Source organism: Pantoea sp. ICBG 985 (assembly GCF_002928365.1).
GTDB classification, from domain to species: domain Bacteria; phylum Pseudomonadota; class Gammaproteobacteria; order Enterobacterales; family Enterobacteriaceae; genus Pantoea; species Pantoea dispersa.
Genome location: NZ_POWM01000005.1, coordinates 114198 through 229540 on the forward strand (window position 1 = coordinate 114198; position 115343 = coordinate 229540).

103 protein-coding genes, 1 tRNA gene and 1 pseudogene (2 of these 105 cut by a window edge) are annotated in these 115343 nt (G+C 58.0%); 59 read left to right on the forward strand and 46 right to left on the reverse strand.

The features are described 5' to 3' along the window. The 5 genes from gltP to murP all read left to right on the forward strand — a co-directional run. A protein-coding gene (gene gltP / locus C1Y42_RS15850) for a glutamate/aspartate:proton symporter GltP (RefSeq protein WP_021507820.1) crosses the window boundary here: on the forward strand, positions 1-504 show its 3' portion. It extends 798 nt beyond the left edge of the window; the window shows 504 of its 1302 coding nt (coding positions 799-1302); the start codon falls outside the window, past its left edge; its stop codon occupies positions 502-504. 172 nt (positions 505-676) lie between these two features. Further along, positions 677-856, forward strand: coding sequence for a type II toxin-antitoxin system HicA family toxin (locus C1Y42_RS15855; protein ID WP_306460749.1), 180 nt, complete (start codon positions 677-679; stop codon positions 854-856). A gap of 118 nt (positions 857-974) precedes the next feature. Next, the gene (locus tag C1Y42_RS15860) at positions 975-1379 is read left to right on the forward strand and encodes a type II toxin-antitoxin system HicB family antitoxin (protein ID WP_199188996.1); all 405 of its coding nucleotides are present in this window, start codon (positions 975-977) and stop codon (positions 1377-1379) included. A 146-nt stretch (positions 1380-1525) separates the two neighbouring features. After that, positions 1526-2437 (forward strand): N-acetylmuramic acid 6-phosphate etherase, encoded by a 912-nt coding sequence (gene murQ / locus C1Y42_RS15865; protein WP_058774924.1) that lies wholly within the window; start codon positions 1526-1528, stop codon positions 2435-2437. Further along, entirely contained in the window at positions 2437-3876 is a 1440-nt protein-coding gene (murP, locus tag C1Y42_RS15870; protein WP_058774923.1) for a PTS N-acetylmuramic acid transporter subunit IIBC, read from the forward strand. Before murQ ends, murP begins: the two co-directional genes overlap by 1 nt. A 94-nt stretch (positions 3877-3970) precedes the next feature. Here murP and C1Y42_RS23455 read toward each other — a convergent pair whose 3' ends face one another. Next, positions 3971-4210 carry a hypothetical protein gene (locus C1Y42_RS23455; RefSeq protein ID WP_146068803.1) on the reverse strand — a complete coding sequence of 80 codons (240 nt, stop codon included), beginning with the start codon at positions 4208-4210 and terminating at the stop codon, positions 3971-3973. Positions 4211-4342: 132 nt separating this feature from the next. On the opposite strand from C1Y42_RS23455, the gene C1Y42_RS15875 reads away from it, so the two are divergent. Continuing rightward, positions 4343-10402 (forward strand): autotransporter outer membrane beta-barrel domain-containing protein, encoded by a 6060-nt coding sequence (locus tag C1Y42_RS15875; RefSeq protein WP_104093918.1) that lies wholly within the window; start codon positions 4343-4345, stop codon positions 10400-10402. Positions 10403-11031: 629 nt separating this feature from the next. Next, positions 11032-12576, forward strand: a complete 1545-nt coding sequence (locus tag C1Y42_RS15880) for a PAS domain-containing methyl-accepting chemotaxis protein (RefSeq protein WP_058774921.1) — start codon at positions 11032-11034, stop codon at positions 12574-12576. A gap of 3 nt (positions 12577-12579) precedes the next feature. Here the strand turns inward: C1Y42_RS15880 and C1Y42_RS15885 are convergent, their stop codons facing one another. Beyond that, on the reverse strand, positions 12580-13536 hold the full coding sequence (locus tag C1Y42_RS15885; RefSeq protein ID WP_104093919.1) for an AraC family transcriptional regulator: 957 nt from the start codon (positions 13534-13536) through the stop codon (positions 12580-12582). A gap of 102 nt (positions 13537-13638) precedes the next feature. Here C1Y42_RS15885 and C1Y42_RS15890 point away from each other — a divergent pair, with 102 nt between their 5' ends. From C1Y42_RS15890 to C1Y42_RS15905, 4 genes are all read left to right on the forward strand, one after another. After that, positions 13639-14826, forward strand: coding sequence for an MFS transporter (locus C1Y42_RS15890; RefSeq protein ID WP_058757539.1), 1188 nt, complete (start codon positions 13639-13641; stop codon positions 14824-14826). Between the two features lie 290 nt (positions 14827-15116). Further along, positions 15117-15326, forward strand: a complete 210-nt coding sequence (locus C1Y42_RS15895; protein WP_058757538.1) for a DUF1471 domain-containing protein — start codon at positions 15117-15119, stop codon at positions 15324-15326. 211 nt (positions 15327-15537) lie between these two features. Continuing rightward, positions 15538-16593 carry a YncE family protein gene (locus C1Y42_RS15900; RefSeq protein ID WP_104093920.1) on the forward strand — a complete coding sequence of 352 codons (1056 nt, stop codon included), beginning with the start codon at positions 15538-15540 and terminating at the stop codon, positions 16591-16593. A 121-nt stretch (positions 16594-16714) separates the two neighbouring features. After that, positions 16715-18355, forward strand: a complete 1641-nt coding sequence (locus C1Y42_RS15905; protein ID WP_104093921.1) for a dihydroxyacetone kinase subunit DhaK — start codon at positions 16715-16717, stop codon at positions 18353-18355. Positions 18356-18635: 280 nt separating this feature from the next. Here the strand turns inward: C1Y42_RS15905 and sbmA are convergent, their stop codons facing one another. Further along, a complete protein-coding gene (gene sbmA / locus C1Y42_RS15910; RefSeq protein ID WP_104093922.1) occupies positions 18636-19871 on the reverse strand; it encodes a peptide antibiotic transporter SbmA in 1236 nt (411 codons plus the stop codon). Between the two features lie 294 nt (positions 19872-20165). Between sbmA and C1Y42_RS15915 the strand changes: the two genes are divergently transcribed. The 4 genes from C1Y42_RS15915 to C1Y42_RS15930 all read left to right on the forward strand — a co-directional run bounded on the left by C1Y42_RS15915 (position 20166) and on the right by C1Y42_RS15930 (position 27722). After that, the gene (locus C1Y42_RS15915; protein WP_058780874.1) at positions 20166-20903 is read left to right on the forward strand and encodes a gluconate 2-dehydrogenase subunit 3 family protein; all 738 of its coding nucleotides are present in this window, start codon (positions 20166-20168) and stop codon (positions 20901-20903) included. 2 nt (positions 20904-20905) lie between these two features. Beyond that, complete coding sequence (locus C1Y42_RS15920; protein ID WP_021507807.1) at positions 20906-22690, forward strand: GMC family oxidoreductase; 1785 nt, start codon at positions 20906-20908, stop codon at positions 22688-22690. An 11-nt stretch (positions 22691-22701) separates the two neighbouring features. Then, positions 22702-24021, forward strand: coding sequence for a cytochrome c (locus C1Y42_RS15925; RefSeq protein ID WP_104093923.1), 1320 nt, complete (start codon positions 22702-22704; stop codon positions 24019-24021). Between the two features lie 197 nt (positions 24022-24218). Continuing rightward, positions 24219-27722 (forward strand): Ig-like domain-containing protein, encoded by a 3504-nt coding sequence (locus tag C1Y42_RS15930; RefSeq protein WP_104093924.1) that lies wholly within the window; start codon positions 24219-24221, stop codon positions 27720-27722. A 138-nt stretch (positions 27723-27860) separates the two neighbouring features. Here C1Y42_RS15930 and C1Y42_RS15935 read toward each other — a convergent pair whose 3' ends face one another. The 4 genes from C1Y42_RS15935 to C1Y42_RS15950 form a co-directional block, all read right to left on the reverse strand. Then, a complete protein-coding gene (locus C1Y42_RS15935; RefSeq protein WP_104093925.1) occupies positions 27861-29270 on the reverse strand; it encodes an MFS transporter in 1410 nt (469 codons plus the stop codon). A gap of 186 nt (positions 29271-29456) precedes the next feature. Next, positions 29457-30977: a p-aminobenzoyl-glutamate transporter gene (gene abgT / locus C1Y42_RS15940; protein ID WP_104093926.1), complete on the reverse strand. Its 1521-nt coding sequence runs from the start codon at positions 30975-30977 to the stop codon at positions 29457-29459. A gap of 243 nt (positions 30978-31220) precedes the next feature. Beyond that, positions 31221-32666, reverse strand: coding sequence for a M20 family metallopeptidase (locus C1Y42_RS15945; protein WP_104093927.1), 1446 nt, complete (start codon positions 32664-32666; stop codon positions 31221-31223). Further along, the gene (locus C1Y42_RS15950) at positions 32663-33976 is read right to left on the reverse strand and encodes an amidohydrolase (protein ID WP_104093928.1); all 1314 of its coding nucleotides are present in this window, start codon (positions 33974-33976) and stop codon (positions 32663-32665) included. Before C1Y42_RS15950 ends, C1Y42_RS15945 begins: the two co-directional genes overlap by 4 nt. 113 nt (positions 33977-34089) lie before the next feature. Between C1Y42_RS15950 and C1Y42_RS15955 the strand changes: the two genes are divergently transcribed. Together C1Y42_RS15955 and yjdN are read left to right on the forward strand one after the other, a co-directional pair. Further along, positions 34090-34989 (forward strand): LysR family transcriptional regulator, encoded by a 900-nt coding sequence (locus C1Y42_RS15955; protein WP_058770043.1) that lies wholly within the window; start codon positions 34090-34092, stop codon positions 34987-34989. A 71-nt stretch (positions 34990-35060) separates the two neighbouring features. Then, the gene (gene yjdN / locus C1Y42_RS15960) at positions 35061-35498 is read left to right on the forward strand and encodes a VOC family metalloprotein YjdN (RefSeq protein WP_058774910.1); all 438 of its coding nucleotides are present in this window, start codon (positions 35061-35063) and stop codon (positions 35496-35498) included. Between the two features lie 45 nt (positions 35499-35543). Here the strand turns inward: yjdN and C1Y42_RS15965 are convergent, their stop codons facing one another. After that, positions 35544-36410, reverse strand: coding sequence for a nucleoside-specific channel-forming protein Tsx (locus C1Y42_RS15965; RefSeq protein ID WP_021507798.1), 867 nt, complete (start codon positions 36408-36410; stop codon positions 35544-35546). A gap of 642 nt (positions 36411-37052) precedes the next feature. Between C1Y42_RS15965 and C1Y42_RS15970 the strand changes: the two genes are divergently transcribed. Together C1Y42_RS15970 and C1Y42_RS15975 are read left to right on the forward strand one after the other, a co-directional pair. Next, positions 37053-37301 (forward strand): hypothetical protein, encoded by a 249-nt coding sequence (locus C1Y42_RS15970; protein ID WP_104093929.1) that lies wholly within the window; start codon positions 37053-37055, stop codon positions 37299-37301. Next, positions 37298-37612, forward strand: coding sequence for a hypothetical protein (locus C1Y42_RS15975; protein WP_104093930.1), 315 nt, complete (start codon positions 37298-37300; stop codon positions 37610-37612). The genes C1Y42_RS15970 and C1Y42_RS15975 overlap by 4 nt, the downstream gene beginning before the upstream one ends. Before the next feature lie 223 nt (positions 37613-37835). Here C1Y42_RS15975 and C1Y42_RS15980 read toward each other — a convergent pair whose 3' ends face one another. Both C1Y42_RS15980 and C1Y42_RS15985 read right to left on the reverse strand, forming a co-directional pair. Next, complete coding sequence (locus C1Y42_RS15980; RefSeq protein ID WP_104093931.1) at positions 37836-39194, reverse strand: HAMP domain-containing sensor histidine kinase; 1359 nt, start codon at positions 39192-39194, stop codon at positions 37836-37838. Continuing rightward, on the reverse strand, positions 39191-39850 hold the full coding sequence (locus C1Y42_RS15985; RefSeq protein ID WP_021507795.1) for a response regulator: 660 nt from the start codon (positions 39848-39850) through the stop codon (positions 39191-39193). The genes C1Y42_RS15980 and C1Y42_RS15985 overlap by 4 nt, the downstream gene beginning before the upstream one ends. 189 nt (positions 39851-40039) lie before the next feature. On the opposite strand from C1Y42_RS15985, the gene C1Y42_RS15990 reads away from it, so the two are divergent. The 3 genes from C1Y42_RS15990 (at position 40040) to C1Y42_RS16000 (ending at position 42731) form a co-directional block, all read left to right on the forward strand. Beyond that, a complete protein-coding gene (locus C1Y42_RS15990; RefSeq protein ID WP_021507794.1) occupies positions 40040-40408 on the forward strand; it encodes a helix-turn-helix domain-containing protein in 369 nt (122 codons plus the stop codon). Between the two features lie 108 nt (positions 40409-40516). Beyond that, positions 40517-41407, forward strand: a complete 891-nt coding sequence (locus tag C1Y42_RS15995) for a LysR family transcriptional regulator (protein WP_104093932.1) — start codon at positions 40517-40519, stop codon at positions 41405-41407. A 112-nt stretch (positions 41408-41519) separates the two neighbouring features. Beyond that, on the forward strand, positions 41520-42731 hold the full coding sequence (locus C1Y42_RS16000; protein ID WP_104093933.1) for an MFS transporter: 1212 nt from the start codon (positions 41520-41522) through the stop codon (positions 42729-42731). A gap of 78 nt (positions 42732-42809) precedes the next feature. Here the strand turns inward: C1Y42_RS16000 and C1Y42_RS16005 are convergent, their stop codons facing one another. Together C1Y42_RS16005 and C1Y42_RS16010 are read right to left on the reverse strand one after the other, a co-directional pair. Then, complete coding sequence (locus C1Y42_RS16005) at positions 42810-45197, reverse strand: glucose/quinate/shikimate family membrane-bound PQQ-dependent dehydrogenase (protein ID WP_058770114.1); 2388 nt, start codon at positions 45195-45197, stop codon at positions 42810-42812. Between the two features lie 282 nt (positions 45198-45479). After that, positions 45480-46079 carry a hypothetical protein gene (locus C1Y42_RS16010; RefSeq protein ID WP_104093934.1) on the reverse strand — a complete coding sequence of 200 codons (600 nt, stop codon included), beginning with the start codon at positions 46077-46079 and terminating at the stop codon, positions 45480-45482. Between the two features lie 418 nt (positions 46080-46497). Between C1Y42_RS16010 and C1Y42_RS16015 the strand changes: the two genes are divergently transcribed. The 6 genes from C1Y42_RS16015 (at position 46498) to C1Y42_RS16040 (ending at position 53765) form a co-directional block, all read left to right on the forward strand. Continuing rightward, positions 46498-47736 (forward strand): MFS transporter, encoded by a 1239-nt coding sequence (locus tag C1Y42_RS16015; RefSeq protein WP_031279748.1) that lies wholly within the window; start codon positions 46498-46500, stop codon positions 47734-47736. Positions 47737-48046: 310 nt separating this feature from the next. Beyond that, positions 48047-49468, forward strand: coding sequence for a sodium:solute symporter family protein (locus C1Y42_RS16020; protein WP_058770048.1), 1422 nt, complete (start codon positions 48047-48049; stop codon positions 49466-49468). 1 nt (position 49469) lies between these two features. Then, positions 49470-50666: an exo-alpha-sialidase gene (locus tag C1Y42_RS16025; RefSeq protein WP_104093935.1), complete on the forward strand. Its 1197-nt coding sequence runs from the start codon at positions 49470-49472 to the stop codon at positions 50664-50666. Beyond that, positions 50663-51340: an SDR family NAD(P)-dependent oxidoreductase gene (locus C1Y42_RS16030; protein WP_104093936.1), complete on the forward strand. Its 678-nt coding sequence runs from the start codon at positions 50663-50665 to the stop codon at positions 51338-51340. Before C1Y42_RS16025 ends, C1Y42_RS16030 begins: the two co-directional genes overlap by 4 nt. 208 nt (positions 51341-51548) lie before the next feature. Then, positions 51549-52517 (forward strand): glycosyltransferase family 8 protein, encoded by a 969-nt coding sequence (locus C1Y42_RS16035; protein ID WP_104093937.1) that lies wholly within the window; start codon positions 51549-51551, stop codon positions 52515-52517. Next, the gene (locus C1Y42_RS16040) at positions 52518-53765 is read left to right on the forward strand and encodes an O-antigen ligase (protein WP_104093938.1); all 1248 of its coding nucleotides are present in this window, start codon (positions 52518-52520) and stop codon (positions 53763-53765) included. A gap of 29 nt (positions 53766-53794) precedes the next feature. Here the strand turns inward: C1Y42_RS16040 and C1Y42_RS16045 are convergent, their stop codons facing one another. Then, the gene (locus C1Y42_RS16045; protein ID WP_058780863.1) at positions 53795-54724 is read right to left on the reverse strand and encodes a glycosyltransferase family 2 protein; all 930 of its coding nucleotides are present in this window, start codon (positions 54722-54724) and stop codon (positions 53795-53797) included. Between the two features lie 205 nt (positions 54725-54929). On the opposite strand from C1Y42_RS16045, the gene C1Y42_RS16050 reads away from it, so the two are divergent. Beyond that, a complete protein-coding gene (locus tag C1Y42_RS16050) occupies positions 54930-56024 on the forward strand; it encodes a YncE family protein (RefSeq protein ID WP_104093939.1) in 1095 nt (364 codons plus the stop codon). Between the two features lie 75 nt (positions 56025-56099). Here the strand turns inward: C1Y42_RS16050 and C1Y42_RS16055 are convergent, their stop codons facing one another. The 3 genes from C1Y42_RS16055 to C1Y42_RS16065 all read right to left on the reverse strand — a co-directional run bounded on the left by C1Y42_RS16055 (position 56100) and on the right by C1Y42_RS16065 (position 58392). Beyond that, a complete protein-coding gene (locus C1Y42_RS16055) occupies positions 56100-56390 on the reverse strand; it encodes a DUF1330 domain-containing protein (protein WP_021507781.1) in 291 nt (96 codons plus the stop codon). Continuing rightward, the gene (gene yghU, locus C1Y42_RS16060; RefSeq protein ID WP_021507780.1) at positions 56390-57271 is read right to left on the reverse strand and encodes a glutathione-dependent disulfide-bond oxidoreductase; all 882 of its coding nucleotides are present in this window, start codon (positions 57269-57271) and stop codon (positions 56390-56392) included. The genes C1Y42_RS16055 and yghU overlap by 1 nt, the downstream gene beginning before the upstream one ends. Before the next feature lie 101 nt (positions 57272-57372). Beyond that, complete coding sequence (locus tag C1Y42_RS16065; protein ID WP_104093940.1) at positions 57373-58392, reverse strand: LacI family DNA-binding transcriptional regulator; 1020 nt, start codon at positions 58390-58392, stop codon at positions 57373-57375. 100 nt (positions 58393-58492) lie between these two features. Here C1Y42_RS16065 and C1Y42_RS16070 point away from each other — a divergent pair, with 100 nt between their 5' ends. Next, positions 58493-59503, forward strand: coding sequence for a Gfo/Idh/MocA family oxidoreductase (locus C1Y42_RS16070; protein ID WP_104093941.1), 1011 nt, complete (start codon positions 58493-58495; stop codon positions 59501-59503). 153 nt (positions 59504-59656) lie between these two features. On the opposite strand, the gene C1Y42_RS16075 is transcribed toward C1Y42_RS16070, so the two are convergent. Then, positions 59657-60541 (reverse strand): sugar phosphate isomerase/epimerase family protein, encoded by an 885-nt coding sequence (locus C1Y42_RS16075; protein WP_021507777.1) that lies wholly within the window; start codon positions 60539-60541, stop codon positions 59657-59659. Between the two features lie 320 nt (positions 60542-60861). On the opposite strand from C1Y42_RS16075, the gene C1Y42_RS16080 reads away from it, so the two are divergent. Beyond that, positions 60862-61881 (forward strand): LacI family DNA-binding transcriptional regulator, encoded by a 1020-nt coding sequence (locus C1Y42_RS16080; protein WP_104093942.1) that lies wholly within the window; start codon positions 60862-60864, stop codon positions 61879-61881. Between the two features lie 29 nt (positions 61882-61910). Here the strand turns inward: C1Y42_RS16080 and C1Y42_RS23590 are convergent, their stop codons facing one another. Further along, positions 61911-62081 carry a hypothetical protein gene (locus tag C1Y42_RS23590; RefSeq protein ID WP_158251406.1) on the reverse strand — a complete coding sequence of 57 codons (171 nt, stop codon included), beginning with the start codon at positions 62079-62081 and terminating at the stop codon, positions 61911-61913. Here C1Y42_RS23590 and C1Y42_RS16085 point away from each other — a divergent pair. After that, a complete protein-coding gene (locus C1Y42_RS16085; RefSeq protein ID WP_104093943.1) occupies positions 62080-63003 on the forward strand; it encodes a TIM barrel protein in 924 nt (307 codons plus the stop codon). The two genes, C1Y42_RS23590 and C1Y42_RS16085, sit on opposite strands and share 2 nt — an antisense overlap. A gap of 10 nt (positions 63004-63013) precedes the next feature. Continuing rightward, the gene (locus C1Y42_RS16090) at positions 63014-64183 is read left to right on the forward strand and encodes a Gfo/Idh/MocA family protein (protein WP_104093944.1); all 1170 of its coding nucleotides are present in this window, start codon (positions 63014-63016) and stop codon (positions 64181-64183) included. Between the two features lie 94 nt (positions 64184-64277). Here the strand turns inward: C1Y42_RS16090 and C1Y42_RS16095 are convergent. Further along, positions 64278-64532: pseudogene (locus C1Y42_RS16095) on the reverse strand (LysR family transcriptional regulator); the annotation flags it as partial. A 406-nt stretch (positions 64533-64938) separates the two neighbouring features. Here C1Y42_RS16095 and C1Y42_RS16100 point away from each other — a divergent pair. Together C1Y42_RS16100 and C1Y42_RS16105 are read left to right on the forward strand one after the other, a co-directional pair. After that, positions 64939-65304: a type II toxin-antitoxin system RelE/ParE family toxin gene (locus C1Y42_RS16100; protein WP_255418429.1), complete on the forward strand. Its 366-nt coding sequence runs from the start codon at positions 64939-64941 to the stop codon at positions 65302-65304. Beyond that, on the forward strand, positions 65291-65590 hold the full coding sequence (locus C1Y42_RS16105) for a helix-turn-helix domain-containing protein (protein WP_010615565.1): 300 nt from the start codon (positions 65291-65293) through the stop codon (positions 65588-65590). The genes C1Y42_RS16100 and C1Y42_RS16105 overlap by 14 nt, the downstream gene beginning before the upstream one ends. A gap of 84 nt (positions 65591-65674) precedes the next feature. Here C1Y42_RS16105 and C1Y42_RS16110 read toward each other — a convergent pair. The 5 genes from C1Y42_RS16110 to aspA all read right to left on the reverse strand — a co-directional run bounded on the left by C1Y42_RS16110 (position 65675) and on the right by aspA (position 71141). Further along, positions 65675-65750: transfer RNA gene (locus C1Y42_RS16110), tRNA-Phe, on the reverse strand. A gap of 109 nt (positions 65751-65859) precedes the next feature. Next, positions 65860-66438: a transcriptional regulator gene (locus tag C1Y42_RS16115; protein ID WP_021507771.1), complete on the reverse strand. Its 579-nt coding sequence runs from the start codon at positions 66436-66438 to the stop codon at positions 65860-65862. A gap of 66 nt (positions 66439-66504) precedes the next feature. After that, entirely contained in the window at positions 66505-68202 is a 1698-nt protein-coding gene (locus C1Y42_RS16120) for a protein-disulfide reductase DsbD (RefSeq protein WP_104093945.1), read from the reverse strand. An 86-nt stretch (positions 68203-68288) separates the two neighbouring features. After that, positions 68289-69590 carry an anaerobic C4-dicarboxylate transporter gene (locus tag C1Y42_RS16125; protein ID WP_058759604.1) on the reverse strand — a complete coding sequence of 434 codons (1302 nt, stop codon included), beginning with the start codon at positions 69588-69590 and terminating at the stop codon, positions 68289-68291. Between the two features lie 114 nt (positions 69591-69704). Next, on the reverse strand, positions 69705-71141 hold the full coding sequence (gene aspA, locus C1Y42_RS16130; protein WP_021507768.1) for an aspartate ammonia-lyase: 1437 nt from the start codon (positions 71139-71141) through the stop codon (positions 69705-69707). Between the two features lie 375 nt (positions 71142-71516). On the opposite strand from aspA, the gene C1Y42_RS16135 reads away from it, so the two are divergent. The 4 genes from C1Y42_RS16135 to C1Y42_RS16150 all read left to right on the forward strand — a co-directional run bounded on the left by C1Y42_RS16135 (position 71517) and on the right by C1Y42_RS16150 (position 74702). Continuing rightward, on the forward strand, positions 71517-71969 hold the full coding sequence (locus C1Y42_RS16135) for an FxsA family protein (RefSeq protein WP_021507767.1): 453 nt from the start codon (positions 71517-71519) through the stop codon (positions 71967-71969). Positions 71970-72163: 194 nt separating this feature from the next. After that, on the forward strand, positions 72164-72457 hold the full coding sequence (locus C1Y42_RS16140; protein WP_021507766.1) for a co-chaperone GroES: 294 nt from the start codon (positions 72164-72166) through the stop codon (positions 72455-72457). A 46-nt stretch (positions 72458-72503) separates the two neighbouring features. After that, a complete protein-coding gene (gene groL, locus C1Y42_RS16145) occupies positions 72504-74159 on the forward strand; it encodes a chaperonin GroEL (RefSeq protein WP_021507765.1) in 1656 nt (551 codons plus the stop codon). A gap of 195 nt (positions 74160-74354) precedes the next feature. Beyond that, on the forward strand, positions 74355-74702 hold the full coding sequence (locus C1Y42_RS16150) for a DUF4156 domain-containing protein (protein WP_021507764.1): 348 nt from the start codon (positions 74355-74357) through the stop codon (positions 74700-74702). Positions 74703-74866: 164 nt separating this feature from the next. Here the strand turns inward: C1Y42_RS16150 and epmB are convergent, their stop codons facing one another. Then, entirely contained in the window at positions 74867-75895 is a 1029-nt protein-coding gene (gene epmB / locus C1Y42_RS16155; protein WP_058759602.1) for an EF-P beta-lysylation protein EpmB, read from the reverse strand. 40 nt (positions 75896-75935) lie between these two features. Here epmB and efp point away from each other — a divergent pair, with 40 nt between their 5' ends. The 3 genes from efp to epmA all read left to right on the forward strand — a co-directional run bounded on the left by efp (position 75936) and on the right by epmA (position 77931). Next, positions 75936-76502 (forward strand): elongation factor P, encoded by a 567-nt coding sequence (gene efp, locus C1Y42_RS16160; RefSeq protein WP_021507762.1) that lies wholly within the window; start codon positions 75936-75938, stop codon positions 76500-76502. 152 nt (positions 76503-76654) lie between these two features. Next, the gene (locus C1Y42_RS16165; protein ID WP_031279745.1) at positions 76655-76789 is read left to right on the forward strand and encodes an entericidin A/B family lipoprotein; all 135 of its coding nucleotides are present in this window, start codon (positions 76655-76657) and stop codon (positions 76787-76789) included. A gap of 164 nt (positions 76790-76953) precedes the next feature. Continuing rightward, positions 76954-77931 carry an elongation factor P--(R)-beta-lysine ligase gene (epmA, locus tag C1Y42_RS16170; RefSeq protein ID WP_021507760.1) on the forward strand — a complete coding sequence of 326 codons (978 nt, stop codon included), beginning with the start codon at positions 76954-76956 and terminating at the stop codon, positions 77929-77931. Between the two features lie 64 nt (positions 77932-77995). Here the strand turns inward: epmA and degS are convergent, their stop codons facing one another. From degS to zapG, 3 genes are all read right to left on the reverse strand, one after another. After that, positions 77996-79069, reverse strand: coding sequence for an outer membrane-stress sensor serine endopeptidase DegS (gene degS / locus C1Y42_RS16175; RefSeq protein ID WP_021507759.1), 1074 nt, complete (start codon positions 79067-79069; stop codon positions 77996-77998). 86 nt (positions 79070-79155) lie between these two features. Next, the gene (gene degQ / locus C1Y42_RS16180; protein WP_031279744.1) at positions 79156-80526 is read right to left on the reverse strand and encodes a serine endoprotease DegQ; all 1371 of its coding nucleotides are present in this window, start codon (positions 80524-80526) and stop codon (positions 79156-79158) included. Between the two features lie 108 nt (positions 80527-80634). Continuing rightward, positions 80635-81039 (reverse strand): Z-ring associated protein ZapG, encoded by a 405-nt coding sequence (gene zapG, locus C1Y42_RS16185; RefSeq protein WP_021507757.1) that lies wholly within the window; start codon positions 81037-81039, stop codon positions 80635-80637. Between the two features lie 184 nt (positions 81040-81223). Here zapG and zapE point away from each other — a divergent pair, with 184 nt between their 5' ends. The 5 genes from zapE (at position 81224) to sspB (ending at position 84886) form a co-directional block, all read left to right on the forward strand. Continuing rightward, complete coding sequence (zapE, locus tag C1Y42_RS16190; RefSeq protein WP_058759600.1) at positions 81224-82351, forward strand: cell division protein ZapE; 1128 nt, start codon at positions 81224-81226, stop codon at positions 82349-82351. A 238-nt stretch (positions 82352-82589) separates the two neighbouring features. After that, entirely contained in the window at positions 82590-83018 is a 429-nt protein-coding gene (gene rplM / locus C1Y42_RS16195; protein ID WP_021507755.1) for a 50S ribosomal protein L13, read from the forward strand. A 15-nt stretch (positions 83019-83033) separates the two neighbouring features. Beyond that, positions 83034-83426: a 30S ribosomal protein S9 gene (rpsI, locus tag C1Y42_RS16200; protein ID WP_021507754.1), complete on the forward strand. Its 393-nt coding sequence runs from the start codon at positions 83034-83036 to the stop codon at positions 83424-83426. A gap of 329 nt (positions 83427-83755) precedes the next feature. After that, on the forward strand, positions 83756-84397 hold the full coding sequence (sspA, locus tag C1Y42_RS16205) for a stringent starvation protein SspA (protein ID WP_021507753.1): 642 nt from the start codon (positions 83756-83758) through the stop codon (positions 84395-84397). Between the two features lie 3 nt (positions 84398-84400). Continuing rightward, positions 84401-84886 carry a ClpXP protease specificity-enhancing factor gene (sspB, locus tag C1Y42_RS16210; RefSeq protein ID WP_021507752.1) on the forward strand — a complete coding sequence of 162 codons (486 nt, stop codon included), beginning with the start codon at positions 84401-84403 and terminating at the stop codon, positions 84884-84886. Positions 84887-84997: 111 nt separating this feature from the next. Here sspB and C1Y42_RS16215 read toward each other — a convergent pair whose 3' ends face one another. After that, a complete protein-coding gene (locus C1Y42_RS16215) occupies positions 84998-86752 on the reverse strand; it encodes a sulfite reductase subunit alpha (protein WP_058770697.1) in 1755 nt (584 codons plus the stop codon). Between the two features lie 53 nt (positions 86753-86805). After that, complete coding sequence (locus tag C1Y42_RS16220; RefSeq protein ID WP_104093946.1) at positions 86806-92337, reverse strand: glutamate synthase-related protein; 5532 nt, start codon at positions 92335-92337, stop codon at positions 86806-86808. 884 nt (positions 92338-93221) lie between these two features. Here C1Y42_RS16220 and arcB point away from each other — a divergent pair. Continuing rightward, the gene (arcB, locus tag C1Y42_RS16230) at positions 93222-95555 is read left to right on the forward strand and encodes an aerobic respiration two-component sensor histidine kinase ArcB (protein WP_058759597.1); all 2334 of its coding nucleotides are present in this window, start codon (positions 93222-93224) and stop codon (positions 95553-95555) included. 248 nt (positions 95556-95803) lie between these two features. On the opposite strand, the gene C1Y42_RS16235 is transcribed toward arcB, so the two are convergent. Continuing rightward, positions 95804-96148: a hypothetical protein gene (locus C1Y42_RS16235; protein WP_104093948.1), complete on the reverse strand. Its 345-nt coding sequence runs from the start codon at positions 96146-96148 to the stop codon at positions 95804-95806. 306 nt (positions 96149-96454) lie between these two features. Here C1Y42_RS16235 and mtgA point away from each other — a divergent pair, with 306 nt between their 5' ends. Then, positions 96455-97177: a monofunctional biosynthetic peptidoglycan transglycosylase gene (gene mtgA, locus C1Y42_RS16240; RefSeq protein ID WP_031279742.1), complete on the forward strand. Its 723-nt coding sequence runs from the start codon at positions 96455-96457 to the stop codon at positions 97175-97177. Between the two features lie 5 nt (positions 97178-97182). On the opposite strand, the gene npr is transcribed toward mtgA, so the two are convergent. The 11 genes from npr to C1Y42_RS16295 all read right to left on the reverse strand — a co-directional run bounded on the left by npr (position 97183) and on the right by C1Y42_RS16295 (position 105184). Continuing rightward, a complete protein-coding gene (gene npr / locus C1Y42_RS16245) occupies positions 97183-97455 on the reverse strand; it encodes a PTS phosphocarrier protein NPr (protein WP_058759594.1) in 273 nt (90 codons plus the stop codon). Further along, positions 97452-98306 carry an RNase adapter RapZ gene (gene rapZ, locus C1Y42_RS16250; protein WP_021507744.1) on the reverse strand — a complete coding sequence of 285 codons (855 nt, stop codon included), beginning with the start codon at positions 98304-98306 and terminating at the stop codon, positions 97452-97454. Before rapZ ends, npr begins: the two co-directional genes overlap by 4 nt. Before the next feature lie 52 nt (positions 98307-98358). After that, the gene (gene ptsN, locus C1Y42_RS16255) at positions 98359-98841 is read right to left on the reverse strand and encodes a PTS IIA-like nitrogen regulatory protein PtsN (protein ID WP_031279741.1); all 483 of its coding nucleotides are present in this window, start codon (positions 98839-98841) and stop codon (positions 98359-98361) included. Positions 98842-99007: 166 nt separating this feature from the next. Next, positions 99008-99295, reverse strand: coding sequence for a ribosome hibernation promoting factor (hpf, locus tag C1Y42_RS16260; RefSeq protein WP_010618250.1), 288 nt, complete (start codon positions 99293-99295; stop codon positions 99008-99010). A gap of 21 nt (positions 99296-99316) precedes the next feature. Next, positions 99317-100750 carry an RNA polymerase factor sigma-54 gene (gene rpoN / locus C1Y42_RS16265; RefSeq protein WP_031279740.1) on the reverse strand — a complete coding sequence of 478 codons (1434 nt, stop codon included), beginning with the start codon at positions 100748-100750 and terminating at the stop codon, positions 99317-99319. Between the two features lie 48 nt (positions 100751-100798). Further along, complete coding sequence (lptB, locus tag C1Y42_RS16270) at positions 100799-101524, reverse strand: LPS export ABC transporter ATP-binding protein (protein WP_010618248.1); 726 nt, start codon at positions 101522-101524, stop codon at positions 100799-100801. 5 nt (positions 101525-101529) lie between these two features. After that, on the reverse strand, positions 101530-102084 hold the full coding sequence (lptA, locus tag C1Y42_RS16275) for a lipopolysaccharide ABC transporter substrate-binding protein LptA (RefSeq protein ID WP_031279739.1): 555 nt from the start codon (positions 102082-102084) through the stop codon (positions 101530-101532). Further along, the gene (lptC, locus tag C1Y42_RS16280; RefSeq protein ID WP_021507740.1) at positions 102059-102631 is read right to left on the reverse strand and encodes an LPS export ABC transporter periplasmic protein LptC; all 573 of its coding nucleotides are present in this window, start codon (positions 102629-102631) and stop codon (positions 102059-102061) included. The genes lptA and lptC overlap by 26 nt, the downstream gene beginning before the upstream one ends. Continuing rightward, on the reverse strand, positions 102628-103194 hold the full coding sequence (gene kdsC, locus C1Y42_RS16285) for a 3-deoxy-manno-octulosonate-8-phosphatase KdsC (protein ID WP_058774894.1): 567 nt from the start codon (positions 103192-103194) through the stop codon (positions 102628-102630). The genes lptC and kdsC overlap by 4 nt, the downstream gene beginning before the upstream one ends. A gap of 13 nt (positions 103195-103207) precedes the next feature. Next, complete coding sequence (gene kdsD, locus C1Y42_RS16290) at positions 103208-104188, reverse strand: arabinose-5-phosphate isomerase KdsD (protein ID WP_021507738.1); 981 nt, start codon at positions 104186-104188, stop codon at positions 103208-103210. A gap of 12 nt (positions 104189-104200) precedes the next feature. Beyond that, on the reverse strand, positions 104201-105184 hold the full coding sequence (locus C1Y42_RS16295) for a calcium/sodium antiporter (protein WP_104093949.1): 984 nt from the start codon (positions 105182-105184) through the stop codon (positions 104201-104203). 227 nt (positions 105185-105411) lie between these two features. Here C1Y42_RS16295 and mlaF point away from each other — a divergent pair, with 227 nt between their 5' ends. From mlaF to murA, 7 genes are all read left to right on the forward strand, one after another. Then, positions 105412-106227 carry a phospholipid ABC transporter ATP-binding protein MlaF gene (gene mlaF, locus C1Y42_RS16300; RefSeq protein ID WP_021507736.1) on the forward strand — a complete coding sequence of 272 codons (816 nt, stop codon included), beginning with the start codon at positions 105412-105414 and terminating at the stop codon, positions 106225-106227. A 4-nt stretch (positions 106228-106231) separates the two neighbouring features. Further along, complete coding sequence (mlaE, locus tag C1Y42_RS16305; RefSeq protein ID WP_104093950.1) at positions 106232-107014, forward strand: lipid asymmetry maintenance ABC transporter permease subunit MlaE; 783 nt, start codon at positions 106232-106234, stop codon at positions 107012-107014. A gap of 4 nt (positions 107015-107018) precedes the next feature. Next, positions 107019-107561, forward strand: coding sequence for an outer membrane lipid asymmetry maintenance protein MlaD (mlaD, locus tag C1Y42_RS16310; RefSeq protein ID WP_104093951.1), 543 nt, complete (start codon positions 107019-107021; stop codon positions 107559-107561). 19 nt (positions 107562-107580) lie between these two features. Next, entirely contained in the window at positions 107581-108219 is a 639-nt protein-coding gene (gene mlaC, locus C1Y42_RS16315) for a phospholipid-binding protein MlaC (protein WP_021507733.1), read from the forward strand. Beyond that, a complete protein-coding gene (gene mlaB, locus C1Y42_RS16320; RefSeq protein WP_021507732.1) occupies positions 108219-108524 on the forward strand; it encodes a lipid asymmetry maintenance protein MlaB in 306 nt (101 codons plus the stop codon). Before mlaC ends, mlaB begins: the two co-directional genes overlap by 1 nt. Before the next feature lie 114 nt (positions 108525-108638). Further along, entirely contained in the window at positions 108639-108896 is a 258-nt protein-coding gene (ibaG, locus tag C1Y42_RS16325; protein WP_007886637.1) for a BolA family iron metabolism protein IbaG, read from the forward strand. A 46-nt stretch (positions 108897-108942) separates the two neighbouring features. Then, positions 108943-110202: a UDP-N-acetylglucosamine 1-carboxyvinyltransferase gene (gene murA / locus C1Y42_RS16330; RefSeq protein ID WP_021507731.1), complete on the forward strand. Its 1260-nt coding sequence runs from the start codon at positions 108943-108945 to the stop codon at positions 110200-110202. A gap of 63 nt (positions 110203-110265) precedes the next feature. On the opposite strand, the gene C1Y42_RS16335 is transcribed toward murA, so the two are convergent. Next, on the reverse strand, positions 110266-110559 hold the full coding sequence (locus tag C1Y42_RS16335; RefSeq protein ID WP_021507730.1) for a helix-turn-helix transcriptional regulator: 294 nt from the start codon (positions 110557-110559) through the stop codon (positions 110266-110268). Positions 110560-110797: 238 nt separating this feature from the next. After that, positions 110798-111769, reverse strand: a complete 972-nt coding sequence (gene ispB, locus C1Y42_RS16340; RefSeq protein WP_021507729.1) for an octaprenyl diphosphate synthase — start codon at positions 111767-111769, stop codon at positions 110798-110800. Positions 111770-112023: 254 nt separating this feature from the next. Between ispB and rplU the strand changes: the two genes are divergently transcribed. The 3 genes from rplU (at position 112024) to cgtA (ending at position 114033) form a co-directional block, all read left to right on the forward strand. Continuing rightward, entirely contained in the window at positions 112024-112335 is a 312-nt protein-coding gene (rplU, locus tag C1Y42_RS16345) for a 50S ribosomal protein L21 (RefSeq protein WP_021507728.1), read from the forward strand. A gap of 15 nt (positions 112336-112350) precedes the next feature. Then, the gene (rpmA, locus tag C1Y42_RS16350) at positions 112351-112608 is read left to right on the forward strand and encodes a 50S ribosomal protein L27 (protein ID WP_006121751.1); all 258 of its coding nucleotides are present in this window, start codon (positions 112351-112353) and stop codon (positions 112606-112608) included. Between the two features lie 249 nt (positions 112609-112857). After that, on the forward strand, positions 112858-114033 hold the full coding sequence (gene cgtA, locus C1Y42_RS16355; RefSeq protein WP_104093952.1) for an Obg family GTPase CgtA: 1176 nt from the start codon (positions 112858-112860) through the stop codon (positions 114031-114033). Positions 114034-114206: 173 nt separating this feature from the next. On the opposite strand, the gene C1Y42_RS16360 is transcribed toward cgtA, so the two are convergent. Both C1Y42_RS16360 and dhbA read right to left on the reverse strand, forming a co-directional pair. After that, positions 114207-114623, reverse strand: coding sequence for a hotdog fold thioesterase (locus tag C1Y42_RS16360; protein WP_058774892.1), 417 nt, complete (start codon positions 114621-114623; stop codon positions 114207-114209). Between the two features lie 3 nt (positions 114624-114626). Then, positions 114627-115343, reverse strand: the 3' portion of a protein-coding gene (dhbA, locus tag C1Y42_RS16365) for a 2,3-dihydro-2,3-dihydroxybenzoate dehydrogenase (RefSeq protein WP_058759589.1). Its footprint extends 42 nt past the window's final position; 717 of the gene's 759 nt are visible here — the last part of the coding sequence; its start codon lies beyond the right edge, outside the window; it ends in the stop codon at positions 114627-114629.

The window sequence follows — 115343 nt, forward strand, 5'->3', positions numbered from 1 at the left end:
CTGAAAGATGAGCTGATTCTGGCGTATTCCACCTCCAGCTCAGAGACCGTGCTGCCGCGCATCATGCAGAAGATGGAAGCCTACGGCGCGCCGAAGGCGATCACCAGCTTCGTGGTGCCAACCGGCTATTCGTTCAATCTGGATGGTTCAACGCTCTATCAGAGCATTGCGGCGATCTTTATCGCCCAGCTGTACGGCATTGACCTGTCGCTGACCGATGAAATCATTCTGGTGCTGACCCTGATGGTGACGTCGAAAGGTATCGCGGGTGTGCCGGGCGTCTCGTTTGTGGTGCTGCTGGCCACGCTGGGCAGCGTCGGTATTCCGCTGGAAGGTCTGGCGTTTATCGCCGGCGTCGACCGTATCATGGACATGGCGCGCACCGCGCTCAACGTCATTGGTAACGCGCTGGCGGTGCTGGTTATCGCCCGCTGGGAAAACCAGTTTGATACCAAACAGGCCGCCGCCTACGAGCTGCAGCTGCGCACGCAAAACGCCAGCTAAGCGACATGCTCTCTGACTGAACCCGCCTTCTGGCGGGTTTTTTTATATTTTGCAGACAAGTCCTGTCGTGGTGAGCGGCTGAAGAAAGTTTAAATTTATACCCACCATAACCACTAAAATTGAATCGGTGGTTATGGTGGGTATATAATATTCACGATGACATCAGGAGGTTGTGTTGAGCAGCAGGGAGCTGATTAGGATGTTGCTTGAACGAGGGTGGATTCTGGATCGTGTTAAAGGAAGCCATCATGTGTTTGTCCGTGCAGATAAGCCATATCACATCTCGCTTCCTCATCCTGAAAAAGACCTGGCAACCGGAACATTACGTAAGCTATTGAAAATGATGGACTGATATACGGGGGCTTTGCCCCCGATTTGGAACAATTAGCAATGTCAGGTGCAGCAGGCATTGCAATGCTTTTCATGTCCGCAGTAGATAATCAAGAAGGCAATTTACATAAGGACTCACCATGAGATTCCCCGTTTATTTGCACAAAACAGAAAACGGCAGCTGGTCAGGTTTCGTACCCGACGTGCAGGGATGTTTTTTTGCGGGCAACACCGTTGACGAGGCGTTGAGCGATGCATTTGGTGCAATCGATGCGCATGTGGAATCGTTAGCGGACGCAGGCAAGGCCATTCCAAAAGCAGCCAGCGTTGAAACCCATATTAATGATGAAGAGTGCCAGGGAGGTTACTGGGCTTTCATTGAGATTGATCTCAGTCGTTACGAAGGTAAAGCGGTGAAGCTGAACATCACCCTGCCGCAAAACTTACTGACCAAAATCGATAGCCACGTAGAAGCCCACCGTGAATACGGCTCCCGTAGCGGCTTTCTCGCCGCGCTGGCACGCAGAGAGCTGGCAAACATCTAGCGCTTCTTCTTAATCCAACCCGCCTTCTGGCGGGTTTTTTTATGTCCGCTGCCGCAAAAGGCAAAAAAATTGACCTGAGCAGGAGGAATTAACAATTCTATATGATATATAGTTTCAAGAATAAATTATTCCTGAAGGGAGCGAACATGAACATTGATCTGAGCCAGATGATCACTGAGGGCCGCAACCCGGCGAGCCAGAACATTGACGAGCTGAACACGGAAGCGATGCTGCGCGTCATTAACGATGAAGACAAAAAGGTGGCGCTGGCGGTTGAAGCTATCGTGCCGCAGATTGCTGAGGTGGTGGATGCCATCACGGCGGCATTCAGCCAGGGCGGACGTCTGATTTACTGCGGTGCCGGGACCTCTGGCCGTCTCGGTATTCTCGATGCCAGCGAATGCCCGCCCACGTTCGGCACGCCGCGCAGTCAGGTGGTCGGGCTGATCGCCGGCGGCAATACCGCGATTTTACAGGCGGTGGAAAACGCCGAGGACAACCGCGAGCAGGGCGCGCAGGATTTAAAAGATATCGACTTTTCGGCGCGCGATGTGCTGGTCGGCATTGCTGCCAGCGGACGCACGCCTTATGTGCTTGGTGCGCTCGCCTGGGCGAAGCAGCAGGGCGCCTTCACCGCCGCGCTGACCTGTAATCCCAACAGCGCCATGTCGCAGGCGGCGGACGTCGCCCTGACGCCGGTGGTAGGCCCGGAAGTGGTCACCGGCTCGTCACGCATGAAAGCCGGCACCGCGCAGAAGCTGGTGCTCAATATGCTGACCACCGGCGCCATGATCCGCAGCGGCAAAGTGTACGGCAACCTGATGGTCGACGTAGAAGCCACCAATCAGAAACTGGTGCAGCGGCAAATCAACATCGTTAAGCAGGCCACCGAATGTGACGATGCCCGCGCACAGCAGGCGCTGGCAGCGTGCGGCGGCCACTGTAAAACCGCCATTGTGATGATACTGGCGGACCTGAACGCCGATGACGCGCAGGCGCTGCTGGCGCAGAACCACGGCTTTATCCGCCAGGCATTACACCACGCAGGAGCGCAATGATGGCGGCGATCACTGAAAGCTTATTACGCGATATCCTGCAGGCGGTCGGCGGCGCAGGCAACGTTGTGCACTGCGGTAACTGTATGACGCGTCTGCGTCTGACGCTGGCCGATGCCGCGCGTGTCGACAGTGCCCGGCTGAAAACGCTGCCCGGCGTGCTGGGTGTGATTGACAGCGATGCCCAGTTGCAGATTGTGCTCGGTCCTGGCAAAGCGCAAACCGCAGCGGAAAAAATGCAGGCGATGCTGAACAGCGCCACGCCAGAGGCGCCGGGCGATCTGCACAGCATCGCCAGCGCGCAGAAGCAGCAGATGAAAGCGAAGCAAACCAGCGCGCTGCACCGTTTTCTCTCCTGCTTTGCCACCATTTTTACCCCGCTGATCCCGGGCTTTATCGGTGCCGGATTACTGCTGGGGTTTGCCACGCTGATTGAGCAGGTGTGCCATCTTAATCAGCCCGGGGAACACGCCCGCTGGCTGCTGGACACCGTGGCTTATATGAAGGTGTTCGGCAAAGGGTTGTTCACCTTCCTCAGCATCTTAATCGGCTATAACGCGCAGAAAGCGTTTGGCGGCACCGGCGTGAACGGTGCGATCATCGCCTCGCTGTTTGTGCTGGGTTATGTCCCGAACGCGACCGTCGGCTATTACAGCGGCATGCAGGATTTCTTCGGCCTGACCATCGATCCGCGCGGCAATATTATTGGCGTGCTGCTGGCGGCGATATTTGGTGCCTGGCTGGAGAAACAGCTGCGCAAAATTATCCCGGATAATCTCGATATGATCCTCACTTCGCTGCTGACGCTGTTAATTACCGGCGCGGTGACGTTCCTGGTGATCATGCCGATTGGCGGCGAGCTGTTTAAAGGCATGTCGTGGCTGTTTATCCACCTGAACAATAACCCGTTCGGCTGTGCCATTCTGGCCGGCTTATTCCTGATTGCGGTGATGTTCGGCATTCATCAGGGCTTTATTCCGGTCTATTTTGCGCTGATGGAAACCCAGGGTTTCAATTCGCTGTTCCCGATACTCGCCATGGCCGGAGCCGGTCAGGTCGGCGCTTCGCTGGCGCTGTGGTGCAAAGCCGACAAGCACTCGCTGCTGCGCAGCCAGATTAAAGGCGCCATCGTGCCGGGTCTGCTGGGCGTCGGTGAGCCGCTCATCTATGGCGTGACGCTGCCGCGTCTTAAACCGTTTATTACCGCCTGCTTCGGCGGTGCGCTGGGCGGCTTCTTTATCGGGCTGGTGGCGTGGCTCGGTCTGCCGGTGGGCATGAACACGGTGTTTGGCCCGTCAGGACTGGTGACGCTGCCGCTGATGACCTCTTCGCAGGGCATCTTTGCCGGTATGGCGGTCTATCTGGTGGGGCTGATCGTGGCGTGGATCGGCGGCTTCGTCTTTACCTGGTGGGGCGGCACCAAAAACGTTGATTTAAGTTAGAAAAGCCCGCGTCAGCAGACCGTCAAGAGGTCTGATGTCATTAAATGCATGATTTTGCTGCAATTGTGGGATAGCTCACAATTGCAGCATTTCGTTAGCGGGGCTTATTATTGAGCGTGAGAATTATCACCCATCCAGACTTTACTGGAGTGGCTGAAAATAAATGACGTGATATTAATGCGTTATCACTATAAGCCTTATGTAAACCAGGGTTATAGCCTTTCATTTCCTGCGAAATTCTTATTTCATCCTGATAAATATCTCCGGGCTCGCTTTTGATCTGTGCAGCTATAAAGTCTATATAAGCAACAGCTTTCTCCTGATTTTCACGCATCAGCGGCACCCTCTGTGCCCATAATTAACCACTTGATTCGTTTTGTGAAAATAGAGTTCGCCCATCTGCCCCTTTGTTCTTTTTTTCGCTGTGCTTTCACAGCGTCGCTGATTGCTTGTTACTGGAGGTTGTATGAGATTCACCCGGAATCCCATTGCGTTAGGGATCGTCGCTGCGCAGGCGGTGTTTTATTTCCCCGGCGTGGGGGAAGCGGCAACACTGGGCGCGTATAATCCGCGCGATAACGACCAGCAGAGCGGCGCGCTGATCGTTAACGGCGGCAGCGCAACCTTAACCGGTAATCAGGCATTTGAGCCGGGCATTGACGGGGCGGTCAACACCACGCTCGGCCAGGTGACCATCGCGGCGGGCGCACAATACCTTAATCAGGCACGTCTCGATCCCGGTCCGCAAAACCTCGCCATCACCGTGCCGGATCCCACTACCGGCGGCAACACCACTTTTCAGGTGTTTGATTCCGCCAGCCTGGTGGCGCAGGCACCGGTTACCGCCAGCACGGTGGTGCCGGATCTGCAAAATGTGAATGACAATCAGTATATCGACGCGCGCATCGCCGACGTCAGCGGCAGCGGCAGTTCGCTGGATGTCAGCATTGGTCAGGCTAACGCCAACAGCAGCGCCAGCACCAACGCCTGGACCATGGCGGCCAAAAACACCACGCTGTTTCAGGTCAGTAACGGCGGCACCCTCAACTGGAACAACAACAACCGCATCACCTTTAACGGTTCTGCAGCCAACGTCTCCGGCGGCCAGGTGACCGATAGCCTGGCGGTACAAAATCTCGCGACCTATAACGGCAGCTTTAGCGTGCAGACGCTGGACGGCAAAACCACCGCCTTCAACGTCACCAATGCCAGCCAGCTGCAAAGCTACAATAACTGGCTGGTGAGCCAGCTGCAGGCCGGCAATCTCGCGCCGGCCAGCTACCTCAGCGCGTTCAATCAGGCGGTCACTATCACCAACGGCGATATTGTCTATAACGTCAGCGCCACTGCGCCGGATGAAGTGACGCAGCCGATAGGTAGCCGCGTGGTGATCAATGCTGAAGGCGCCGGTTCGCAGGTCACTATCGCCGCCGGTAAAACGCTGGAAGTGGTAGGGGCCAGCGATGGCGCGGTACGCGTGGCCAATGGGGCCAATGCTACCATCGACGGGAAACTGGCGAGCCGCGGCACCGCGCTGGCGCTGGATGGCGCGACGGCTACCAACAGCAGCAGCGGCGTCATCAACGGCGGTTTCCTCAACCGTATTGATGGCACCGGCGTCGGCGCGGCCAGCAACAACGCCACGGCGGTAACGGTGCAAAACGGCGGTGATTTCACCAACAATGGCGTGCTTAACCTCGGTACCACCGGCAGCAATCTGACCAACGGCGTGGCGGGCATCCGTCTTGATGCCAATGCGCAGGCCAGCAACAGCGGCAATATCAACGTGGGCGTCAACGGTTCCAGCGCGCGCGGCACCACCTCCGGCGTGCTGCTCACCACCGACAGCAGCCGATTTACCAACAACAGCGGCGGCACGATTTATCTCGGGCGAGGCGCGCAGAACAGCCTGAGCGACAACGTGGCGGAGACCGCCCTGAACCAGAGCGGGCTGACCAGCGGCATTGCGCTGCTGGCCAACGGTAGCGCCACCAACGACGGGGCGATTGTGATTGGCTCGCGCGTACAGAACGCCGCCGGGATGTCGGTCAGCGGTGCCAGCAATGCCACGCTGATCAACAGCGGCACCATCGACGTCAACGGCAGCGCTGCGCGCGTGCCGCGCGAGAATGTCGGCATGCTGGTCACTAACAGCAACGGTACGCTGGAGAATCGCGGCACCATCAACCTCAACGGCGTTAACGGCACCGGCCTGAAAGTGCTGGCCACCAGTGGTAACAGCGCCGCCGCCAGCTCCACCGGGACCATCAACGTGGCAGGCGGAGCCGATCCGGCCAGCGGCACGCGCAACTTTGGCGTGTGGGTGGAAGGTCAGGGCAGCGGCACTGCTGCAGCGAACGTGGACGGGCCGATTAACCTCACCGGCAACGGCGCAATTGGCGTGCACGCGCGCGGCAACGCCACGGTTAACGTCACGCAGAATGCCATTCCCCGCTTCAGCACCGGCAGCAATCAAATTGGTTTTTTTGCCTATGGCCCGAATGCGCTGATCAACGTGGACGACAACAACGCCTTTGACGTCACCACCACTAACTCGACGCTCTTCCGCATCGAACAGGGCGCGACGTTTGACGGGACTAATACCACGCTGACCGCCTCCGGCGCGGGTGCGGTGGCGGTGAACGGCACCGGCGGTGGCGGAACATTGGTGAAGACCAATAACGCCACGATCAATGTCAGCGGCACCGGCGCCATCGGCATCAATATCGAGGGCGGTGCGCAGGGCAACATTGACGCGGCGACCACCATTACCCTCAGTGGCAGCAACGCCACGGGCGCGATTGCCGACGGGCAGAAACATACGCTGACCGGTGCCAACAGCCGTGCGCCGGTCGCCAGCACGCGGCTGACCTCCGCCGCAGAACTCAATTCGGCGCAAAACGGCATCACCGGCTATCTGGCGCGCAACCGCGCGCAGCTCAGCAACAGCGGCAACATCAACTTCAGCGGGGCCAATACCACCGGCCTGCGCGTGGAGAGCGGGGCGACCGGCAGTAACAGCGGCAATATAAGCATCAGCGACGGCGGCACCGGTATCGCGGTGAACAGCGCGGGCAGCACCTTCACCACCATCGCCAGCAACAGCGGCAACATCGACGTGAATGGCGGCAGCAGCACCCGCCGTACGCGCGGCGTCAGCGCCAGCGGTAGCCAGGCGGTGGCGAACCTCAACGGCGGTACGTTCACGCTCAACGGCAGGGGTGCCATCGGCGCCGAAGCGCTGGATGGTGCGCTGGTGAATATCGCCGCCGGATCGACGCCGATCTTTAACAATAGCGACCAGATCGCCTATCACGCTGCGGGTAACGGTTCGCGCATCCGCGCCGCCACCAGCGCGCTGGATGTCAGCACGCGTGGTTCGACCGGCTACCGCCTTGACGACGGCGCGGCGCTGAGCTTCAGCACGCCGAACAGCCTGAGCGCCAGCGCCGCCAGCAGCACCGGCGTAATTGTCTCCGGCAGCGGCAGCAGCCTCAACAGCGCCAACCTCAATCTGACCGCCAGCGGCGAGGAGAGCACCGCCGTGCGCGTCGAGGGCGGTGCCGCGGCGACGCTCGACGGCAGCAGCAACATCACACTCAGCGGCAACAACGCGGTGGGCGTGCTGGTGAATACGCTGCGCAGCGATCTCAGTAATGCGCTGGACGGCAGCGCTGCCGCCACCCGCGTCACCAGCAACGCCCGCATCAGCGGCGCTGGCAACGGTGCTGTGGGTTTCGACCTGACCAACGGCGTGGAACTCGAGAACAATGGCGCACTGACGCTGACCGGTAGCAACAGCATCGGCATGCGCTCGCGCGCCGGCAGCACGCTGACCAACAATGGCGTGGTTAACGTCAGCAGCGGCACCGGGTTAGACGTCGGCGGCAGCGGCACCACGCTGGCGCAGGGCGGCAGCATCAATGTCGATAACGGCGTGGCCGGCGTGCGCATCAGCGACGGTGCGCAGCTGGCACTGACCGGCAGCGATACGCTGATCACCACGCGCGGCACGGCGCATGGCATTTTGCTCGACAGCGGCGCGGCGGCGCTCAGCGCGCGCGACGCCACCATCAACGTGCTGGGCAGCGGCAACGGCATCGAAAACCGCGCTGAGCTGAACAACGTGAGCCTGAGCAAACTGACGCTCAACGTTGGCGATGGCAACGGCATCCGCACCGCCGTCGCGTTCGATCCCGCCTCCACCGTGACCACCAATGTATCCGGCAGCGGTAACGGCCTGACTATCGCCAACGCCGATGGATCGACCACCGGCGGCGATCTGACGCTGGGTTCGGGTTACGTTTTCAATGTCACCGGCGCCGGCGGCTCCGGGATTCGCGCCAACACCACGGGAAATATCGTCACCGCCGCCAGCGTCAATATCACTAATGCGGCAGGTGGTTCGGCACTGGTCTCCAGCACTGCCGGCACCATCGTCAACAGCGGCACGCTGCGCTCCAGCAGCCTGACGGCACCGGTGGTCGATCTGCGCGGCGGCAAAACGGTATTCGAGAACCTCGGTACTATCGTGACGGCCACGGCGCAAAGCGTGGCGGTGGCGGGCAGTAACGCCGACGATGTGATTTTGCTGACCCAGGGTGACGTGCTGGGCGACATCAATCCTGGCGGCGGCAGCGATACGTTCCGCTGGACCGGCGGCACGCTCAACGGCAGCCTGACCATGGGCGCAGACAACAACAATATCGCCGAGGTCAGCGGTGTCGATCTCAGCACTACTTACCATCTCACCAGCGGCAACGGCACCGGTAACAGCCTGACCTTTGACCAGATTACGGCGCGCGGCGGCAGCTTCAGCGCGGATGACCTGAGCAAAGGCGTTAACCTCGGCAGCGGCTGGAGCATCATTAACTTCGCGGATAGCCGCTGGACGCTGACCGACAATCTGCAGCTGGCGCACAGCACCATCAACATTGATGGGCGCTCGACGCTGTATGCCGGTGACAACGTGCATCCCACGCTGGCGGGCGGCACAGCGGATTCGCTGCAGGTGAATAACAGCGGCACGCTGGATCTCACCAATGGCGGCGGTTCGCCGGGCAATACGCTGGACATCAACGGCTCGCTGGCGTCGCTGGGCGGTCAGGCGAATCTGGTGACGCGCCTGAATGACGGCGGCGCGCTGAGCAACCAGTTCACCGACCACATCAACGTCAGCGGTAACGCCAGCGGCACCACGCTGCTCAACGTCAGGCTCGATGCGGCAAGCAGCGCGGCGCTCACCGATCGCAACCGCAACGGCGGCATTGAGGGCAACGAAGGCATTTCGCTGGCGCAGGTGGGCGGCAACGCCGGCCAGAACAGCTTTGCGCTCAGGGATGGCTATCTCGGTGCCGGACCGTGGCAGTACCGGCTGTACAGCTTCGCGCCGGGCAGTAGCGATCCGGCTCAGCGCCTGCTGAGCGGCAGCGGCAACAATTACTGGGATTACCGGCTGGCAAACTACTACGTGTGCGAGGACAGCGACAGCTGCCAGCCAGCGCTGGTGACCAGCGGATTTGGCACGCCACAGCGCTACGATGCGCGTCCGGCGGTGGTGCCGCAGGTGCCTTCGTACATTTCAGCACCGGTTGGCCTCGCCTATTACACCGCCGCGATTATTGATGACCTGCACAAGCGTCTCGGCGAACTGCGTCACGAGCAGACGCGCCCGGCGGGTAACGGCGGTGAGATGTTCCTGCGCTACATCGGCTCGAATCTGAAATACAAAAGCGACCGCAGCTTTAGCGATTACGGCTACGGGTTTGACCTCGACTACAGCGCGGTGCAGCTTGGCGGCAACCTGCTGCGTCTCGACGGTGAGCAGGACAGCCTGCGCGGCGGCGTGGCCTACACGCGCGGCAATACACGCATCCGTCCGCAGGCGGCAGACGGTTACAGCAGCACCAGTTTTGACAGCGACAGCCTGGCGCTGTACGGCACCTGGCAGCGCCAGAGCGGCTTTTACCTTGACGGCGTGCTGTCGTTTGACTGGCATCGTGGTGAAACCGACATTGCGCGCCAGCAGCGCGAGGCAAAGCTGAAGGGCCACGGCTGGACCGCCTCGCTGGAGAGCGGTTATCCGTTTGAACTCGGCGAGGGCTACAAGCTGGAGCCGCAGGCGCAGCTGATGTACCTGAAACTGAACATGAACGATTTCACGGATGAGGACAATAACCAGGTGCGCTATGGCGATTATCACCAGACGATTGGCCGTCTCGGCGCGCGTCTCGACCGCAGCTGGACCGATGACAGCAACCGCCAGTACACGCCTTATCTGCGCGCGAATTATTACAAAGGCTGGGGCGGTACGGCGCAGGCGTCGGTGTCGGCTGCCGATAACCCGGCGCTCGGCGCCAGCTTCAGCAGCGGTAATTTTGGCCAGATGTGGGAAGTGGGGGCTGGCGGCACGGTGACGCTGCAGCAGGATGTGTCGCTGTACGCCGAAGCGGATTACCGCAAGGAGATCGACGGCAACGGCGCCAGAGGCTGGCGTTACAACCTCGGCGTGCGCTGGCAGTTCTGAAAGTATGTGCGCATGATGCGGTCGCCGTGAACGGCGACCCTACAAGAATGCGGCATGCTGCGGGATGTGCAGGGATGCGGTCGCCGTGAACGGCGACCCTACAAGAATGGGGCATGTTGCGGGATGCGCAGGGATGCGGTCGCCGTGAACGGCGACCCTACAAAATGGGGCATGCTGCGGGATGCGCAGGGATGCGTTCGCCGTGAACGGCGACCCTACGAGAATGGGCATGTTGCGGGATGTGCAGGGATGCGGTCGCCGTGAACGGTGACCCTACAAAATGGGGCATGCTGCGGGATGCGCAGGGATGCGGTCGCCGTGAACGGCGACCCTACAAGAATGGGGCATGCTGTGGGATGTGCAGGGATGCGGTGATGGCACGTTTTTCTGTAGGGTGCGCATTCATGCGCACCGCTGCCGACACTGCGTTCAGCCAAAGCTCGATCTCATTTACCCTAAATGATTTTTTATCGATCCCGCCCGCGGCCAGAACTGTGAAGCGCCGCGCACTCCGGCTTTATTAAGAACAAAAATTAAATAGCCGCGCTAAAGCCAGGCCATTGTGCTGCCGAAAAGGTAAAAAAGTATTATCGATTTCTCTTCAGTCTGCGTTTTGCAAGGACTCACACATGCGTAATAACCAGCCCATCACCCAGCGTGAATTCGTCTTCGACGATCGCGCCACGCTGATGTCGACCACCGATCTCAACAGCCACATCACCTACGCCAACGACGCCTTTATTGAGGTCAGCGGATTCAGCCCGGAAGAGGTCAACGGCCAGCCGCACAACATGGTGCGTCATCCGGATATGCCGCCGGAAGCGTTCGCCGATATGTGGAGCACGCTGAAGCAGGGCGAACCCTGGACCGCGCTGGTCAAGAACCGGCGCAAGAATGGCGATCACTACTGGGTGCGCGCCAATGCTATTCCGGTGGTGCGCGAGGGCAAGCTACAGGGCTATATGTCGGTACGCACCAAACCGTCGGCGGAGGAGGTCCGTCAGTGCGAGGCACTGTACCGTGATTTTCGTGAAGGGCGTGCCAAAGGGCGTCGCTTCCATAAAGGGCTGATTGTCGGCAGCGGCTGGCGGCGACTGACCTCAGTGCTGAAAACGCTGCCGCTGCGCTGGCGCATTCGCAGCACGCTGATCGCGCTGCTGCCGTTGTCGGTGCTGAGCGTCTGGCTGCTGGGCATGGCACCGCTGGCGATCGGCTGCTTCAGCGGCGGCATGGCCGGACTGCTGCTGCTGGCCAGCCTGTGGCTGGAGCAGCAGATCTCGCGCCCGATGGAGCGCATGTGCCGTCAGGCGCTGAGCGTGGCCACCGGCGCCAGCCACAAAGTCGAGCACATCGATCGGGTGGATGAGATCGGCATGACGCAGCGCGCTATCGGCCAGCTCGGCCTGATGTTCCGCTGGCTGGTGGATGACGTCAGTGGCCAGGCGATCAACGTCCTGAGTGCCAGCGACGCCATCGCGCGCAGCAATGATGAGCTGAGCCGTCGCACCGAGCAGGCGGCGGCGAACGTGCAGCAAACGGCGGCGACCATGAACGAAATGACTGCCACGGTCAAAAGCAACACGGAAACTGCCAGCGAAGTGAATACGCTGTCGGCCAGCACCAGCGCAGCGGCGATCAAAGGCGGTGAAGTGATGCAGGAGATGGTCGGCATGATGGCGGAAATTGCCGACAGCTCGAAGCGTATCGCCAACATCACCAGCGTGATCGACGGCATCGCTTTCCAGACCAATATTCTGGCGCTGAACGCGGCGGTGGAAGCGGCACGTGCCGGTGAGCAGGGTAAAGGCTTTGCGGTGGTAGCGGGCGAGGTGCGCAGTCTGGCACAGCGCAGCGCCAAAGCCGCCAGCGAGATCAAAAACCTGGTGGAAACCAGCGCCGGCCGCGTGCAGTCGGGCAGCGATCACGCCGATGCGGCCGGCCATACGATGCAGGCGATTGTCGATCAGGTGCAGAATGTCACCGCCCTGATCGCGCAAATCAGCGCGGCGACGGCCGAACAATCCATCGCGCTGAGCGAAGTCAGTAGCGCGGTGGAGGATCTCGACGACATCACCCATCAGAACGCGGCGCGCGTGGCGGAAGGCGCAGAAGCCTCCGGCCGAATGGCGCATCAGGCCAACCGGCTGGTTGAAGCGATCAGCGTGTTTCGCTAAGTTTCACGACGCTTCACGTCCGGCGCGCAGTGCGCCGGGCGGTGTGCCGACAATGCGTTTGAAGGCGCGACTGAAGGCGGCCAGTGAACCGTAACCGAGGTGGAACGCCACGCTCTCCACCGCTTCGCCATCGTTAACTATGCGCTCCACCGCCAGACGCATGCGCAGTTCGGTAAGGTAGCGCAGCGGCGTCATGCCGGTGGCGTTTTGAAAGCGCGCGGCAAACACCGAACGTGAACTGCCGGATTCGCGCGCCAGCCGCTCCACCGTCCAGTTTTCGCCGGGCGCGCGGTGCATGGCCGCCATCGCCAGGCTGAGGCGCGGATCGCGCAGGGCCTGCACCAGCCCGCTGCCCTGACCACAGCCATTCTCCACCCAGCCCCGCACAATTTGCGCCGCCACCACATCGGCCAGCCGCGACAAAATGCCGGCAAAGCCCGCTTTGCGCTGACGCGTTTCACGCTCCATGGCATCCAGAATTGGCTGGATTTCCGGGTATTGCGCCAGCAGCGTGCTGACCAGCATCACATCCGGCATGGTGTGCACCAGCGGCTGCATGCCGCCCAGCTCAAACGCCATGCAGGCGCTGAATAAAATCACATCGCTGTCGTCCGGGCAGGCATCCGCGTCCGGCGCATCGTTAATCGCGCACACGCTGTCACAGATGGGTTTGCTGTTAAACGTGGCGATCGGCACGCACACCGCATCTTCGCCGGAGATTAGCGCGTGCGGCTTACCGTGCGGAATCAGCAGTGCATCGCCCGCCTGCAGCGGATAGACGGTGCCGGAAGCGGAGCGAATCAGCAGCGAGCCGCGGCCAACAAAGTGCAGCTGTGCCTTGCCCGGCACGTCATCATATTGCAGGCCAAACGGCGCATGCAGCGCGATGCGCTGATATTTGACGCCGTACAGGCGCATGCCCATCAGCAGTTCGCTGGTCAAATCTTCATAGCGGCTCATACAATCCAGACGAATTATCAAAAAACAAAGTTTCTGTATCATAGATCGTCTTGCGTCGTCTCTCTATGCTTACAGCCTGATATTTTGTGATGGGGATCGCAGATGAGTCTGGATACTGAAGTAGTGGAAACAAGCATTGCGGTAGAGAAACCCGCATGGGGCGCGGTGTTCGCCATGGCGTTTGGCGTCTTCGGCCTGATCACCGCAGAATTTCTGCCGGTGAGCTTGCTGACACCGATTGCCGACTCGCTGCGCGTCAGCGAAGGGCAGGCGGGCCAGACGGTCACGGTTACCGCGCTGGTGGCGCTGCTGACCAGCCTGGTAATTGGTAACGTCACGCGCCGCCTCGACCGCCGCCTGGTGATGCTGGCGTTCACGTTACTGCTCATCGCCTCGGCGCTGCTGGTGGCGTTTGCCGAAAATCTGCCGATGATTTTACTGGCGCGCGTGCTGCTCGGCATGGCGATTGGCGGCTTCTGGACGCTGTCGACCGCTATTACCATGCGGCTGGTGCCCGCCGATCAGGTGCCGCGCGCGCTGTCGATTGTGTTCAGCGGTATTTCGCTGGCCACCATCATTGCCGCGCCGCTGGGCAGCTATCTTGGCGGGTTGATTGGCTGGCGTAATATCTTCCTGCTGACCGGTGTTTTGGGCGTGCTGGCGCTGTTCTGGCAGTTCTTCACCCTGCCGTCGATGCCGCCTGAGAACAAAGCGCGCAGCGGCGGCGTGCTGGACCTGCTGCGTCAGAGCGTGATGCGCTGGGGCATGCTGGCGGTGATCATGATGTTTACCGGCCATTTCGCCTTCTTTACCTATCTGCGCCCGTTCCTGGAAACCAGCGCGCAGCTGAATGTGAATCAGCTGTCGCTGGTGCTGCTGGCGTTCGGCGTGGCGAACTTCTTCGGCACCTCGCTGGCCGCGTGGCTGGTGACGCGCAGCGTGTCGCTGACGCTGACCGGCATGGCGCTGGTGATGAGCGTGACGGCGGTGCTGCTGGTGAGCTTTGGCCACGTCTCCTGGCTGGTGGCGAGCGGCGTCGCGCTGTGGGGGCTGGCGTTTGGTTCAATGCCGACTGGCTGGTCAACCTGGCTGTCGCGCGCGGTGCCGGACGACGCCGAATCGGGCGGCGGACTGCTGGTGGCAACTATTCAGCTGGCGATCACCGCCGGTGCGGCAGCCGGTGGCTGGATGTTCGATCTGCAGGGTGCAGGCGGCGTATTCCTCGCCAGCGGCGTGCTGATGCTGCTGGCCGCCATCACCATCTTTACCCGCGTGCGGCATCACGGTTAAATCCGTTTACCGCCATCCGGCGCGCCGCGACTCGCTTCAGGGGGGTCGCGGCGCCGCTTTTGCCGCCGATGCCTGGTCTCACCAATCGCAGCAATAAATCCTGCCTTTTATTCAAACCGTGGTTTTTTAACCCTTTGCGCACAGGTTGCGCTAAATGTGCTTTTTATAGTCAAAATATTCGAATGACTTAGGCAAATCTCTGCGCTTTTTTTTGATCGGTTGCCGGCCTACTATATCTCACATCAAGGCGATGTCGCCTTATTCAATCAAACATCATTAAGGAAATGACCATGAAAACTATCAAAACTTTTGCTGCTGTTATTGCTCTCTCTGTTCTGCCATTTGCCAGCTTCGCGCAAAGCGTGACCGCTACCGCCTCTACGCTTGACGGTGCTGAAGCGCAAATCGCTGCTAAAGCCCAGGAACTTGGTGCTTCCTACAAAGTGACTGAAGCCAACTTCAACAACGGCGTTCACATGACCGCAGAACTGACCCAATAAGTTTGCCTTACCCTCTGTGCTGACAGGGTGCCTTCGGGTGCCCTGGCGGCGTTGCTAACGCCATAAAATCCTGTCCCTTTTCCGCATAAATGATTATTATTCGCAAAAACTAACATCCTTATCGGCTCGCCTCGGGCTGAATTTCCTATTGGTTGCAATGTCGGGCTTTCATTTCACTGCCGCACGGCGGTGGTTTTGCTATGGAGAAGTTATGAAAGCGAATAAAACAATGCAGTGGGCGCTGCGTCCGCTACTGGTGGCCACGGCGCTGCTGTCCTGCAGCGCGCTGCAGGCGGCGGAAACGCAGCCGCTCAATCAGCCGATCGCCAAAGGCGCCTACGAACTGGCCTTCAGCAACAGCGACAACGCGCTGTTCCTCGCCACGGCGCAAAACGCCGGCAACCCGCAGGGCGGTACCGTTTACCGTCTCGATCCGCAGAATCTGGCGGTGAAACAAACCATCAGCACTGAGCTGAAGACCTTTGGTGCCGCCATCAATCAGCACACCAACGTGCTGTACTTCGGTAACACGGTCAACGGTGCGCTGACGGCAGTGGATGCCAGCAGCGGTAAGGTGATCAACACGCTGGTGCTGGATGGCCGCAAGCGCGGTGACACGGTTCGTCCGCTGCAGCCGCGTGAACTGGTCGCGGATGCGCTAACCAATCGCGTGTACATCACCGGTCTCGGCGCGCAAAGCGTGGTGTGGGTGGTGGACGGCAAAACACTCCAGCTCATCAGCACTATCCCGAATACCGGCAAAATGGGCACCGGGCTGGCACTGGATGCCGCCGCGCAGAAACTGTATGTCACCAATGCCGATGGCGAGCTGGTCACCATCAATACCCGCCTGAACGCGATTGAAAAGCGCCAGAAAATTGACGGTGATAAAGAGCACTTTTTCCTGAACATTGCGCTGGATAGCAAAGGCCACCGCGCTTTCCTCAGCGATGCGAAGCAGCCGCAGGTGCTGGTGCTGGATACCCGGACACAGCAGGTGATTCAGCGTATTGAGGTACCGGAATCGCTGGCGGTGCTGTTCAATGCTGACCGTGACGAGTTTTATGTCACGCACCGTAAAGCCGGTGAGATCAGCATCATCGATGCCAGCAGCTATAAAGTGAAACGCACGGTGAAAGCGCCGGGCCTGCCGAACAGCCTGGCGCTCTCCGCCGATGGCAACACGCTGTTCGTCAGCATCAAGCAGCCGGGCTCACGCAAGGAACCGCCAAAAAACCCGGACAGCGTGTTACGCATCGCGCTGTAGGGCGTAATTATCCGAAACTCAGGGGCGACGTGTGTCGCAATTTGCATTTCCGGCCTTGATCCCCCCTTTCCCGCCCGGCTTACGCTACCTTTAGGACGACAACACCTAAGGGGAGAGTGCAATGAGCCAGTTTTTTATGCATGAAAAAAACGATCTGGTGAACGAAGCGATCGAAGGCGTGTTACTCAGCACACCGTGGCATAATCTGACCCGTCTCGATCTGGGCGATGAGATTCGCGTGGTGGTGCGTTCGGACTGGGATAAAAGCAAAGTCGCACTGATTTCCGGCGGTGGCTCCGGCCATGAACCGGCGCACGCGGGCTTTGTCGGCAAAGGGATGCTGACCGCTGCGGTGTGCGGCGATATCTTCGCCTCGCCGAGCGTTGATGCGGTGCTGAACGCCATCGTTAACGTCACCGGTGAGGCGGGCTGTCTGCTGATTGTGAAGAACTACACCGGTGACCGCCTCAACTTTGGCCTCGCAGCGGAAAAGGCGAAAAATCTTGGTTACAAGGTGGAGCTGGTGATGGTGCAGGACGATATCGCGCTGCCGGAAAATCCGCAGCCGCGCGGCATTGCCGGCACTGTGCTGGTGCACAAAATCGCCGGCTTCGCTGCGGAGCACGGCCAATCGCTCGACGAGGTTAAAGCGCTGGCGCAGCGCACCATCGACGCCACGTCCTCCATCGGCCTGGCGTTTGCCACCTGTCACATTCCGGGTGAAAAGCGCGACGATCGTGTGGCAGCCGGTCACAGCGAGCTGGGGATGGGCATTCACGGTGAGCCGGGCGTAATCACGCTGGACACGCAAAACAGCCGCAAAATTACCAGCATCATGACCGATCAGCTGGCGCAGGCGCTGCCCGACGGCAAACAGGCGCTGTTGATGATCAACAATCTCGGCGGCTTTTCCCAGCTGGAGCTGGCGCTGCTCACGCGCGAGGTACTGCAGTCGCCGCTGGCGGCACGCATCACCCATTTAATTGGCCCGGCAACCCTGGTCAGCGCGCTGGATATGAAAGGGTTTTCGCTGACGCTGCTGGCGCTGGAAGAGGCGTTTTTCGAGGCGCTGCATGCGCCGGTGCAGGTGCTGGGCTGGACGCCGATGTACGACTTTGCGCCCATCAGCCTGCAGCGCGCTGAACGCATCGGCAGCGTGCTGGATTTCGATCCTTCTGATAACGCTGAAGTGGCGCAGGTGGTTGAGCGCGTGACGCAGACGCTGGTCGATCTGGAGAGCGAGCTGAATGCGCTGGATGCCAAAGTCGGCGACGGCGATACCGGCTCGACCTTTGCCGCCGGCGCGAAGAAAATCCAGCGCGGCCTGCGTGAACAGCAGCTACCGCTGGATGAGTTGCCTACGCTGCTGGCGCTGGTAGGCGAACAGCTGGCGACGGTGATGGGCGGATCGAGCGGCGTGCTGATGTCGATTCTGTTTACTTCGGCCGGACAGCAGCTGGAGGAGGGCAGCACGCTGCCGCAGGCGCTGATGCACGGGCTGGAACGGATGAAGCACTACGGCGGCGCGCAGCCGGGACATCGCACCCTGGTGGATGCGCTGCAGCCGGCACTGGAGGCGTTAGCGGCCGGAGAGTCGCTGGCTGCGGCGGCCGCCGCTGCGCAACGGGGCGCCGACGCGACGGCGCAGATGCAGAGTGCGAAGGCGGGCCGTTCGGCTTATCTGAATCAGCAGAGTCTGGATGGCGTGAAGGATCCGGGCGCGTACGCCATCGAGAAGGTGTTTGCGGTGCTGGCAGGCTGAGGATGGGGCGGATGGGTGCGGGGTTCGCCCTCACCCTAACCCTCTCCCGCAGGCGGGAGAGGGGACTGTCCGGAGCGATGTCGGCGTACAGCGCGGTTCTGCACCCGGCCCTCACCCTAATCCTCTCCCGCGGGCGGGAGAGGGGACTGTCCGGAGCGATGTCGGAGTACAGCGCGGTTCTGCACCCGGCCCTCACCCTAACCCTCTCCCGCGGGCGGGAGAGGGGACTGTCCGGAGCGATGCCGGAGTACAGCGCGGTTCTGCGCCCGAGCTTTTCCGCTTACTCCGAGGCTTCGCGCAGCATCTCGTCGTGCGGAATATCCTGCAGAATCTGCTCGAAGCTGCGCAGACGTTTGTAGATCGACATCAGCGTAATCAGCGTGGACCACGAGGTGATCAGATACTGGAAGGAGGAGCGCACCTGGTCGAACACGTTGGTGATCTGGTTAAGCAGCCCCAGCGTGATGGTGCCCGCAACAATCGAGGGGAACAGCACGAACAGCCCGAACACATTGTCCACCTGCAGATAGAGAATGCGCGTGATGTTGAAATAGAGATAGTGGAAATAGAGGCGGAAATAGTTGTGACGCACGCGGCTGAACAGCTCCTGCACCGTAGGCGGCGCGGCGCGCTGCGGATCGTCCTCGCCGTACACCAGTTCTTTACGGTACGCGGCTTCCACACGCTGATTGCGGAACTCCAGCCCCGGCAGCTTGATCCCCACCAGCGCCAGCAGCGCGGTACCAAACAGCGACCACAGCAGCGCGGCGATCACCAGCGCATAAGGGATATTGCCGAGGATCGGCACTTCTTTCACGTGATGCGATAGCGTCACCAGCACCGGCAGAAACGCCACCAGCGTCATGATGGCCTGAATAAAGCTGATGCCCCAGTCCTGCAGCGTGCTGGCGAAGCGCATGGTGTCTTCCTGCACACGCTGTGCGGCCCCTTCCACCAGGCGCAGGCGCTGCCAGTTATGCATGTAGTAGTTGTTCATCGCGGTACGCCAGCGGAACACCCAGTGGCTGACGAAAAACGAGTTCATCACGCCTATCACCACCGCGATCAGCGCAATGCCGAGAAATGCCAGCACCTGCACATAGAACTGATGGATGGCCACCGAGCCAGCTTTGGTCAGCGCCTGTTGAATCATGTCGTAAAACGGACCATACCAGGCGTTAACGCCGACGCCAACCTGCACGCCAAACCAGGTGACAAAGATAATCAGTAACGATCCCCATACCGACCAGCGCTGCCACGGATGGTTGTCGATGATGCGCCACACCAGCGCAAAGGCGCCGCCCATGATCCAGTAATAGGCATAAAACCACAGCTGGCTGGCGTGGATAAAGCGGCTGGCGTTGGTCGGCAGCGGCTGCTGCATCGCCGCCTGCAAAGCGGGAAAGCGCGCCGGAAAATCATTGAAAAAGCCAAACCAGGCAAAAATGGCAATCAGGCTCCAAATCGCGGCCGAGCTGAAAAACAGCGCCGGCCGCGGAAAATAGGACTTAAACATAGGCACTCCGCTGTTGTGTGTACTCTTTATACCGCTTCCGGCATTTATCTGTCTGTTGTCGGTTGTATCCGACGATGACAGCATCGCCGCATTTATGTAAAGCGGCAGAGTTAGTTGTTAAGTTTTTTGTGCTCATTTGTTTCGGGAAACTAAATTATTAACGGCGATGGTGTTACACTATGCCAACTGTTACCGGTAACAGTCTTGCTGTATCCCTTAAAACGCCAATAAAAATCATTACAACGCAACTACTTAACTTTCATGCCGCATTATATGCGGTAATGAGGCAATGTCATGTCAGAAGAAAAAAAGGGTCACACTCGCCGGGATTTCCTGCTGAGAACCATTACCCTGGCGCCGGCAATGGCGGTAGGCAGTACGGCGATGGGCGCACTGGTCGCGCCAATGGCCGCCGGTGCGGCAGCGTCGTCGGCCGCGGCGCCGCAGCAGGCGCGCGAGTATCAACCCGTGTGGTTTACCGCCGAAGAGTTTGCCTTCATCAAAGCCGCCGTGGCGCGCCTGATCCCCAACGATGAACGCGGTCCTGGCGCGCTGGAAGCCGGCGTACCGGAGTTTATCGATCGCCAGATGAATACGCCGTATGCCACCGGCAGCAACTGGTATATGCAGGGACCGTTCAATCCGGATCTGCCGAAAGAACTCGGCTATCAGCTGCCGCTGGTGCCGCAGCAGATCTACCGTCTCGGCCTGGCCGATGCCGATGGCTGGAGCAAACAGCAGCACGGCAAGGTATTTGCTGAGCTGACGCCCACGCAGCAGGACGCGCTGCTGAGCGCCTTCGAAAACGGCAGCGCGCAATTCCCGCAGGTGCCGGCCAAAACCTTCTTCGCCTTTCTGTTGCAAAACACCCGCGAGGGCTACTTCAGCGATCCGATCCACGGCGGCAATCAGGGCATGGTGGGCTGGAAGCTGATCGGCTTCCCCGGTGCACGCGCCGACTTTATGGATTGGGTAGAGCGCGGCGAACGTTATCCGTTCCCGTCAGTTGATATTCGCGGCGAGAGGGCGTAACCGTGGCAAATGCGTTAAAAAAAGTGGATGTGGCGATCGTCGGTTTTGGCTGGGCCGGGGCGATCATGGCGAAAGAGCTGACCGAGGCCGGTCTGCATGTGGTGGCGCTGGAGCGCGGGCCGCATCGCGATACCTATCCGGATGGATCCTATCCACAGTCGATTGATGAACTGACTTATAACATCCGCAAAAAGCTGTTCCAGGATCTGTCAAAAAGCACCGTAACTATCCGTCACGATGCCTCACAAACCGCCGTACCGTATCGTCAGCTGGCGGCATTCCTGCCGGGCACCGGCACCGGCGGCGCCGGCCTGCACTGGTCGGGAGTGCACTTCCGCGTCGACCCGGTCGAGCTGAACCTGCGCAGTCACTACGAGCAGCGTTACGGCAAAAACTTTATCCCGGAAGGCATGACCATTCAGGATTTCGGCGTCAGCTATGACGAGCTGGAACCGTTCTTCGATCAGGCGGAAAAAGTGTTCGGCACCTCCGGCAGCGCCTGGTCAATCAAGGGCAAAGTGGTGGGCAAAGAGAAAGGCGGCAACCCGTATGCGCCGGATCGCTCCAGCGACTTCCCGCTGCCCGCGCAGAAGCGCACCTGGTCGGCACAGCTGTTTGCCCAGGCGGCGGAATCGGTGGGCTATCACCCTTACGATATGCCGTCGGCTAACACCTCCGGTCCTTACACTAATACTTACGGCGCGCAGATGGGGCCGTGCAACTTCTGCGGCTACTGCAGCGGCTACGCCTGCTACATGTACTCCAAAGCGTCGCCGAACGTTAACATTCTGCCCGCGCTGCGCCAGGAGCCGAAGTTTGAGCTGCGCAACAACGCGTATGTGCTGCGCGTCAATCTGACCGACGATAAAAAACGCGCGACCGGCGTCACCTATCTGGACGGTCAGGGACGTGAAGTGGAGCAGCCGGCGGATCTGGTGATCCTCTCCGCCTTCCAGTTCCACAACGTGCACCTGATGCTGCTGTCCGGCATTGGCAAGCCGTACAACCCTATCAGCAACGAGGGTGTGGTCGGCCGTAACTTTGCCTACCAGAACATCTCCACGCTGAAGGCGCTGTTTGATAAAAACACCACCACCAATCCGTTCATCGGTGCCGGTGGCGCGGGTGTGGCGGTGGATGATTACAACGCCGATAACTTTGACCATGGTCCGTACGGCTTTGTCGGCGGTTCACCGTTCTGGGTCAACCAGGCGGGCACCAAGCCGATCTCCGGCCTGCCGACGCCAACAGGCACGCCGAACTGGGGCAGCCAGTGGAAAGCGGCGGTGGCGGATACCTATAACCATCACGTGTCGATGGATGCGCACGGCGCGCACCAGTCGTATCGCGCTAACTACCTCGATCTCGATCCCAACTACAAAGATGCTTACGGCCAGCCGCTGCTGCGTATGACTTTTGACTGGCAGGACAACGACATCAAAATGGCGCAGTTCATGATCGGCAAGATGCGCAAAATCACCGAAGCGATGAATCCGAAGATGATCATTGGCGGCGCGAAAGGGCCGGGTGCCCATTTCGATACCACCGTGTACCAGACCACGCACATGAGCGGCGGCGCCATCATGGGCGAAGATCCTAAAACCAGCGCGGTGAACCGCTATCTGCAAAGCTGGGATGTGCCGAACGTGTTTGTCGCCGGCGCTTCTGCCTTCCCGCAGGGACTGGGCTACAACCCGACCGGCATGGTGGCGGCGCTGAGCTACTGGTCCGCCAAAGCGATTCGTGAACAGTATCTGAAAAACCCCGGCCCGCTGGTACAGGCATAAGGAACATGGCGATGATCAAAAGTTTAACAGCCCTGTTGCTGGGCACCCTGTCGTTCGCCGCGCTGGCGGAGGACACCGCCGCCGATGCGCTGGTGCAGCGCGGTGAGTATCTGGCGCGCGCCGGTGACTGCGTCGCCTGCCACAGCACCGCAGGCGGTAAACCGTTTGCCGGCGGCCTGGCGATGGCGACGCCGATTGGCACCATCTACTCCACCAATATCACGCCGGATAAGGCAACCGGCATTGGTGACTACAGCTATGACGACTTCCAGAAAGCGGTGCGTCATGGCGTGGCGAAAAACGGCGACACGCTCTATCCGGCGATGCCCTATCCGTCTTATGCGGTGGTCAGCGATGACGACATGAAGGCGCTGTATGCCTACTTCATGCACGGCGTGGCGCCGGTGGCGCAGGCTAACAAAGAGAGCGACATTCCGTGGCCGCTGTCGATGCGCTGGCCGCTGGCGATCTGGCGCGGCCTGTTTGCGCCAGATGTGAAGGCGTTCCAGCCGGCAGCGCAGGAAGATCCGGCGCTGGCACGCGGTCGCTATCTGGTGGAAGGATTGGGCCACTGCGGTGCCTGCCACACGCCGCGCAGCATCACTATGCAGGAGAAAGCGCTGAATAACGGTCAGGGCAACGATTACCTTGCCGGCAGCAGCGCGCCGATTGACGGCTGGACCGCCAGCAACCTGCGCGGTGACAACCGCGATGGCCTGGGGCGCTGGAGCGAAGCGGATCTGCAGCAGTTCCTGCGCTATGGCCGTAACGATCACACCGCGGCGTTTGGTGGCATGACCGAGGTAGTGCAGCACAGCCTGCAGTATCTCAGCGATGCGGATATCAGCGCGATTGCCCGTTACCTGAAATCGCTCGGCGCGAAAGATCCGTCTCAGGCGGTGTTCCGTGAGGATGACGCAGTGGCCCGTGCGCTGTGGAAAGGTGACGACAGCCAGCCGGGTGCCGGCGTGTATGTCGACAGCTGTGCGGCGTGTCATAAAACCGACGGCAGCGGCTATCAACGCTTCTATCCGGCACTGCGCGGGAATCCGGTGGTGATGGCAGAGGATCCGACGTCGCTGATTCACATCGTACTGGTTGGCGGCACGCTGCCGGGCGTGAAAGGCGCACCGACCGCGATCACTATGCCGGCGTTTGGCTGGCGTCTGAACGACAGCCAGGTGGCTGATGTGGTGAACTTTATCCGCAGCAGCTGGGGCAATGGCGTGCAGACCAAAGTCACGGCCAAACAGGTGGCGAAACTGCGCCAGGATGACAGCGTGCAGCCAAAACAGGGCAGCGCGGATATCCGGGTGCTGGAAAAGCAGTAAGTCTGTCTTAAGCATTCCCTTCAGGTCATGGCGCGGTTCATGGCCTGAAGGGTGCGAAAAATCCCACTAAAATTCATTATCTTAGATTTTCCTTTCAGACGTTTCTTGTAAGAGATTTCTCCCCCCACGTTTAAAAATCCCTGCCGCTTATTAAGCGTTACTTTAACGATATTAACTCTGGCGAAAAGGATGACCATATGTCTGTAGGCTATTACGACCCGACCAAACCGGGACAGGAGAACTACGTCAATTCACCTTATCAGTACTGGAAAGGGGTGATTGAGGATAAGAGCGTCAGCTATATCGAATTTGCCATTAACGGCCAGCTGTTTACCACCCAGGTTCAGGCGGATGGCAGCTGGGAGTATCAGCTGCCGCTGCGGCTGGAAGAGGGGAGCCACAATCTCACCATCCGCTTTTTCGACCGGGCCGGCAACGCCGGGATTCCGTTCCAGACGCGGCTGGAAGTCGATCTCAGCCCGCCCGATATGCCGGCAATTATGCGCGTACTGGATGATTTCGGACCGGTGCAGGGCCCGGTTGGCAACAAAGGCTTCACCGATGATAAAACGCCAGCCATTTCCGGTTATGCAGAGCCGGACAGCATTGTCCGCCTGTACAGCAACGGCGTGCTGATTGGCAGCGTGCAGGCGGCGAAAAACGGTCAGTGGACCATTACACCGGAACTGAACGACGGTGAGCAGCGCCTGTCGGTCACCGCCACCGATAAATTTGGTCAGGTGAGTGTCGATTCCCCGGTCTATACGCTGTTCGTCAATGCACCGCGCATCGATAAGCCGCAGCTGCTGGAAGTATTTGATAATGAAGGGGTGAACACCGGCGTGATTAAAGCCGGTAGCGCAAGCGACGATCGCAGCCCGCGCCTGAGCGGCAACGCGCCGCTGGACGCAGAAAACGTCATCATCTACGTCAACGGGGTACGCGTCGGCGTGGCACCGGTGATTGACGGGCAGTGGCGCTGGGAGAGCAACGTTGATCTGCTGGGCTACGGTGAAAACACCATTACTACCCGCGCGCAAAATAACCGTGGTGAGTTGAGCGATGCGAGCGAGCCGTTTACCTATACGGTGGTGCCCACCGCGCCGGTGAAGATTGAGTATGCGCTGGATAATTTTGGCCCGGCACAGGGCAAACTGGAAAACGGCGCGCTGACCGATGACTTCACCCCCACGCTCAAAGGCACGGCGGAAGCCAACAGTATCGTCTATGTATATGCCACACGCGAAAACGGCAGCTGGTGGCTGAAAGGCAGCACCCAGGCGGATGCCTTTGGCCACTGGCAGGTGGAAATCGCCCGACTGGATGGCGGTGCCGGCCCGTATCACTTCCAGGCCAGTAACAGCCCGACGCGCGATCCCGCTGCGCCGCTGTTCGACCTGTATGTGTCAGATAACGGCACCCGCCTGAAGCCCACCATTGACGCGGCACACGATAATGTCGGGCCCGAGCAGGGCAAATTAATCAACGGCGCCACCACCGATGACATGGCACCGACGCTGCAGGGCAAAGCCGAAGCCAACAGCATGGTGTATATCCATGCGCGGCATATTGATGGCCACTGGGTGGTGTTAGGCAGTGTTAAGGCCGATGCCTGGGGCAACTGGATAACGGAAGTGCGCGCGCTGCGCGGGGGATACGGCACTTATGAGTTTCAGGCTGCCAAAACTTTTGATCGCGACACCAGCGCCGAGGTGTTCAGTCTCAACATGGTGCCGGAAAAACCCGGCATCGTTTCTGCCTGGGATAATTTTGGCGCGCAGACCGGCGTGCTGCATCAGGGCGATGTCACTGATGACCTGACGCCAACGCTGAAAGGCCATGCTGCAGCAAACAGCGTGGTTTATATCTATGCCCGCCACGTGAACGGGGTATGGGTGACGCTCGGCAGCGCCGTTGCGGATGCTCATGGTCACTGGCAAAGCGAAGTGCGCGCGTTACGCGGCGGCTTTGGCAAATATGAGTTCCAGGTCTCAGACAGCCCGGTGCGTGACGCCGCCGCCGATGTTTTCGACCTGACGATAATCTCCGGCAAGACAGAGATTATTTCTGCGTGGGATGATAGCGGACCAAAGCAGGGCCAGCTGAAAAGCGGTGATATCACCGATGATATGACGCCAACCCTCAAAGGCACGTCTGCACCCAATAAGGTGGTGTACATTTTCGGCTGCCATATTGAGGGCCACTGGGTATTAATGAACTCGGTCACAGCGGATGCTACGGGTAACTGGAGCTACCAGTCTTACGATCGCTCGCCGTGGAAAGGACTGACGCAATTTCAGGTCAGTGATAGCGCCATTCGTGATGTGAATGCGCCAACCTTTCTGCTGGAGATCAATGTCGATCCGCCGAAGGTCGATCACAAGGGGCTAGTGTGGAATTTCAACGACGGCACCCAGCAGGGCTGGATCGCCAGCGGTCTGTATCACAAAAATGACAACATCGCGGTTAAGCGCTGGAGCGGAGGCAATTCCTCTTATGAGTTGGGTTCCATGACCAACGGTTCAAACACCAACGGGTTCAAAGGAGAAGTGGTTTATCGCTATATTCAGGTCGAAGCGGGTAAAACCTACCAGTTCGATTTTGATGGCTACCGTATTCCTGGCGGTAGCCTGAAACCAAAAATCGGTCTGGATGTTAATGGACAGAAAGTGATTCCCAACATGGGGCTGGATGCTGCCTGGAATCATTTCAGCGGACTGTATACCGCCAGCAAAACAGAAGTGGTTCGCGTGGCGGTAACCAATGAGGTTAATAACGGTAACGGCAACGATTTCGCTATCGATAACATCGGGGTTAAAGAAATCAGCCGGGTTCGTGGACAACCTGATCTGGTGAAAGACGCTAACGGTCATCCGCGCTATATCGATTTTAAAACCGGGGTCAGTTATACCATCGATGACAGTCTGAAAATGACGCTGATTAAAGGACCGAATATCGGCGGCGAGCAAAAAACGCTGAAGCATGGCGAAATCATTGTTGGCCGTGGCGGCCAGATGAAGCTGGATTTCGACGGCGTGGCGGAGAAAGTGGTGCTGAAATCGGATTATGTGCACAGCAAAGGCAATTACATCGATTTCTATGACACGCAAGGTAAATTGCTGCACAGCTATGAGCTGAAGGCGCATCCTGGCACCCTGCGAAGCGACATTGTCGAGTACCACGCCCCGGCCGGTAAGCTGATCGGTTCAGCCGTGGTGCGCGTCAATCCGGCTGAAGTGGATTCGGTGAACAATCCGGGCGGCGTGCGCATCAGTGACGTTGAATGGGGCATGCATGATGATCATGTCGGTATCACTGCCTTTGATGTTCCTGCCGTCATCACCCTGGGCGATGAATTCGCCGTTTCCCTGAGCGATGTGCTGGCGCAGGGCAAGCAGGGCAGCACCATCGATATGACGGGTCACGGCAAAAACGTCCTGAGCGTAGCGGTTGACGATATCCTGCAGGTTGGAAGTCAGGATCTGTTCGTGAAAGACGGCAAAACTCAGCTGCTGATCAAAGGCGATACGCAGGACGTGGTGAAACTGGATGACATCCTCGGCGACGGCGGTGACGTGGGCGATTGGGTGAAACAGCAGGGCAGCACCACGGTGGCTGGCGTGAAGTATCAGGTTTACAGCCACAGCGGCGTCGATGCCGACGTGCTGATCCAGGAAGGGGTGAAAACCGAACTGGTGTAAATCTGGCGGGGCGGAAACGCCCCCAAAGGTTTGCACCAGGACGTAGCGGCGCGATTTATCGCGCGATGAATCGTGCCGCTACAAAGGGGGCGCATTGCCGGGCTGAACCGGCCGCCGCCCACCCTGCGCCCGTCCGGTTTAAATGTTTTCCAGATCCAGTCCCCGCGTCTTCGGCCCGTAAATCCCGACCGACAGCATCACCATCAGCATGCTCAGCACGATAAACACGATCACTCCCTGACTGCCGGCATACTGCAGAATCAGGCCAATCAGAATACTGCTGAAAGCGGTCGACAGCCGGCTGAATGAATAGCAGAAGCCCACGGCGCGCGCACGAATGTGCGTCGGGAAGATCTCAGTCTGATACGCGTGATAGCTGAAGGTCAGCCAGGCGTTGCTGTAGGTGATCAGGAAACCGCACACCACCATCAGCAGCGGGTTGCTGGTCAGCGCGAACAGTGTGCCGAACACCACCGTCATCAGCGATGAAAAAACGATCTGCCATTTGTTTTCCAGCCGGTCGGCGTAGCGGCTGCAGATCAGCGAGCCGAGCGGATAGGCCAGCGTGATGAAAAAGGCGTACAGCAGGCTGTGGGTAACGGTGGCCCCCTTGCCAGACAGCAGCGCCGGCAGCCAGTTACCGAAGCCGAAGAAGCCAATCGCCTGGAAGAAGTTCATCACCACCAGCATCAGCGTACGCTGGCGATAAGCCGGTGCCCAGATCTCGCTAAAACGCCCTTTTTTCGGCAGCTGTGCCGCCGCATCGCGCTGAGAGAAATCATCTCCCGGCGCAATGCCGCAGCGTTTTTCCATCTCGCTCAGCACCCGGTGCGCGTCCTGATGCCGCCCCTGCTGCGCCAGCCAGCGCGCCGACTCCGGCAGATTTTTCCGGATAAACCAGATCACCAGCGAGCACAGCGCACCGGCGATCACGACCCAGCGCCAGCCTCCGAGGCCGAGCAGGGTTTGCGGTACCAGCCACCATGACATCAGCGCTACCGTCGGCACCGACAGGAACTGGATGAAAAAAGAGAAGGCAAACGCGCGGCTGCGCAGATGGGCCGGCACCCACTCCGACAGATAGGTATCGATGGTCACCAGCTCGACGCCCAGACCGATTCCGACCAGAAAGCGGCACAGAATAATCATCTCCGCGCTGTGCTGGAACGCCATCAGCAGTGAGAACGCACCGTACCACGCCAGCGCGCACATAAAGGTCAGGCGACGGCCGAAGCGGTCGGCATAGGGCGTCAGCAGGCTGGCACCGACAAACAGGCCGAGAAAGGTCGCCGAGGCGAACGCCGCCTGATCGGCGATACCAAACACGCCCGCGGCGCCGGTGTGGAACACGCCTGCGGCGACCAGCCCGGCGCTGATGTAGCCGGTTTCAAACAGATCGTACAGCTCGAAGAAGCCGCCGAGCGCCAGCAGCGTAATAAAGCGCCACAGCCCGGCGGAAGAGGGCAGGGCGTCGATGCGCCCGGCCAGCGTCTGGCGTTCGGTAGCGATGCGATCGGTCGCCACCCCTGTCGAATAGGTGGTTGTCATTATGATTGTTACCTCGGTGTTTGCAGGATCCGCCCGGTGGTGGTTTGTCAGAAATCATTAACCGTTAGCAAGCGAAGAAATAGCAGAATAATCAATTCGTCCGGGGTTGCCGAGAGGCGCAGCGGTGACATTTTGGCAACGTGCGTTGCAGTTCACAGAAAGCGGTACGCCGTCCATGGCGCCGGGTTAGGTCAGGTGCGGATAAACGCCCGGACCGATGGGCAGGCCCAGCAGATACCACACCAGCAGCAGCGCGATCCACGTCACAAAGAACACCAGCGGATACGGGAAGATCAGCACGTAGTAGGTGCCGAGCTGCGCATCTTTTTGATAGCGCTGCAGGAAACCGAGGAACAGCGGCAGAAACGGCGACATCGGCGCCAGCGGCAGCACGGCGGAATCGGCGATGCGGAAAATCATCTGGGCAAACGCCGGGTGAAAGCCGAGCAGCATAAACATCGGCACAAATACCGGCGCGAGGATCGACCAGATCGCCGAGCCGCTGGCGATAAACATGCACAGAAACGCCGAGAGGAACATCAGGCCGAGAAAGGCCGGCGCACCGCTGATGCCGGCGCTCTCCAGCATATCGGTCAGGCCGATGGCCATAAACTTGCCCATGTTGCTCCAGTTGAAGAACGCCACGAACTGCGACAGCGGAAACACCATGACGATGAAACCGGCCATGCTCTTCATCGGATCCACCAGCAGTCGGGGGATGTCGTCAGCGCGGCGAATCTGCTGCGTCACCGCGCCATAGGCAATCGCCACTACAAAGAAGAACAGGATGATGATCGGCACGATGCCCTGAATAAACGGCGAAGGGATGATGCCGCCGGTTTTCGGGTTGCGCAGCGGCGCATGCTCCGGCACCACCAGCAGCGCCATCACGCCGATGAACACCAGCGCGGCGAGACCGGCCGCCTTCAGGCCGCGATTCTCCTGCGCCGTCAGCGGTGGCAGGCGATCGTGGTGGCCGCTGTTCCAGACGGGCAGGCGCGGTTCGACAAATTTATCGGTCAGCAGCGCGCCGGCCACGGTCAGTACGATGACTGAGCTGGCCATGAAGAACCAGTTATCGATCACGCTGACGTGGACCGTGTCGCTGACCGCTTTGGCGGCCTCTGTACTGATGCCGGAGAGCAGTACGTCGGTGGTGACGATCAGCAGATTCGCGGTAAAACCCGACGCGACGCCGGCAATCGCCGCCAGCAGACCCGCCACCGGATGACGCCCGACGGCAAGGAAGATCAGCGCGCCGAGTGGCGGCATCACCACCAGTGCGGCGTCGGAAGAGATATGGCTGAAGAACGCGATAAACAGCACCATATAGCTGGCGTAGCGACGGCTGACGCGTGACGCCATCTTCACCATCAGCGATTGCAGCAGCCCGACTTTTTCCGCCAGGCCGGCCCCGATCACCAGCGCCAGAATGGAGCCCAGTGGGGTGAAGCCGCTAAAGTTTTTGATGATGTTGGGCAGGATCCACTGAATGCCCGCCACGCTGAGCAGGTTATTGACCCGCACCAGTTCGCCATTGGCCGGATTTTTAACAGCTACATCAAGGCTGCTGAGAAGCGCGGTGGCGATCATCAGCACCACGATCAGGTAGACAAACAGTAAGAACGGGTTGGGCACTTTGTTGCCGACCCGCTCAATCCAGCTGAACAGCTTGCCGGGGCTGCGATTTTCGGTCATCACTTCCATCGGTAGATCCTCATGAGTCGTCTTGTCAGTTATGTTTGCGTACTACTTATATTTTTTTTAATGGTGATGCGTTGGCGCCAGGTCGCCATAAATGGCGACCCTACACGGTAAGGAGCGGTGACCGCCGGTCATGCCCCCGTAGGGTGCGCATTTATGCGCACCAGGTTACTGCGTTGCAGATCGATCACAATCCGTCCCGTAGGGTGCGCATTTATGCGCACCTGGCGTAATGCGTTGCTGAACTCAGGATGCTAATGCCGATGGCTGCACGCCGGCCGGAATCGGGCACACGTACGGCTGCTCACGGCGCACGCGGTCAAACTCTTCACGACAACGCGCCAGCGCGGCATCATCGTGCAACAGCGTCAGCGCGGTGGCGGCCAGCACTTTGGCGGCAAGGCACATCCCTTTGTGGGCAATCGGCGTGCGGCCCTGCGCCACCAGCTGCCAGGTGTGCAGCGGCGTGCCGAAGGCAAAACAGGGGGCAAAACACTGCGCCGTCGGCGTTACCCAGCTCACATCCCCAACGTCGGTTGAGCCGTACAGCAACTCGCGCGTGACCGCATACGGCGCTACCTCATCCATCAGCACTTTATCCCCCAGCGCCTCAGCCCAGGCGATACCCGCTTCGCCGCCGGTGCGCGCCGCATTCAGTCGCGCGTTACGCAGATCGTCTTTGCTCAGCGTGGCGCGGATCTCTGCCGCAAATGCCTGTTCCTGCGCGCTGTAGTGCGGCAGACCAAAATGGTGCAAATTACGTTCCATCACCGCTTCCAGCGCGCGGTTGGGCACATAGTTGGAGCAGGCTTTATCAAAACGTACCGTCATCTGCGTATCGGTCATCAGCGCCGCGCCTTTGGCGATGTTGATCACACGCTGGTAGATATCCTGGGCCTGGTCGAGCTGCGGCGCGCGAATCAGGTACAGCACTTCGGCATCGGCCTGCACCACGTTGGGCGATACGCCGCCGGTTTGGGTGACCGCATAGTGCAGGCGCGCCTCCTGCACGATGTGCTCGCGCAGAAAATTCGCGCCGGTGTTCATCAGCGTCACCGCGTCCAGCGCGCTGCGCCCGAGATGCGGCGAGTTAGCGGCATGCGCTGCTACGCCTTTGAAGTGAAACGCCGCCTGAATATTGGCGAGGGTGCTGAGGTTGAACATGCCGCTGAAGCCTTCCGGGTGCCAGGTCACGGCAGCATCGACATCATCAAACAGCCCCTCGCGCACCATAAAGGTTTTACCCGAGCCGCCCTCCTCGCCAGGGCAGCCGTAAAAGCGCAGCGTGCCGCGTCCGCCCTGTTCTGCCCACCAGGCTTTGATGGCGAAAGCGGCGGCCAGGCCGGCGGTACCGAGCAGGTTGTGGCCGCAGCCGTGACCGTTGCCGTTTTCCACCAGCGGCTCAGGCGTGGCGCAGCCCGCCTGCTGGCTCAGGCCGGCCAACGCATCAAACTCGCCGAGGATGGCGATCACCGGCAGGCCGTGGCCGATTGAGGCGATAAACGCGGTGTCGAGACCGCCGACGCCGCGCTCGACCTCAAACCCCTCCTGCGCCAGCGCATCGGCCAGCAGCGCAGACGATTGCGTCTCTTCGAAACGGGTTTCCGGTACGTCCCAGATCGCATCGCTGAGGGCACTGAAGCGCGCCTGATGCTGGTCGATGTAGCGATCGATGAAGTCGTGCGCGCTCATCGGGCACCGCCGAACTGCGTCTGATTAAGCGCCAGCGTAGCCAGCATCTGCACGGCAGTGGCCATCACCGCTTCATCAAAGTCGAACCGCGCATTGTGATGGCCCGCCGCCAGCTCGCAGCCGAAGATGACGTAAGACGCCTGGCCGCCGCGCTGCTGCACGCGCTCCATCATATAGGTGGCATCTTCGGAACCGGCCGCCTGCTGTTTGCTGTCTATCACCGAACTGAACAGACCCAGCGCTTCGGCCTGCTGATGGATAAAACTGACCCACGCCGGGCTTGGCGTGCAGCTGCGTGCGCCGCCCATCAGCGTGACCTCGTGCTCAACGCCATACATCGCTGCGGCACCGGCAATCACGCGCAGCGCCTGCTGGTAGATATCGTCGTTGACCTGATTACTCGCGCCGCGCGTTTCCACCTTCATCAGCGCAACATCCGGCACCACGTTGCGTCCGCTGCCGGCCTGTAAGACACCAACGTTAACGCGCGCCACGCCGCCGCTGTGCTGCGGCAGAGTGTGCAGCGCCAGCGTGGCCTGTGCCGCCGCCAGCAGCGCGTTGCGTCCCTCTTCCGGTTTGCCACCGGCATGCGCGCCGACCCCGGTAAAACGTACGTCCAGTTTGGTCGTGGCGAGAAAGCTGTCGCTGCCGCAGACGATCTCGCCGGGCGGCACGCCGGTGCCGAGGTGAATGGCGGTGAACAGATCGACATCATCAAGCACGCCCGCGGCCACCATCGCTTTGGCACCGCGTACGCCTTCTTCGGCTGGCTGAAAAATGAGTTTTATGCGACCGCTCAGCTGGTGTTTCATCGCCATCAGCACGCCCGCCAGCGCCAGACCTATGGTGGTGTGACCATCGTGGCCGCAGGCGTGCATCATGCCGGGATTGCACGAGGCGAAGCCTTCGCGCGTCGGCAGGTGATCGGCGGCGGCGCTCTCCGTCTGGTCGAGCGCGTCCATATCAACACGAAAGCCCATCACCGGACCGGGACGTCCGGTGTCCAGCGTCGCCACCACGCCGCAGAAACCGCCGGAGAAGTGGGGCAGCCACTGTGGCAGCGCGCCCTGCTGCAGCGCACGCGCTTCCTGCTGCGCCAGCACTTCAGCAGACGGCAGACCCATGCGCACATCGGCATCAATCACCTCACGGCCCAGCTGCAGCTGATAACCAAGACGATGCAGCTCTTCCGCCACCAGCGTGGCGGTGCGGAACTCCAGCCAGCCGGATTCAGCATACTGGTGCAGGTCGCGGCGCCATGTCTGCATCTGCGGTATCCGCGCGTTGACGAGGTCGGAAAGGGTGTTCATCGGCTGTTCCTTAGTGTTGGTTTTTTATGCATTCAACCGAATCTACACAATGGTATTAGGGCGCATAAGATGCGAATATCTTGTGACCGATAGACAATGGTTATCACCTGATCATGGCGGCCAATCTTAAACTTCATCAGCTGCGCGCCTTTGTTGACGTGGCGCGCCAGGGCAGTATTCGCGCCGCCAGCCGGCTGTCGGGCCTGTCACAGCCGGCGTTAACCAAAGCGATTCAGGAACTGGAGCTGGCGCTCGGCGCGCGCCTGTTCGAGCGTCGTCAGCAGGGGGTGATGCTGACCGATGTCGGTGAAACCTTTTTTCGTCATGCCTGTCTGGTGCTGGAGGAACTGCGCGTGGCGCAGGAGGATATCCAGCAGCGGCTCGGTCTGGCCGGTGGCAAAGTGAATATTGGGGTGGGCGGCAGCATTGCGCGTACCGTGATGCCGCAGGTGATAACCCAGTTTCATCGTGAGTATCCACTGGTGAAAGTGCGTATCGTTGAGGGCCAACTGGTGTCGATGGTGCATGAACTGCGTCAGGGCGCGCTGGATTTCACCATCAATACCTACGACCGGCATCATTTCGATCAGGAGCTGATTTTCGAGCGGCTGATGCAGCGCGAGTATCAGGTGGTGATGCGTAAAGGGCATCCGATGGCGCATGCGCGCTCGCTGGCCGAGTTGCAGCACTGCGACTGGACCATGCCGACGCCGCAGGGCAGTTATTACCGACTGCTGCATGACCTGTTCGGTGAGCGCGGTATGGCACCCAAAATCGCGGTGACCTGCGAGACCTTTATGGCCTGCACCAGCCTGGTGGCGAAGAGTGATTTTGTCAGCATCATTTCGCGCGACGTGATTGAAGACCCTACGCACGGCGGGCAGCTGATCGCGCTGGATCTCGACGATCCGCTGCCGAAAGCCACCTTCTACCTGATTCAGCGTAAAGACACCGCGCTGACGCCGATGAGCGCTTACATGGCGCAGCTGTTCCGCCGCTACTGCCAGCCGTGACGGGCGAAAAACGGCATCGTCTACACTTTAAGTGTACGACACACGTTAACGCACTCTCAACGGAGGTTACGATGCAGGTGAGTCCTTATTTATTTCTCTACGGCCGCTGTGAAGAAGCAATTGCCTTCTATCTGGAGGCCACCGGCGGCGAAATTCTGCAAAAAATGACGTTTGGTGATATGCCGGAGCAGGGCGAGCAGGTGGGCGATCGGTCGGCGCCGCCGCTGCCGCCGGAAAAGATTATGCATGCGCATCTGCGCATTGGTCAGGGCGAGCTGATGCTGAGTGATGGCAATACCGCCCAGCCACCGGCGTCCGAACATGCCGGTTATGCGGTGAGCCTGGCCACGCCAGATGAAGCGGAGGGTAAAGCCTGGTTTGATAAGCTCTCTGCGGGCGGCAAAGTGACCACTGAATGGCAGAAAACCTTCTGGTCGAACGGCTTCGGGATGTTTATCGATAAGTTTGGCATCCCATGGCGCATCAACGTGGTGAAGCCACAGGCGTAACAGACTGGCGTGGCCGCGATGGTAAGCGGCCACGCCGGAAGCGGTTTAGAAGTTGTAACCCACCACCAGGTAGTAACCCCAGCCGGTTGATTTCACTTCAAACGGACCGTTGCCGAAGTTTAGCTCCTGGCCATCAGCCCACTGGCCGCCATTGTGGAAGTAACGCGCCACGGTAGAGACATGCCAGTGATCATAGTTCAGCGACAGAATGTGGCTGGAGGCAATCGAGTTGCTGGTACGTGAGCGGTCAGACTTGTCACGCAGATCGGAGCCCCAGTCAAAGTTGGTGAAACCGATGTAGCTCAGCTTGCCGCCCCACAGGTCGGTAATCGGTACAAAGTATTTCACCTTGAAGCGATAACCATCCCAGCTGTTTTCGTTCGCCGCACCGTAGTTTTCCCACTGGTATTTCGCGTACACGTTCAGTGACAGGCCGATATCGCTATGGGTATCGATGTCAGTACCCAGACCCATGTACCAGGTGTTCTGACGGCTATCGCTGTTGCGACCCATGTCGTAGATGTAGTTGTTTGCGAAGTACCACTCTTTGAACGGTCCGAATGCCAGGCTGGTGCCGGTCAGCTTATCGATGGAGAAGCGTGGCTCAATTTCCATGAACATCGGCGAACCGTGGTCAAAAATACCGTTGGCATTGCTGTTACCCACGCCAAAGAAGTTGGTCAGGTCAAGGTAGCCGTAGAAATCAAACCAGTCCTTTTTAGTAAAGGCTTCGTATTCGAGATACACATCATTGTTGAACTGGGGTCCGAAGCGGGTGTGATAACTGCCTACCACGTTCACGCTCTGATGCCACCAGTCAGAAAGGTACTGCGGATCGCTTTCCGCCGCCTGTGCGGCGCCGGTCCAGCTACTGGCCAGTAAGGCCCCTGCTATCAGTGTTTTAAATTTCATTATTTTTTAACCACTTGCTCGTGATCGCCGCGCAAATGCTGCGATCGGGTGAAATCGATCCCAGGGGATGGGCAGTGTGCTGTTGTCGCCGGTCTGACGCGCCGGATTTTCAGGCCCGCGTAATGTGCCTGTAACAGAGCGATAGAAAATAGATTTTGATCACGTTTGTCAAAAAGTGTTGCATTTCGATTCAGTAAATATGTGAAGTTGATCACATAAAGGCCGTGTAACGAACGGAACCCCGCAACCGTTTACGTTGTCGGGATTATGCGGAACCTTGTCTGAACCCGAAGAGAGAGGTGTAACTGCCTTTCGTTGGACCGACAGTGAGTTGCCAGACAGGGTTAAACGCCAGCTTTCACCAACACTCTGTCGGCTCGACCTGAAATAATTTACGCGCTCAGCGATGCCAGTACGCGTTGTAATTAAGGATTCAGCTATTTAAACTTTGATGGCTGCGCGCATTGATTTAAATTTTCAGCTAACGCTTCCATATAGCCCGCTCCAAAGGCGGACTTTAATGGGTATGAAAGGGTGAAGAGCTGTTGACCGATAAGCGGATCATTTTTCCCGTTATTGACATCCCCTGCTTTATGAGGCACTAAGTCACAGCGTATCGGTTAGTCAACAAAAAGGACAAGGATGAAGCGAGATAAAACTAAGCCGCAAGATGCGGGTAAACTGCTGCGTAAGACGAAACGGCTGAGGCTCTGGAGTATTATTGGCGGCGCTGCCGTGGGTGTGCAGACCCTACTGAATGTGTTCACCCGCCCGGAAGAACCCGCAGTGCTTCTTTTTCACGTGATTCTGGCTGTTGGCTGTATTGGATATGGCCTGTCACTGACACCCCGTATACGTAGCCTTTCTCAGAATGAAGAGGCTATAAAGTGAACAACATCGAATTTGAAGAGACACTGGCCAGAAACGGCTTCACCGGCAAAGATATTGCCGCGATACGACAATATCTGGGGGAGGATGGCGCAACGTATCCATCATTGCTTGGAGAGTTGAGGAGACGATTTATCGTTTTTTGTGTCCTGCTTGCGATTTTGGCTTCCGTATGGATATTTTATATATTCACTGGGGATAAAGCAGAGATTCTGTCATATTCTTTTACGATGCTGGTCGTCATTCCTATAATTTATTTTATGACACCCATGAAGCTGGGTTTCAAAGCATTCATGTTTAAAAAGAAACTATAATTTTCTTTCATGTCATTGTGAATGGATTTTATAGACATTGAGTCATGATATATTCAATGTCAGGAAAAAGACGAATGTTTTATACCTCTGACATGGTTGGGTGCAGGGAATGGAAAACGGCATGTCTGAGGCTCAATAATGAGTCTTGCCATGCTATATGCATAGAGCTCTAACCTTTGATGTTTACAGCCCTGTTAATCCTGCGGCTGCGCCCGCTCAAACCTTACGGTAGTGTCACTCTTACCTGTAATCCACAGATCTCACCCTGCGGGTTAAGGCAATTCGACAGCGCCACCTGCATCTGATGCTTTTGCGCCACGCTGCGCACGATCGATAATCCTAAGCCGCTGCCCTGCGCCTGGACATCCGGCGAGCGGGTAAAGCGATCAAAGGCGCGCTCGATAAACGACTCCGGCATGCCGGGGCCGTTATCGACAATATCTACTACCGTATGATGACCGACGCGATGCAGCAGCACATCCACCAGGCTGCCCTCCGGCGTGTGCAGCATGGCGTTGCCGATCAGGTTATCGAACAGGCTGCGCAGATCGGATCGGCTGGCGTGCAGACGATAGTGCGCCGTGCCGTTGAAGCCGATATCAATGCCGCGCTTGTCAGCCACCACCATCAGCTGCTCAATGCTCTCCTTCAGCAGGTCATCAAGCTCAATGGTCTCGACGCTGGCGACCACGGACTGATCCTCCTGGCGTGAGATATTCAGCAACTGCGTCACCAGATGGCGCGTGCGCGTGACGCCCGCTTCCAGCTGATCAAACTGGCGGCTGGCTTCGCCCGGCATGATGTGCTGACGCAGGTTCTCCAGCTGTAACGTGACGGCGGTGACCGGCGTGCGCAGTTCATGCGCGGCATCCTCAAGGAACTGGCGTTGTGACGACCAGGCCGCGCGTAGTTTATCCAGTAGCGAGTTATAAGCATCGACCAGCGGCAGCACTTCGTCCGGCAGACCGTCCGGCGACACGCTGTGCGGATGCAGGGTTTCCTGCGCCGCAATCTGGCGCGAGGCCACGCGCAGATCGCGCGTAATGGCACGCACCACCAGCCAGATCACCAGCAGCGACAGCGGCATCATCAGGATGAGCGGAATGATGGCGGAGAGTACGCGTTTCACCATCAGGCTCTTCATGTAGCCGACGTTGTGCAGCACCTGAATATTGCCGATCTCGCTGCCCAGCTCGCCGGGTCGGGTGTAAACGCGCCACTGACAGTCATCGCCGCAGTCGCCAACTTTTAAATCTGACCAGCCTTTTTTGCTCTGCAGGGGCGCGTGCAGCGCCGGCCAGGAACTGGCGCGCAGGTGATTATTGGTGTCCCAGAGCTGAACGATATAGGTACTTTTCAGCTTCTCCTGCTGCATCACCATCGGCATCAGTGCCGGCATGCGCTGGCTGCTTGACCAGGCATCGGCAATTTTAGCGAGCTGGTCGTCCTTCATGGTGCCCATCATGTCGCCATAGCAGTGGTAGAAATACCAGGTGACACCGCCGATCATCGCCAGATGCAGCAGCACCAGCGTGGCCAGCAGTTTGTTGCGCAGCGACCGCATAAACGTAAAGGATCTCATATTGCCGGCACCCGCCACCCCAGACCGCGTACGTTGCGAATCACTTCGTTATCGAGTTTGCGCCGCATGCCGTGAATCAGCACGTCCACGGCGTTGCTGGTGACCTCTTCGCCCCAGCCGTAGATGCGGTTTTCTAACTGCTCACGCGACAGGATCGCCCCTGGGCGTTCCAGCAGCGCATAGAGCAGGGCGTATTCACGTGCGGTTAGCTGCTCGCGCTGGCCTTTGTACAGCACTTCACGCGTCATCATATCGAGCTGCACGTCGCCGTTGCCCAGCAGGGAGTCCGCCGCACCGTGGCGGCGTCGGGTGATGGCTCGCATACGCGCCAGAACCTCTTGCAGATCAAAGGGTTTGAGTAAGTAATCATCGGCGCCGCTGTCCAGGCCCTGGATGCGCTGCTGCACGGTATCACGCGCGGTCAGCACCAGCACTGGCGTCATGTCACCGCGCGTGCGCGCACGGCGCAGCACATTGATGCCATCTTCACGCGGTAAACCGAGATCGAGCAGGACGCAGGTGTAACCGCCTTCCTGCCAGGCGTTGCTGGCAAATACGCCGTCACGCACCCAGTCCACCGACCAGCCGGCGGCCTCCAGCGCCTGCTGCAGGTTGGCGCCGATCATTTCATCATCTTCTACCAGCAGCACACGCATGATGCCCTCCTGAATAACTTGTCGCAGTGTAGCGCCCGATAATTAGCGCAGAATTAACCTGGCGCGCTGTTTCGTCGGGAAAGCCGTTTTTTTGCTTGCTAATTCTGCGCTAATTTTCTGCTAATTAAGGGATAAATTTAACGCGCTACAGTGACGTCACTGGACATTTTACCGACGCCGGAGGAAGTCATGAATCAGCGCGAATTTATCCGTAGTTTGCTGGAGTGGATTGAAAAAAATTTAGGGCACGATCTGCATCTGGATGAAGTAGCACGCCGCTCGGGATATTCCCGCTGGCATCTGCAACGTCTGTTCCGTCAGCACACCGGTTTTTCACTGGCAGAATACATTCGCCAGCGCCGGCTGACTGAGTCAGCGCTCACGCTGATCAACAGTGATGAGGCGATTCTGCAGGTAGCGATGAGCTACGGCTTTGATACCCAGCAGGCTTACACCCGCACCTTTAAAAATTATTTTCGCGTCACGCCAGGCCAGTTGCGGCGTCAGCGTCGCGTCGAGCCGGACCGCCTGCTGTTTCCGCTAGCGGTGGCGGTGTGACATCCCTCGCCCGATTTCCCGTGGCCGCTGCGTAACGGGAAATCGGGTGCGCATTCGCGTGTTTACTTTTAAGCTGCGGTTCTCACTCTTTCGAATCAGCCAGAGAACATGGACAACAGCGATAATCTCACCGCCATGATGCTGTTTGCACGCGTCGTTGAGCGGCAAAGCTTCAGCGAAGCGGCCCGTACGCTGGGGATATCAAAATCGCACGTCAGCCGCGAAATCGCCCGGCTGGAGGTGCGGCTGGGTATCAAACTGCTGCAGCGCACCACGCGCAAAGTGGCGCTGACCGAGCTGGGCCAGGCTTACTATCCGTTCTGCACCCGCATGCTGGAAGAGATGCATCGCGCCGACGCGTTTGTGCAGCAGGTGCATCAGCAGCCTGCCGGCAACGTGCGGCTGCAGGCGCCGATCACCTTCGGCTGCCAGTGCGTGGTGCCGACGCTGAATACCTTTATCCGCCGTCACATTCACATCAACGTCGATCTCGAACTGACCACCAGCGACGATCCGCAGCCCAGTGCGGACGTGGCGATTGTGATCCGCGCGCGTGCGCCGGAAGTCGCAAACTACCGCGAACTGAGCAGTATTGACTGGGGACTGTATGCGTCGCCAGCGTATCTGGCTGCGCATCCTGCCATCGATCATCCCGAACGTCTGATGCGCCACGATCTGCTGCTGTTTCACGGCCCGGCACACACGGCGGCATTGCCGTTTCGCCGTGATAAGCAGCGCCTGGCGCTGGATGTGCACAGCCGCTTTCGCGCGAATAACAGCATGGCGCTGCTCAATGCGGCCCTGGCCGGAACCGGCGTGGCGTATCTGCCCGCCTATATGACGCAGGAGGCGCTGGCGCGCGGCGAGATTCAGCAGGTGCTGCCGGAATGGCAGATGGATCGCCTGCACAGTTACCTGCTGCTGAAAGAGCAGCCGCAGCCCTCGTCACCGGTCACCTTGCTCTGCGACGCGCTGATCACTACGCTGGGTGCGCCGTGATTGTTGTTTTCTGGCAACAATAACGCGCTGGCTGGCAAATATCCGCTTCTCCCTGTTTTCTGTGTGCTACCGCTGATAGCCTGCTAAAAAAGCCAAAAACAGGGATATCACTATGTCGCATTCTTCTATCGCGTTAGCGCCTGAGCAGCAACACTGGCGGCGCAATTTGTGGGTTTGCGTGCTGGGCTCGTTCAGCACTATCGTCGCCATGACCCTGTTGCTGCCCTTTCTGCCCCTCTATGTGCAGCAGCTGGGCGTGCAGGAACCGGCCGCGATTGCGCGCTGGTCAGGCGCCGCCTACGGTGCCACCTTTCTTAGCGCGGCGCTGACGGCACCGCTGTGGGGCAAACTGGCGGATCGCTATGGCCGCAAGCTGATGCTGATCCGCGCCAGCCTCGGAATGGCCGTCGCCATGTCGCTGATTGGTATGGCCACCGCGCCGTGGCAGCTGGTAGCGCTGCGCCTGCTGGCCGGTCTGCTCGGCGGCTATGCGTCGGGTTCCACTATTCTGGTGGCGGCGCAAACGCCGAAAGCGCAGACCGGCTGGGCGCTGGGCGTGCTGTCCTCCGGCATCATGGCCGGGAATGTGGTCGGCCCGCTGCTGGGCGGCGTGCTGCCACCGCTGATCGGTATCCGCCACACTTTCTGGCTCACCGGCGCGGTGATTTTTCTCGCGTTTCTCGCCACCACTTTTCTGCTGAAAGAAGCGCCACGTGCGGCGAAGAAAGCCGCAGCCGGGGAGGGTGATGAGCCGGAGGCGTCGATCAACCGGCCAGTGGTGCGGCTGATGTGGCTGTCGGGCATGCTGCTGATTTTTGCCAATATGTCGATTGAGCCGATTATCACGCTATATATCGCGCAGTTTGTTCACGGCGATCACGCGGTGACGGTAACGGCCGGACTGGTGATGGCGGCCGCTGCGCTGGGCAGCATTCTCTCCGCGCCGCGCCTTGGCCGGCTGGCCGATCGCATCGGACATGCGCGCGTGCTGATTTATGGCCTGCTGGTCTGCGCGCTGCTGCTGATTCCGCAGGCATTTATTAGCGCGGCGTGGCAGCTGGTGCTGCTGCGTTTCCTGATGGGGATGGCGCTGGGCGGCCTGATGCCCTGCGTAACGGCGTTGATTCGTCATAATGTGCCGCAGCGGCAGGTCGGGAAAATGCTGGGCTATGCGACCTCGGCCCAGTATGTCGGCCAGGTGAGCGGCCCGCTGTTCGGTGGCTTTATCGGCGGCGCGTTTGGTATGCGCCCGGTGTTTCTCGCCACCTGCGTGATTATGGCGCTGTGCGCGCTATTGAATGCGCGGGTGCTGCGTAAACCCTGATCGCCAGATCGAGCGTAATGCCGACCGGCGTGAAAAAAAAAGCGGGCATTGCCCGCTTTTTTACTTCAGTGCGAAAAATTACTTCGCATCTGGCAGCGCATAGGCAATCACGTAATCGCCCAGCTTGGTACCAAACGAACCGTGACCACCGGCCGCGATGACAACGTACTGCTTGCCATTCACTTCATAGGTCATCGGCGTAGCCTGGCCACCCGCTGGCAGACGCGCCTGCCACAGCATCTCACCGGTGTTGGTATCGAACGCACGCAGGTAGTTATCTGCGGTCGCGCCGATGAAGAACACGTTACCGGCGGTGGTGATTGGGCCACCCAGCATTGGCATACCCATTTTGAACGGCAGCGGAACCGGTGCGCTATCGCGAACGGTACCGATACGTTTCTTCCACACGGTTTCGTTGGTCTTCAGGTCGATCGCTGAAACGTAACCCCAGGCCGGCTGTTTACACGGCAGACCAAACGGCGACAGGAACGGGTTCAGCTCGACGCCAAACGGCACACCGTACTGCGGCTGAATGCCGGTTTCAGTACCGGAACCGCCTTCTGCGCCCTGCGGTGGTTCAATCGGGTTGCCCGGACCGCGCGGAATCAGCTTAGAAACAAACGGCAGCGCCATTGGGTTAGCGATGGCGATCTGACGATGTGGATCAACCGCGATGCCGCCCCACTCGAACATACCGAGGTTGCCCGGGAACACCAGCGTACCCTGCTCAGACGGCGGCGTGAACGGACCTTCGTAGCGCAGACGCTTGAAGATCACGCGGCACACCAGCTGGTCATACATCGTCGCGCCCCACATGTCCTTGTCCGTCAGATTCTGTTTCGGACGGAAGGTCAGTTCGGAGTACGGCTGGGTCGGTGCCACGTGGTCACCTTTCGCCGCGCCCTGCGGTACCGGCGTCTCCGGTGCAGGCACGACCGGCTTACCGGTACGACGATCCAGCACAAAGATGTTACCGGTTTTCGCCGGGGCATAAATCACCGGTACGGTGTTGCCATCTTTGTCCGTGATATCGGCCAGCGTCGGCTGTGACGGCAGGTCCATATCCCACAGATCGTGGTGCACGGTCTGATACGACCACACCAGCTTACCGGTGGTGGCGTTCAGCGCCAGAACGCTGCTCGCGTAGCGCTCCTGCTCTGGTGTGCGGTTACCGCCCCAGATATCCGGAGTGGAAACGCCCATTGGCAGGTAAACGGTATCCAGTTTTGGATCGTATACCGCCGGCGCCCACGAGTTCGGCGAGTTCATGGTGAAGGTGTGTTCATCGGCCGGAATCGCGTTAGGATCTTTCGCGCCCGGGTCGAACACCCACAGCAGTTTACCGGTGTTGACGTCGAAGCCACGGATGGCACCAGACGGCTCACGGGTAGAGTAGTTATCGGTGACCGCACCAGCAATGACGATGGTGGTGTCAGTGATAACCGGCGGTGACGTCGGCTCATACTGGCCTGGCGTCTGTACCGGCTGCTTGTGCTGCAGATCCAGCTCACCGTTGTTGCCAAAGGATGGGCAACGGGCACCGGTATCGGCATCCAGCGCGAACAGACGACCGTCGTTCACTGGCAGGTAGATGCGGCGTGAGCACAGCGCAGGCTGGCTGTTGGCGGCATCGGCAGCAGCAGGCACTTCATGGTATGAAACACCGCGGCAGGTCACGTGCTGGAAGGTAGGATTCGGCTTCAGGCCCGGATCGAATTTCCACTTCTGCTTACCGGTCGTCGCATCCAGCGCAAACAGAATCTGGTGCGGCGAGCAAAGGTACAGCGTGTCGCGGATTTTAATCGGCGTCACTTCGTCAGTGATTTCACCCGGATCGTTGGCGGTTTTGAGATCACCGGTCTGGAACTGCCAGGCAACCTGCAACTCTTTCACGTTGCTGGTGTTGATCTGCTTCAGCGGCGAGAAGCGAGTGCCCTGCTGGTCACGCGCATAGGCTGGCCAGTCAGCATCGTTGATGTTACTCAGCGGCTGGGCCTGCGGGACGTTAGCGGCTTCCGGCAGGTTGCCATTCAGCTCCTGCGGATCGTGGAATACTGCCCACGCCAGCACCAGTACGCTGGCTACCAGCGCAACGGCCATCGCACCCAGCGCACCTTTACCCGCATGATTCAGACCGCGATACACAAACGGCAGAATCAGCCAGATACCGAAGATCACCAGCACGTCGGTACGTGGTGCCAGCGCCCAGAAGTCGAAGCCGACTTCCCATACGCCCCATACCAGCGTTGCCAGCAGCAACAGGGCATACAGCAGCAGTGCGGAACCGCTACGGCGCCACAGCAGGACAGCGGTGATCAGCATAATCACACCGCCAATAACGTAGTACCAGGAACCTCCAATGGCGGCTAACCAAACGCCGCCAATCAGCATAAATGCGCCCGTCAGCAGTGCAAACAGCACCGTCAGGAAGCGAATTACGCCAAAAGATGAGGAAGCTTTCCCCATAATATTGACCTCTTTCTTTGCCATAAAATCAAAGGAAACAACCGATTAGGCTGTATCCCGACATAGAGTACGAAGTGACTTAAGGTGTTCTGTCAGTGCTTTTCCGTTAAGCAGGATGATCCCTTTGCGTTAAATTTTATCTTAAAAACGTTAACAGGTTTGATTTTTTTAGCGCTTTGCTCTTTTTATCAGGCAGTGACACGACATTTTATGAGGATATTGCGCCATTCTGTCCGGCGTAATCGGGTGATAACGCCGACGCGCAGAATTTTGTGTAAACGTTTACCCCGGGAAGAGCGGATGACAGTTCCGCTGCGTTTGCCAGCCGCTTAGCTGTAAATGCAGGTAATCTTCGGCCGGTAATTGGAGCTGGGGCGTACGTAATATTACCTCTGCTTGTGTTTCCCGCAGCGAAGCGAGCAGAAAAGGAAAGCTGAACTTGAGATAATTTTCACGGAAGAAGTCATCGCTCAGAACAATACCGCTGAAGGGAAAATCGGTAATATTTTTCCACTCGGTTCCCGGCGGCGCGAGATCGTAAAGCCAGAAGGAAAAACGAGACGCCACAGCGCGTAAGGCGGATCCTGCCTGACGTAAAGTGGCATAGTTGATCGCCAGCCTTACATTCTCATGTTGCAGGCTGGAATAATTATCCACGTCATGCAAAAAGGACATCACACTATTTCCCGCCAGTGGAATAATTATTAATCCCGCAGCATCCGCTGACTGATAATGTTGAGTAATTATCTCGCCTTCATGAAGTAATGCATCACGTTCCGGCACGCAATGCATTAAGGACGCTGAATAACATGCGCCGATAGGTGTGCCGTCGAAGCGACAGACACGCTCAGTGACATAAGGATGGTATGAATTGTTTTCCATTTATCTCTATGAATAAATTAATGAACGATAGCGTCTTAATTATTATAAGGACGGGAAGACTGCTGTGATTATCACAGGGGGCAATATAGATCGATTCGCCAGCAAAGATCACCTTTTTTAGCTGTTTCTGATAAAGAGATAAAAAGGATTGGCCAGGCATTAATTAACGCTTTACTGAATTATCTGGAATGATTCGGCTATTTTCAAAGTAAAACAATCAGTCTGCTAATATTCAGAACGCCATGTTTAACTGTCAATCCGGATAAGCACCTGTTTTTACAGCGCACATCCAGCCATTGCCTGCCCCGGTCAGTTATCGCACTCTATGACGTGAAAAACATAAGGAAAGCCGATGGTGGCTTTTCACCAGGCCGGTGCCATGACGCCGGCCGGTTCTGCTTCAGGATGGGATAAAACTATGGGTTCACCGGTCACCGCAGCGGAAGATTCGCTGCTGCGACACAGGTCGTTCGTCGCCTTCTGGCTGGCACGTACCTGTTCATCGTTTGGTTTTCAGATGTTCTCCGTGGCCGTCAGCTGGCAAATCTATGCGCTTACCCACAGTGCTATGGCGCTGGGCATGATCGGTCTGATGCAATTTTTACCTTCGGTATTGCTGGCGCTGCCGGCGGGTCACCTTGCGGATCAGTATGACCGTCGCCGCATCGTGCTGCTGGGGCAGCTGATTGAGTGGCTGGCGCTGCTCGGGCTGGTGGCGCTGACGCTGCTGCACTGGGCGGGCCGGATTGAAATCTGGGGACTGGTGTTCCTGATTTCGCTGGCCAAAGCGCTGGAGTGGCCGGCAATCACCTCAATGCTGCCAGCGTTGGTACCGCCGCCCATCCTCGCGCGCGCCATGGCGGCCAGCTCGGTGGGCGGTCAGGCGGCGGTGATTGTCGGTCCGACGCTGGGCGGCTTACTGTACGTGGCCGGGCCGGAGGTGGTGTACGGTGTTTCGGCGCTGTTCTATCTGCTGTCGATTGTGCTGGTCAGCCGATTGCGCTACGAACGACCGCCGCAGGCACGTATTCCGGCCAGCCTCAGCACCATGTTTGCCGGTGTCCGCTTCATCCGCGAGCGCAAAGATGTGCTTGGGGTGATCTCGCTCGATCTGTTTGCCGTGCTGCTGGGCGGCGCCACGGCGCTGCTGCCGATCTTCGCCCAGGATATTCTGCATACCGGTCCGTGGGGGCTGGGCATGCTGCGCGGTGCCCCGTCGGTCGGGGCGCTGCTGGTTGGGGTGTGGCTCAGCCGTCACAAGCTGGAAAAGCACGTGGGCATGATCATGTTTGGCTCGGTAGCCGGTTTTGGTCTGGCTACGCTGGTATTTGCGCTGTCGACGCAGCTGTGGCTCTCGCTGCTGGCGCTGGCGGCACTCGGCGGCTTCGATATGGTGAGCATGGTGATTCGCGGCGCGCTGGTGCAACTGGACACGCCGGATGAGATGCGCGGGCGCGTCAACGCGGTCAACGCCATCTTCATTAATACCTCTAACCAGCTGGGGGAGTTCGAATCCGGCCTGTTGGCCGCATGGTTCGGTGCGGTGCCCGCAGCGGCGATTGGCGGTGTCGGCACCCTGGTGGTCGTGGCGCTGTGGATGGCGCTGTTCCCTCATCTGCGCAAACGGCAGAAACTGGAAAACGACAGTCTCGCCTGACGTTCGCGGCTGCCCGGCGCGGTGGCCGTGGCCAGGCACGCAGTCTGCCTCGCTACCTCACACAGTTAAATTTGATTATTATTAATCACATTTGACTGTTTGTGAGCATGATCAAACTAATTAAGCGCCAGTTAATCTATAAATTGCCCTGCCTGTGCGTAAATTTATTCATTTTTGAGTGAAGTAAATCATTTTGCACGGTGCGGGGTAGCCAGCGCAGCGACGCAACAACAATAATCATGGCCGCCTCATTAACGGTGCGTGTGAAGCCCGGCACGCACCACGACCCTACGTTATCAATGAGGCGAACATGAAACAGTTCTCTGCAGAAGGGATGGTGATTATTGTCGGGATTGTCATTGCCTACATCCTGTTCACCACCTGGCTGACCTGGCGGTTGCGCAGTAAAAACAGCGGCGACTTTATGGCGGGTTCAAACGTGATGCCAGCGTTTGTGGTCGGCGTGATGCTGATGTCTGAATACATTGGCGCCAAGTCAACCATCGGTACGGCGCAGGCGGCTTTTGAGGATGGCTTTGCCGCGTCCTGGTCGGTAATCGGTGCCGCCATCGGCTTTCCGCTGTTTGGTATTTTGCTGGTCAAACGCATCTACAACACCGGAAAAATTACCATATCCGGCGCGATTGCCGAGCGCTATGGCAACTCCACCAAAAATATTATTTCCATCATCATGATCTACGCGCTGCTGCTGGTGAACGTCGGTAACTATGTCAGCGGTGCGGCGGCGATCTCTACGGTGCTGAACCTTGACCTCACCACGGCGGCGGTGATCACCGCGCTGGTCAGCACCTTCTATTTTATGTTCGGCGGCATGAAAGGCATCGCCTGGGTGACGCTGCTGCACAGCGGCCTGAAATATATCGGTATTCTGGTCATTCTCGGCGTGGCGCTGCACATGACCGGCGGCGTCAGTCCGATGATCAAAGAGATGCCGCACTTTTACTGGACCTGGGACGGTAACGTCGGGCCCAGCACCATTTTTGCCTGGATGATTGGCACCATCGGATCGATCTTCTGCACCCAGTTTGTGATTCAGGCTATCGCCTCGACCAAAAGCGCGGCGTCTGCGAAGCGCGCCACCTGGGTCGCCTTCTTCTTCTGTATGCCGATTGCCATCGCCATTGCGCTGATTGGCGTGGCGGCAAAGTATCTGCATCCGGAGATTAACAGCCTGTACGCGCTGCCGGTGTTCCTGCAGGACATGAGCCCGTGGCTGGCAGGGATTGTCACCACCTCGCTGGTGGCATCGATTTTTGTCAGCGTCAGCACCGTGGCGCTGGCCATCGCCTCACTGGTGGTGAAGGACTTTTATGTGCCGTACCGTAATCCGACGCCGGAGCGCGAATTTCGCATGACGCGCTGGCTGTCACTGCTGATCGGTTTCCTGCCGCTGATCTTCGTGCTGTTCGTACCGGAAGTGCTGAAGCTGTCGTTCTTTACCCGCGCCATTCGCCTGTCAATTTCGGTGGTGGCGATCATCGCTTTCTACCTGCCGTTTTATAAAAGTACGCGCGGCGCGAACGCCGGCCTGATTGGTGCCTGCGTCATGACCTCGCTGTGGTATCTGCTGGGCGATCCGTTCGGCATCAACAATATGTACGTCGCGCTGGTGACGCCGGCGGTGATCATGCTGATTGACCGCCTGATCCCGTCACGCCAGCCGCAGCGCAAAAATGCACCTGATTCATCAATGCAAAACAGTGGAGCCTGACATGACCGACTCAACCATTACCGTCGAACGCAACGGTAAGCTTCATCCGCACGCGCAGGACGCGCAGCAGCTCACGGCGATGCTGCCTTCGGTCTGTCCGCAGAACCACGCCGCCAACCTGCTGCCGTTACCGAACGGTGATCTGCTGTGCGTATGGTTTGGCGGCACGCAGGAAGGCATCGCGGATATTTCGGTGTGGTGCTCGCGGCTGGCGCAGGGCAGCGCGCAATGGAGCGATCCTCAACAGTTATCCGACGATCCAACGCGATCGGAGCAGAATCCGGTGCTGTTTCTCGATCCGGATAACGTGCTGTGGCTGTTGTGGACCGCGCAGAAGTCCGGTAATCAGGACACGGCAATTGTGCGCTATCGCCAGTCACACGATTTGGGTCACAGCTGGAGTGCCATCGATACGCTGCTCGATCAGCCGGGCACGTTTATCCGCCAGCCGCTGGTGGTGCTGCCGAACGGCAACTGGCTGCTGCCGGTGTTCTATTGTCGCACCCAGCCGGGAGTGAAATGGGTGGGCAATGATGACATCAGCGCGGTGAAAATCTCCAGTGACAAAGGACAGAGCTGGCGCGATGTGACGGTGCCGGACAGCCTCGGCTGCGTGCACATGAACATTACGCTACTGCAGGATGGCAGCCTGCTGGCGCTGTATCGCAGCCGCTGGGCTGATTATATCTACCAGAGTCGTTCGGACGACGGCGGTGAAAGCTGGAGCACGCCGCAGGCGACCGATCTGCCAAATAATAACTCATCGATTCAGGTGACTACGCTGCATAACGGCCATCTGGCGCTGGTGTTTAACGCCATGAGCGCGCGTGATGCCAGCGAGCGTCGCCTGTCACTGTACGACGAAATCGAAGACGAAGATGAAGATGACGCGGCGGTGGCCGTGGCGGCGCAGCCGGTGGTTCAGGGCGCACGCACCGCCTTCTGGGGAGCTCCGCGCGCACCGATGACGCTGGCTATTTCTGCCGATGGCGGAGTGAGCTGGCCGTGGCAGCGTAATCTGGATGAGGGAGACGGCTACTGCATGACCAACAATTCACAGCAGAAACTGAACCGTGAGTTCTCCTATCCCAGCATTAAGCAGAGCGCGGACGGCGCACTGCACATTGCCTACACCTATTTTCGCCAGGCCATCAAGTACGTGCGCGTGGAGGAGAACTGGGTGAGGGACAAAGCATGAGCCGCCATGCGCTGGTGACCGGTGTCAGTTCCGGCATTGGTGCGGCGATTGCCGATGAGCTGCTGACGCAGGGCTGGCAGGTCACCGGTTTTAGCCGTACGCCGGTGGAGAAAGATCATCCGGCGTTTACCTCCGTCAGCGTCGACCTGTTTGACGCCGGTCAGCTGAAACGGGCTTTGGCCGGGCTGGCGAAGGTGGATGCGCTGGTGCACGCGGCAGGCATGATGCTGGCCGCGCCGCTGGGTGAGCTGGAGGAAGAGCAGGGGGCGCGGCTGTGGTATCTGCACGTGCAGGTGGCGCAAATCATGGCCAACACCTTGCTGCCGCAGATGGGCCACGGCGATCGTATTCTGCTGCTCGGCAGCCGCACGTCACGCGGCGCGGCGAATCGCAGCCAGTATGTCAGCACCAAGGCGGCGATGGTGGGCATGGCGCGCAGCTGGGCCGCCGAACTGGCTCCGCAGGGCATTACGGTCAATGTGATTGCTCCCGGTGCCACCGCCACGCCGATGCTGCTGCAGCCGGACCGCGCCAGCTCGCCGCCGAAACTGCCGCCTATCGGACGCTATATCCATCCCGAAGAGGTGGCCGCGGTGGCTGGTTTTGTGCTATCGCCGGCTGCCGCTGCCATTACCGGACAGGAGTTGGTAATTTGCGGCGGCGCGTCGCTGTAGTTTTATTCTCCAGCGTGCTTCTCCCATCGTAAAAACAGGATGGGAGAGGCTGATTATGTCTCGTCTGCGAAAACTCCTGGCTTATCGTGCTACGCTTTCTTTGGGTTTACCAAAATGGTAATCTTTTCACCGTTTTGGTAAACCCAATTTTATTGTCTACATATTAAGTGGTTACGGAGTGTAGCGCTCCGCAGCAGAGAAGCGCGCAATGAATCATGATGTTCTTCAGGAAATAAACGCCGAACCACTTTTTCCGGTACAGAGCGATCAACATATTGTTTTTGGCGTTGACGGAAAGTTTAAAGCGCATGCGCTAATCACGATTCTGTCCATTATGAAACACGCCGGAGACCGTGTGTATCATTTCCATCTGATCTCTTCAGAACTGACACCGGCCGATAACCACCGGCTCGCCAGGCTTTTTCAGGGATCGCGCCACGGCGTGACGCTGCATCATCTGCCGGATCAACTATTTGCCACGCTGCCGGTCACCGAACTTTTTACCCGTGCGACCTACTACCGCTTTCTGGCACCGCTGATTTTGCCGCAGGCGGAAAAACTGCTCTATCTTGATGCCGATATGGTGTGCATTAATCCGCTCAATGAACTGTGGCAGATCCCGACCGGCCCTAAGGCGGTTGCGCTGGTGGTCGGTGAAATTGCCTCGCTGCAGCCGGTGCTGGCCAAGAATGCCGGCTTGCGCGGCGAGCGCTATTTTAACGCCGGCATGATGCTGATTGATGTGGCGCAATGGCGCGCTGACAATATCAGCGAACGCGCGTTTACTTTACTGTCCGAACACGGGCGAAACTTCCAGTATCTCGACCAGGATGCGTTGAATATTTTACTGGAAGATAAAGTGACCTTTGTTTCTCCTCGCTTCAATACTCTGACCATGCTGGCCCATGACGATCGTGGCTATACGCTCGACGTGCCGGCGGAAACCTGCCTGATTCATTATGCCGGTGCGGATAAGCCCTGGCAGGTATGGAATCAACAGTTTGTGGTTCACCATTATCGCGATATTTATCAGGATTCACCGCTGTCCACCATGGCGTTTGACCAGCCAGCCAATGCGCAGCAGGCAAAAAGAATGTATAAGTCGCTTTTTCGTCAAAAAAGATGGTGGCAGGCCATGCTGTGGCGCCTGAAACATATCAAGATGAGGTATTGTTAAGTGCAAGCTCACGCTGTTCGCCAGCTGATGACGGGAAAAAATATTTACCAGCTCTGTTTTGTGCTGCTGAGTATCGCGCTGGCGTCGTCACTGGTGGTTGAAGCCTTACCGCGCAAAATATTCTATTTTTCCAGTTATCTGGTGGCTCTGTATTTAGTAATTCTGGCGGCGAAAAAACAGTGGCTAACAGATAAAACGGCCATAACGGTAGCACTTCCGCTGCTGTTCATTGGGCTGGTCAGGCTCATCTGGGCAAAGATGTTTTCCCACGCTGAATTCAGTGATGTGGTGAATAACTACTTCCAGGGCGGTAAGCTGTTTATTATCGCGGCTTTTCTCAGCTATTTTATCGTTGCCTGGCGCCACTATCTTAGCCGTCCACTTCTGATAACCTGCAGCGCCATCTTATTTGTCGGGCTGCTGGTGACGTTAGGTTTCGCTATCAGTGAACACGCAAAAACGCTGACCCGCATCAGATTGCTGACCGATTCCGCCGGTACCGTCTCTTATCTGATTACCGCGCTGGCGCTCTGTACTTTGTACACCGGCCACCGGGTCATCACCCATCGCGGCGGACAAATGATCTTATTCAGCGCGGTTTTTGTCGTGAATATGATGCTGATGATTCTGACCGAGTCACGCGCCGGCGTATTAACCCTGCCACTGATTTATCTGGCCTGGTTTTATTTTACCCATCGCTGGGCGGGTAAAATTTCGCTGGTGGTGTTAGCGCTGTTTATTATCGTGGGCGCTTTATTTATGCCGGGCAGCGTCTGGCAGCGCTTAGACAGCATCCACAATGAAGTTGATACTTATCAGACCAACAATAACACCTCGATTGGCGCCCGTTTCTCTATCTGGAAAGGCGGCTGGCACAGCGTTTCGTGGTCGCTGCTGGGGCAAAGTCCGGATCAGCGCACGGCAAAAGCGCGGGAATACATCACGCAGCATGAGCGCCACAATCCCGAAGCGTATAAAAACGTCATGTATCACCTGCACGATGATTTCCTTGAAACGCTTTCGCTGCAGGGGATCGCTGGCGCACTTTCCCTGCTGATTTTTTACCTGGTGCTGCTGATAGTAGCCGCACGCCGCGGCGTCGCCGGATTAACGCTGCTGCCGCTGTCAATTATCATCTTTGGGCTGACCGACACGGTGTTAATTCAGAGTGGTTCGGTGTTAATCCTGGTGATGGCGATTATCATCAGCTATGCCATGATTCATCCGCCTGAGAAAGCATCGTCCTGATAAACCGGCGCTGGCATAGCGCCCGGTAGTTACAGCGGTTTGTTTAACTTCAGAGCCAGATATTTCTTTTTAAAGCTGGTTCTGATTTTACTATCGAAAAGAAAAGACAGCGGCCTGATTTTAGTGATCGCCTCAATAACCTGCTTTCTGTCGTCAGGATTATCCAGGGCTTGCCGATGTTTATGTGCAATATTAATCCAGTGGCAGGATAGCAGATTACGATAGCGCTCCTGCAACACCTCATCCATATGCTGCGTTGCGCTCACTAAGAGTGAAATTTTGTGTTTATCCAGCTGGCTGGATAAGCTGTTGCCGCGTTTAAAATAGAGATAAGGGCTCTGGCGGCTATAAGCGATTGCATCACTGCTGACCAGGATTTCCGGGAAAAGCCAGGCGTCCTCGTAGCAGGTATAATCCGGGAAGGGATGTGCCAGCAGCATGGTGCGCTTAATAAACTGACCGATAAAGTGCGCCTGCAAATCGCGATGGATCAGGAATTTTTCAATAGCCTGATGCCGTGACAGTGTTTCCGCCTGCAGGCCCTGCCACGTGATGTGCTGAGGCCGGGATTCGTATACCTCATTAAGCGCCGTGAACAGTGCGTCCGGACGATGGCTTTTCAGGTAGCGGACAATATCGGCGAGGGCGTCGGCCAGCAACTGATCGTCGCCATCCAGCATCGTAATATATTCACCGCTGCACTGCTGAACGCCAAAATTACGCACCCGGCCAATGTTGCGGTAATCAATATTAAATACTTTCGCCTGCGGATGCCGCCGGGAAAAATCATCGAGCAACGCTGCTGTGTTGTCGACGGATGCGTCATTGATAAGAATAAATTCAATATACTGCTCAACACCATGACAGGCCTTTTCTAAACTCGCCAGCGTGTCAGGCAGAAATTTTTCACTGTTATGGGCCGTTAGCAACACACTGATTAAATAGTCAGGAACCATCATTTTTTAAGTCAACATCTGAGGCAGGAATGCCGTCAAGCATACTACAAGTGGCAATTTGAGGGGAGGGCATTGACGCAGCGCAGTTCTGCGCCTCCTGTCGCCGATCAGGCACATTTACGACTGATACAATAATGCGTATGATTCTCATTCCTTTTTATGCTTCCTGCTCGCGCAGGTAACCCATCGGTCCTTACCGGAGACAGCAATGACTTCATCATTACGCCCGCGCGCCACCGCGCTGGCTCTGGCGCTGCTGGCAGCCATGAGCCTGAGCGCCTGTCAGGCGCCAGCTAAAAAATCAGTAGCGCCTGCCGCCGCGGCTAAGCCAGCGGCAGCGGAGAAGGTACAGCAGCGTGAACTGGGCGACGGCCTGTATGAAATGGCCTATGTGCCGGGCAATCCGGCTGCGCTGTATGTGGCCAGCGCGCAGGCGTTTAAAACCGTCAACGGTGGCGTGCTGTATCGTCTGGATGCCCGCACGCTGGCAACGCTGGGCGAAACCCACACCGATCTGAAAAACTTTGGCATGACGGCTTCACCGAACGGCAGCGTGCTGTACATTACCAACACGCTGGACGGTGGCGTGACGAAAGTGGACGCCAGAAGCGGTAAAGTGCTGCAGCGTCTGCTGTTTGGCCTGAAAAACGACAAAGGCAATCCGGTTGGCGCGCGTGAAATCCTGCTGCATGATGGCCTGCTGTACATCGGTGCGATTGAGAATCCGGCGATGATTTGGGTGGTCGATGCGAATACGCTGCGGCTGAAAACCACCATCAAAAACGCCGGTAAGTGGGTGACCGGGTTGCTCTATTCGGCGTCAACCGACCGTATTTACGCGGCGAACGGCAGTGGCGAAGTGCTGGTGATCAATCCGCGCAGTCACAAAATTGAGCAGCGCTGGACGCCAGGCGATGGCAAAGAGTATCTGCTGCTAAATCTGGCGGAAGATGCCGCCAATGGCCGCCTGTACGTCACTGACAATTCAAAGGGCAAAACCACGCTGGTGTTCGATGAGCGCAGCGGTAAGGTGATCAAACGCCTGGATGTCGGCGATTCGCTTGGCATCAAATTCAATGCGAAGCGCAACGAGATTTACATCAGCCAGCGACTCGGCGGCAAAGTGCTGCAGCTGGACGCGACGACCTACGCAGTGAAAAATAGCTGGGCGTTGCCGACCCACCCTAACAGCCTGCTGGTGTCGCCAGATGGTCAGACGCTGTATGTGACGGTGAAGCAGGGGCTCAATAAAGATCGCTCGCCGCAAGGGCCGGATAGCGTGGTGCGGATTACGCTGGATTAACCGCGCTGGATTTAATCGCGGCGCGAGGGATCGCGCCGCGGATAACCCGTGCTTAGCCACGGGTTACGTCATCCATTACGCCACGCCGTTCACCAGCAGTACGCGGTAGTTGGCGCCTTTCAGGCGATGCGCTTTGGCTTCCTGGTAGGCCGGGCTGAAGTACCAGGCTTTGGCGGCCTCGGCATCTTCAAACTGCAGCACCACCACGCCTTCAGCATCGCGCCCTTCCAGTACCTCCAGATCGCCGTAAAACGCCAGTGGCGTGATGTGGTGATCGCCACGCGCCGCGCCGGCTTTCTGCGAATAGGTGGCCAGCTCATCTTTATCCAGCGTTTCGTCTTTAATCATAACGACATATGCGGCCATTATTGTTCGCCTCGCGCCTGACGCTTGTCTTCAGTATTGGTATCAAAATCGCTCGCATCGTGCCGTTCCAGCAGCTGATCCTGCGGCTCGGCGCCAAATGCCCGGTTCACTTTACGCCCGCGGATCACCGCCGGACGGTCGGCAATCTCTTTTGCCCAGCGCACCACATTTTTGTACGACTGCACATCGAGGAATTCGCCGCCGCCGTACTGGTTGTTCAGCACCAGATTGCCGTACCACGGCCAGGTCGCGATATCGGCAATGGTATATTCGTCGCCGGCGAGGAAACGGTGGTCCGCCAGCTGGCGATCCAGCACATCAAGCTGACGTTTGGCCTCCAGCGTGAAACGGTTAATGGCGTATTCAATTTTTTCTGGCGCGTAGTGATAGAAGTGGCCGAAACCGCCGCCAAGGTAGGGCGCGGATCCCTGCAGCCAGAACAGCCAGTTCAGGGTTTCAGTGCGGCCCGCCACGTCAGAGGGAATAAAGTGGCCGAATTTATCTGCCAGATAGAGCAGGATATTGCCGGATTCAAACACGCGCAGTGGCGGCGTGATCGAGTGGTCGCGCAGCGCCGGAATTTTTGAGTTGGGGTTAACCTCAACGAAGCCGCTGGAGAACTGATCGCCGTCGCCGATGCGGATCAGCCAGGCGTCATACTCCGCTTCCTGCACGCCGAGCGCCAGCAGCTCTTCCAGCAGAATGGTCACTTTCTGGCCGTTTGGCGTCCCCAGCGAATAGAGCTGCAGCGGATGCTTACCGACCGGCAGCGTTTGCTCATGCGTCGGCCCGGCGGTTGGACGGTTAGTCTTCGCCCCGTTACCTTTGGCTTCCGGGTCCCAGGTCCAGACTTTCGCGGGCTGATACTGATTTTCCGACATAATGCGTTCGCCTTGTTGTGAGAAGATTTTTGCTGCTACTGAGTGTAGCAGCACGCTATCACGCCGATTTAACCGCGCTGGCGATAAAAGACAAAGTCGAATCAGGCAAAATTCTCTTGCGTAAACAGCATAAAGTCGACTTTGCCGGGATGATAGGTCTCTGGTTGCTCACCCTCTTCCAGATGTCGCAGCAGCAGCGTCAGCGCCAGCTGTGCGTGACGCAGGGTGTTTTGATCGAGCGTTAGCGTCAGCACGCGTTTGGCCAGCAGCTCACGGGTGGTTTGGTAAAGTTCGTGCGTAACATACACCACCTTGCCACACAGCCGGTGGCGCGCCAGCGCTTCGTGAATCTGCGTGTTGCCCATGCCGGTATTGTACAAGCCGACAATGTGCTGCGATGCAGCCAGCGTTTTCTCCAGCAGCCGGCTGATGCGCTCGCGCTCGTCCTGGCCAGCGATGATCTCCCGCAGCCGCAGATGCGGGAAGCGCTCCGCCAGCACCGCCTGAAATCCTTCGATGCGCAGACGGTGCGCGGCGTAATCAGCGCGACCGCTAACCAGCACCACGTCACCCGCCACGGGCAGCATGCTGCCGAGCATCAGCGCGGCGGTGCGTCCCGCCTTCAGCTGATCAATACCGACATGGCACAGGCGCGGCGCATCAGGCAGATCGGCCACCAGCGTAATGACCGGTACGCCACGCGCTTTACAGGCCTCAAGCGCCGCGTAAATCAGCGGATTTTCATGGGCGAAAACAATCAGCCCGTCCATCTTTTTGCTGCTGGCTTCGATATGCGCCGCCAGCTTTTCGGGCGCATGCTCCGGAATCAGCGTGCGGTGCAGCCGCAGACGACGATAGCCGAGCTCATCCGCCAGCCGGGCAAAATCCTGCGCCAGCTGTTGAAAGAAGAAGGAACCGTTACCGCTCAGCAGCACCTCTATCTGCCACGCGTGGCGGTGTTCCTCCGGCAGGATGCGTTTCAAACCCGCTTCGCGCGCCGCCAGTAAAATCTTTTTCGTCATCGCGGGCGACACGCCGCCCCGGTCGTTCAGCACCCGATCCACCGTGGCGACGCCCACGCCCACCCGCTTAGCCAGTTCGGCCAGCGTCATTGTTTTCATCTGAGTGAATTCCATCAAAAACCGCGTTCAGACAGCCTGCCAGAAAGCGATATTTTGACAAGACCGACGATGCCGAAGTGTGAGCAAAAGGAGCGTTATCATGCGCAGTGCGCAACGTTTTGCCTTGATTGGCTGTGGATTTATTGGCCAGGTGCATGCCGCAAACCTGGCGCGCCATCCCGGCGTTGAGCTGGCGCTGGTGTGCGATATCGACGCCGCGCGCGCCGCCGCGCTGGCAGAGCAGTTTGGGGCGCGGGCCGCCAGCGTGCCGCAGGCGCTGAGCAGTGAGGCCATTGATGCGGTGCTGATTGCCAGTGCGACGCCGACCCACGCTCCGCTACTGGAGCAGGCGGTACTGGCGGGCAAAGCGGTGTACTGTGAAAAACCGATCGATTTGTCGCTGTCGCGCGCCCGGGAAGTGGTAGCCAGCATTTCCCCGCTGCAGGTGCCGGTGACGGTAGGGTTCAATCGGCGTTTTGATCGCAGCCATGCACAACTGAAAGCCCAGCTGCAGCAGGGCGTGATTGGGCGCAGCGAGCTCATCCAGATGGTGTGCCGCGCCTCTGAACTGCCGCCGCTGAGCTATCTGCAGGCGTCCGGCGGACAGATGCGCGACCAGGCCATCCACTTTTTCGACCTGCTGCGCTGGTTAACTGAGGATGAAGTGGTCACCGTGGGCGCGCTCGGTGCCGCGCTGGCGATGCCGGCGATCCGCGACATTGACGTCGATACCTCAGTGCTGATTATGCGCCTGCAGCAGGGCGCGCTGGCGCAGCTCGATAATGCCCGTCGTACCGCTTACGGTTATGACGAGCGCATCAGCGTGATGGGCAATATGGGCATGCTGGCGTCGGAAAGCCAGGTGGTGCGCGGAGCGACCCTGTATCAGGGGCAGCACATCCGCCAGCCGGGGCTGTATGCGGACTGGTTCAGCCGGGTACAGGAGACCTATTACAGCCATCTCGATGCGTTTGTGCGCCATCTTGGCGGCGAGAAAGTGGCTGGTCTGCCGGGGCTGATTGACGGGCTGCGCGCGCAGGCCATCGCGGAAGCGGCGCAGCTGTCGCTGACGCGCGGCGAGTTTGTTGAGGTGGAGTGGGTGACGGTGTGATGGGGAATGGGCGATGGCGTTTGCCCTCACCCCAACCCTCTCCCGCAGGCGGGAGAGGGGGCTGATAGTGCGCCCATCTGTCATTGGCGGGCGAGGGGGCTGATTGTGCGTCCCTTTATCGCTGGCGGGAAAGGGGTTGATTGTGCGGGCGATTTACAGATTCAGCAGTTCGCGCTCAATCAGCTCGCGGGTTTCCACCGCCTGATACTTCATCTTCTCCGGATAGCCAAACAGCGCGGCGGAGATAATCGACTCGCCGCCCACTTTATAGTGGCGGTTAGCGAAATCCATCTCGCGCAGCGCCTCGAACAGCGCGTCGAAATTCACCTCACCTTCGCCAACGGCCACGTGCTGATGGATAGTGGCATCGACGCCCGGTGGGTTAACGATGTAGCGACAGTGTTTGGTGTGGTTCATGGTATCGGCAATCAGCATGTGCGACAGATCGTCGCCAGCGTAATGCAGCATACTCTTCACGTCGCCTTTGCCCTTGTCATAGTAGAACGTATGCGGTGCGCTGTAGATGTATTTGACGTTGTCGCTGCGGAACGACTTGACGATATCGGCCGTTTCATTGCTCTCTTCGCAGAAATCCCACGGATGCGCCTGAATTTCCACGCGAATCCCTTCACGCTCGAAAATCGGCAGCAGCTCGTCCATTGAGCGATAGAACATCTCTTCGCAGATTTCGGGTTCGTTCGGGTTACCGGAGAGTTCGGTATTGATCACCTGCACGCCCATCTCCACGGCAATCTCAATCATTCGCTTCCAGTTTTTCACCGCCGCCTGGCGCCGCAGCTCATCCGGTCCCGACCAGCGATAGACGGTAATAAACGAGGAGATTTCCAGTCCGGTAGCGTTGAGCGCATTTTTGTACTCGCGCATGATCTCCCGGCTGGCTTTCGGGTGTTTATAGAACGGATTGATCTGCGGATGCGGCGACTGTTCAATGTATTTATAACCCCACTCCGCGACCTGATGCACCATACGCGTGATGCCGAGATCGCGGATAACATCCACATCAAAAGCGATTTTCATTGTTGTTCTCCTGCGCGTTACGTTACCCACCACCGCAATCGGCGGCTGGTGTCGCGTCAACTATAAAAACAGCCCGGCACCGGCTCTAATGCTTTGCTGATGCATTTCCATCAGTGCCGGCGACCCGCTGCGGCGATCGTTTGCCAAATAATTATTCTATTTGCGTGAGAAATGAAACGAATGATGGTGTTTGTGCGACAGCGATCAAAAGAATGAGAGGATTTGCTCATTTATTGAGGGATAAACACCGGCTTATATGGCGTGAAAGCATAACGTCAGGCATTATTTTTGATAGTTTATTATCATTAAGGGGGTTAACGATGAGCAAAATTACCATGAGCGCGATTGCCGCCGCTGCCGGGGTGGGGATCGCCACTGTGGATCGGGTGCTCAATCGCCGCGCGCCGGTGCGGGCGCAGACCGAACAGAAAGTACTGGCAGCGGCGCATCGGCTGGGTTACCGCAGTAGCCACGCCCCACTCAGTGCGCAGAGCGACGGTGTGACGCTGCGCATGGGGTTTATCCTGCTGTCGGCTTCGTACTCTTTTTATCAAACGCTAACCGACGCGCTGCGCCAGCAGACGCAGCCATTTCATCCGGCCGGCAGCGAACCGCTGTTTGTCTGGCACGAGATTGATGAGGTGGCAGCGGTGGTGGATTCGCTCTACCGGCTGGCTGAGCAGGTGGAGGCTATCGGCGTGGTGGCGCTGGATCATCCGCTGATCCGCCACGCGATAGCGCACATTTCGCGTCAGGGCGTGCGCGTCTACGCGCTGTTTTCTGACTTCTCGCCCTGTGGGCATGCTGGCTATTTCGGCCTGGATAATCAGAAAGCCGGGCGCAGCGCGGGCTGGATCACCAGCCATCTGCTGCATCAGCCGGGGCCGGCGGGCGTGCTGCTGGGGGATCACCGCTTTATCTGTCAGGAGAGCTGCGAGAGTGGTTTTCGCTCGTATCTGCGCGAGCAGGACAGTGCGCGGCGCGTGCTGGAACCGCTCAAAACCCACGAGTCGATTGCCGGGGGTTATCAGGCGACTCGCCAGCTGCTGGAGCAGCATGCCGATCTGGCGCTGATCTACGCACCGTGTGGCGGCATAGAAGGGGTCGTTCAGGCGCTGCGTGAGCAGCCGCAGCGTAAGGTGGCGCTGATTTGTCACGGCCCGGTCAATGATGGCGACCTGGCGCTGATAGATGGTACCATCACGGTGATGCTGCGCCATCAGATCGCTGACATGGCACGACAGCTGGCGCAAACCGTGCTGCAACGTCACGCTGAGCGCAGCGACCATTTTTCTCAGGTCACCCTGCCGTTTGAGATCGTCATGCGGGAAAATGTTTGAGACGTAGCGCCGTCACCCTTTGTTATCGCTCACCGGGCAACAGCCGCGCCCGCGCGCATGACGACAGCATTTGATAAAAAATTATCAAAAATTTGATAATTAAATTTATGATCGCTATCAAATAATGAAAGTTCCATGATTGAGGTTGGTGAAATATCTATTTGATACTGACGCCAGCCCTCATCATAAGGAACCATCATGACCCTACACATTGCCAATGCGCCCTGCAGCTGGGGCGTAGACGATCCTGACAATCCTTTCCTGCCGCCATGGCAAACGGTGCTACGCGAAGCGGCCCAGGCCGGTTACCGCAGCATTGAACTCGGGCCGTGGCGCTATCTGCCGACCGATGCCGCCGAACTGCGCCAGCAGCTGGAAGCGCATCAGTTGTCGCTGGTGGCCGGCACCATTTTTGATGATTTGGTCAGCGAGGCGAATTTCCCGGCGATGGTTGAGCTGACGCACAACATCTGCCGCAACCTGTCGCAGGTGCCGTGCGCGGCACGCACGCACGGTGATAACCGGCCCGCGCCCTATCTGGTGATTATCGATTTCGGTAACCCGCAGCGGGCGCAATTTGCCGGCCAGACGGAGAAAGCGCCGCGCCTGGCACCCGCAGACTGGCAGCGCATGATGCAGCACATCACTCAGCTCAGTCACATCGCCTGGCATGACTACGGCGTGCGACCGGTGATTCATCCTCATGCCGGTGGCTGCATTGAGTTTGCCGATGAACTGGAACAGCTGGTGCAGGACATCCCGCACGAGGTCGCCGGACTGTGTCTCGATACCGGCCATCTTTTTTATTCCGGCATGGATCCGCAGACCTGGCTGCAACGCTACTGGTTGCGCATCGACTATCTGCATTTCAAAGACATTAATGCGGCCGTCTGGCGCGATGTGATTGCGCGCGGCGTCGACTTTTTCACTGCCTGTGCCGAGGGCGTGGTGTGCCCGCTTGGCCAGGGCGCGATTGATTACCCGGCGCTGCGGGCGTTTCTCGCTGAACGTCACTATCAGGGCTGGATCACCATCGAGCAGGAGCGCGATCCGCGCAATGCCGCCACCAGTCTGCAGGACGTCACGGCCAGCCTGCACTACCTGCATTCCATCGGATTCTGAGGAGAACAGCATGATTAACGGGAGCAAAGTACTGGATCGCGCGCTGCGCTGGGGCATGGTGGGCGGCGGCGGCACCAGCCAGATCGGTTACATCCACCGTTCCGCTGCTTTACGCGACGGCAACTTCACCTTAGTGGCGGGTGCGTTTGATATTGATGCGGAGCGCGGACAAGCGTTTGGTCGCGCGCTGGGCGTGGCGGCCGAGCGCTGCTATAGCGATTACGAAACCCTGTTTAAAGCGGAAGCCGCGCGTGCTGATGGCATTGAAGCCGTCTCCATCGCCACGCCGAACAATACGCACTTTGTTATCTGCCGCGCTGCGCTCAGCGCCGGGCTGCACGTGGTGTGTGAAAAACCGCTGTGTTTCACCTCCGCTGAAGCTGAGGAACTGCAGCAACTGTGTAAAGCGCAGCAGAAGATCATCGGCGTGACCTACGGTTATGCCGGTCATCAGCTGATTCAGCAGGCGCGCACCATGATTGCTGACGGGCTGCTGGGTGAGATCCGCATTGTGAACATGCAGTTTGCTCACGGCTTTCATCACGAAGCGGTCGAATTACAGAATGCCAGCACCAAATGGCGCGTCGATCCGCGTTTTGTCGGCCCGAGCTATGTGCTGGGCGATCTGGCCACCCATCCGCTGTTTATCGCTGAAACCCTGTTGCCGCAGTTGCAAATAAAACGTCTGCTGTGCAGCCGCCAGAGCTTTGTGGCCTCGCGTGCGCCGCTGGAAGATAACGCCTTTGTGATGATGGAATACGATAACGGCGCGGTCGGTACGCTGTGGGCGTCAGCGGTGAACTGCGGATCGATGCACGGCCAGAAAATTCGCGTGGTGGGGGCCCGAGCCAGTCTGGAGTGGTGGGACGAACAGCCAAACCAGCTGCGCTATGAAGTGCAGGGCGAGCCGGTGCAGATTCTTGAGCGCGGCATGGGCTATCTGCACGCCAGCGCGCTGGCCGATGACCGTATTGGTGGCGGCCATCCCGAAGGATTATTTGAAGCCTGGTCGAATCTCTATCGCCGTTTTGCGCTGGCGATGGACGCCACCGACCGCGGCGATCACGCCTTCCTGCAGGACTTCTGGTATCCGGACGTGCACGCCGGGCTGATGGGGGTACGCTGGGTGGAACAGTGTGTCAAATCGGCGGATGCCGGTGCGGTGTGGGTTGAGTGCTGACTGGCTGACGAAATTTAACCGGAGTGCGAGGCAGCGGGGCGGCATCCGTGCTTTATTGGGAGCCGCTGCGCATGCCTTCTGCAGTCGCTGCGGCGATCTGGTCAATGGCGCGCTGTGCCTGTTCGCACTGATGCAAAATAGTGAAGGCATGATGGTAAAGCATTTTCCCCGCTTCGGTAGGCGTTACGCCGCGTTTGGTGCGGATCAGTAACTGCTGATTCACTTCTCCTTCCAGCGTGGCAAGCTGCTGGCTTAGCGCCGGTTGCGCAATATGCAAACTTTCAGCGGCCTGCGTCAGGCTGCCCGCGTCGACGATTTTGATGAAATATTTAAGGCGACGAAGGTTCACGATTACTCCCTCTGGCGACACGATTCGGTGTATCAAAAACGTCCGGCACGATGAGATGCAGCAGACGCTGAGTTAAGGACAAACGCCACGACAGCAGGCAGGTACTGCGATTAACAGTTTTTTAACATCGACACGCGCCACGCGGCGTGACCGGTGACGCAATTCGCTGGAAAGGTTTGGGCGCAATCGCAAAAGTGTGCGACGCGTCGCGCAAATGGGGCCGAAGCAGTCAGGGTCGTAATGGAGCTAATCGATATTGCATGGGATTGCAGTTTTTTCAGGTACTCCGCACAAGCTGAGCACGTCCACAGCGATGCTGGCATCCGGCATGATACAGGTCATCTTTTTCAATATAACTTCCGGTTTATATCAGAGCGCTATAAACTACAGGTTATATGAGGTGATTTTGAACAGCTGGAAGGTTGAAACCACCGTGCGCTTTGCCAAATGGCTGCAGGCGCAGGATGACGCGATGATTGAGGATGTGTTGGCCAGCCTGGCGGTTCTCAGGGAGTTCGGGCCCACGTTAGGGCGGCCTGATGTTGATACCCTCGTCGGGTCGCGTTTTTCCAATATGAAAGAACTCCGTGTTCAGAGTAATGGCCGGGCGATTCGTGCGTTTTTTGCCTTCGATCCGGTCAGACGGGCCATTGTGCTCTGCGCGGGAAATAAAACCGGAACGCATCAGCGGCGCTTTTATCAGGCGATGATTAAACTGGCTGACCGCGAGTATCAACAGCATCTGGAGGAGATGAATCATGCCAAAACTTGAAGACCTGATTGCTCAGCGTTCGCCTGAATCACAGGCGCGCATCAGAAATAAGGCGGCGGAAAAAATCCTCGAGATTCGCCTGCGCCAGCTGCGGGAAGAACTGGCGCTTTCACAGGTACAGCTGGCTGAAAAGATGGGTGTTTCGCAACCTGCTATTGCAGCCATCGAGGCGCGTGGTGATGAACTGAAACTCTCCAGCCTGAAAAAGTACGTTGAGGCGTTAGGCGGAAAATTGAGTGTAACCGTTGAACTGCCAGCCGGTGACGGGCGGATTTTCCAGCTTTAAGAGTTTCTGCCAGGCTGCAGGGTGAGCGATTCTGCCGGCGCAGAAAAGCAAAAAACCAGCCATAAGGCTGGGTTTTCTGAATAGTGGTGCCCGGACGCGGAATCGAACCACGGACACGGGGATTTTCAATCCCCTGCTCTACCGACTGAGCTATCCGGGCAACGGGGCGCATTAAACCCTAATGGCTCACAGCCGTCAACGGGTTTCGTAAAAAAAGCGTAGCAATCGTGACTGATTGCCTGCTTTTCAGGCAGGGTGAACAAAAAAGCCTACGCCAGCGCACCGTTTTGCCGGCACAGCGCGATGCTCAGCACATCTTCAGCCAGACGCCGCGCGGTAGCGACATCCTGCACGTTGCGCTTCACCAGCAGCTTACTCAGACAGCCTTCGAGGATCAGCTCCATCTGATCGGCCACCATGCTGGGGTTGTCCAGCGCCAGGTCGACGAGGATTTCATGGGTGAACTGCCAGGAACTGCGCTTCTGCTGTTCGGCGAGCTGGTGCACCGGCTGATCCGGCTGGGGATAGAAACTGCAGGCGGCAATAAACAGGCAGCCAGGAAAGCGGCCTTTACTGACGTGCTCTGCCAGCACGTCGTAACGCGCCAGCAGCTTTTGTGCCGCACTGAGGCGCTCATCCAGCTGCACCTGGCGGCGCCAGCTGTCGATCTGCTGGCCGTGAAAGCGCAGCGCGTCATACAGCAGGGCATCGCGATCGGGCCAGTAGCGCTCCAGCTGATCGCTGGCGAGGCCGCTTTCGCCAGCCAGCTGCTGCAGCGAGGTGGTCGCGGCCAGGCCGCTCTGTTCGAGCACATTCAGCGCATGCTCAAGGATCTGTTCGCGTTGCAAAAGACTCTCCTCCGGAATGCGGGCCCGAACGCGTGCGCCCGGGCAGTGTCGTGCAACCAGTTTCGTTTAACGCGGCAGATTGTGCAAATGGGCGCGGAAATCCGCGGCGTTAAGGAATCCGGTGACGCGTGAATCGGCAATCTCTTTGCCCTGCGCATCAAAGAACAGGATGGTCGGCAGGCCAAGCACCTGCAGATGCTGCAGCAGCGCGTTATCCTGCGCGTTGTTGGCTGTCACGTTAGCCTGCAGCAGCTGCACGTTGCTCAGGGCACTGCGTACGCCGTCATCGCTGAAGGTGTATTTTTCAAACTCTTTGCAGGCCACGCACCAGTCGGCATAGAGATCGACCATAGTGATACGGCCCTGCGCCTGCTGTAATGCGCTATCCAACTGCTGGCTGCTGCTGATGCGCTGAAACGGCAGGTGGGCGACGCTTTGCGTACTGCTGCTGCCAAATGCCCAGTCCTGCAGCGGGCGCGCCACCACCAGCGCGGCCGCCAGCATCAGAATCGGCAGCACACGCGCTGTGCCGCGCGCGCTGAGACTCAGGCTGAACGCCCAGGCAAAAAACGCCACGCCGAGCAGACTCCACAGCCGCAATCCCCAGATATCGCCCAGCACGCGCTCCAGCAGAAACACCGGCAGCGCCAGAATCACAAAGCCAAAACCCTCTTTTACGCTCTGCATCCACGGACCGCTTTTCGGCAGCAGCCGGTTGCCGAACATCGTTACAGCAATCAGCGGCAGTCCCATGCCGAAGGCGTACAGCCACAGCGTGCCGGCTCCGGCCCACAGATTACCGCTCTGCGCGATATACAGCAGGATGGCGCTGAGCGGCGCGGTGGTGCAGGGTGAGCAGATCAGGCCTGCCAGCGCGCCCATCATAAACACGCCCGCCAGCGACCCGCCTTGCTGACGGTTGCTCCACAGCGTCAGACGCGTCTGGAGGCTGGCAGGCAGCTGCAGCGTGAACAGGCCAAACATCGACAGCGCCAGCAGCACAAACAGCACGGAGAGGCCGATCAACACGTAAGGATGCTGCAGCGCAGCCTGGAAACGCAGGCCCGCCGCAGCCACCACCATACCGAGCAGGGTGTAAGTCAGCGCCATGCCCTGCACGTAAACCAGTGCGAGGGCGAACAGCCGGCTCAGCGAGTAGCGGCGCTGGCCACCAAGAATGATGCCGGAGATCAGCGGATACATCGGCAGCACGCACGGCGTAAAGGCCACGCCGATGCCAATCAGCAGCGCCCACAGCGGCGAAAACGGCAGCGGCGTGCGGTGAGCGGCCGGTGAGGCCGCGATTGCCGGCGCGGCGCTATCAGCAGCCATCGCCGTCAGCGGCACGGAGCGGGTCTCCGGCGGATAGCAGAAACCGGCCGCGGCGCAGCCCTGATAGGTCACGCTGAGCGTTGCACCGGCATCGGCCTGGCGCAGGGTGATCGGCAGCTGTACGTCCTGCGGATAGATTTCGCTCTTGCCGTAAAACTCATCTTCATGCGGCTGGCCCGGCGGCAGCGTGACCGGCGCCAGCTGCGCGTGTTGCGAGCTGATGTGGAATTGCTGGCGATAGAGGTAATAGCCGTCCTTCACTTTCCAGCTCAGCGTCAGCTGATGGCCCTGCTGGCTGAAATCAAAGCCAAAGGCCTGATCGACCGGCACAAAGCGGTTATTGGTAGTGGTCGAGAACAGGCTGGCCTGCGCCGACAGGCAAAACAGCAGTGCCAGGCACAGGCTTAGCAGGCGGGAAAATCGAGCAGCCATGACGAATTAATCAGCTCCGGTGGCGAATGAGCCGCGATAATAACACGGCCGCTGCGCCACGAGGTTTTCAGGATGTAACCACGACGCTACAGGATCAGGCTGCCGAACAGGAAGCCAAACGCCACCGAGAAGGTAATTGCCAGTACGCCGGGAATGATAAACGAGTGGTTGAACACGTACTTCCCAATGCGGGTCGAGCCGGTGTCATCCATCTCCACCGCGGCCAGCAGCGTCGGGTAGGTGGGCAGCACGAACAGCGCGGACACCGCGGCGAAGGAGGCGACCGCCGCCAGCGGCGATACGCCGAGCATCAGTGCGGCCGGCATCAGCGCTTTGGTGGTGGCCGCCTGCGAGTAGAGCAGCGTGGCAGCAAAGAACAGCACCAGCGCCAGCATCCACGGATAGCTCTGCAGCATGTCGCCGGCCAGCGTCTGGATGTCGCTCAGGTGCGCTTTGACAAAGGTATCGCCCAGCCAGGCGACGCCCATCACGCAGATACAGGCGCTCATGCCGGATTTAAACGTGCTGGCGCTGAGGATTTCACCGGTTTCCACTTTGCAGGTCAGGCAAATCAGCGTAGCAACCGTCAGCATAAACACCACAATGGCTTCGTTACGCGGCAGCACCGGATTGCTGATCAGGCCCACGCTGTCGCTGATTGCCGTCGCGTACAGCACCACCGCCGCAATACCGATCAGGAACAGCAGCACCGCGCGTCTGGCACCCGGCTTGATGTGATAAACCTGCTCACCGCGCAGCGTTACTTCACCTTTCGCCAGGCGCGCCTGATAGACGTCATCTTCTTTGAGCTCTTTGCCGAGGAAGTTGGTGATCACGGCGGCACAGAAAATGGCCAGCATGGTGGCAGGCAGCGCGACGCCGAGCAGCGCCAGATAACTGACGCCGCGCGGTTCAAGAATCGAGGCAAAAAATACCACCGCGGCCGAAAGCGGCGAGGCGGTGATGGCGATTTGCGACGCCACTACGGCTATCGACAGCGGGCGCGAAGGACGTACGCCTTGCTCTTTGGCCACTTCCGCAATCACCGGCAGAGTTGAAAAAGCGGTGTGCCCGGTACCCGCCAGCAGCGTCATCGCATAGGTCACCAGCGGCGCAAGGAAAGTGACATAGCGCGGATGGCGGCGCAGCAGGCGTTCCGCCAGCCCGACCAGATAATCCATGCCGCCAGCAACCTGCATCGCGGCGATGGCCGCAATCACCGCCATAATGATCTCGATGACATCGAACGGGATCGCGCCGGGTTTCATGCCGCAAACCAGCGTCAGCACCAGCACGCCTAAACCGCCGGCAAAGCCAATGCCGATGCCGCCGAGGCGCGCACCCAGCCAGATCGCCAGCAGGACGATGAGCAATTCCACCACTACCATAGTTTCACTCCCTGAAGTGCCGCCACACGCAGCCACTTTAGTTATAGACGTCAAAATAAAAAAGCACGCCGTATTGTATACAGGCGTGCTTCAGACGACTTGATCCGGAACGGATTACTGTTCGTTTTCGTCGGTGTAGCGTTTGGCTTTGTATTCCGGGTGCATCAGGTTCTGGATGGAGAAAATATCGTCCAGCTCGGCTTCGGTCAGCAGACCGCGTTCCAGCACCACTTCGCGTACGCTCTTACCGGTTTCAGCACAGATTTTCCCGACGATATCGCCGTTGTGATGGCCGATGTACGGGTTGAGGTAAGTGACGATACCGATGGAGTTGAACACGTAGGCTTCACAGACCGCTTTGTTGGCGGTGATGCCATTAACGCATTTTTCCAGCAGGTTGTAGCAGGCGTTGGTCAGGATGCTGATCGACTCAAACAGCGCCTGGCCAATCACCGGTTCCATCACGTTGAGCTGCAGCTGACCGGCTTCAGAAGCCATGGTCACCGTGGTGTCGTTGCCAATCACTTTAAAGCACACCTGATTGACCACTTCCGGTACCACCGGGTTAACTTTCGCAGGCATGATCGAAGAACCGGCCTGCAGTTCCGGCAGGTTGATTTCGTTCAGGCCGGCGCGCGGACCGGATGACAGCAGGCGCAGGTCGTTACAGATTTTCGACAGTTTCACCGCCAGGCGCTTCAGCGCTGAATGCACCATGACGTAAGCGCCGCAGTCTGAGGTGGCTTCAATCAGATCTTCGGCGGGCACCACCGGCAGGTTGCTGACTTCCGCCAGGCGCTGTACCGCCAGCTGCTGGTAGCCGTCCGGTGTGTTGAGGCGGGTGCCGATCGCCGTGGCGCCGAGGTTAACCTCCAGCAGCAGTTCGGCGGTACGCAGAATGCTGCGCGTCTCTTCGTTCAGCAGTACGTTGAACGCGTGGAACTCCTGACCGAGCGACATCGGCACCGCGTCCTGCAGCTGGGTGCGGCCCATCTTCAGGATGTTTTCAAACTCCACCGCTTTGCGCTGAAAACCTTCGCTCAGCTGGCCAATCGCGTCGAGCAGTTTGAGGATCGAGGCGTAAACCGCAATGCGGAAGCCGGTAGGATAAGCGTCGTTAGTGGACTGACACTTATTCACGTGATCGTTCGGGTTGAGGTACTGATATTCACCTTTCTGGTGACCCATCAGCTCCAGACCGATGTTAGCCAGCACCTCGTTGGTGTTCATGTTGACCGAGGTACCCGCGCCGCCCTGATAGACATCAACCGGGAACTGGTCCATGCACTTACCGTTGTTCAGCACTTCATCACAGGCCTGAATGATGGTGTTGGCGATGTGGCGGGGGATGGTTTGCAGCTCTTTGTTGGCGAGCGCGGCGGCTTTTTTCACCATCACCATGCCGCGAACAAACTCAGGGATGTCGCTGATTTTACTGTTACTGATATAGAAGTTCTCAATCGCACGCAGAGTATGAACACCGTAATAGGCATCTGCCGGAACTTCACGCATGCCTAACAGGTCTTCTTCGATACGAATGTTGTTCGCCATGATTACCTTCTTATTATTGCTGCTGTGTTACTGCCGGGCATCCGGAATGGATGGGCGGCGAATAACGTGCAGGTGAAGCAATTATATTGTCGTGGAATACCAGTGCCGACATTTTATCCATCTTCGGGCTGGCGAGCACGATCATATTCTGTCACTGCAGAAATGCTTGTGCACAGATCACTTTACGGACATTTGCTGGCCCAGCGGTAATAACGATATGTGATGTACTTCGCAATTTTAAGTCAGTGGCATAAATTTAACAGCGGCGGTTGAATTTCCCCGGCCGCGTGCCCATCTCATACGTTATGGTCATGCTGACCCTTCAATTTTGCTGCCCCGCACGCTGCGTGGCGGCGTGACTCACAGGAGATATCGGTGCGCTGGTTACCGTTAGTGATTTTTTTTGTTCTGGCCTGGATTGAGATCTCGATTTTCATCCAGGTGGCGCACGCGCTCGGCGTGCTGCTGACCATGCTGCTGGTGATTTTTACCTCGTGCATTGGTGTGTCGCTGGTGAAAAACCAGGGCATGAAGAACTTTATGCTGATGCAGGAGAAGCTGGCGCGTAACGAGAGCCCGGCGGCGGAGATGATCAAAAGCGTGTCGCTGATCATCGCCGGTTTTCTGCTGCTGCTGCCGGGCTTCTTCACCGATTTCCTCGGCCTGCTGCTGTTGCTGCCGCCGGTGCAGAAACACCTGACGCTGAAGCTGATGCCGCACCTGCGCGTATGGCGCGGCCCGGGGCAGGGCCCGGACAGCGGCGTCACCATGGACGGCGAGTTTGAGCGCAAAGATCAGGATCGTATCGGTCACGATAAAGATCGCTGAATGTAAGCGGGGCGGCGTAAGCCGCCCTTTTTGCTGTCTTTTTCGTCATCTGTTACGCAAACGAAAATTTTTTATTTTTTTGCCCTTGAAAGCCCCTTTTCTGCCCCTATCTCTCTCTCCACGAGGCCGGAACCCTCAAGCCCGGCGTTCAACCCAAAAATGAATGATTGGACTTCTCAAAGGAGAGCTATCAAATGAAAATTCGTCCGTTGCACGATCGCGTTATCGTCAAGCGTAAAGAAGTTGAAGCCAAATCTGCTGGCGGTATCGTTCTGACCGGCTCTGCAGCAGGCAAATCAACCCGCGGTGAAGTACTGGCTGTTGGCAATGGCCGCATCCTGGAAAACGGCGACGTGAAGCCGCTGGACGTGAAAGTGGGTGATCTGGTGATTTTCAGCGAAGGCTACGGTGCCAAGACTGAGAAAATCGACAACGAAGAAGTTCTGATCATCTCTGAAAGCGACATTCTGGCGATTGTTGAAGCGTAATTTACGCGTAATTCACTGAACGAAACGAATTTAAGGGATATTTGAAATGGCAGCTAAAGACGTAAAATTCGGTAATGACGCACGCGTAAAAATGCTGCGTGGCGTGAACGTACTGGCAGATGCAGTAAAAGTTACCCTGGGCCCGAAAGGCCGTAACGTGGTTCTGGATAAATCTTTTGGTGCACCGACCATCACTAAAGATGGTGTTTCTGTGGCACGTGAAATCGAGCTGGAAGACAAGTTCGAGAACATGGGTGCGCAGATGGTGAAAGAAGTCGCTTCTAAAGCCAACGACGCAGCAGGCGACGGCACCACCACCGCTACCGTTCTGGCACAGGCTATCGTCAACGAAGGCCTGAAAGCCGTCGCGGCGGGCATGAACCCAATGGATCTGAAGCGCGGTATCGATAAAGCCGTTGCCGCAGCCGTTGAAGAGCTGAAAACCCTGTCTGTACCATGCCAGGATTCCCGCGCTATCGCGCAGGTAGGTACCATTTCTGCCAACTCCGATGAAAGCGTCGGTACCCTGATCGCTCAGGCGATGGACAAAGTGGGTAAAGAAGGCGTGATCACCGTTGAAGAAGGCACCGGTCTGCAGGACGAGCTGGACGTGGTTGAAGGTATGCAGTTCGACCGTGGCTACCTGTCTCCGTACTTCATCAACAAGCCAGAAACCGGTGCAGTGGAGCTGGAAAGCCCATTCATCCTGCTGGCTGACAAGAAAATCTCTAACATCCGCGAAATGCTGCCAGTGCTGGAAGCTGTGGCGAAAGCCGGCAAACCACTGCTGATCATCGCAGAAGACGTGGAAGGCGAAGCGCTGGCTACGCTGGTGGTCAACACCATGCGCGGTATCGTGAAAGTGGCTGCGGTGAAAGCACCGGGCTTCGGCGACCGTCGTAAAGCGATGCTGCAGGATATTGCTATCCTGACCGGCGGTACCGTGATCTCTGAAGAGATCGGTATGGAGCTGGAAAAAGCGACGCTGGAAGACCTGGGTCAGGCAAAACGTGTGGTGATCAACAAAGACACCACCACCATCATCGATGGTGTGGGCGATCAGGGCGCAATCTCTGGCCGCGTGACGCAGATCCGTCAGCAAATCGAAGAAGCGACGTCTGACTACGACAAAGAGAAACTGCAGGAGCGCGTTGCAAAACTGGCAGGCGGTGTAGCCGTACTGAAAGTAGGCGCAGCGACTGAAGTTGAAATGAAAGAGAAGAAAGCACGCGTTGAAGATGCCCTGCACGCTACCCGTGCTGCGGTTGAAGAAGGCGTGGTTGCCGGTGGTGGTGTCGCGCTGGTGCGTGTTGCGGCGAAAATCGCAGCATCTGGCCTGAAAGGTCAGAACGAAGACCAGAACGTCGGTATCAAGGTTGCTCTGCGTGCGATGGAAGCGCCACTGCGTCAGATCGTTTCTAACGCCGGTGAAGAGCCATCTGTAGTTGCTAACAACGTGAAAGCCGGCGACGGTAACTACGGTTACAACGCACAGACCGAAGAGTACGGCAACATGATCGACTTCGGTATCCTGGATCCAACCAAAGTGACCCGTTCTGCGCTGCAGTACGCGTCTTCTGTGGCCGGTCTGATGATCACCACCGAAGCGATGGTCACCGACCTGCCGAAAGGCGACGCACCTGACTTAGGTGCTGGCGCTGGCGGCATGGGTGGCATGGGCGGTATGGGCGGCATGATGTAATTGCCCTGAACGTCTGAGCTGTTGAGAAACCCCCGATCGGAAACGGTCGGGGGTTTTTCTTTTGCCGGCGAACAAGGTATAAGTAAGGGCGCAATACTTCGGCTTTGCGGGTTTAGGGCAATGAATGTTCAGAAAAAATGTGCGCTTTTCTGCTACGCTGCCGCCCGACACTGATGATAATAAATGGGGATTATAATGCGGATTAACCTCTCGCTCGGACTGGCAGTCGGTACCTTACTGCTGGCGGGCTGTAGCACCTCCAACCAACTGAGTGCCGCCGGCGAACGTGTCACCTTTGTTGATCAACAGCCAGGCAGCCAATGTCAGCTGCTGGGCAATGTTACCGGCTCGCAGAGCAACTGGCTGACCGGCTCAGGCGGTGAAGGCAGTTCACTGCGCGGTGCGGCCAACGACCTGCGTAACCGCGCAGCGGAGATGGGCGGCAACGTGATTTATGGTGCCACCAGCCCGACGCAGAACCTGCTGTCTGCCTTCGCCCCGCTCGACAGCAAAATGTCGGGTCAGGTGTATAAGTGCCCGTAATGGCAGAGCAGCAATAGAAAAGCCGCGAGAGCGGCTTTTTTGTTTTTGAGTACAGTTCCAGCACGGTCGCCATAAATGGCGACACTACGGTGATGGCGCCGCCACAGGAATACTGTAGGGTGCGCATTCATGCGCACCGGGCAGCTGGCAGCTGGCAGGGAACGTCACTCCTGACGTAGCTGCAGATCCAGCGGCGTTTTGCTCGGCTCACCACCAATTTCCCGCGCCAGCTTCGGCACCATATAGCCCGACACCATGGTCAGCAGCTGCCGCACCAGCGCCCGCGCCTGCTCATCCGGCACAAAGAAGTGCGCCGCACCCTGCACCTTATCCAGCACATGTAAATAGTAGGGCAGGATGCCGGCATCAAACAGCGCATTGCTGAGCTGTGCCAGAGTCTGCGCATCGTCATTAACGCCGCGCAGCAGCACGCTCTGGTTCAGCAGGGTGACGCCGGCGCGCTTCAGCCTCTGCATGCGTTCGCGCAGCGCCTCGTCAATCTCCTGCGCGTGGTTGATGTGGCTGACCAGCAGCACCTGCAGACGCGTATCCGCCAGCAGCTGGCATAGCCCTTCGGTAATGCGCGCCGGGATCACTACCGGCAGCCGGCTGTGAATGCGCAGGCGTTTCAGGTGCGGAATGTTTTCCAGCGCGCCAATCAGCCACGCCAGCTCCTGATCTTTCGCCATCAGCGGATCGCCGCCGGAGAAGATGATCTCGTCCAGCTCGGGATGGGCGGCAATGTAATCAATCGCCGCCTGCCAGTTGCGTTTGTTGCCCTGATTATCCTGATAGGGGAAATGCCGGCGGAAGCAGTAGCGACAGTTCACCGCGCAGCCGCCCTTGACCAGCAGCAGCGCGCGGTTTCTATACTTATGCAGTAAGCCCGGCACCACGCTGCTCTGCTCATCGAGCGGATCGGTGCTGTAGCCCGGCGCATCGGTAAACTCCTGACGGCTGGTCAGCACCTGCAGCAGCAGCGGGTCCTGCGCATTGCCGCGCTGCATGCGCTGAATAAAGGCGCGCGGTACGCGCAGGGCGAACAGACGGCGTGCCTCGCTCCCGGCTGCCAGATCCGCGTGGTTTTCGAGGGCTAAAAGTTGCAGTAATTCAGCAGGATCGGTGACAACATCAGCAAGTTGCTGCAACCAATCTTCTCTGACGGGGGGATTTAGGGTTACAATGTGTGCCATTTTTTTGGCTATTACCAGTTAATATCTACAGAGGGCCTTTATGGCGACTTATCTTAGCAACGATTTTCGTGCCGGTCTTAAAATCATGTTCGAAGGCGAACCGTATGCCATCGAATCCAGTGAATTCGTTAAGCCGGGTAAAGGCCAGGCGTTTGCACGTGTTAAAATGCGTCGTCTGCTGACCGGTTCACGCGTTGAGAAAACCTTCAAGTCTACCGACTCCGCCGAAGGCGCAGACGTGCGTGACATGACGCTGCAGTACTCTTACAACGACGGTGATTTCTTCTACTTCATGCACCCGGAAACCTTCGAACAGTATCAGGTTGAAGCCAAGGTACTGGACGACGTGACCAAATGGCTGCAGGACAACGCCGAGTGTATCGTAACCCTGTGGAACGATAAACCGATCGCCGTTCAGCCACCGAACTTCATCGAAGCTGAAATCACCGAAACTGACCCAGGTCTGAAAGGTGATACTGCCGGTACCGGCGGCAAGCCAGCGACGCTGTCTACCGGCGCCGTGATCAAAGTGCCACTGTTCGTACAGATTGGCGAAGTGGTAAAAGTAGACACCCGCTCTGGCGAATACGTTTCCCGCGTAAAATAATCGTCAAATCAGGCGCATCATCGATGCGCCTTTTTTTATTTCCGCGCTCATCCCCGCACCGCGTCTTTTTTCAGCAGCTTAACCGCCATCATGGCGTATCCGGTCTATGCTTTAAAAGCTGTACTTTTACTGCAACCAACAAGGATATGGCTATGTTAAAGAAAAGTATTGTCGCGATTTTCTCGGTACTGGTGCTTTCCTCGCTGCTTTCAGCCTGTAACACCACGCGTGGCGTAGGCGAAGATGTTGAAGCGGGCGGTCAGGCAATTCAGCGCAGCGCGCAGTAACTAAAACCGGTGCGAAACCTGCTTTCGTACCGGCTTTCTCTTCCTCCTGTTGTCCTGCCAGCACCTGTGATTTCTGAAACTGCCTGCCGCGACGGCGGTGCCGTTGTTTGCCGTCAGCAATACGGGTAGACTTCCTCCCCTTGTCTGTATAAGGAGTCATCACCATGAGCGAAACGGCAAGCTGGCAGCCGAGCGCACCCATTGCCAATTTGTTGAAACGCGCCGCCATCCTGGCGGAAATCCGGCGTTTCTTTGCCGATCGCGGCGTACTGGAAGTGGATACGCCTGCCATGAGCCAGGCGACGATCACCGACATCCATCTGGTGCCATTCCAGACGCGCTTTGTCGGACCTGGGGCGGCAGACGGGCGCGATCTGTGGCTGATGACCAGTCCGGAATATCACATGAAGCGCCTGCTGGCGGCGGGCAGCGGCCCGATTTATCAGATGGGGCGCTGCTTCCGTAATGAAGAGGCCGGGCGCCACCATAATCCGGAATTCACCATGCTGGAGTGGTATCGGCCGCACTACGACATGTATCGGCTGATGAACGAAGTCGACGACCTGCTGCAGCAGGTGCTGGAGTGCGACAGCGCCGAATCGCTATCGTATCAGCAGGCGTTTATCCGTCATCTGGAGATCGATCCGCTGTCGGCGGACAAGGCGCAGCTGCGCGAAGCGGCGGAAAAGCTGGGTGAGGGCGAGCTGGCGAATCGCGAAGACGATCGCGACACGCTGCTGCAGCTGCTGTTTATGCTGGGCGTGGAACCGAAAATTGGTCTCGATAAGCCGTGCTTCGTCTATCACTTCCCGGCCAGTCAGGCGGCGCTGGCGGAGATCAGTACCGAAGATCACCGCGTGGCAGAGCGTTTTGAGGTCTATTACAAAGGCGTGGAGCTGGCCAACGGTTTCCGCGAACTGACCGACAGCCGTGAACAGCGTCAGCGCTTTGAGCAGGATAATCGCCGTCGCGCTGCGCGCGGTTTGCCACAGCATCCGATTGATACTTACCTGCTGGATGCGCTGGCGCACGGCATGCCAGCCTGTTCCGGCGTGGCGCTGGGCGTCGATCGCCTGATTATGCTGGCGCTGAAGGCCGATGCGCTCAGTGAGGTGATCGCTTTCCCGGTCGATCGCAGCTAGTTACGCCGCGGTTCTGCACACCCGGCCGCGGCTCAGCGATGGCGCTGTCCGCGGCCGGGTGCGTTTACGGCGAGGTATTATTGGCCGCTTCCGGAAACTCCTGGATGGTAACCGGCAGCGTCATCTTCTGCTCATTGCGCAGCACCTGCACATCAATCACCGATCCCGGGCGGATTTCCGCCACCTGGTCCATGGTCTCCTGCGCGGACAGCGCCGGCTTACCGTTCACCTGCAGCAGGACATCATTGGCCTGAATGCCGGCGCGATCCGCCGGACCGCCCGGCGTCACTTCGCTGACAATAATGCCCTGCACCCGATCGAGGTTGCTGCCCTGACCGTGCAGCGGCGGCAGCTCGCGCCCGGTAATACCGATATAACCGCGGATCACCCGGCCATCGCGAATCAGCTTATCCATAATTTTGGTCGCCAGCGCGGTCGGAATGGCAAAACCAATGCCTTCCGGAGTTTCGCCGTCGTTGCTTTTGTCGAAGGTCAGCGTGTTGATGCCCATCAGCTCGCCCAGCGAGTTAATCAGCGCGCCGCCGGAGTTCCCCTGGTTGATCGAGGCATCGGTTTGCAGGAAGTTCTGCCGACCGGAGGAGCTCAGACCGATGCGGCCGGTGGCGCTGATGATGCCCTGGGTGACCGTCTGGCCGAGGTTGTACGGGTTGCCAATCGCCATTACCACATCACCAATATGCGCGACACGTTTGGCGTTGATCGGGATTACCGGCAGATTAGAGGCGCTGATTTTTAACACCGCCAGATCGGTCATGGCGTCGGAGCCCACCAGCGTCGCTTCAAAAAAGCGTCCGTCCTGCAGCGCGACGATAATCTGGTCAGCATTATTGATGACATGTTTGTTGGTGAGGATGTAGCCTTTCGCGTTCATGATGACGCCGGAACCGAGCGTGGTAATGCCGCGATTATTGTTACCGTGCGCGCTGCGGTTATAGACGTTGACCACCGCCGGCACAGCACGGCGCACGCCCTGATTGAAACTGAAGGGCGCTTCATCGGCGCTGCTGTCGTGATCAAAGGTGACGTTGCTGCCCATTCGCAGCGCCGGGATCGCGACAAGCAGTAAACCTGCCACGATCAGGCCCATCACCACAGAACGTAAAAGTTTAAGAAACATGGTGTTATTTCAGGCAAGAGTTGATCGCAGGGCAGAATAGCACGAGAAGGGCGGACAAACACCTGCTTGTCCGCCCGTTGCGAGGATTATCGCAGAAGCAGGTAAATACTCTCGTCGCCGCGCACCACGTTCAGCGCCAGTACCGGCGGTTTGCCCTCCAGCACTTTGCGCATCTCGGCGAGGCTCTGCACCCGCGTACGGTTAACGCCGACAATCACATCGTCTTTCTGCAGGCCAACCTGTTCTGCCGGCGTGCCTTTTTCGATGGTATCGACTTTGACTCCTTTATCGCCGGCTTTGGTATTGCCGTCACTGAGCGTGGCGCCCTGCAGCGCCGGCGACATCAGCTGGGCGCTGGCGGTGCTCTGCGCGCTCTGTTCCAGCGTTACGGTCACCGTCAGCGGTTTGCCATCGCGCAGCAGACCGATTTTCACCTGCTGGCCTGGCGGCGTGGTGCCGACTTTCACCCGCAGCTCGGCAAAACTGGTGATTGGCTTATCGTTAATGGCGGTGATGATGTCGCCCGCTTTGATGCCCGCCTGTTCCGCCGCCGACTTCGGCAGCACTTCAGAGACAAATGCTCCGCGCTGCGCATCGACGTTAAACGCTTTCGCGATATCGGCGGTCATTTCTGTCCCTTTGATCCCGAGCTGACCGCGCTTCACTTCGCCGAACTGAATCAGCTGCTGCGCCAGGTTCATCGCCATGTTGCTGGGGATGGCAAAGCCAATACCAATGTTGCCGCCGCTCGACGCCAGAATGGCGGTGTTAATGCCGATCAGCTCGCCGTTGAGGTTCACCAGCGCGCCGCCAGAGTTACCACGGTTGATGGCGGCATCGGTCTGAATAAAGTTCTCCAGTCCTTCCAGATTCAGCCCGCTGCGGCCCAGCGCCGAGATAATGCCGGACGTCGCCGTCTGGCCGAGGCCGAATGGGTTGCCGATCGCCACGGCGAAATCACCCACTTTCAGCGCGTCAGAATCAGCAATTTTCACCTGCGTGAGGTTTTTTGCGCCTTCTACCTGAATCAGTGCGATGTCGGTTTGCTCGTCATGACCAATCAGCTTTGCGTCATATTCGTTGCCATCGCTCAGCTGCACGCTGATTTTATCCGCACCGTTTACCACGTGATTGTTGGTCAGAATGTAGCCTTTAGCTGCGTCGATGATGACGCCGGAACCCAGTCCTTCAAATGGCTGTGGCTGAGACTGGCCGGGCGCCTGGCCAAAGAAGCGCTTCAGCGGCTCGGGAATATCCTGGCCCTGCTGACCGCTGTCGGTGCCCTCGACATGCACGCTGACCACCGCCGGCAGCACTTTTTCCAGCATCGGTGCCAGGCTTGGCAGTGCTTGTCCCTGAATCTGTGCCGGCAACGTGGCCATGGCACCCGGCGTCGCCGCCAGACTCATCCCAATGCTCAAGGCTAATGCGCTTAACAGTCGTGCTGGTTTTTTCATTGCTATGACGCTCTCGCTGCGATAAGGGGGATAAAAGAAGTGTGACAGTTATTGGTAATAAGCGTTCGGAAAACAAAAAGGGCACAGCCATGCTGTGCCCCAAAAGGATTAACTGCGGGTGGTGCGTTCGCCGCTGCGCAGCAGGCCCGATGCGCCTTCAGAGTAGTCGCGCGGGATCTGCACCGGCGCCTGGTCGTTATCGGCCTCGGCTTCCGTCAGCTGGTAAGCAAACGGGTTTTTCTCGCCGGGCAGATTTGGCAGCAGGTCATTCGACCCTTTCGCCATGTGCTGATACAGCTGGCGATAGTCGCGCGCCATGTTGTCCAGCAACTCTGCGCTGCGCGCAAAGTGGTTGGTGAGCTCTTCGCGGTAATCCGCCAGCTCCGCTTTGGATTTTTCCAGTTCGTACTGCATGCTGCGCTGCTCACGCAGCTTTTTGTTGCCAAAACGCATCGCTACCGCGCCGACAATAATGCCAATCACTAAACCAATCAGCCCGTATTCCCAGGTCATAATGACTCCCGTGTAATTTCCGTTGCTTCGTAGGGCATTGCTTCTGTTTCAACTTCAATAGTAGCCACTATACCCGTTAATCCATCGGAAGTGGAATCCTCGGGCTGTATCGCTTAGTGTAGAGCGGCCTAATTTTCGACAACCGACACGTGAATCGGACTTTTTCAGGGATTCTGAGAGAACCATGCAAACCTCATCTCCGCTTGCGCGCTATGAGCAGGCGCTGTCGCAGGGCGAGTTTCGTCCGGACGATGTACAACGTGACGCCATCACCCGTTTAGATCGCATTCAGCAAGGCCTGATTGCCCGCCAGCAGCAGCCGCAGCCGGCAGCTAAAGGGCTGTTTGGCCGCTTATCAAAGCTGATGAATAAAGCGCCGGAGAGCCATGAAGCGCCGGTGCGTGGCCTGTATATGTGGGGCGGCGTCGGACGCGGTAAAACCTGGGTAATGGATCTGTTTTTTCAGTCTATTCCTGGCGATCGCAAACTGCGTCTGCATTTCCATCGCTTCATGCTACGCGTGCATGAAGAGTTAACGCAGCTGCAGGGCCACAGCGACCCGCTGCTGATTGTCGCTGACCGTTTCAAAGCGGAAACCGATATTCTCTGTTTCGACGAATTTTTCGTCTCCGACATTACCGACGCAATGCTGCTTGGTACCCTGATGGAAGCGCTGTTTGCCCGCGGCATTACGCTGGTGGCGACCTCCAACATTCCACCGGATGAGCTGTACCGCAACGGCCTGCAGCGGGCGCGTTTTCTGCCGGCTATCGAGCAGATTAAGCGCCACTGCGATGTGATGAATGTCGATGCCGGCATTGATTATCGCCTGCGCACCCTGACATCGGCCCATCTGTGGAATTTCCCGCTTAACGACGCGACGCACGCGGAGATGGAGCGCATGTTCAGCGCGCTGTCCGGTAAACCGCGCGGCGACGCGCCGGTGCTGGAGATTAACCATCGCCAGCTGCCGACGCTCGGCGTTCACGAAGGCGTACTGGCCATCAACTTCCTTGCGTTGTGCGGTGAAGGGCGCAGCCAGCACGATTATATTGAGCTGTCGCGCCGCTTCCACAGCGTGCTGCTGTACGATGTGCCGGTGATGATTTACAAAACGGAAGACCAGGCGCGGCGGTTCCTCGCGCTGGTGGATGAGTTCTACGAGCGCCACGTCAAGCTGGTGGTGGCGGCAGAAACCTCGCTGTTTGAAATCTATCAGGGCACGCGGCTGAAATTCGAATATCAGCGCTGTCTGTCGCGCCTGCAGGAGATGCAGAGCGAGGAGTATCTTCGCCTGCCGCACCTGCCCTGAGGGGCAAACAGAAATCACCGCTTCGGGCGCAAAAAGAGTCGATCTTTAGATTCGACTTCTCTATAATCTTGCGACCCCACGTTACAGCACAGGCTTTCTTTTCCCGGAAAACTGTGTGATCCGGTAACTCTACCTGAGGGGGTGGGCTTGCTGGGCGAATTGGTCGTGTGAGCCTCAATCGTTAACTTAGCGTTTGGGATTTCACCAACGTGTAACTTTTATTTGGGTAAGCTTTTCAATGAAAACTTTTACAGCTAAACCAGAAACCGTACAACGTGACTGGTATGTTGTTGACGCAACTGGCAAAACCCTGGGTCGCCTGGCGACTGAACTGGCGCGCCGTCTGCGTGGTAAGCACAAAGCGGAATACACTCCGCACGTTGATACCGGTGATTACATCATCGTTCTGAACGCTGACAAAGTTGCTGTAACCGGCAACAAGCGTAACGACAAGATTTACTATCACCACACTGGCCACATCGGTGGTATCAAGCAAGCGACCTTTGCAGAGATGATCGAACGCCGTCCTGAGCGTGTGATTGAAATCGCGGTTAAAGGCATGCTGCCAAAAGGCCCACTGGGTCGTGCTATGTACCGTAAACTGAAAGTTTACGCAGGTAACGAGCACAACCACGCGGCGCAGCAACCGCAAGTTCTTGACATTTAATCGGGATTATAGGCAATGGCTGAAACTCAAAACTACGGCACTGGTCGCCGCAAAAGCTCTGCCGCTCGCGTCTTTATCAAGCCGGGTAGCGGTAACATCGTCATTAACCAGCGCTCTCTGGAGCAGTACTTCGGTCGTGAGACTGCACGCATGGTCGTGCGTCAGCCGCTGGAGCTGGTTGATATGGTTGGTAAACTGGACCTGTACATCACCGTTAAAGGTGGTGGTATTTCTGGTCAGGCTGGTGCGATCCGTCACGGTATCACCCGCGCTCTGATGGAATACGACGAGTCTCTGCGTTCTGAACTGCGTAAAGCGGGCTTCGTTACCCGTGACGCGCGTCAGGTTGAACGTAAGAAAGTCGGTCTGCGTAAAGCACGCCGTCGTCCACAGTTCTCCAAGCGTTAATTGCTGGCTGCTTCGGCAGTTACAATTGGCTCAAAAAACCCGCTTCGGCGGGTTTTTTATTGCCTGAATCGCGGCTTTTTCAGCGCAAAAACGCGAGCTTTCCCCGCATTTTGCCCGCAAATGATTATCCCCGCCCCACAAGCTGCTTAAAATCTGGTAAACTGACTGACACTTTGCGCCCGCGAGTCGCGGCGTTGTGCATAGTGCTCCTGTCGGGACGACCGGACAATGCCCGTAACGCCCGGCTGTGTGCGAATCTGATGAGCAGGTGAGTCGCCGCGTGGTTGGCTATTCGCAGTATTTTTTTGTGAACAAACTTGGAGGTTTTCATGGCTGTCGCTGCCAACAAACGTTCGGTAATGACGCTGTTTTCTGGTCCGACTGACATTTTCAGCCATCAGGTACGTATCGTGCTGGCTGAGAAGGGCGTCAGCGTGGAGATCGAGCAGGTTGAAACGGATAATCTGCCGCAGGATCTGATTGACCTCAACCCGTATCGCACTGTGCCAACGCTGGTCGACCGTGAACTGACGCTGTATGAATCCCGCATCATCATGGAATACCTCGATGAGCGTTTCCCGCATCCGCCACTGATGCCGGTTTATCCGGTCGCGCGCGGTGAAAGCCGTCTGATGATGCACCGCATTGAGCAGGACTGGTACAGCCTGATGCGTACCATTGAAACCAGCAGCGGTGCCGAAGCCGATGCCGCGCGTAAGCAACTGCGCGAAGAGCTGCTGGCCATTGCGCCGCTGTTCTCACGTACGCCGTTCTTTATGAGCGAAGAGTTCAGCCTGGTTGATTGCTATCTGGCGCCGCTATTGTGGCGTCTGCCGCAGCTGGGTGTGGATCTGGCTGGCGCAGGTTCGAAAGAGCTGAAAGGCTACATGACGCGCGTATTTGAACGTGACTCCTTCCTCGCTTCTTTGACGGAAGCCGAACGTGAAATGCGCCTGCAAGCCCGGGGCTAATCTATGGAAATGTCGCAACTTACTGCCCGCCGTCCCTATCTGCTGCGGGCCTTTTATGAATGGCTGCTCGACAACCAGCTGACGCCGCATCTGGTGGTGGATATCAATCTGCCTGGCGTACAGGTGCCGCTGGAGTACGCTCGTGACGGACAGATTGTCCTGAACATCGCGCCGCGCGCGGTGGGTAACCTTGAGCTTGCCAACGATCAGGTGCGCTTCAATGCGCGTTTCGGCGGCGTGCCGCGCCAGGTATCTGTGCCGATGGCTGCGGTGCTGGCGATTTACGCGCGCGAAAACGGCGCCGGCACCATGTTCGAACCGGAGCCTGCTTATGAGCTGTCCGGCGACGAGCAGGAAGGCGGCCAGGAAGAGACGTTAATGTCGGTGATTGATGGTGACCGTCCGGACGATGCGACGGATGACGACTCTTCACCGGATGATGAACCGCCGCCGCGCGGTGGACGTCCTTCACTGCGCGTAGTGAAGTAAATCGCGGAAAATAAAAAACGGGCTGATTAGCCCGTTTTTTTATGCCTGTGTCGCGGCGCGGCTTAGTGCGCAGCAGACCAAAGGGAGCGTAGCGCTCCCTTTGTACCGATCTTAATAAACGTCGCGCAGGTAACGCTTATCTTTCTTCAGCTGATCGATATAGGCTGCGGCACGCTCGCTGGAAAGACCACCGAACTGACGCACCACTTCATACAGCGCGGCATCGACATCTTTCGCCATGCGTGAGGCATCGCCACAGACGTAGAAGTAGGCGCCTTCCTGCAGCCAGGCGTACAGCTCAGCGCCTTTCTCCAGCATGCGGTTCTGCACGTAAATCTTCTCTTCCTGATCGCGGGAGAAGGCCAGGTCGAGATGCGTCAGCAGACCGCTCTGCTGCCAGCCCGCCAGCTCATCCGCGTAAATGTAATCATGTTCCTGATGCTGGTCGCCAAAGAACAGCCAGTTTTTACCTTCAGCACCGGTCGCCTGGCGCTCCTGCAGGAAGGCGCGGAACGGCGCGATGCCGGTACCCGGACCGACCATGATCAGCGGGGCGTTATTGTTCGCCGGCACGCGGAACGCTTTGTTCGGCGAAATAAAGATCGCCGGCTTCTCTCCGCGACGCACGCGTTCAGCCAGATAGGTTGAGCACACGCCTTTACGCTCGCGGCCACCGCTGTGATAGCGCACGGAAGCGATGGTCAGATGGACCTGGTTAGGGTGCGCCTTCGAGCTGGACGAAATGGAGTAAGCACGGTGCTGCAGCGGACGCAGCATCGCCACCAGCTCCGGCACCGACAGATTACGCTTCAGCTCGAGCTGCAGCAGATCCAGCGTATCTTTGCCCCACAGCCAGTTGGCCAGCGTATCTTTATCGTCGTGCTGCAGGACGTGCAGCAGCTCCTGGTTGGTGGTGTGCTGTCCGACCCACTCAATCAGCTTGCGCGACGGCTCAGAAATCTCGAACTGATAGGTCAGCAGATCGCCGAGGTTACGGTCAAAGCCCGGCACTGGGGTTTCGTAGTCGGCTTTCAGCTCGCTCAGCAGCAGGCTCACCAGCCCGGCATCGTTCACCGGGATCACGCCCAGCGCATCACCGGCTTCGTATTTCAGGCCGCTGTCGCTCAGGTCAAATTCGAAGTGACGGATATCTTTGGCGGACTGCTCGCCGGACAGACGCTTATTGGTCACCAGCGCCGCCGCGTACGGGTTTTGCTTGTTGCTGCCCGGGATCACCGGCGCTTCCGGCGCGCTCTCCAGCACCGTACCGCTGCTGCCCGCGCTGGCGGCAAACTGTGGCATGGCGCTGCCAATCCACTCGCTGGAAGGCTCTTCGTAATCGATGTCGCAGTCGATGCGATCCACCACGCGTTTCGCCCCCAGCTGCTCCAGGCGCATATCAATGAACTTACCGGCCTGGCAGAAACCGTCGTAGCCGGTATCGCCGATTGCCAGCACGGCAAAGTGCATCTGCTCCAGACGCGGCGCGGTGCTGGCTGAGATGGCCTGCCAGAACAGCTGTGCGTTGTCTGGCATTTCGCCTTCGCCGTAGGTGGAGGTGACGATCAGTACATGACGCATGGTGGCGAACACATCCAGATCCACTTCACCCAGCGCCTGCACTACCGGCACCAGGCCTTTAGCGCGCGCCGCCTTGGCTGCGGTCTGCGCCAGCGCTTCGGCGTTACCGGTCTGGGAACCAAACAGAATATGCAGCTGGGTGGTGGCGCTGGCGCCCGCTGCCGGTGCGGTCTGCTTGTCTTCTAATACCAGCAGGCGCGAGTGGAGACCGGCGAGAAACCCCGCCAGCCAGTATTTCTGTTCGCCGTTAAACGGCGCGTCTTCAGGAATGTAAGGAATCTTCATGGATATCAGTACTCAAACCGTTTTATCGTCATCAATCTTCTTTCGCAGCGCAATCAGGAGAGTTTCCCGACCGCGGCGGCAATCTCTGGCAGTGCGGCGCGTGCAAACAGCTCTTCAAAATCAGGCAGATGGCCCAGCACCTCACGGTTGCAGGCGTCCTGATAAATGATCCAGCCATAGGTTGCCAGGCTGTCCATGGAGCGAATGTTGCGCTGCGTCAGCGCGGCTTTGTAATCCGACATACGCTTGGCGGCGATCAGGCTTGCCAGCTCATCATCGCTGTAGCTCTCAATGGCCGCACGGGCATGACGCTGCAGTTTGCTGACCAGCGCGAAATCTTCGGTCATCAGCAGGTTGCGAACCGCTTTCTCGACTGCCGCGTCTTCCACCGCTGTGCCTTTCGGCAGTTTGCCCAGCGCCAGCTGCTGCGCGAAGCTCAGAACGGTGTAGTTATTCAGCAGAACAAACATCTCCTGCGTATCGGTCGCGCCGTAGGCCGGTACCGCACCGTCGGCGATGGTTTTGCCCGCACGCCAGGCTGATTTGAACTTGGCAACCTGATGCGCGGCCAGCGACGTGGACAGTTCTTCCAGCAAATCCTTACGCGTTTTCGCTTTCAGGATCTCGCCGCCGTCCTGATACAGCAGCAGCGAGCGTGGCATCACGTAAACGAAGTGCTGACACTCGGTTTCCCAGTTCTCCAGCAGCCACGCCGCGCGCGGCGACTGGGTGGCTTCGAGGTGCCAGTGCAGCATGGTCAGCACTGCCTGCTTGTGCACCTGCGCCATTTCGTCTTCGTCAGCGATGGAGCCGAACAGCACCGAATCACCGGCGGCGTGCGCGGCCAGGGAACGGTACGGATCGTACTGATAGGCGAAGCCGCCGCTCATGCCGTTACCGAAACCTTTACCAAAGGTGCCGAGGTTAAGAATCGCGCCGTTGGTCATGTATTCACAGCAGAAGTCGCCGACGCCTTCCACCACCGCGGTGGCGCCTGAGTTACGCACGGCGAAACGGTCACCGGCCTGGCCCTGAACAAACAGACGACCGCCGGTCGCGCCGAACAGCGCAAAGTTACCGATCAGCACGTTGCCGTCGCTGTCCTGTGCGCCGCCGCCCGGTGACATCACCACCAGTTCGCCGCCACACTGACCTTTACCGACGCCATCGTTACAGGTGCCGTAATGCTTCATCTGCATGCCGTCGTTGCAGAACGCGCCAAATGACTGACCGGCTGACCCGCGGGTATCAATCTGCACTGTGCGCGGTGCCAGATATTTCCGGCCACGGTCATCCTGCAGTACCGCCGGCAGCGCGGCCAGCTGCTGCGCCGACAGCTCGTGGTTCAGCATGCGCTCAATATCGATCGCCAGCTGACCGCCAACGCTCTTGTTACGGTTATTCAGCGTTACGCCGTTACCCAGCGTAATCTCGCGGCGGGCAGCATCAACCAGCTGCGCTTTCAGCTCTTCTGCCCAGCCATCGTCCAGCTCGAAATCTTTTTCCAGATACACCGGCTGAGCGATCTTCTGCTCCGGCACCACGGTCAGCATGGCGCGCAGATCGAGTTTGCCCACTTCCAGCGGATGATCCATCAGGTGCAGCAGGTCAGAGCGGCCGCGCGCTTCACGCAGCGAACGCAGACCGAGGCGTGCGAGGAACTCACGCACTTCCTGCGCCACGTTGATGAAGTACTGCGCCAGCTGACGCGGATCGCCATCGAAGGCTTCAGCGTTAGTGGTGAGGCCAGCCGGGCATTTGACGTTACAGTTTTTCGCCATCACGCATTTCAGCATCATCAGCGCGGTGGTGCCGAACTCGAAGCTGTCGCCGCCGAGCAGGGCCGATTTGATCACGTCGCTGCCGGTCTGCTGTGCGCCGGAGCAGCGCAGCTGCACTTTGTCACGCAGCCCGTTCGCGCACAGCGCCTGGTGTACTTCGGCGATACCGATTTCCGCCACGCGCCCGGTGTATTTCAGGCTGGTGACCGACGCCGCGCCGGTGCCGCCGGTGTTACCGGCGACGTTGATGACGTCTGCGCCGGCTTTTGCCACGCCGACTGCGATAGTACCGATGCCTTCAGACGACACCAGTTTGACGATAACGCGTACGCGCGCCGCTTTACAGTCGTGGATCAGCTGCGCCAAATCCTCGATAGAATAAGTATCGTGATGCGGCGGCGGTGATACCAGCTCAACGCCCGGCGTACCGCCACGCGCGGCCGCAATCTCCACCGTCACTTTCGGTGCCGGCAGCTGACCGCCTTCGCCCGGTTTAGCGCCCTGGCCAATTTTGATCTCCAGCTCTTCCAGCATCGGGTCGGCCAGATAAGCCGCCCACACGCCGAAACGACCGGACGCCAGCTGTTTGATGCGCGATGCGCGAATGGTGCCGTGGCGTGAATAGTGTTCGCCACCTTCACCACAGTTACTCATTCCGCCCACCATATTGGTGCCGTGCGCTACCGCTTCGTGCGCCGGCGCGACCAGCGCGCCGTGGCTCATGGCGCCTGAGGCGAAGGTACGGGTGATTTCGTGCGCCGGCTGGATCTCTTCCAGCGGCAGCGAAGGCAGCGCGGTAAAGATTTTTGCCAGATAGTCTGCTGCCTGACCGTAAGCGGTAATGTGCAACACGCCTTCAGTGATGCTGCTGCTTTCGATCTCATCGTTAAAGCGGGTTTTCAGCGCGCGTGACAGCGCGGCCAGACGCTCGCTCTCCGGCTTCAGGCCGGCAATGGCATCAATCAGACGCAGCTCAAACTGGTTGAGGCTGCCGTTCACCGCTTCACAGCGCAGGCCGCGAATGGCGAAGCCGTTGTTAACCAGCGAGTAGCGGCCCAGCTTGCGGCCAAATTCGGCTTCGCTGTCCACGTGGGTCAGATCGCACGGCAGCGCGAGGATGTCGCGCAGCGCCGCCGGACGACGCTTACGCTCAGCGTGCATCAGGCTGGAGAACTGACGGTAATCCGGCGTGATAGCAAAGCTGTCGATCACCGCATTCGGGATGCGCTCGAAGCTGCTGTCTTTAAACGACTCGGCTTTGATGCTGAACGCGTTGTCCAGCCTGGCCAGCGTCATCAGACGGATAAAGTTGTCCTCTTCGCGCGCTTTGTCAGCGAAGCGAATCGGCTGCTCTGTCATATCAATAAAGGTACGCACCGCGATGGTGCCGTACGAGTGGCCCGCGCCTTCGGCACGTTCTTTAAACAGACCCAGCAGCGGCACTTCGGCTTCGCCCTGAATTTTCAGCGCGCTCTGGTGCCAGTCCACCGCCATCTGCGCGATGGCCGGGAAGCCCGCGCCGCCCACCGGAGTTTTGATATTCGGGAAATATTTCTTCAGCACCGGATCTTCGGTATCGAGGAAGTTCGGCTCGAAGAACTCACCGCAGCTGTAGCTCTCAACGGTACACAGGCCCACTTTGCCCATGGTTTTCATCAGCGCTTTTTCTGCCGCTTTGGCATAGCGTTTGAACGCTTTGTTGCCTTCTTCACCTTCACCAAACTTCTCTTCTGCACGCATCTGTACGCCCAGCGGATACACGGCAGAGGCGCCAAAGCCGAGCGTGGCGGCGATATGGTGCGAGGAGATGCTCTGGCCGCTCTCGACCACCAGTGATACATCCAGACGCAGGCCTTCCTGCACCAGACGCTGGTTGATGGCCGACACCATCAGCAGCATCGGAATGGCCGCATGAGTTGACGAGATATGGCGATCGGTGATCACCGCGATGCCGCCCTGCTGACGGGCAAAATCCACCACCTGCTGCGCCAGGTTATCGATAGCGTTTTCCAGCGCTTTGGCGTTGGCGGCGCGGCTGACGATGTCTTTACCGATGACCGGCTCATACAGCATCTCGAAGCGCGCATACGGCGCCACTTTCTGCTCGCGCAGACGCAGCATGTCCAGGTGCGTCAGGATCGGGCTTGGCACGATGATCTGCTGGCCTTTACTGCGGCCGAGATGCGGTTTGGCGCCGAGCGCCACGCGCAGCGTCATGCCGTCCGCTTCACGGATGGAGTCGAGCGGCGGGTTGGTGACCTGTGCAAAGCGCTGCGAGAAGTAGTGCGCCATGCCGCCTTCATGATCGGACAGGCCATTAATGGCGTTGCCGTAACCCATCGCGGAGATCTTCTCAGCGCCGGTTTGCAGCATCGGGTCCATCATGAATTTGAAGCTTTCCTGGTTGTAGTAGTAAGCCACAAAGCGCTGATAGGTTTTCAGGTCGCCGCGATAGCGCAGCGGCGAGCCGAGTTTCTCTGCCGGCACTTCCGGCAGCTGCTGTAGTTCAACGCGTGCCGCCTGCACCAGGGAGAGATAATCTTTTTCCGCCGCCAGCTTTTCCAGCGCCTGCACGGTGGTGTAAGAGCGTTTCTCTTTGTGATCGTAATAGAGCATGCCGCCAGCTTCGATACGGCCACGACGCAGCACGCTCTCCGGTGGGAAGGCGATCTGGCCGGCTTCTGACATCGCACCAATGTACTCAGCGGTTTCGACGGAGCGCAGCGGACGCAGGCCAAGACGGTCCAGCCGTGCGCCGATCACTTCGCCGTTACCGAAGATCAGCGCGGCGGGGCCGTCGTTCTTCTCTTCATACAGCGAGAAGTATTCCAGCATGGCGCGCACTTCAGCCGACAGCGAGGTGTCGTTTTCCCACGCCGGCGGCATCATTGAAACCACGGCGTTGATCAGATCGAGGTTATCTTCCATCAGACGGCTGTGGATGCTCTGATCGAGACGCGAACTGTCAGACTGGCCTTTTGGCCGCACGATCTTTTTGCCGCGCGCCAGCATCAGTGCCGCTTCCGCGATGCGGTTTTTACGGTCCGTGTTCAGCTCACCGTTGTGCGCCATCAGGCGGAACGGCTGCGCCATTGTGGTATGCGGATCGGTATTGGTGGAGAAGCGCGTATGGAAAAACAGTCCGCGCACCTGATGATCGGGATCGGTCAGATCTTTGAAGTAAGGAATCACTTCGTTGGAGTTCAGGCGGGCTTTGAACACCTGAGTGCGCGACGACAGCGACAGCGGATAAAGACCGCCGAATTCGCTTTCGGTAAAGGCGCGTGCTTCGATGTCCAGCAGCGCACGGTAAATGTGGCGCTCGAAGTCGCTCTGCTCGGTAACGTCCTGCGGTGCGGCAAACACCCACTGCACGATCGGCAGCTGGAACTGCTGTGCGGCCGGGCGCGTGACGCTGTTGTCCAGCGGCATATCACGCTTCAGCAGTACCGGGAAATTGTAAGCCGCCAGCGTCTCTTCAACCAGACGCTCTGCGTTCGCGCGCAGCGCCGCATCTTTTGGCACAAAGAAGTTGCCCACGCCAAAGCGGCCCGCTTCCAGCGCCTGACCGGTCAGCTTACGGAAGAAGTTCAGGGAGAGGTCAACGTTAACGCCCGCGCCATCGCCCACACCCTCTGCAGACATCCCGCCACGGTGCGGTACCGTGCACAGGGCGCTGTGCGCCATCTGCAGGATTTCATGGGTCTGCTCGCCGTCCTTGCGGGTAATGAAACCTACACCACAGCTGTCGCTTCCTGCTGATGGATCATACAAACCCCAGGGGTTAGGTTGTTGAGTGGACATTGAGGGTCTCCTTAAACTGCTTTAGACATTACCTGCATTATTTCAGGCACAGAGCGCTGCTGCGTGCTGTATCAATTTGTTTTCGCGCGCTTTTACGCGGACGTCGCAACACCGGACAACGACAATCAAGGCACTGATTCACGTCCTTGATTGGCTGTCCATAAAATCCGGTCTCTAAGGGAGATAACTTGCATCCAGAGGGAGTCTTCTTGCTGCATAGATATGCCGAGACACAGTCCCGACTGGAAAGCATCCAGCGGAATTCCAACTTATCGGGAAAGCGAACTCAGGTCAAATAGCCAGCTTTATTACGGTTAATCAGCCTTTTTGCGATTTAACTGTATGATTATTATGTTTTTATTACGTAAATATATGTCAATCTGACCTTTCTGATTCCCTTATGAAGTGTGAGCCGTCTCACTGTGTGATCGGCCTCATATTTCCAGACCATGCTGTTGAATGTAGGGATGCCAGCACAAAATTCTGTTTGGACCGTTTCGTGCACAGCATGTATCTGTTTTTCTTATGGCGGAACATTTGAATCAAAACGCGGTTGCCATTAGTAAAATTAATTAACCGGGGTGTGATTAAAACAGCACTTAAGCTGAATGGATATGCAATAACGGAAGGCAACCATCAGGAGGGATGGCTGCAGAAAGCGGATGCGCCGGGCACGCGGCACCGGGACCCGCAAAAGCGCGGCCCTCCAGATTATTCAGTTGGCAGAATTAGTCAAGCGCTTTAGGCATAAAGGCGGGAACGTCGGCGAAACGCCGCGCTGCTGCACCATAACAGGGCGTAAAGTCAGTCCGCACGGCGCGTGCGGCGGCGCAGCGCGCAGATAATTACGCTATGATGAGCCAGATTCGTTCAGGGAGCGCGTAATGAAACAGATTCGTCTTTTAGCACAGTACTACGTGGATTTAATGGTCAAGCTCGGGCTGGTGCGGTTTTCGCTGCTGCTGGCTTCGGCGCTGGTGGTGCTGGCAATGGTGGTGCAGATGGCGGTCACCATGGTGCTGCGTGGCCACGTTGAAAGTATCGACGTCGTGCGTTCGGTGTTTTTTGGCCTGCTGATTACCCCGTGGGCGGTCTACTTTCTCTCCGTAGTGGTCGATCAGCTGGAGGAGTCGCGCCAGCGGTTGTCGAAGCTGGTGGACAAGCTGGAGGAGATGCGCACGCGCGACCTTGAACTGAATCAGCAGATGAAAGAGACCATCAGCCAGCTGAACCAGGAAATCAGCGACCGTATTAAAGCAGAGCAGGCGCGCGAGCAGGTGATGGATAAGCTGCGCGAAGAGATGACGCGGCGTGAGCAGGCGCAGATTGAGCTGGAGCAGCAATCTTCCTTCCTGCGTTCGTTCCTCGATGCCTCGCCCGACCTGGTGTTCTATCGCAACATCGACAAACAGTTTTCCGGCTGTAACCGCGCCATGGAACTGCTCACCGGGCTGAGCGAGAAGCAGCTGATTGGCCTGACGCCGCGCGACATTTATGACGAAGATGCCGCCACCAAAGTGCTGGAGACCGATGAGAAGGTGTTTCGCCACAATGTGTCGCTCACCTATGAACAGTGGCTACAGTATCCGGACGGGCGCAAAGCCTGCTTTGAAATCCGCAAAGTGCCGTATTACGACCGCGTTGGTAAGCGCAGCGGCCTGATGGGCTTCGGACGCGATATTACCGAGCGTAAGCGCTATCAGGACGCGCTGGAGAACGCCAGCCGTGAAAAGACCACCTTTATCTCCACCATCAGCCACGAGCTGCGTACGCCGCTTAACGGCATCGTCGGGTTAAGCCGTATCCTGCTGGATACCGATCTCAACCAGGAGCAGCTGAAGTACCTGAAAACCATTCACGTCTCGGCCATCACCCTCGGCAACATCTTTAATGATGTGATTGAAGTCGACAAGATTGAGCGACGCAAAGTGCAGCTGGATAACCAGCCGCTGGATTTCACCGGCTTCCTCGCCGACCTGGAAAACCTCTCCGGCCTGCTGGCGCAGCCGAAAGGGCTGAAGTTCGTCATGGCACCGGAATTGCCGCTGCCGCACAAAATCTCCGCCGACGGCACGCGCCTGCGCCAGATTCTGTGGAACCTGATTGGCAATGCCGTGAAGTTTACCCGGCAGGGCGAAATCGTGGTGCGCGTCGCCTATCGCCAGGACGAAACGCTGCACTTTGAGGTGCAGGACTCCGGGATGGGCATTCCGCAGGAAGAGCAGGACAAAATCTTCGCCATGTATTACCAGGTGAAAGATCAGCACGGCGGTAAACCGGCCACCGGAACCGGGATTGGCCTGGCGGTGTCACGCCGGCTGGCGCAGGCGATGGGCGGCGATATTACCGTCAGCAGCGCACCGGGTCAGGGCTCGTGCTTTACCGTGGAAATCCACGCGCCGCGCGTGGCGGATGAAGTGGAAGATGAGGATCAGGACGACAGCATGCCGCTGCCGGCGCTGCACGTGCTGCTGGTAGAAGATATCGAGCTCAACGTGATTGTGGCGCGCTCGGTACTGGAGAAGCTGGGTTGCAGCGTGGAGGTGGCGATGACCGGCGGTGAGGCGCTGGCGATGTTCGATCCGCAGGAGTTCGACCTGGTGCTGCTGGATATCCAGCTGCCGGACATGACTGGCCTCGATGTGTCGCGCGCCATTCATCAGCAGCACGCCGGCGTGACGCTGCCGCCGTTGGTCGCGCTGACTGCCAATGTGCTGAAGGATAAAAAAGAGTATCTCGATGCCGGCATGGACGATGTGCTGAGCAAACCGCTGGCGGTGCCGGCGCTGACCGCGATGATCAAGAAATTCTGGGATTACCAGGCCGAAGCGGAAGCGGTGGTGAGTGACGCCGACGCGGAACAGTCACGCACGCTGCTGGATGTCGACATGCTGGAGCAGTATATCGAGCTGGTTGGTCCGGGGCTGATCACCCAAAGCCTGACGATGTTCGAGCAGATGATGCCGGGTTATCTTGAGGTGCTGGACTCCAACATGATGGCGCGTGACCAGAAGGGCATCGCCGAAGAGGGGCACAAGATCAAAGGCGCGGCGGGCTCCGTCGGCCTGCTGCATCTGCAGAAACTGGCGAAACAGATTCAGTCACCGGAATTGCCGGCCTGGTGGGATAACGTGCAGGAGTGGGTTGACGAGCTGAAGCACGAGTGGCGGCACGACGTTGAAGTATTACGGAACTGGGTTGCGGAGCGTGAAAAATAGCGCGGGCCAGAAAAAAAATGACCCCAGTCGAAACCGGGGTGCGCGAATACTGCGCCAACACCAGGGAAATGGGCGCTGCTGCTATTATTAGAAATCGAATACAAAAGCAACAGCGTGGTATTGGTTAACGCTTCAAAATCACCTTAGCAAATTCGCCACAGCTTGTGACAAGATTCATTAAATTGTGTGATGTTGAGCAGCGTTTAAATACAGAAAACATTAATTTGCTGACACAGTCAAGCAAGGAATCAATTTCTTTGGCGTATTGCACTATTTTTGAGCAAATGTTCGGTTTTTTGCCTGGTTTTCCCACAGTCGCGGTCCGGAAAGCGCTGCGCGGCGAAGGGAAACGGCAAAAAGCGCAGCGCAACGGCCATTTTTATGCTCATCTTATTGATTCTAATAATGAATAACCAGATTTTGTGGCGGTTATCCAAAACGTTTTGGAAACCCCCGGCTGAAAGTTCCAGTTCGGGCATTGAACGGTTAGCGTAAACCGGATGGGCGGTAAAACGTTTTACAGGTTGCGCCCTGGCCTGAAGCGTAATTGTCGCTATTTGCGCCGTGTTTTTCAGAATGGTCTCGGTTGTCAATGAACATCTTCACTGACTACTAAAGATGATAGTTAAACATCGTGAAAGGTTTAACGTGAGCGGTATCACAATCGGTTAAGTATTTATGCCTGTGCGCGCTGCGCGATTTTTCTGCATGGAACCGATTCCTTTTTGCCGGAAGTGCTTGATGCGACTGGCTCTAATAGAGGAACGATGGTTGCCCGCGCAATGAGTTTGGCTGGTGGTCGCGATGCCGCAGAGATAAAATTCCGGCTTGCATCACCGCTATTTGAAATCATGACCTGAGTAATTGATTAATCCAGGGAACCGGTAAGAGACGATTGCATGAGTAAGAGTAAAGGGAAGATGGTCCAGCGCCTGAAGCGGCTGGCTGGCAGGGTGCTTCTGGCATGGCTGGGTCTGTGGCTGGCCGGCATTGTGCTGTTCGCATTTTTGCCGGTGCCGTTTTCGGCGGTAATGGTGGAGCGGCAGCTTGGCGCGTGGTTCAGCGGACGCTTCGATTATGTCGCCCATTCAGACTGGGTGGGGATGGATGAGATTTCACCGTGGATGGCGCTGGCGGTGATCGCCTCGGAAGATCAGAAGTTTCCTGAGCACTGGGGCTTTGACGTGCATGCCATTCAGCAGGTGCTGGACAATGACGGCAGCGAACGGATGCGCGGCGCATCAACGCTGTCTCAGCAGACGGCGAAGAACCTGTTCTTGTGGGATGGCCGCAGTTGGGTGCGCAAAGGGCTGGAGGCCGGGCTGACGGTGGGACTGGAAACGGTATGGACCAAACGCCGCATTCTGACGGTGTACCTGAATATTGCGGAATTCGGTAATGGAGTGTTTGGTGTGGAAGAGGCATCGCAGCGCTATTTCCACAAGCCTGCCAGCCGGCTGAGCATGGCGGAAGCCGCTTTGCTGGCGGCGGTGCTGCCGAATCCGATTCGCTTCCGCGCGGATGCACCGTCCGGCTACATTCGTCAGCGCCAGCAGTGGATTATGCGCCAGATGCGCCAGCTGGGCGGCGAGGGCTTCCTCAACCGTTACCAGCTGCACTGACGCGGTTAATCTTCGTCAAAACCGGCTTCAAACAGCTCAATCACCGCGGCCAGCGCCTGGGTTTCCTGCGGGCCGCTGGCCTCGATTTCGATATGACCGCCTTTAGCGGAGTCGAGCATCAGTAGCGCAATCACGCTGCTGGCTTCGGCTTCGGTGCCGGCCTCGTTACGCAGCAGCACTTCCGCATCAAAACTCTGCACCAGCTCAAACAGCTTCATCGCCGGGCGCGCATGCATACCCAGCTTATTTCGAATCTCAACGGTTTGCTTCACGGTCATGATTTGCGTTTTTCCAGGGTGCGATGACGGGACTGCACATTCTTACCGCGCGAACGGAAATAGTCTGCCAGCTGTTCGGCAATGTAGACCGAACGGTGCTTACCGCCGGTACAGCCAATCGCCACAGTCAGATAGCTGCGGTTATTGGTTTCCAGCATCGGCAGCCACAGCTCGAGATAGCTGCGTGTCTGGTAGATAAAGTTGTGCACTTCGGTGTGACGATCGAGGAAGGCCGCCACCGGACGATCGAGCCCGGTCATCGGACGCAGCTTCGGATCCCAGTGCGGGTTGGGCAGGAAACGCACGTCAAACACGTAATCGGCGTCGATCGGGATGCCGTGCTTGAAGCCGAAGGATTCAAACACCATGGTGAGTTCACGCTCACGCTTGCCCAGCAGGCGCGTGCGCAGCATTTCTGCCAGCTCATGCACCGACATCTCTGAGGTATCGATGATCAGATCGGCACGCGAGCGCAGCGGCTCCAGCAGATCGTTTTCCTCATCAATGGCGCTTTCCAGCGACAGATTTTTGCTGGAGAGCGGATGCAGGCGGCGCGTGTCGCTGTAGCGGCGGATCAGCGTATTGCGATCGGCGTCCAGAAACAGCAGCTGCGGCGAGAACGCTTCCGGCAGATTGTTCAGTGCCTGCTCAAACACCTCCGGTGATTCCGGCATGTTGCGCACGTCAATGCTGACCGCCGCTGAGATATTGCGCTCGGTTAAGGTGTTCGCCAGCTCCGGCAGCAGCACCACCGGCAGGTTATCGACACAGTAGAAGCCCATATCCTCAAGGGCGCGCAGCGCGACTGATTTTCCTGAGCCTGACCGACCGCTAACGATCATCAGCACCATCACATTTCTCCCGTGTTAAACCGGCACGCAGGCCGGTAAAAGTGTCTGTCGCTTAAGCGTGATCTTCCTGAGCTTCTGTAATGATGGCGTAGAGCTCTTCATCGCTCTGTGCCGCGCGCAAACGGCGGCAGACGGTTTTATCCGCCAGGCGTTTCGCCACCAGCGACAGGGTGTGCAGATGGGTTTTGCACTGGTCTGCGGGCACCAGCAGGGCAAACAGCAGGTCAACCGGCTGGTTGTCGACGGCGTCAAAGGCGATAGGCTGGTCGAGGCTGATAAACACGCCAACGGCGCGCAGCGTATCCTCCTCCAGCTTGCCGTGCGGGATGGCGATGCCGTTACCAATGCCGGTACTGCCCATGCGTTCACGGGTCAGGATGGCTTCAAAAAGCGTCTGGTGCGGCAGATTGAGCTGCTTAGCGGCCAGCTCGCTGATAATTTCCAGCGCGCGCTTTTTACTCTGGCAGTGTACGCCGCTGCGGGTGCAGTCCAGCGAAAGGACCGCGCTCAATTCCAGTGTCAGATCGTTGTTCATCATCGTTTCACTTGCGTGTTCACATAGCCGTAAGGCACGTACCGGGACACCGCGAACGGGCAGGGCAGGTGACTGCAGGCGCTTGCGCAGATGACAAAACGGGGCGGTGACCCGCCCCATTTCTCCTCTGAGTGCTGAACCCGTCAGCACTCTGCAAGCGTGAAGGTTAGTGTTTTTTCAGTTTGTCTTTGTGTTTGGTCAGCTGACGGGCCAGCTTGTCAATCAACCCGTCGATGGCCGCGTACATGTCTTCCGCTTCCGATGTGGCGTGCAGCTCCCCGCCGTTGACGTGCAGGGTTGCTTCCGCAATCTGCGTCACCTTCTCCACTTTCAGAACAATATAAACCTGATTGATACGATCAAAATAGTGTTCCAGTTTGGCAAATTTGTTATTTACAAATTCGCGCAGTGGGTCGGTTATCTCAACATTCAGTCCGGTAAGGTTTAGCTGCATAGGTCTTCCTTCTTGTTTCGGTCAAACCAGCTGCTTGCGCTGGTTTGATGGCGGTATAGATAAAGACTCGCGATACTTAGCAACCGTACGTCGCGCCACCATGATGCCCTGTTCAGATAACATGGAGGTCAGTTTGCTGTCGCTCAAGGGTTTTGCGGGATTTTCCGCGGAGATTAATTTTTTCACCAGTGCACGGATCGCCGTCGACGAGGCTTCGCCACCGCCTTCGGTGCTGACGTGACTGGAGAAAAAATACTTCAGTTCAAAAATGCCACGCGGGCTGTGCAAATACTTTTGCGTGGTGACGCGGGAAATGGTGGATTCATGCATATCCACGGCCTGGGCGATATCCGCCAGCACCATCGGACGCATATACTCTTCACCCTGTTCAAAAAACGCCTGCTGCTGTTCGACAATACAGCGCGTCACTTTAAGCAGCGTGTCGTTGCGGCTCTCCAGGCTCTTAATCAGCCAGCGGGCTTCCTGTAAGTTGCTGCGAATAAACTGACTGTCACTGTCATTACGCGCAGAACCGCCCATCGCGGCGTAATGCTGATTAATCTTCAGGCGCGGCAGGCTGTCAGCGTTCAGCTCCACCGTCCAGCGCGTGCCAGTCTTGCGCACCAGCACATCGGGAATCACATACTCGGGCTCGCTGGTATTGATCGACTGCCCGGGGCGCGGATCGAGCGACTGAATCAGCAGCATCGCTTCCTTCAGCACCTCTTCTTTCAGCCGCGTCACGCGCATCAGGCTGCGGAAATCGTGGTTAGCCAGCAGGTCGAGGTGCTCGCTGACAATCAGCCGAGCTTCGTTCAGCATCGGCATATCGGCCGCATACTGCGACAGCTGCACCAGCAGGCAGTCACGCAGATCGCGTGCGCCGACGCCCACCGGATCGAAACGCTGTACGCGCTTCAGCACCGCTTCCACCTCTTCCAGCGTCAGCTCTTCGTCACCAATACTGTCACAAATGTCCTGTAAGCTGACGGTGAGATAACCGGTATCGTCAATGGCATCGACGATGGAGGTAGCGATGGCGCGGTCGGTGTCGGTGAACGGCGTCAGTTCCACCTGCCACATCAGATAGTCCTGCAGCGACTGCGTGGTTTCACCCTGATACACCGGCAGCTCGTCGTCCTGGTAATCGGTGCCGGTGCCGGAGGGCGTGCCGGCCGTGTAGATCTCGTCCCAGGTGGCATCGAGCGGCAGCTCTTCCGGCATCTCTTTCTGTTCGAGTGCCTCACGGGTATCTAACGCCTCGTTCTCCTGAAATTCGCGGGCGTCGACTTCATCGTGCAGATCGGTTTGTTCAAGCAGCGGATTGCTTTCCAGCGCCAGTTGCAGTTCCTGCTGGAGTTCAAGCGTAGAGAGTTGCAGCAAGCGGATTGCCTGCTGCAACTGGGGGGTCATCGCCAGCTGTTGGCTGAGCCTGAGTTGCAAACCTTGCTTCATAATCCGGCTAGAATTTCCTAAGCAAATGTCGGGTATGCCGACACCTTATCAGAGTCTGAACTCTTCGCCCAAATAAACCCGCTTAACCTGCTCATCTGCAAGAATTTCATCTGGCGTGCCGTGGGCAATCAGATGGCCCTGGCTGACGATATATGCGCGCTCACACACCGCGAGCGTTTCACGCACGTTGTGGTCGGTGATCAGCACGCCGAGGCCGCTGTCACGCAGGTGTTCGATGATCTTTTTGATATCGATAACGGAGATGGGGTCAACGCCGGCAAAAGGTTCATCCAGCAGGATAAACTTTGGATTGGCGGCCAGCGCACGGGCAATCTCGACGCGGCGACGTTCACCGCCCGACAGCGCCTGGCCCATGCTGTCGCGCAGATGGCCAATGTGGAACTCGTCCATCAGCTCATTGGCGCGATCCTGACGCTGCTCTTCTGTCAGGTCGTCACGCACCTGCAGTACCGCCATCAGGTTGTCGTAGACGCTCAGACGGCGGAAGATCGACGCTTCCTGCGGCAGATAACCGATGCCGCGTCGCGCGCGCGCATGCAGCGGCAGAATACTGATATCTTCTTCATCAATGATGATGCGGCCGGCATCACGCGGCACGATGCCTACCACCATGTAGAAGGTGGTGGTTTTACCGGCCCCGTTGGGGCCCAGCAGGCCGACAATCTCGCCGGATTTCACCTGCAGGCTGACATCTTCTACTACGCGACGGCCTTTGTAGGCTTTCGCCAGGTTTTCAGCGACTAATGTGGCCATAGCGATCAGTTACTCTTTTTGGGGCTCGCAGACGAACCGTTTTTATCCTGCAGCTGCGACGGCACCAGCACGGTGGTGACGCGCTTGCTCTGGCCCTGACTGTAGGCCTGCATTTTCTGCTCTTTCACCAGATAGGTGATGCGATCGCCTTTGATGTTGCTGTCCTGCTGCTCAATAAAGGCGTTGCCGGTCAGCTCGACGAAATCGTTGGCCAGCTCATAGTGCAGTTTGGCGGCGTGCCCCTGCACCGGTTTGCCGTTGTCCTGCATCTGATAAAAGGTGGCCGGATTGCCGTAGGCATCGACGATGGTTTTGTTGCTGTCGCCGCCGGGACGCGTTACCACCACTTTATCGGCGGTAATTTTGATGGTGCCCTGGGTCACGATCACGTTGCCGGTAAAGGTGGCGACGTTACCCTGCAAATCGAGCGCCTGGTTCACCGAGTCGATGTTAACCGGCTTGTCCGAATCGCCCGTTAACGCCAGCGCCGGCAGGCTGGTTGCCAGCAGCGCACTCACCAGCAGCAACTTAAGGCTATTTTTGTTCATTTTGAATTTCATAGGAGGTTTTGACCTTTTCAAGCAGCTCGGCATTCTTTGTCCGTAGGTTGCCGCGCATCTTCATGCCAGTGGAGTTAAAACTGCGGCCAAATAGGGTGACCTGATCGTCAGACGTCACATCCTGGCTGACCAGATTAACCTGAGCATTATCCGTGATGATGCGCTCAAGCTGGGAATCCTGCGTCAATGTGTGTACTTCAACGTGGCCATAAAGATACAGCATACGATCTTTCGTCAGCTTTGCCTTGTCAGCACGAACCGACCACGTGGGCACTTTGTTTTCGTCGTAAGTGGTCATCACCGGATTATCGAACCAGCTCACTTCTTCGGCCGAAAAGTAGGTCACTTTATCCGAGACCAGCTTATAGGCCAGCGCACCCGTCGGGTTATACACCACGGTGCTGGAGTTGGCGCTGGTGTAGGTCGGCGCCTGATCGTTGGTCGCCACCGGCGTGGCGCTGTCGTCCTGGTTGGTAAGATTCCAGCCGATCAGCACCAGGGCGATCAGCGCCAGAATCAGCGTTATCCAACGCCTGCTTTTACTCATACTGATTGCCCTTTGGCATCCTCAAATTTGTTCTGCGCCAGCAAAATCAGGTCGCATAGCTCACGTACTGCACCGCGACCGCCAGCAATGCGCGTCACGTAATGCGCGCGCGGCAGTAACACCGGATGCGCATCGGCGACGGCCACGCTCAGACCCGCCTGTGCCATTACCGGCCAGTCGATCAGGTCGTCACCAATATACGCGACCTGGTCTGCCGATAGTGACAGTTTATCCAGGAGTTCGCGCCAGGCCAAAAGCTTATCCGACTGTCCCTGGTAAAGATGCGTAATGCCGAGCGTTTTACAGCGATCTTCCAGCAGTTTAGCGCGGCGGCCGGTAATAATAGCCACTTCGATGTCCGAGGTCAGCAGGCAGCGCACGCCGTAACCGTCGCGCACGTTAAAGGCCTTTAGCTCTTCACCGCTGTTGCCCATGTAAATCAGGCCGTCGGACATCACGCCGTCGACATCGCAAATCAGCAGGCGGATGTTGGCCGCCCGCGCCATCACGTCGGCGCTCACCGGGCCGTAGCAGGTGTTGACCATCGTGGTTTCAGCACTCATTGTTGTTTCCCGTTCAGACCACGCCAGCGCGCAGCATGTCATGCATATGTACCACACCGAGCAGGCGATCGTCATCGGCCACCAGCAGCGCAGTGATGTTTTTGTTTTGCATCAGATTAAGCGCGTCCACCGCCAGCAGGTTGGGGCGCACGCGAATCCCGCCGCGCGTCATTACATCCTGGATGCGGGCCGACTGGAAATCGATGCCCATATCGAAGATGCGGCGCAGGTCACCGTCCGTGAAAATCCCTTCGATTTTCATCAGGTCGTCGACAATCACCGTCAGGCCGAGGTTTTTGCGCGTGATCTCCAGCAGCGCGTCGCGCAGCGAGGCGTCGCGGGTGACGTGGGGAATTTCATCGCCGCTGTGCATAATGTCGCTGACGTGCAGCAGCAGTTTGCGCCCCAGTGCGCCGCCCGGGTGCGACAGCGCGAAATCTTCCTGCGTGAAGCCGCGCGCTTCCAGCAGCGCCACCGCCAGCGCATCGCCCATTACCAGCGTGGCGGTGGTGCTGGAGGTCGGTGCCAGCCCGAGCGGACAGGCTTCCTGCGGCACTTTCACGCATAAATGCACATCGGCAGCCCGGCCCATGGCGCTCTCCGGACGGCTGGTCAGGCAAATCAGCTGCACTTTCTGCCGTTTGAGCACCGGGATCAGCGCGAGGATTTCGCCCGACTCGCCGCTGTTCGAGATGGCGATCACCACATCATTGGTGCTGACCATGCCGAGATCGCCGTGGCTGGCTTCACCCGGGTGGACGAAGAACGCCGGCGTGCCGGTGCTGGCGAAGGTGGCGGCCATCTTCTTGCCGATATGGCCGGATTTGCCCATGCCCATCACCACCACTTTGCCACGGCAGGCAAAGATCATTTCGCAGGCGCGGCTGAAATCGGCGTTAATATACTGGTCGAGCTGTTCCAGCCCTTCGCGTTCAATGCGCAGTACCGCTTTACCTGCCTGCTGGAAGTCGAAATCCGGTTGCTGATGTGACATGGTCAGTCATCCTTAATAGCTTGCGATAAGCGTGGGGCTGAGCCACAGCCACAGCACCCACACGATAAATCCACCTAACAGCAGCGTGCCCGCTATGCGGCCGATGCGGCGCTTGCGCAGCAGGCACAGCAGGGCGAACAGCACGCTGACGCCCAGCATAATCCAGTAATCCCGCGCAAAGGCGTGCGCATCGATCGCGCCGGGATGCACCAGCGCCGGCAGGCCCAGCACAATCGCCAGATTGAAGATATTGGCGCCAATCAGGTTGCCGATGGCGATATCGTCCTCGCCTTTCAGCGCGCCGGCCAGCACCGTGGCCAGTTCCGGCAGGCTGGTACCGACAGCAATCAGCGTCAGTCCCATCACCAGTTCGCTAACGCCGAAGTAATCCGCAAACACCGTGGCGTTGTCGATCACCATGCGCGTCGACATCGGCAGAATAATCAGCGCCACCGCCAGCCAGAGAAACGCCACCGTATTGCCGTTTTCGTCACGCGGCAGCTCCGCCAGTTGTTCACGCGTCAGGGTGTCATTATTATCGCGCTCGGCCCGCCGGGCGATGCGGATCGCCACCAGCAGATAACCCAGCGCCAGCAGCAGCAGTGCTACGCCATCCAGCCGGCTGAGCTGGTTATCAAACAGCATGATGCCGCTGAGCAGTGAGACCAGCAGCAGCAGAGGGAGTTCGCGGCGAATCAGATTGGAGTGTACGGTTAAAGGGTGCAGCAGCGCAGCGCCACCAAGGATCAGCAGAATATTGGTGATGTTCGAGCCCAGCGCGGTACCCACGGCTAAATCCATCTGACCATGCTGCGCGGCAGAGAACGAGACGATCAGTTCCGGCAGTGAAGTGCCAATGCTCACCACCGTCATGCCAATGATCAACGGGGGAATGCCAAGGGATCGACACAGGATCGCGGCGCTGAACACCAGGCGGTCAGCTCCGTAAGCCAGTAAAATCAATCCGATAAACAGCAGGGCAGTGGCTACGAACATGAAAAATCCTTGATGGATAACGGTGCCGGCAAACCTTGTCCGACAGGTAAAAGCAGTGCGCGTGCGGAATCAGGCGCTGATTTTGACTGTCTGAGAGGCAAAAGTAAATTTTAAGGCCGTTTTCGCCACACCGGACGGGTAAGTTTCTGTAAAACTATCGTGCATTGTGGTTTACCAGGCTACCATCCACCACGTTAATTACGCCCGATCCGTTTAAAGAGGTAATGATGATCCAGCAGCAAACGAATCTGGTTGAGGTTCGTGGCGTCAGTTTTACGCGCGGCAATCGCACCATCTTCGACGACATTTCGCTGACCGTTCCGGCGGGCAAAGTCACGGCGATTATGGGCCCTTCCGGCATCGGTAAAACCACCCTGCTGCGCCTGATTGGCGGGCAGCTGCAGCCGGACAAAGGTGAGATCTGGTTTCGTGACCAGAACATTCCGACGCTGTCGCGCCGTAAGCTGTATGACGTGCGTAAAAAAATGAGCATGCTGTTCCAGTCCGGTGCGCTGTTCACCGACCTTAACGTCTATGAAAACGTTGCCTGGCCGCTGCGCGAACACACCCGGCTGCCAGCTGAATTGCTGCACAGCACGGTGATGATGAAGCTGGAAGCCGTCGGACTGCGCGGCGCAGCCCAGCTGATGCCGGCCGAACTCTCCGGCGGCATGGCGCGCCGGGCGGCGCTGGCGCGTGCAATTGCGCTGGAGCCGGAGCTGATCATGTTCGACGAACCCTTCGTCGGCCAGGATCCCATTACCATGGGCGTGCTGGTCAAGCTGATCGATGAGCTCAACCATTCGCTGGGCGTCACCTGCATTGTGGTTTCACACGACGTGCCGGAGGTCTTGAGCATTGCCGACCATGCCTATATTGTTGCCGGGCAAAAGATTATTGCTCAGGGTAGTGCGCCGCAGCTGAGGGAGAATCCCGATCCGCGCGTGCGCCAGTTTATTGAGGGTCATGCGGATGGTCCGGTGCCGTTCCGCTTCGCTGCCGGGGATTACCTCAGCGATCTGACCCGCACAGGGAGAAGCTAAACTGATGTGGTTACAGGCACTGGCGTCATTTGGGCGTCAGGGAATTAACACCTGTGCGGCCTTTGGCCGGGCGGGCTTAATGCTCTTCCATGCGCTGGTGGGTAAACCGGCGTTTCGTAAGCATGCGCCGCTGCTGGTGAAGCAGCTGTACAGCGTGGGCGTGCTGTCATTGCTGATCATTGTGGTCTCCGGCCTGTTCATTGGCATGGTGCTGGGGCTGCAGGGCTATCTGGTACTCACCACTTACAGCGCGGAAACCAGCCTGGGCATGCTGGTGGCGCTGTCGCTGCTGCGCGAACTGGGGCCGGTGGTCACCGCGCTGCTGTTTGCCGGGCGCGCCGGTTCGGCGCTCACTGCGGAAATTGGCCTGATGAAAGCCACTGAGCAGCTCTCCAGCATGGAGATGATGGCTGTCGATCCGCTGCGCCGCGTAGTCTCGCCGCGCTTCTGGGCCGGTTTTATCAGTATGCCGCTGCTGGCGCTGATCTTTACCGCGGTGGGCATTGCCGGTGGCGCGCTGGTCGGGGTGGCCTGGAAAGGCATCGACCCGGGCTTTTTCTGGTCGGCGATGCAGAACGCGGTGGATTTTCGTACCGATGTGATCAACTGCCTGATCAAGAGCGCGGTGTTTGCCATCACGGTGACCTGGATCGCGCTGTTCAATGGGTATGACGCTGTCCCGACTTCGGAAGGGATCAGTCGCGCGACGACGCGTACCGTAGTCCATGCTTCGCTGGCGGTGCTTGGACTGGATTTTGTGCTGACGGCACTGATGTTTGGGAATTAATGCAATGCAAAGCAAAAAAAACGAAATCTGGGTTGGCGTGTTTATGCTGGCTGCGCTGCTGGCGCTGCTGTTCCTCAGCCTGCGCGTCGCCGATCTTAAATCGCTGGGTACTGAGCCAACGTGGAAGCTGTACGCCACCTTCGATAATATCGGCGGCCTGAAAGTCAGCTCACCGGTGAAAATTGGCGGCGTGGTGATTGGCCGCGTCACTGACATTTCACTGGATGACAAAACGCTGTCGCCGCGCGTCACCATGGACATCAGCGAACAGTATGCCAATAAAATTCCTGACACCAGCTCGCTGGCGATTCGCACCCAGGGTCTGCTGGGTGAGCAGTTCCTCGCGCTCAACTTAGGTTTTGACGATCCGGAGCTTGGCTCGGCGATGCTGAAAGATGGCGACACGCTGCGGGATACCAAATCGGCGCTGGTGCTGGAAGACCTGATCGGCCAGTTCCTCTACAAGAGCGGCGACAACAAGGACAATGAGAAATCGTCGGGCGCCGCCAGCGCGAGCGCCCCGGCAGCACCTGCTACAACGGAATAACCCAGAGAGGTACAACACGATGTTAAAACGTTTCCTGATGGTGGCCCTGCTGGCCATCGCGCCGCTGGCGGCAAACGCAGCGGACGCCAACCAGAGCAATCCGTACAAGATGATGAACGAAGCGGCGGAGAAGACCTTTACCCGCCTGAAGAACGAACAGCCGAAGATTAAGCAGGATCCGAATTACCTGCGCGAAATCGTGCGCCAGGAGCTGCTGCCGTACGTGCAGATTAAATACGCGGGGGCGCTGGTACTGGGCCGTTACTACCGCGAAGCCACGCCGGCGCAGCGCGACGCCTACTTTGCCGCGTTTGGGGATTATCTGGCGCAGGCTTATGGTCAGGCGCTGGCGTTGTACCACGGCCAGACTTACCAGATTCAGCCTGAGCAGCCGATTGGCGATGCCAATATCGTGGCGATTCGCGTCACCATCATCGATCCCAACGGTCGTCCGCCGGTGCGCCTTGATTTCCAGTGGCGCAAGAACAGCCAGACCGGCAACTGGCAGGCTTATGACATGATTGCCGAAGGCATCAGCATGATCACCACCAAACAGAATGAGTGGAGCGATCTGCTGCGCACCAAAGGCATCGACGGCCTGACTGCGCAGCTGAAAACCTATGCCGCGCAGCCTATCACCCTGGACAAGCAGCAATAATGAGCGAACCGTTACGCTGGCAGCGCACTGCCAGCACGCTGGCCCTGAGCGGCAAACTGGACCGCGATACGCTGCTGGCGCTGTGGCAGGCGCGTGACAGCGCCATGGCCGGTATCACCACGATTGACGTGGCGGCGCTCGATCGGGTTGATTCTGCCGGGCTGGCGCTGCTGGTGCATCTGCGCGAAATCGCGCGGGCGCAGGGCACAACGCCGCTTTTCAGTGGCATCACCGATAAGCTCGACTCGTTAATCAAGCTGTACAACCTGCAGCAGATTATTGTTTCTGCGGAACAAATCGCCTGATTAACGGCGCTGCTGACAAAGCCCCTGTTTTTTTCAGGGGCTTTTGCGTATTTAAGAGTCAGGCGCTTTCCTCTAAGATATCCGCCTTATTATTATCAAGTGAAGCAATGAGCGATGGAAAATAGTGAAGTTCAGGCCGTGCTAATGCAGGCGCTGCCGTTAGAAGAAGTACATGTTCTCAGCAACGATGGCAGCCATTTCCAGGTCATTGCCGTGGGCGAAATGTTTGGCGAGCTGAGCCGCGTAAAGAAACAGCAGGCTGTGTACGCGCCGCTGATGGAATACATTGCGGATAACCGTATTCATGCGGTGTCCATCAAGACTTATACCCCAGCCGAGTGGGCGCGCGACCGTAAACTCAACGGTTTCTAAGCGTCACTCTGGCTGTTTTGTTGATAGATAATTGAGAGCCGTGTTAATGGACAAATTTCGTGTGCAAGGCCCCACCCGTTTAAGCGGTGAAGTGACCATTTCCGGGGCGAAGAATGCTGCGCTGCCGATTCTGTTTGCTGCGCTGCTGGCTGAAGAGCCGGTAGAGATTCAGAACGTGCCGAAGCTGCGTGACATCGATACCACCATGAAGCTGCTGAGTCTGCTCGGTGCGCGCGTGGAACGCAATGGTTCGGTCCACGTTGATGCGCGCGAAGTTAATGTCTTCAGTGCGCCGTACGATCTGGTGAAAACCATGCGAGCCTCCATCTGGGCGCTGGGGCCGCTGGTGGCGCGTTTTGGCCAGGGCCAGGTTTCTCTGCCGGGCGGCTGTGCGATTGGTGCGCGTCCGGTCGATCTGCACATTACCGGCCTGGAGCAGCTGGGTGCCGAGATCAAACTGGAAGAGGGCTATGTTAAAGCCTCTGTGGATGGTCGCCTGAAGGGCGCGCACATTGTGATGGATAAGGTCAGCGTGGGCGCGACCGTGACCATCATGAGCGCCGCAACGCTGGCGACGGGCACCACCATCATTGAAAACGCGGCGCGTGAACCGGAGATTGTCGACACGGCAAACTTCCTTAACACGCTGGGCGCGAAAATCAGCGGCGCCGGCACCGACAAAATCACCATCGAGGGCGTTGAGCGCCTCGGCGGCGGCGTCTATCGCGTGCTGCCGGACCGTATCGAAACCGGCACCTTCCTCGTGGCCGGCGCTATCTCGCGCGGCAAAGTGGTGTGCCGCAATGCGCAGCCAGACACGCTGGACGCCGTGCTGGCGAAACTGCGTGACGCGGGTGCGGAGATTGAAGTCGGTGAAGACTGGGTGAGCCTGGATATGCACGGCAAGCGTCCGAAAGCGGTTAACATCCGTACCGCACCGCACCCGGGTTTCCCGACCGACATGCAGGCGCAGTTTACGCTGCTCAACCTGGTGGCTGAAGGCACCGGCGTCATTACCGAGACCATCTTTGAAAACCGCTTCATGCACATCCCGGAGCTGATTCGTATGGGTGCGCACGCCGAAATCGAAAGCAACACCGCTATCTGTCACGGTGTTGAAACCTTGTCCGGCGCGCAGGTGATGGCGACCGATCTGCGTGCGTCAGCCAGTCTGGTACTGGCAGGCTGCATTGCAGAAGGTGCGACGCTGGTGGATCGTATCTACCACATCGATCGTGGCTACGAGCATATTGAAGACAAGCTGAAAGCGTTAGGCGCCAACATTGAGCGCGTCAGCGGCGAGTAATCCTTTGTCCTGATTGCCAGGCATGAAAACCAGTCACGACAGCGTGGCTGGTTTTTTTTTGCTTTATCCGCGTGAGACGATCTTTTTCAGATCCTGGGGCGATCGAATGCGTTTTTTACGATCCAGTAGACGCTGCGTGACCGGATCAAAATAGCGGCTGGGCCAGATCTCGGAAGGATGGACCTTCAGCGCCGTGGCGATCAGCCATTCACCTTTAGGCCAGGGGCGTGACAGCGCGTTGGCCAGCGTCGATGAACTGAGGCCAGATTGACGTGACAGGGCGGCCAGTGACGTACCGCGCTTGCGCAGGGCCGCAATGATATCTGCCGGATGCCAGTCTTCTCTCCTTGCATGCATAACTCTCTTCTCCGTGTCCGTGTTAGTGCTCCATCTCTGCAGCGCTGTGGCTCTCCTGCGCAGAGATAACTGGAAAAATCCGGATTTTTATAGCAAATAATTTCCATATGTTTCCAGTAATTGTTTTGCCTGTGCACGAAACTGCGCAGTTTTTCGCAAAAATGCTGCAAGGGAATGTAATCAGACGGGCAGAGCAGGGGAGAGAAATAAAAACGGGGCCGGACGGCCCCGTAGCAGGTCAGAAATCGCGCTGCACCGACATATGCGCCAGCGCTTCCAGTGCGCTGCGCCACGGCGTTTCTGGCAGTGCCTGTAGCGCCGCGATGGCTTTATCCGCCTCTTCTTCGGCGCGTTTGCGCGTCCATTCCAGCGAACCGGTTTGTTGCATTGCCGCCAGCACCGGCTCCAGCAGATGACGGCCATTACCTTCTTCGATCGCCTTGCGGATCATCTGCGCCTGCTCGGGCGTGCCGTTGTGCATGGCGTGCAGTAGCGGCAGCGTCGGCTTACCTTCGCTCAGATCGTCACCGGTATTTTTGCCCAGCGTCTCGCCGTCGGCGCTGTAATCCAGCAGATCGTCGATCAGCTGAAACGCCGTACCGAGATAGCGGCCATAATCCTGCAGCGCTTTCTCCTGCGCTGGCGTGGCCTCCGCGAGGATCGCCGAAGCCTGCGAAGCGGCTTCAAACAGGCGGGCGGTTTTGCTGTAGATCACCCGCATGTAGCTCTCTTCGGTGATATCCGGATCGTTGCAGTTCATCAGCTGCAGCACTTCCCCTTCGGCGATCACGTTCACCGCTTCGGACATCAGTGCAAGGATCTTCAGCGATCCCATGCTGGTCATCATCTGGAAGGCGCGGGTATAGATAAAATCCCCGACCAGCACGCTCGCCGCATTGCCGAACGCGGCGTTAGCGGTGGCTTTGCCACGGCGCATATCGGATTCATCCACCACATCATCGTGCAGCAGCGTCGCCGTGTGGATAAATTCGATCAGCGCCGCATTGGTCACATGCAGCGATCCCTGATAATTCAGCGCGCGTGCTGACAGCACCGCGATCATCGGACGGATGCGTTTGCCTCCCCCGCTGATGATGTAATAGCCCAACTGGTTAATCAGTGAGACATCTGAATTCAGCTGGTCGAGGATGGTCTGGTTGACGGCCGCCATGTCCTGCGCGGTTAATTCGTTAATCTGTTCTAAGTTCATTCGTCTGTTCAGCTTTGACTCGTTTTCTGCATGGTAAGCGCTTTTACCCAGCGTGAGTTCAGGTAATCTGTTACTGATTGTACTTGAAAAATCGGGTTGAGAAACGTTTGCATTCGTCCTGCGCTTTTTTTCTGCAAGAGAGTGCAAAGTGCACTTGTCTTCTGCTGGAGTTTTGCGTAGAATTCGCGCCCTATTGTGAATATTTATCGCGCCGCCTGATGAACAGAAAGGCATGCGCAGAAGCGGAGTTTTATATGTACGCGGTTTTCCAAAGTGGTGGTAAACAACACCGAGTAAGCGAAGGTCAGACCGTTCGCCTGGAAAAGCTGGACATCGCAACCGGTGAAACCATCGAGTTCGACCAGGTTCTGATGATTGCAAATGGCGAAGACGTGAAAATCGGCGCGCCACTGGTTTCAGGCGGTGTGATCAAGGCAGAAGTTGTTGCTCACGGTCGTGGCGAGAAAATTAAAATCGTTAAGTTTCGTCGTCGTAAACACTACCGTAAGCAAGCTGGTCACCGTCAGTGGTTCACTGATGTGAAAATCACTGTGATCAGCGCGTAAGAGGAGATCTGACAAATGGCACATAAAAAGGCTGGTGGCTCGACTCGTAACGGTCGCGACTCCAATGCAAAACGTCTGGGTGTTAAGCGTTTCGGTGGTGAATCTGTTCTGGCAGGTAGCATCATCGTTCGTCAGCGTGGTACCAAATTCCACGCCGGTAACAACGTAGGTTGTGGTCGTGACCACACTCTGTTTGCTACCGCAGACGGCAAAGTTAAATTCGAAGTTAAAGGTCCTAACAACCGTAAATATATCAGCATCGTTGCTGAGTAAGGTTGTTGTGCCGCAGACGATTAACGTCTGAACACACGAATGGAAGGCCCCGCAGCTTTGCGGGGCTTTTTACATTCTGCCGCAGGTTACGGCAATCACGCTGACCTTGCGCCTCAGTTTGCTGTACACTTTATGTACACATGGCTTTGCCAATCCTGTATTATCCGCCGCCGGTCAGCGCAGAAGACCCTGGCGGACCCGTTTGTCGCCCGCAGCGTGGCGCAAACGACAGTGTGACGGAGATAAAAAATGAAGTTTGTTGATGAAGCGACGATCCTGGTGGTCGCGGGTGATGGTGGCAACGGTTGCGTCAGCTTCCGCCGCGAGAAGTACATTCCCAAAGGGGGACCGGACGGCGGTGACGGCGGTGACGGCGGTGATGTTTACCTGCTGGCGGATGAAAACCTCAACACCCTGATCGATTATCGTTTCGAAAAATCTTTCCGCGCCGAACGCGGCCAGAATGGCCAGAGCCGTGACTGTACCGGTAAACGCGGTAAAGACATCATTGTTAAAGTGCCGGTGGGTACGCGCGTGATCGATCAGGGCACGGGCGAAACGCTGGGCGACATGACGCGCCATGAGCAGAAGCTGATGGTGGCGAAGGGTGGCTGGCACGGTCTGGGCAACACCCGCTTCAAATCGTCCGTGAACCGTACGCCGCGTCAGAAAACCATGGGCACGCCGGGCGAGAAGCGCGACCTGCAGCTGGAACTGATGTTGCTGGCAGACGTGGGTATGCTGGGTCTGCCAAACGCCGGTAAATCGACCTTTATCCGCGCAGTATCAGCGGCGAAGCCAAAAGTGGCGGATTATCCGTTCACTACCTTAGTGCCAAGCCTCGGCGTGGTACGTATGGACAGCGAAAAGAGCTTCGTGGTCGCCGACATTCCCGGCCTGATTGAAGGCGCAGCGGAAGGCGCAGGCCTCGGAATTCGCTTCCTCAAGCATCTGGAGCGCTGCCGTGTGCTGCTGCACCTTATCGACATCGCGCCAATCGACGAATCCGATCCGGTAGAGAACGCCCGCATCATTCTCGGCGAGCTGGAAAAATACAGCGACAAGCTGTACCAGAAACCGCGCTGGCTGGTGTTCAACAAAACTGACCTGCTGAGCCGCGAAGAGGCGGAAAGCCGCGCCAAAGCCATTGCCGAAGCGCTGGGCTGGGATGAGAAATACTATCTGATCTCCGCCACCAGCCGTGACGGTGTCAATGAGCTGTGCTGGGATGTGATGAGCTTTATCATCGCGAATCCAAAAGAAGCGGAAGAAGAAGCGAAGCAGCCAGAGAAAGTGGCCTTCATGTGGGATGATTACCACCGTGAAGCGCTGGAAAATGCTCAGGAAGTGGAAGAAGACGAAGACTGGGATGACGACTGGGATGAAGACGACGACGAAGGCGTCGAGATCATTTATCAGCGTTGATGTCAGCGAAAAAAGCGGCCAGATGGCCGCTTTTTTTATTGCTGTTTAGCGCAGAGCACCAGCCCGTACAATCATTCCTTCTCCCCGCGGGAGAGAGCACCAGGCCGCACCATCATTCCCTCTCCCCGTGGGAGAGGGCAGGGTGAGGGCATCAGGCCGCAGCGGAACCAAACCTACCCCAGCACCGCCACCGTCAGCCGCGAACTGCAACACAGCTGATCGCGACTATTGCGTATCTCAATCTGCCAGCTCTGATTGCGCGCCCCCAGATGCAGCGGACGACAAACACCGCGCACCTCGCCGCTGCTCACCGCCCGATGATGGCTGGCGCTCACCTCAATGCCCACCACGCTTTTACCTTCTTCCACGCTCAGGTAACCGGCAATGGACCCCATCGACTCCGCCAGCACCACCGACGCGCCGCCGTGCAGCAGGCCAAACGGCTGCTGCGTGCGGTTGTCTACCGGCATGGTGGCCTCCAGATAATCGTCACCGATCGCGGTAAACACGATGCCCAGATGCGCCACCAGCGAGTTATCGCCCAGCTGATTCAGCGTGGCGAGATCCACCGTACGTTTCCAGATTGCCATGCCTCAGGCTCCCAGCGTTGCGCCACCGTCTACCACAATATCCTGCAGCACCACGTGGCTGGCAAGATCCGAGGCCAGGAACAGGATATTGTTCACGATCTCCTGCGGCTGGGCGATCTTACGCAGCGGGATCCCCAGTTTGTACTGATCCGGGAAACCGTTGATCATCTCCTGCTCGGCTTCCGGCGTATGCCACAGGCTGCGCTGCATATCGGTATCGGTTGATCCCGGTGAGACAATATTGCAGCGCACGCCATACGGTGCCATCTCCAGCCCAACCGTCTGGCACAGGCTGCGTAGCGCTGCTTTGGAGGCGCCATAGGCTGACATGCCGAGGCGCGGGGCGTGCGCGGCGTTAGAGGCGATGGTGACAATCGCGCCAGCGCGCTGCTGGCGGAAGACCGGTAGCGTCTGCTGGAACAGGTTAAACGCGCCGCCGGCGTTGACGGCGAGGCACGCCTGCCAGTCGGCGAAAGACAGCGCATCGGTGCTGCCGATGCGCAGAATGCCCGCGCCGTTCACCAGGATATCCAGCCGCGGCTGGCTGGCCAGCAGTGACTGACAGCAATCGCGCACCGCAGCACTGTCGGCGACATCCAGCTGGCAGGTGGCAAACGGATAGTCATCCTGGCCAAAGTGCAAATCAAAACCGGTCACCTGCGCACCGGCCTGATGGAACGCCAGCGCGGTGTGATAGCCGATGCCTTTACCGGCACCGGT

Bases quoted from the DNA above. Each gene is read 5' to 3' on its own strand.
- mlaE (WP_104093950.1), top strand. From the start codon at position 106,232: ATGTGGTTACAGGCACTGGCGTCATTTGGGCGTCAGGGAATTAACACC.
- lptB (WP_010618248.1), bottom strand. From the start codon at position 101,524: ATGGCCACATTAGTCGCTGAAAACCTGGCGAAAGCCTACAAAGGCCGT.
- C1Y42_RS16150 (WP_021507764.1), top strand. From the start codon at position 74,355: ATGCGGATTAACCTCTCGCTCGGACTGGCAGTCGGTACCTTACTGCTG.
- rapZ (WP_021507744.1), bottom strand. From the start codon at position 98,306: ATGGTGCTGATGATCGTTAGCGGTCGGTCAGGCTCAGGAAAATCAGTC.
- sbmA (WP_104093922.1), bottom strand. From the start codon at position 19,871: ATGTTTAAGTCCTATTTTCCGCGGCCGGCGCTGTTTTTCAGCTCGGCC.
- C1Y42_RS16335 (WP_021507730.1), bottom strand. From the start codon at position 110,559: ATGCATGCAAGGAGAGAAGACTGGCATCCGGCAGATATCATTGCGGCC.
- zapE (WP_058759600.1), top strand. From the start codon at position 81,224: ATGCAAACCTCATCTCCGCTTGCGCGCTATGAGCAGGCGCTGTCGCAG.
- C1Y42_RS15995 (WP_104093932.1), top strand. From the start codon at position 40,517: ATGGACAACAGCGATAATCTCACCGCCATGATGCTGTTTGCACGCGTC.
- epmA (WP_021507760.1), top strand. From the start codon at position 76,954: ATGAGCGAAACGGCAAGCTGGCAGCCGAGCGCACCCATTGCCAATTTG.
- C1Y42_RS16050 (WP_104093939.1), top strand. From the start codon at position 54,930: ATGACTTCATCATTACGCCCGCGCGCCACCGCGCTGGCTCTGGCGCTG.
- C1Y42_RS16035 (WP_104093937.1), top strand. From the start codon at position 51,549: ATGAATCATGATGTTCTTCAGGAAATAAACGCCGAACCACTTTTTCCG.
- sspB (WP_021507752.1), top strand. From the start codon at position 84,401: ATGGAAATGTCGCAACTTACTGCCCGCCGTCCCTATCTGCTGCGGGCC.
- degQ (WP_031279744.1), bottom strand. From the start codon at position 80,526: ATGAAAAAACCAGCACGACTGTTAAGCGCATTAGCCTTGAGCATTGGG.
- C1Y42_RS16005 (WP_058770114.1), bottom strand. From the start codon at position 45,197: ATGGGGAAAGCTTCCTCATCTTTTGGCGTAATTCGCTTCCTGACGGTG.
- C1Y42_RS15935 (WP_104093925.1), bottom strand. From the start codon at position 29,270: ATGACAACCACCTATTCGACAGGGGTGGCGACCGATCGCATCGCTACC.
- C1Y42_RS15970 (WP_104093929.1), top strand. From the start codon at position 37,053: ATGAAGCGAGATAAAACTAAGCCGCAAGATGCGGGTAAACTGCTGCGT.
- mlaF (WP_021507736.1), top strand. From the start codon at position 105,412: ATGATCCAGCAGCAAACGAATCTGGTTGAGGTTCGTGGCGTCAGTTTT.
- C1Y42_RS16215 (WP_058770697.1), bottom strand. From the start codon at position 86,752: ATGAAGATTCCTTACATTCCTGAAGACGCGCCGTTTAACGGCGAACAG.
- C1Y42_RS16010 (WP_104093934.1), bottom strand. From the start codon at position 46,079: ATGGAAAACAATTCATACCATCCTTATGTCACTGAGCGTGTCTGTCGC.
- C1Y42_RS16045 (WP_058780863.1), bottom strand. From the start codon at position 54,724: ATGATGGTTCCTGACTATTTAATCAGTGTGTTGCTAACGGCCCATAAC.
- C1Y42_RS16220 (WP_104093946.1), bottom strand. From the start codon at position 92,337: ATGTCCACTCAACAACCTAACCCCTGGGGTTTGTATGATCCATCAGCA.
- C1Y42_RS16125 (WP_058759604.1), bottom strand. From the start codon at position 69,590: ATGGTAGTGGTGGAATTGCTCATCGTCCTGCTGGCGATCTGGCTGGGT.
- C1Y42_RS16090 (WP_104093944.1), top strand. From the start codon at position 63,014: ATGATTAACGGGAGCAAAGTACTGGATCGCGCGCTGCGCTGGGGCATG.
- cgtA (WP_104093952.1), top strand. From the start codon at position 112,858: ATGAAGTTTGTTGATGAAGCGACGATCCTGGTGGTCGCGGGTGATGGT.
- C1Y42_RS15880 (WP_058774921.1), top strand. From the start codon at position 11,032: ATGCGTAATAACCAGCCCATCACCCAGCGTGAATTCGTCTTCGACGAT.
- C1Y42_RS15955 (WP_058770043.1), top strand. From the start codon at position 34,090: ATGGCGGCCAATCTTAAACTTCATCAGCTGCGCGCCTTTGTTGACGTG.
- sspA (WP_021507753.1), top strand. From the start codon at position 83,756: ATGGCTGTCGCTGCCAACAAACGTTCGGTAATGACGCTGTTTTCTGGT.
- C1Y42_RS15945 (WP_104093927.1), bottom strand. From the start codon at position 32,666: ATGAGCGCGCACGACTTCATCGATCGCTACATCGACCAGCATCAGGCG.
- C1Y42_RS16105 (WP_010615565.1), top strand. From the start codon at position 65,291: ATGCCAAAACTTGAAGACCTGATTGCTCAGCGTTCGCCTGAATCACAG.
- mlaB (WP_021507732.1), top strand. From the start codon at position 108,219: ATGAGCGAACCGTTACGCTGGCAGCGCACTGCCAGCACGCTGGCCCTG.
- C1Y42_RS15875 (WP_104093918.1), top strand. From the start codon at position 4,343: ATGAGATTCACCCGGAATCCCATTGCGTTAGGGATCGTCGCTGCGCAG.
- mlaC (WP_021507733.1), top strand. From the start codon at position 107,581: ATGTTAAAACGTTTCCTGATGGTGGCCCTGCTGGCCATCGCGCCGCTG.
- degS (WP_021507759.1), bottom strand. From the start codon at position 79,069: ATGTTTCTTAAACTTTTACGTTCTGTGGTGATGGGCCTGATCGTGGCA.
- mtgA (WP_031279742.1), top strand. From the start codon at position 96,455: ATGAGTAAGAGTAAAGGGAAGATGGTCCAGCGCCTGAAGCGGCTGGCT.
- C1Y42_RS16120 (WP_104093945.1), bottom strand. From the start codon at position 68,202: ATGGCTGCTCGATTTTCCCGCCTGCTAAGCCTGTGCCTGGCACTGCTG.
- epmB (WP_058759602.1), bottom strand. From the start codon at position 75,895: ATGGCACACATTGTAACCCTAAATCCCCCCGTCAGAGAAGATTGGTTG.
- C1Y42_RS16015 (WP_031279748.1), top strand. From the start codon at position 46,498: ATGGGTTCACCGGTCACCGCAGCGGAAGATTCGCTGCTGCGACACAGG.
- murA (WP_021507731.1), top strand. From the start codon at position 108,943: ATGGACAAATTTCGTGTGCAAGGCCCCACCCGTTTAAGCGGTGAAGTG.
- aspA (WP_021507768.1), bottom strand. From the start codon at position 71,141: ATGGCGAACAACATTCGTATCGAAGAAGACCTGTTAGGCATGCGTGAA.
- rpmA (WP_006121751.1), top strand. From the start codon at position 112,351: ATGGCACATAAAAAGGCTGGTGGCTCGACTCGTAACGGTCGCGACTCC.
- lptA (WP_031279739.1), bottom strand. From the start codon at position 102,084: ATGAAATTCAAAATGAACAAAAATAGCCTTAAGTTGCTGCTGGTGAGT.
- zapG (WP_021507757.1), bottom strand. From the start codon at position 81,039: ATGACCTGGGAATACGGGCTGATTGGTTTAGTGATTGGCATTATTGTC.
- C1Y42_RS16070 (WP_104093941.1), top strand. From the start codon at position 58,493: ATGCGCAGTGCGCAACGTTTTGCCTTGATTGGCTGTGGATTTATTGGC.
- C1Y42_RS15915 (WP_058780874.1), top strand. From the start codon at position 20,166: ATGTCAGAAGAAAAAAAGGGTCACACTCGCCGGGATTTCCTGCTGAGA.
- C1Y42_RS15985 (WP_021507795.1), bottom strand. From the start codon at position 39,850: ATGCGTGTGCTGCTGGTAGAAGATGATGAAATGATCGGCGCCAACCTG.
- C1Y42_RS15980 (WP_104093931.1), bottom strand. From the start codon at position 39,194: ATGAGATCCTTTACGTTTATGCGGTCGCTGCGCAACAAACTGCTGGCC.
- ibaG (WP_007886637.1), top strand. From the start codon at position 108,639: ATGGAAAATAGTGAAGTTCAGGCCGTGCTAATGCAGGCGCTGCCGTTA.
- C1Y42_RS16030 (WP_104093936.1), top strand. From the start codon at position 50,663: ATGAGCCGCCATGCGCTGGTGACCGGTGTCAGTTCCGGCATTGGTGCG.
- C1Y42_RS16020 (WP_058770048.1), top strand. From the start codon at position 48,047: ATGAAACAGTTCTCTGCAGAAGGGATGGTGATTATTGTCGGGATTGTC.
- mlaD (WP_104093951.1), top strand. From the start codon at position 107,019: ATGCAAAGCAAAAAAAACGAAATCTGGGTTGGCGTGTTTATGCTGGCT.
- C1Y42_RS15950 (WP_104093928.1), bottom strand. From the start codon at position 33,976: ATGAACACCCTTTCCGACCTCGTCAACGCGCGGATACCGCAGATGCAG.
- lptC (WP_021507740.1), bottom strand. From the start codon at position 102,631: ATGAGTAAAAGCAGGCGTTGGATAACGCTGATTCTGGCGCTGATCGCC.
- C1Y42_RS16295 (WP_104093949.1), bottom strand. From the start codon at position 105,184: ATGTTCGTAGCCACTGCCCTGCTGTTTATCGGATTGATTTTACTGGCT.
- kdsD (WP_021507738.1), bottom strand. From the start codon at position 104,188: ATGTCACATCAGCAACCGGATTTCGACTTCCAGCAGGCAGGTAAAGCG.
- murP (WP_058774923.1), top strand. From the start codon at position 2,437: ATGGCGGCGATCACTGAAAGCTTATTACGCGATATCCTGCAGGCGGTC.
- C1Y42_RS15895 (WP_058757538.1), top strand. From the start codon at position 15,117: ATGAAAACTATCAAAACTTTTGCTGCTGTTATTGCTCTCTCTGTTCTG.
- abgT (WP_104093926.1), bottom strand. From the start codon at position 30,977: ATGGAAGTGATGACCGAAAATCGCAGCCCCGGCAAGCTGTTCAGCTGG.
- yghU (WP_021507780.1), bottom strand. From the start codon at position 57,271: ATGTCGGAAAATCAGTATCAGCCCGCGAAAGTCTGGACCTGGGACCCG.
- C1Y42_RS16065 (WP_104093940.1), bottom strand. From the start codon at position 58,392: ATGAAAACAATGACGCTGGCCGAACTGGCTAAGCGGGTGGGCGTGGGC.
- rpsI (WP_021507754.1), top strand. From the start codon at position 83,034: ATGGCTGAAACTCAAAACTACGGCACTGGTCGCCGCAAAAGCTCTGCC.
- C1Y42_RS15905 (WP_104093921.1), top strand. From the start codon at position 16,715: ATGAGCCAGTTTTTTATGCATGAAAAAAACGATCTGGTGAACGAAGCG.
- kdsC (WP_058774894.1), bottom strand. From the start codon at position 103,194: ATGAGTGCTGAAACCACGATGGTCAACACCTGCTACGGCCCGGTGAGC.
- C1Y42_RS16055 (WP_021507781.1), bottom strand. From the start codon at position 56,390: ATGGCCGCATATGTCGTTATGATTAAAGACGAAACGCTGGATAAAGAT.
- C1Y42_RS16165 (WP_031279745.1), top strand. From the start codon at position 76,655: ATGTTAAAGAAAAGTATTGTCGCGATTTTCTCGGTACTGGTGCTTTCC.
- C1Y42_RS15890 (WP_058757539.1), top strand. From the start codon at position 13,639: ATGAGTCTGGATACTGAAGTAGTGGAAACAAGCATTGCGGTAGAGAAA.
- yjdN (WP_058774910.1), top strand. From the start codon at position 35,061: ATGCAGGTGAGTCCTTATTTATTTCTCTACGGCCGCTGTGAAGAAGCA.
- C1Y42_RS15925 (WP_104093923.1), top strand. From the start codon at position 22,702: ATGATCAAAAGTTTAACAGCCCTGTTGCTGGGCACCCTGTCGTTCGCC.
- C1Y42_RS16025 (WP_104093935.1), top strand. From the start codon at position 49,470: ATGACCGACTCAACCATTACCGTCGAACGCAACGGTAAGCTTCATCCG.
- C1Y42_RS15990 (WP_021507794.1), top strand. From the start codon at position 40,040: ATGAATCAGCGCGAATTTATCCGTAGTTTGCTGGAGTGGATTGAAAAA.
- efp (WP_021507762.1), top strand. From the start codon at position 75,936: ATGGCGACTTATCTTAGCAACGATTTTCGTGCCGGTCTTAAAATCATG.
- C1Y42_RS23455 (WP_146068803.1), bottom strand. From the start codon at position 4,210: ATGCGTGAAAATCAGGAGAAAGCTGTTGCTTATATAGACTTTATAGCT.
- murQ (WP_058774924.1), top strand. From the start codon at position 1,526: ATGAACATTGATCTGAGCCAGATGATCACTGAGGGCCGCAACCCGGCG.
- rplM (WP_021507755.1), top strand. From the start codon at position 82,590: ATGAAAACTTTTACAGCTAAACCAGAAACCGTACAACGTGACTGGTAT.
- npr (WP_058759594.1), bottom strand. From the start codon at position 97,455: ATGACCGTGAAGCAAACCGTTGAGATTCGAAATAAGCTGGGTATGCAT.
- C1Y42_RS16000 (WP_104093933.1), top strand. From the start codon at position 41,520: ATGTCGCATTCTTCTATCGCGTTAGCGCCTGAGCAGCAACACTGGCGG.
- rpoN (WP_031279740.1), bottom strand. From the start codon at position 100,750: ATGAAGCAAGGTTTGCAACTCAGGCTCAGCCAACAGCTGGCGATGACC.
- C1Y42_RS16085 (WP_104093943.1), top strand. From the start codon at position 62,080: ATGACCCTACACATTGCCAATGCGCCCTGCAGCTGGGGCGTAGACGAT.
- groL (WP_021507765.1), top strand. From the start codon at position 72,504: ATGGCAGCTAAAGACGTAAAATTCGGTAATGACGCACGCGTAAAAATG.
- C1Y42_RS16075 (WP_021507777.1), bottom strand. From the start codon at position 60,541: ATGAAAATCGCTTTTGATGTGGATGTTATCCGCGATCTCGGCATCACG.
- hpf (WP_010618250.1), bottom strand. From the start codon at position 99,295: ATGCAGCTAAACCTTACCGGACTGAATGTTGAGATAACCGACCCACTG.
- arcB (WP_058759597.1), top strand. From the start codon at position 93,222: ATGAAACAGATTCGTCTTTTAGCACAGTACTACGTGGATTTAATGGTC.
- ptsN (WP_031279741.1), bottom strand. From the start codon at position 98,841: ATGAACAACGATCTGACACTGGAATTGAGCGCGGTCCTTTCGCTGGAC.
- C1Y42_RS15900 (WP_104093920.1), top strand. From the start codon at position 15,538: ATGAAAGCGAATAAAACAATGCAGTGGGCGCTGCGTCCGCTACTGGTG.
- C1Y42_RS16080 (WP_104093942.1), top strand. From the start codon at position 60,862: ATGAGCAAAATTACCATGAGCGCGATTGCCGCCGCTGCCGGGGTGGGG.
- C1Y42_RS15860 (WP_199188996.1), top strand. From the start codon at position 975: ATGAGATTCCCCGTTTATTTGCACAAAACAGAAAACGGCAGCTGGTCA.
- ispB (WP_021507729.1), bottom strand. From the start codon at position 111,769: ATGAACTTAGAACAGATTAACGAATTAACCGCGCAGGACATGGCGGCC.
- rplU (WP_021507728.1), top strand. From the start codon at position 112,024: ATGTACGCGGTTTTCCAAAGTGGTGGTAAACAACACCGAGTAAGCGAA.
- C1Y42_RS16140 (WP_021507766.1), top strand. From the start codon at position 72,164: ATGAAAATTCGTCCGTTGCACGATCGCGTTATCGTCAAGCGTAAAGAA.
- C1Y42_RS16360 (WP_058774892.1), bottom strand. From the start codon at position 114,623: ATGGCAATCTGGAAACGTACGGTGGATCTCGCCACGCTGAATCAGCTG.
- C1Y42_RS15930 (WP_104093924.1), top strand. From the start codon at position 24,219: ATGTCTGTAGGCTATTACGACCCGACCAAACCGGGACAGGAGAACTAC.
- C1Y42_RS15885 (WP_104093919.1), bottom strand. From the start codon at position 13,536: ATGAGCCGCTATGAAGATTTGACCAGCGAACTGCTGATGGGCATGCGC.
- C1Y42_RS23590 (WP_158251406.1), bottom strand. From the start codon at position 62,081: ATGATGGTTCCTTATGATGAGGGCTGGCGTCAGTATCAAATAGATATT.
- C1Y42_RS15965 (WP_021507798.1), bottom strand. From the start codon at position 36,410: ATGAAATTTAAAACACTGATAGCAGGGGCCTTACTGGCCAGTAGCTGG.